Source organism: Bacteroides sp. BFG-637 (assembly GCF_024793605.1).
Lineage (GTDB): Bacteria > Bacteroidota > Bacteroidia > Bacteroidales > Bacteroidaceae > Bacteroides > Bacteroides vicugnae.
Genome location: NZ_JANUPD010000002.1, coordinates 4037000 through 4152342, shown reverse-complemented (window position 1 = coordinate 4152342; position 115343 = coordinate 4037000). Strand labels below are relative to the sequence as shown.

General features: G+C 41.0%; 71 protein-coding genes and 13 pseudogenes (2 of these 84 running past the window's edge). 25 read left to right on the top strand and 59 right to left on the bottom strand.

Going from position 1 to position 115343, the window contains the following annotated elements; translation table 11 throughout:
• From NXX38_RS15955 to NXX38_RS15900, 12 genes are all read right to left on the bottom strand, one after another.
• Window positions 1-412: the 5' portion of a fasciclin domain-containing protein gene (locus NXX38_RS15955; RefSeq protein ID WP_122137731.1), read on the bottom strand. Its footprint begins 356 nt before the window's first position; 412 of the gene's 768 nt are visible here — the first part of the coding sequence; it begins with the start codon at window positions 410-412; its stop codon lies beyond the left edge, outside the window.
• Between the two features lie 36 nt (window positions 413-448).
• Complete coding sequence (locus tag NXX38_RS15950; protein ID WP_258980151.1) at window positions 449-1975, bottom strand: RagB/SusD family nutrient uptake outer membrane protein; 1527 nt, start codon at window positions 1973-1975, stop codon at window positions 449-451.
• Window positions 1976-1999: 24 nt separating this feature from the next.
• Window positions 2000-5023 carry a SusC/RagA family TonB-linked outer membrane protein gene (locus NXX38_RS15945; RefSeq protein WP_258980148.1) on the bottom strand — a complete coding sequence of 1008 codons (3024 nt, stop codon included), beginning with the start codon at window positions 5021-5023 and terminating at the stop codon, window positions 2000-2002.
• On the bottom strand, window positions 4978-5220 hold the full coding sequence (locus tag NXX38_RS15940; RefSeq protein ID WP_258980147.1) for a hypothetical protein: 243 nt from the start codon (window positions 5218-5220) through the stop codon (window positions 4978-4980). The genes NXX38_RS15945 and NXX38_RS15940 overlap by 46 nt, the downstream gene beginning before the upstream one ends.
• Window positions 5221-5238: 18 nt before the next feature.
• Window positions 5239-6312 carry a DUF5007 domain-containing protein gene (locus tag NXX38_RS15935; protein WP_122137728.1) on the bottom strand — a complete coding sequence of 358 codons (1074 nt, stop codon included), beginning with the start codon at window positions 6310-6312 and terminating at the stop codon, window positions 5239-5241.
• Window positions 6302-7168, bottom strand: coding sequence for a hypothetical protein (locus tag NXX38_RS15930; RefSeq protein WP_122137749.1), 867 nt, complete (start codon window positions 7166-7168; stop codon window positions 6302-6304). Before NXX38_RS15930 ends, NXX38_RS15935 begins: the two co-directional genes overlap by 11 nt.
• A 17-nt stretch (window positions 7169-7185) precedes the next feature.
• Complete coding sequence (locus tag NXX38_RS15925; RefSeq protein WP_122137727.1) at window positions 7186-8772, bottom strand: RagB/SusD family nutrient uptake outer membrane protein; 1587 nt, start codon at window positions 8770-8772, stop codon at window positions 7186-7188.
• Between the two features lie 19 nt (window positions 8773-8791).
• Window positions 8792-11776, bottom strand: a complete 2985-nt coding sequence (locus tag NXX38_RS15920; RefSeq protein ID WP_258980144.1) for a SusC/RagA family TonB-linked outer membrane protein — start codon at window positions 11774-11776, stop codon at window positions 8792-8794.
• A 318-nt stretch (window positions 11777-12094) separates the two neighbouring features.
• Window positions 12095-14212: a hypothetical protein gene (locus tag NXX38_RS15915; RefSeq protein WP_258980142.1), complete on the bottom strand. Its 2118-nt coding sequence runs from the start codon at window positions 14210-14212 to the stop codon at window positions 12095-12097.
• Window positions 14202-14885: an MG2 domain-containing protein gene (locus NXX38_RS15910; protein ID WP_258980140.1), complete on the bottom strand. Its 684-nt coding sequence runs from the start codon at window positions 14883-14885 to the stop codon at window positions 14202-14204. The genes NXX38_RS15915 and NXX38_RS15910 overlap by 11 nt, the downstream gene beginning before the upstream one ends.
• Window positions 14886-14927: 42 nt before the next feature.
• Entirely contained in the window at window positions 14928-16178 is a 1251-nt protein-coding gene (locus NXX38_RS15905; protein WP_258980139.1) for a hypothetical protein, read from the bottom strand.
• A gap of 268 nt (window positions 16179-16446) precedes the next feature.
• Window positions 16447-20529: a two-component regulator propeller domain-containing protein gene (locus NXX38_RS15900; protein WP_258980138.1), complete on the bottom strand. Its 4083-nt coding sequence runs from the start codon at window positions 20527-20529 to the stop codon at window positions 16447-16449.
• 253 nt (window positions 20530-20782) lie between these two features.
• Between NXX38_RS15900 and NXX38_RS15895 the strand changes: the two genes are divergently transcribed.
• The 11 genes from NXX38_RS15895 to NXX38_RS15845 all read left to right on the top strand — a co-directional run bounded on the left by NXX38_RS15895 (window position 20783) and on the right by NXX38_RS15845 (window position 35441).
• The gene (locus NXX38_RS15895; RefSeq protein ID WP_258980136.1) at window positions 20783-22201 is read left to right on the top strand and encodes a carbohydrate binding domain-containing protein; all 1419 of its coding nucleotides are present in this window, start codon (window positions 20783-20785) and stop codon (window positions 22199-22201) included.
• 156 nt (window positions 22202-22357) lie between these two features.
• A complete protein-coding gene (locus tag NXX38_RS15890; RefSeq protein WP_217721534.1) occupies window positions 22358-23839 on the top strand; it encodes a family 43 glycosylhydrolase in 1482 nt (493 codons plus the stop codon).
• Between the two features lie 58 nt (window positions 23840-23897).
• Window positions 23898-25640 carry a family 43 glycosylhydrolase gene (locus NXX38_RS15885; RefSeq protein WP_258980134.1) on the top strand — a complete coding sequence of 581 codons (1743 nt, stop codon included), beginning with the start codon at window positions 23898-23900 and terminating at the stop codon, window positions 25638-25640.
• A 196-nt stretch (window positions 25641-25836) separates the two neighbouring features.
• Window positions 25837-26106: a hypothetical protein gene (locus tag NXX38_RS15880; protein WP_074556508.1), complete on the top strand. Its 270-nt coding sequence runs from the start codon at window positions 25837-25839 to the stop codon at window positions 26104-26106.
• Window positions 26107-26114: 8 nt separating this feature from the next.
• Window positions 26115-26669: a 1-acyl-sn-glycerol-3-phosphate acyltransferase gene (locus NXX38_RS15875; RefSeq protein ID WP_074556433.1), complete on the top strand. Its 555-nt coding sequence runs from the start codon at window positions 26115-26117 to the stop codon at window positions 26667-26669.
• A 106-nt stretch (window positions 26670-26775) separates the two neighbouring features.
• Window positions 26776-27552: an amidohydrolase gene (locus NXX38_RS15870; RefSeq protein ID WP_148366182.1), complete on the top strand. Its 777-nt coding sequence runs from the start codon at window positions 26776-26778 to the stop codon at window positions 27550-27552.
• 148 nt (window positions 27553-27700) lie between these two features.
• Complete coding sequence (locus NXX38_RS15865; protein WP_074556431.1) at window positions 27701-29692, top strand: glucosamine-6-phosphate deaminase; 1992 nt, start codon at window positions 27701-27703, stop codon at window positions 29690-29692.
• A 226-nt stretch (window positions 29693-29918) separates the two neighbouring features.
• On the top strand, window positions 29919-32828 hold the full coding sequence (locus NXX38_RS15860) for a xanthan lyase (protein WP_258981965.1): 2910 nt from the start codon (window positions 29919-29921) through the stop codon (window positions 32826-32828).
• A 79-nt stretch (window positions 32829-32907) separates the two neighbouring features.
• Window positions 32908-33225, top strand: coding sequence for a hypothetical protein (locus tag NXX38_RS15855; protein ID WP_074556429.1), 318 nt, complete (start codon window positions 32908-32910; stop codon window positions 33223-33225).
• Complete coding sequence (locus NXX38_RS15850; RefSeq protein WP_074556428.1) at window positions 33225-33467, top strand: sulfurtransferase TusA family protein; 243 nt, start codon at window positions 33225-33227, stop codon at window positions 33465-33467. Before NXX38_RS15855 ends, NXX38_RS15850 begins: the two co-directional genes overlap by 1 nt.
• An 87-nt stretch (window positions 33468-33554) precedes the next feature.
• Window positions 33555-35441 (top strand): YgiQ family radical SAM protein, encoded by a 1887-nt coding sequence (locus NXX38_RS15845; RefSeq protein ID WP_258981963.1) that lies wholly within the window; start codon window positions 33555-33557, stop codon window positions 35439-35441.
• A gap of 286 nt (window positions 35442-35727) precedes the next feature.
• On the opposite strand, the gene mfd is transcribed toward NXX38_RS15845, so the two are convergent.
• The gene (mfd, locus tag NXX38_RS15840) at window positions 35728-39102 is read right to left on the bottom strand and encodes a transcription-repair coupling factor (RefSeq protein ID WP_217721530.1); all 3375 of its coding nucleotides are present in this window, start codon (window positions 39100-39102) and stop codon (window positions 35728-35730) included.
• Between the two features lie 314 nt (window positions 39103-39416).
• Between mfd and NXX38_RS15835 the strand changes: the two genes are divergently transcribed.
• The 4 genes and pseudogenes from NXX38_RS15835 (at window position 39417) to NXX38_RS15820 (ending at window position 43153) form a co-directional block, all read left to right on the top strand.
• A complete protein-coding gene (locus NXX38_RS15835) occupies window positions 39417-40160 on the top strand; it encodes a polyprenol monophosphomannose synthase (protein WP_148366176.1) in 744 nt (247 codons plus the stop codon).
• Window positions 40157-41497: pseudogene (locus NXX38_RS15830) on the top strand (dihydroorotase). Before NXX38_RS15835 ends, NXX38_RS15830 begins: the two are co-directional and overlap by 4 nt.
• 172 nt (window positions 41498-41669) lie before the next feature.
• The gene (locus NXX38_RS15825) at window positions 41670-42572 is read left to right on the top strand and encodes a vitamin B12 dependent-methionine synthase activation domain-containing protein (protein WP_258980128.1); all 903 of its coding nucleotides are present in this window, start codon (window positions 41670-41672) and stop codon (window positions 42570-42572) included.
• 68 nt (window positions 42573-42640) lie between these two features.
• Window positions 42641-43153 carry an RNA polymerase sigma factor gene (locus tag NXX38_RS15820; RefSeq protein WP_074637383.1) on the top strand — a complete coding sequence of 171 codons (513 nt, stop codon included), beginning with the start codon at window positions 42641-42643 and terminating at the stop codon, window positions 43151-43153.
• A gap of 72 nt (window positions 43154-43225) precedes the next feature.
• Here NXX38_RS15820 and NXX38_RS26950 read toward each other — a convergent pair.
• From NXX38_RS26950 to NXX38_RS15805, 3 genes and pseudogenes are all read right to left on the bottom strand, one after another.
• Window positions 43226-43270, bottom strand: a pseudogene (locus tag NXX38_RS26950) (hypothetical protein); the annotation flags it as partial.
• Between the two features lie 511 nt (window positions 43271-43781).
• A pseudogene (locus NXX38_RS15810) lies at window positions 43782-46651 on the bottom strand (AAA family ATPase).
• Window positions 46648-47901, bottom strand: a complete 1254-nt coding sequence (locus NXX38_RS15805; protein WP_148366167.1) for an exonuclease SbcCD subunit D — start codon at window positions 47899-47901, stop codon at window positions 46648-46650. The pseudogene NXX38_RS15810 and the gene NXX38_RS15805 overlap by 4 nt, the downstream one beginning before the upstream one ends.
• 120 nt (window positions 47902-48021) lie before the next feature.
• On the opposite strand from NXX38_RS15805, the gene NXX38_RS15800 reads away from it, so the two are divergent.
• Window positions 48022-48780, top strand: coding sequence for a 1-acyl-sn-glycerol-3-phosphate acyltransferase (locus tag NXX38_RS15800; protein WP_004297350.1), 759 nt, complete (start codon window positions 48022-48024; stop codon window positions 48778-48780).
• 99 nt (window positions 48781-48879) lie between these two features.
• Here the strand turns inward: NXX38_RS15800 and NXX38_RS15795 are convergent.
• The 3 genes and pseudogenes from NXX38_RS15795 to NXX38_RS15785 all read right to left on the bottom strand — a co-directional run bounded on the left by NXX38_RS15795 (window position 48880) and on the right by NXX38_RS15785 (window position 52055).
• Window positions 48880-49357 (bottom strand): annotated as a pseudogene (locus tag NXX38_RS15795) (polysaccharide deacetylase).
• Window positions 49358-49522: 165 nt separating this feature from the next.
• Window positions 49523-51160, bottom strand: coding sequence for a hypothetical protein (locus tag NXX38_RS15790; protein WP_234132000.1), 1638 nt, complete (start codon window positions 51158-51160; stop codon window positions 49523-49525).
• Between the two features lie 160 nt (window positions 51161-51320).
• Window positions 51321-52055 (bottom strand): DUF4369 domain-containing protein, encoded by a 735-nt coding sequence (locus tag NXX38_RS15785; RefSeq protein WP_074637391.1) that lies wholly within the window; start codon window positions 52053-52055, stop codon window positions 51321-51323.
• A gap of 157 nt (window positions 52056-52212) precedes the next feature.
• On the opposite strand from NXX38_RS15785, the gene NXX38_RS15780 reads away from it, so the two are divergent.
• From NXX38_RS15780 to NXX38_RS15770, 3 genes and pseudogenes are all read left to right on the top strand, one after another.
• Window positions 52213-53457 carry an anaerobic sulfatase-maturation protein gene (locus NXX38_RS15780; protein ID WP_148366161.1) on the top strand — a complete coding sequence of 415 codons (1245 nt, stop codon included), beginning with the start codon at window positions 52213-52215 and terminating at the stop codon, window positions 53455-53457.
• A gap of 32 nt (window positions 53458-53489) precedes the next feature.
• Window positions 53490-55648, top strand: a pseudogene (locus NXX38_RS15775) (S46 family peptidase).
• Window positions 55649-57807: pseudogene (locus NXX38_RS15770) on the top strand (S46 family peptidase). It abuts the pseudogene before it with no gap.
• Between the two features lie 86 nt (window positions 57808-57893).
• Here NXX38_RS15770 and NXX38_RS15765 read toward each other — a convergent pair.
• Window positions 57894-58076 carry a type II toxin-antitoxin system HicB family antitoxin gene (locus tag NXX38_RS15765; RefSeq protein ID WP_004297339.1) on the bottom strand — a complete coding sequence of 61 codons (183 nt, stop codon included), beginning with the start codon at window positions 58074-58076 and terminating at the stop codon, window positions 57894-57896.
• Window positions 58073-59200 (bottom strand): glycosyltransferase family protein, encoded by a 1128-nt coding sequence (locus NXX38_RS15760; protein ID WP_258980113.1) that lies wholly within the window; start codon window positions 59198-59200, stop codon window positions 58073-58075. The genes NXX38_RS15765 and NXX38_RS15760 overlap by 4 nt, the downstream gene beginning before the upstream one ends.
• A gap of 169 nt (window positions 59201-59369) precedes the next feature.
• Between NXX38_RS15760 and trxA the strand changes: the two genes are divergently transcribed.
• The gene (gene trxA, locus NXX38_RS15755; protein WP_004306008.1) at window positions 59370-59669 is read left to right on the top strand and encodes a thioredoxin; all 300 of its coding nucleotides are present in this window, start codon (window positions 59370-59372) and stop codon (window positions 59667-59669) included.
• Window positions 59670-59686: 17 nt separating this feature from the next.
• A complete protein-coding gene (locus NXX38_RS15750) occupies window positions 59687-60151 on the top strand; it encodes a thioredoxin domain-containing protein (protein WP_234132002.1) in 465 nt (154 codons plus the stop codon).
• Between the two features lie 109 nt (window positions 60152-60260).
• Here the strand turns inward: NXX38_RS15750 and NXX38_RS15745 are convergent, their stop codons facing one another.
• From NXX38_RS15745 to NXX38_RS15690, 12 genes and pseudogenes are all read right to left on the bottom strand, one after another.
• On the bottom strand, window positions 60261-60896 hold the full coding sequence (locus NXX38_RS15745; RefSeq protein ID WP_004312035.1) for a SagB/ThcOx family dehydrogenase: 636 nt from the start codon (window positions 60894-60896) through the stop codon (window positions 60261-60263).
• A gap of 94 nt (window positions 60897-60990) precedes the next feature.
• The gene (locus tag NXX38_RS15740) at window positions 60991-61551 is read right to left on the bottom strand and encodes an NADH peroxidase (RefSeq protein ID WP_004297333.1); all 561 of its coding nucleotides are present in this window, start codon (window positions 61549-61551) and stop codon (window positions 60991-60993) included.
• A gap of 22 nt (window positions 61552-61573) precedes the next feature.
• Window positions 61574-62002: a Fur family transcriptional regulator gene (locus NXX38_RS15735; RefSeq protein WP_195649053.1), complete on the bottom strand. Its 429-nt coding sequence runs from the start codon at window positions 62000-62002 to the stop codon at window positions 61574-61576.
• Window positions 62003-62291: 289 nt separating this feature from the next.
• Window positions 62292-62765, bottom strand: a complete 474-nt coding sequence (locus tag NXX38_RS15730) for a lipocalin family protein (protein WP_148366153.1) — start codon at window positions 62763-62765, stop codon at window positions 62292-62294.
• Between the two features lie 20 nt (window positions 62766-62785).
• The gene (locus tag NXX38_RS15725; RefSeq protein ID WP_148366152.1) at window positions 62786-63559 is read right to left on the bottom strand and encodes a DUF1573 domain-containing protein; all 774 of its coding nucleotides are present in this window, start codon (window positions 63557-63559) and stop codon (window positions 62786-62788) included.
• A 12-nt stretch (window positions 63560-63571) separates the two neighbouring features.
• Window positions 63572-65665: a subtilase family N-terminal domain-containing protein gene (locus tag NXX38_RS15720; protein ID WP_217721519.1), complete on the bottom strand. Its 2094-nt coding sequence runs from the start codon at window positions 65663-65665 to the stop codon at window positions 63572-63574.
• A 33-nt stretch (window positions 65666-65698) separates the two neighbouring features.
• A pseudogene (locus NXX38_RS15715) lies at window positions 65699-67685 on the bottom strand (hypothetical protein).
• 17 nt (window positions 67686-67702) lie between these two features.
• Window positions 67703-70420 (bottom strand): DUF4458 domain-containing protein, encoded by a 2718-nt coding sequence (locus NXX38_RS15710; RefSeq protein WP_195649050.1) that lies wholly within the window; start codon window positions 70418-70420, stop codon window positions 67703-67705.
• 21 nt (window positions 70421-70441) lie between these two features.
• Entirely contained in the window at window positions 70442-72046 is a 1605-nt protein-coding gene (locus NXX38_RS15705) for a DUF5003 domain-containing protein (protein WP_195649049.1), read from the bottom strand.
• 24 nt (window positions 72047-72070) lie between these two features.
• Window positions 72071-72976: a DUF4984 domain-containing protein gene (locus NXX38_RS15700; RefSeq protein WP_195649048.1), complete on the bottom strand. Its 906-nt coding sequence runs from the start codon at window positions 72974-72976 to the stop codon at window positions 72071-72073.
• Between the two features lie 18 nt (window positions 72977-72994).
• Window positions 72995-74530 carry a RagB/SusD family nutrient uptake outer membrane protein gene (locus tag NXX38_RS15695; protein WP_258980111.1) on the bottom strand — a complete coding sequence of 512 codons (1536 nt, stop codon included), beginning with the start codon at window positions 74528-74530 and terminating at the stop codon, window positions 72995-72997.
• Window positions 74531-74548: 18 nt separating this feature from the next.
• A complete protein-coding gene (locus tag NXX38_RS15690; protein WP_217721516.1) occupies window positions 74549-77491 on the bottom strand; it encodes a TonB-dependent receptor in 2943 nt (980 codons plus the stop codon).
• A gap of 650 nt (window positions 77492-78141) precedes the next feature.
• Here NXX38_RS15690 and NXX38_RS15685 point away from each other — a divergent pair.
• Window positions 78142-80067 (top strand): NAD(+) synthase, encoded by a 1926-nt coding sequence (locus NXX38_RS15685; RefSeq protein WP_195649045.1) that lies wholly within the window; start codon window positions 78142-78144, stop codon window positions 80065-80067.
• A gap of 71 nt (window positions 80068-80138) precedes the next feature.
• On the opposite strand, the gene NXX38_RS15680 is transcribed toward NXX38_RS15685, so the two are convergent.
• The 8 genes and pseudogenes from NXX38_RS15680 to NXX38_RS15645 form a co-directional block, all read right to left on the bottom strand.
• The gene (locus NXX38_RS15680; RefSeq protein WP_217721515.1) at window positions 80139-80702 is read right to left on the bottom strand and encodes a tyrosine-protein phosphatase; all 564 of its coding nucleotides are present in this window, start codon (window positions 80700-80702) and stop codon (window positions 80139-80141) included.
• A 25-nt stretch (window positions 80703-80727) separates the two neighbouring features.
• Window positions 80728-81852 (bottom strand): bifunctional histidinol-phosphatase/imidazoleglycerol-phosphate dehydratase HisB, encoded by a 1125-nt coding sequence (gene hisB, locus NXX38_RS15675; protein ID WP_195649043.1) that lies wholly within the window; start codon window positions 81850-81852, stop codon window positions 80728-80730.
• Between the two features lie 3 nt (window positions 81853-81855).
• Window positions 81856-82896: a histidinol-phosphate transaminase gene (hisC, locus tag NXX38_RS15670; protein WP_195649042.1), complete on the bottom strand. Its 1041-nt coding sequence runs from the start codon at window positions 82894-82896 to the stop codon at window positions 81856-81858.
• Window positions 82897-82999: 103 nt separating this feature from the next.
• Entirely contained in the window at window positions 83000-84283 is a 1284-nt protein-coding gene (gene hisD / locus NXX38_RS15665) for a histidinol dehydrogenase (RefSeq protein WP_258980110.1), read from the bottom strand.
• Window positions 84284-84383: 100 nt separating this feature from the next.
• Window positions 84384-85234: pseudogene (gene hisG / locus NXX38_RS15660) on the bottom strand (ATP phosphoribosyltransferase).
• Window positions 85235-85494: 260 nt separating this feature from the next.
• Entirely contained in the window at window positions 85495-85986 is a 492-nt protein-coding gene (locus tag NXX38_RS15655; RefSeq protein ID WP_004296910.1) for a PaaI family thioesterase, read from the bottom strand.
• Between the two features lie 74 nt (window positions 85987-86060).
• Window positions 86061-87966, bottom strand: a pseudogene (locus tag NXX38_RS15650) (fimbrillin family protein).
• 306 nt (window positions 87967-88272) lie between these two features.
• Window positions 88273-88928, bottom strand: a pseudogene (locus NXX38_RS15645) (DUF2490 domain-containing protein).
• Between the two features lie 154 nt (window positions 88929-89082).
• Here NXX38_RS15645 and NXX38_RS15640 point away from each other — a divergent pair.
• Window positions 89083-90648, top strand: a complete 1566-nt coding sequence (locus tag NXX38_RS15640) for an ATP-binding protein (protein WP_234132011.1) — start codon at window positions 89083-89085, stop codon at window positions 90646-90648.
• A 150-nt stretch (window positions 90649-90798) separates the two neighbouring features.
• Here NXX38_RS15640 and NXX38_RS26945 read toward each other — a convergent pair.
• From NXX38_RS26945 to NXX38_RS15580, 11 genes and pseudogenes are all read right to left on the bottom strand, one after another.
• Window positions 90799-92017 (bottom strand): annotated as a pseudogene (locus tag NXX38_RS26945) (MFS transporter).
• Window positions 92018-92188: 171 nt separating this feature from the next.
• A complete protein-coding gene (locus NXX38_RS15625) occupies window positions 92189-93088 on the bottom strand; it encodes a glycerophosphodiester phosphodiesterase family protein (RefSeq protein WP_217721512.1) in 900 nt (299 codons plus the stop codon).
• A gap of 20 nt (window positions 93089-93108) precedes the next feature.
• Window positions 93109-94167: an MBL fold metallo-hydrolase gene (locus tag NXX38_RS15620; protein ID WP_258980106.1), complete on the bottom strand. Its 1059-nt coding sequence runs from the start codon at window positions 94165-94167 to the stop codon at window positions 93109-93111.
• Between the two features lies 1 nt (window position 94168).
• Window positions 94169-95051 (bottom strand): annotated as a pseudogene (locus NXX38_RS15615) (sugar phosphate isomerase/epimerase family protein).
• Window positions 95052-95057: 6 nt separating this feature from the next.
• Window positions 95058-97022, bottom strand: coding sequence for a PQQ-binding-like beta-propeller repeat protein (locus tag NXX38_RS15610; RefSeq protein ID WP_258980104.1), 1965 nt, complete (start codon window positions 97020-97022; stop codon window positions 95058-95060).
• 27 nt (window positions 97023-97049) lie between these two features.
• Window positions 97050-98441, bottom strand: a complete 1392-nt coding sequence (locus tag NXX38_RS15605; RefSeq protein ID WP_258980102.1) for a RagB/SusD family nutrient uptake outer membrane protein — start codon at window positions 98439-98441, stop codon at window positions 97050-97052.
• A 22-nt stretch (window positions 98442-98463) separates the two neighbouring features.
• Window positions 98464-101907: a TonB-dependent receptor gene (locus NXX38_RS15600; protein ID WP_258980100.1), complete on the bottom strand. Its 3444-nt coding sequence runs from the start codon at window positions 101905-101907 to the stop codon at window positions 98464-98466.
• 208 nt (window positions 101908-102115) lie between these two features.
• Entirely contained in the window at window positions 102116-103105 is a 990-nt protein-coding gene (locus tag NXX38_RS15595; RefSeq protein WP_195649034.1) for a FecR family protein, read from the bottom strand.
• Window positions 103106-103191: 86 nt separating this feature from the next.
• Window positions 103192-103794: an RNA polymerase sigma-70 factor gene (locus tag NXX38_RS15590; protein WP_099146403.1), complete on the bottom strand. Its 603-nt coding sequence runs from the start codon at window positions 103792-103794 to the stop codon at window positions 103192-103194.
• A gap of 150 nt (window positions 103795-103944) precedes the next feature.
• Complete coding sequence (locus tag NXX38_RS15585; protein WP_234132017.1) at window positions 103945-106002, bottom strand: cytochrome c biogenesis protein CcdA; 2058 nt, start codon at window positions 106000-106002, stop codon at window positions 103945-103947.
• Between the two features lie 14 nt (window positions 106003-106016).
• On the bottom strand, window positions 106017-106316 hold the full coding sequence (locus NXX38_RS15580; protein WP_004296927.1) for a Dabb family protein: 300 nt from the start codon (window positions 106314-106316) through the stop codon (window positions 106017-106019).
• 108 nt (window positions 106317-106424) lie between these two features.
• Here NXX38_RS15580 and udk point away from each other — a divergent pair.
• Together udk and NXX38_RS15570 are read left to right on the top strand one after the other, a co-directional pair.
• Window positions 106425-107037, top strand: a pseudogene (gene udk, locus NXX38_RS15575) (uridine kinase).
• Between the two features lie 24 nt (window positions 107038-107061).
• Complete coding sequence (locus NXX38_RS15570) at window positions 107062-108453, top strand: transglycosylase SLT domain-containing protein (RefSeq protein ID WP_074637414.1); 1392 nt, start codon at window positions 107062-107064, stop codon at window positions 108451-108453.
• Between the two features lie 57 nt (window positions 108454-108510).
• Here NXX38_RS15570 and NXX38_RS15565 read toward each other — a convergent pair whose 3' ends face one another.
• The 7 genes from NXX38_RS15565 to NXX38_RS15535 all read right to left on the bottom strand — a co-directional run.
• Window positions 108511-110073 (bottom strand): sodium:solute symporter, encoded by a 1563-nt coding sequence (locus tag NXX38_RS15565; RefSeq protein ID WP_258980094.1) that lies wholly within the window; start codon window positions 110071-110073, stop codon window positions 108511-108513.
• Window positions 110070-110195, bottom strand: coding sequence for a symporter small accessory protein (locus NXX38_RS26940; RefSeq protein WP_004296931.1), 126 nt, complete (start codon window positions 110193-110195; stop codon window positions 110070-110072). The genes NXX38_RS15565 and NXX38_RS26940 overlap by 4 nt, the downstream gene beginning before the upstream one ends.
• Before the next feature lie 71 nt (window positions 110196-110266).
• Entirely contained in the window at window positions 110267-110866 is a 600-nt protein-coding gene (locus tag NXX38_RS15555; protein WP_195649031.1) for a nitroreductase family protein, read from the bottom strand.
• Between the two features lie 11 nt (window positions 110867-110877).
• The gene (gene metH, locus NXX38_RS15550) at window positions 110878-113625 is read right to left on the bottom strand and encodes a methionine synthase (protein WP_195649030.1); all 2748 of its coding nucleotides are present in this window, start codon (window positions 113623-113625) and stop codon (window positions 110878-110880) included.
• An 89-nt stretch (window positions 113626-113714) separates the two neighbouring features.
• The gene (smpB, locus tag NXX38_RS15545) at window positions 113715-114167 is read right to left on the bottom strand and encodes an SsrA-binding protein (protein ID WP_117937536.1); all 453 of its coding nucleotides are present in this window, start codon (window positions 114165-114167) and stop codon (window positions 113715-113717) included.
• 9 nt (window positions 114168-114176) lie between these two features.
• Window positions 114177-114722, bottom strand: coding sequence for a Yip1 family protein (locus tag NXX38_RS15540; RefSeq protein ID WP_148366102.1), 546 nt, complete (start codon window positions 114720-114722; stop codon window positions 114177-114179).
• A gap of 32 nt (window positions 114723-114754) precedes the next feature.
• Window positions 114755-115343, bottom strand: partial view of a hypothetical protein gene (locus NXX38_RS15535; RefSeq protein ID WP_148366100.1) — the 3' portion only. It continues 170 nt past the right edge of the window; the window shows 589 of its 759 coding nt (coding positions 171-759); the start codon falls outside the window, past its right edge; the stop codon is at window positions 114755-114757.

The following is a 115343-nucleotide window of genomic DNA, read 5'->3' as shown; positions in this document are numbered from 1 at the left end:
CTATCTGTGCAATATCATTCAATCGGTATTTACCCTCCATCACATACATACCGATAAGATCTTCCCAAACCTCGGATTTTACTTGTGAAAGGTCCGTGATCTGATCTTTCCCTTCATAATTATACAAATAATAGTTTAGACGATTAACGCTCTTATCAATGGAGAAATCTGTAGGAGCAAAAAAAGTAACCTCTTCATTACTCAAGATATCGTTCCATTTCGTCAATTTGATTACTTTTACCAAATCCTCAAACAAGTCGGGGCGAGACTCCAGATACTGCATTACATTTCCATCGAAATAAGGGTTACTAATTCCTCCGTCTACCAAGTAATCATCATTATTACAACTACTCATCAAAAGAGTAAGTAGTAATATGCATATTCCATAAACCGTTTTTCTTATATTTTTCATGACCTTCGTATTATATTTGCTCTTTTATCATAGTCATTATTCCCAATAAATATTCTTAGACATATAAGGATTATTATCCAGTGCACCTTTATAGATTGGCCATGTCCAAGAACCTTGTCGCAAATTTGCCATCGTCTCACGGTGTCCGCTATCATCAGAGAACACTGCAAAAGAAGCATCTGCTATTTTCATTGTTCGTACCAGATCATAAAAATACTGCCCTTCTCCTAACAATTCGCGTACACGTTCCCAGTAAATAGAGGCATCCAAATCATCTTCCATTGTAAAATCAGGAGCTCCTGCCCGTTGTCTGATACGGTTAACCTCTTGTAATGCTTTCTCCACTTCTCCCAAATTATTGAGTGCTTCTGCATATAGTAAGATTACATCAGCAAGACGAAAAACAATATAATTACCCGCATTCGGGATAGTGCTGGATTTATATTCATCTGCATTCAACAACTTAATAATTTCTATCGGACGAATACTTGAACTTCCACCTGTTTCCTCTTCACGATATAAATAATTGAACCAATATTCCTTTCTCAAATCCTTTGTCTCTTTCGGATAAAGTTGGGTTAGAAAGGCCTCGCTATATGCAAATTCTGGTTTCGTCTGGTTTCGGACTTCATACACAACCTTCGTACACCACATATTATCTGTATTAAATATTTCGCCCATTGTAATATTCTGTGCTATTTCAAACAATCCCTCATTAGAGTCTCCCCTAAACACATTGGACATCTGTTCCATTGGCTGCAAGGAATAATATGTACCATCAATCCACGAATCGATTTCAGCCAAGCGTTTCACTTCACTATAATATGTATGAGCATTGTCTGCATCGAAAAAAGCCAGCCACATATTGATGTGCATCATTAATGCCAATACAGAACCACGATTAGCACGCCAACTCCCATTTCCATTTCGCCAACGCAGAATTTTTCCTTCCGGATCATTATCTAGAAATGTTTGCAAATCTACCAGACAGTTCTTAAGTACCACAGACTTATCAGTACGAGGCAATGGATTGGCAAAATAGGCTTCCGTATAATAGGGAACATCACCAAACATACGCACCATAAAAAAATAAGCCAAACTGCGTAAAAAACAACATTCCGCCCGATACAGTTCCACCTCTTCTCCTAATAGTCCCTGAATATTGGTAATTTCTTCCATCATGATATTGGCACCTTGCACAACTCTATACATGTTCTTCCAGTTATAAATAGCTCCACAGTCCTTCGAACTACCCTCTTCTTTACTATCCTTTACTCCCTTATAATCTTTCATATTGTTCTGAATCAAATACAGATAATTTTTTGTACTCTGCCCTGTAATAGGAGCACAACGTACATCTCCAGAATAAAGGAAAAAACCGCATGATGTAGTAGCCGTACGCAAACTTTGATATATACTAAGCATAAAAGCTTCAGCATTAGCCGGCGATCCACTCCAAAATTTATCTCCCGGCATCTTATCTTCATCATCCGTATCCAATTTGCATCCGCAAAACGTGGATGTAAAAATCAAAAGCAAACCTATTGATATATATTTTAACATAACCTTCTTTTTTTATATTACTAATTATAAATTCAATGTCACACCGACTGTCCATGTACGAGGATTAGGATATCCTCCGGAGTTGTCCCGTCCTAAACCTGTCACATTCTCAGGGCTAATGCCCGAGTATTTGGAGAAAGTCCAAATGTTATTGACAGATGCCTTCAACGTAACACCACTTACCCGGAAAAAGCTTAACCACTCTTTAGGGAAACGATATGAAAAAGATACCGTATTCAGTTTGAAATAAGATCCGTCTTCTACGAAAAGAGTTTGCTCCTCTCTAAAAGGGTCAATAATCTTATTATGGATATAATTATATGGATTAGGATATTGGGCATTATAACGGTTATCTTCTGTCCAAAAATTATATCGTTCTATAGGAGCAAGTGCCGCATTACTGCGCAAATCACTTATATTTTTCTTTACAGGGCTACTATATGATTCAAAAGTTCTTGCTAACACAGTATTGATAATATCACGTCCAAACACAAACGAAGTATTTACGTGCATACTGAATTCTTTATAACTCAAATTAAAATAAAATCCTCCAGTTACTTTAGGACGGGCATTGGCAGCTACTACACGATCTTTCTCATCAATAACGTAGTCACCGTTGACATCTACCCAAATGGGATCACCCGCTTTGAAATAAGCTTCTTCTGTATCATTTCTACCGATTTTAAGTCGTTTACCTGTCACCGGATTGACTGGTACATCCTCATCTGTAGCATATACTCCCTTATTTATATAAAGCAACATGGAAGTTGTGTTAGCTCCTAACCGATTAGCAACCCATGCATCATTATTTAAAATCTGGCGGGCTTCATTTGGCAACTTAGTGATAACATCTCTATTGATTGCGAAATTTAGTCCGCAAGTGAGATTCCATTTACTACGTAGAGGAAGAGGCCTTCCGGTCAATGCTACTTCCAAGCCATAGTTGACCAAACTCACTTCCGTACTTCGCATCTTATCAAATCCTGAATGATCGGGTAAATAAATATCACTCAATTGATTGTCTACTTGTTTATAGTAGGCATCAAGAGTTGCCCCCAATCGTCCATTGAATAATGAAAATCCATAACCCAAATTCCATGTAGTAGTTGTAATAGGATCCAATTGTGCATTGGGAAGCTTTGCAAAATCAATGGGGATATAAGACTGTCCATTATAAGTATTTTCAGCCTTGATATCGTATGTACCCCATACATCATAACGAGTGGCTTTATATTTCACTACCTGCCCCCAAGTTAGACGAATATTCATATTATCCAACCAACTTTCAAAGGGACGCATAAAATCTTCATAACCAATATTCCAGCGAAGTCCGATTCCGGGATTAAAATTCCATTTCGTTTTAGTACCATATACCGAACTAAGTTCCGGGCTAATAGAAGGCTCGACAATGTATTTATCTCCACCTGCCTTAAAGCTTTGTTTAGTTTTAATCTTGATACTCGGATTAAAAATCAACGAGAAAGTACTCTGATTCTCACTAACTGTAGCTTTTCCACTTGATTTACCATGTCCGACAGGACCAACAATATAATCATTGGGCAATCCGGTAAAAGTTATCGAATTACCTGTAGCTGTTCTTGAATCATAACGGATACCCGCAGTCAAATCTAAACCGATATACTTCAAATCAAAAGAGCGACTAGCATGGGTACTTACATAAATCTTTGAAGTATTGCTGCTATAATTATAGGCAATGGCCTGATAACCATTATTGGCTAGAATAGCAGGAGTAAACTTCTCCTGTTCACTCGCATCATATGAATAATTAAAAATACCTTTCCATTGTATCTTAAACGGAAGTTTATATCCCAGATTCACAGTAGCCGAATATCCGGATTTCACTGTTGAATTCGTAATACCGAAGACCTGTAAAGCATCCATAGAGGCCGAATAAAGTGAAGGTGGAGGAAGCAATGAAGAAGCGTTTGCTGCACTAGCAACTCCAGATTGTGACACAGCATTCCCACTACCGGTACTATTGTCGGTGAAACTGACCTTCATGTCCACACCAATAGTAAACTTAGAATTAGGTGATCTATAGTTCATGTTTCCAGTCAGAGCATAGCGATCGAAATCTGTATTTTTTACGATACCTTTTTCTGTATAATAGTTACCATTGATTTTATAATTGAACAAATCGCTTCCTCCCATAAAACTCAAGTTATGAGAGTGATTATAAGTAACCCGATAGAACTGTTCCTGCCAATCGGTATTATTATTAAAATAAGGGTTTAAACTATCAGAGACAGACGGCATGAACATAATATCCTGATAACCGTGATATATTTGCGACGTATCATTATTCAATATCTGCCATCGCAGAATATTCCGTTCTGCATTACCAATAGCCACTTCACGTAAACTGGGTGGTGTAGAAACCGTAAAGTTACCGGAATAGGTTACTTTGGGTTTGGATGAATTTCCTTTTTTAGTTGTTATCAAAATTACTCCATAAGCCCCTTTTGAGCCATAAAGTGATGTAGCAGCCGCATCTTTCAATATCTGTATATTATCGATATCTTCCAATGCAATAGTAGAAAGCGGACTCACGCCTGAACCACTAATCAATCCTTCGGAGTTGTAATCACTTACATCATCCTGCGGAATATCATCAACCACGAATAAAGGAGCAGAAGAAGCCAAGTCCCATCCGGTTTCCTTATCACCCACAACCGAAATATCCGAAATACCACGAATATTGAATGTCCCCTGTGCTCCTGGTAATCCGTTATTCAACTGGACCTCCATACCAGCTACACGTCCTTGTAATAAACTCATCACATTGGAAACTGGTGTTTGTGCTAATTCATCCGCCTTGATTACCGTATGAGCTGAAGTTGCATTAGCCTTACTTACCTTACGATTACCTATAATAACAGTTTCCTCAATTTCATTGACATTTTCTTCCAAAAAAATACTAATGCCAGAAGCAGCTTTCCGCACCTTATATACAGTAGGTTTATATGACACATAGCTGAATACTAAATCGGAACCGACTGGAACCTTAATAGAGAAAGCTCCTTCCAAATCAGAAGCTGTACCGGCAATTCTTTTTTAGTCTTAGCGTCCTGACATATTATATTTACACCCGGAAATGTTTCTGTCTCTCCTATAGCTTTGTCATATACCGTTCCGCTGATAGTAACCTTTTCCGGCTGCTGCGCTACAGAATCCGCAACTATGGAAAACAGAAAAAACAAAAGTAAAGTATATCTATTTTTCATTATTATTCGCATTTAAGATTAATTGTTGATCTTAGCGTCTCCCAACATAGGCATCCCTTTGGAAAAATGAATAAACATGTCCCAATGTGCCTCTTTATAAATGGCAAACTCAAAAATAAAGTACCCTCTACGGCGAGTACCATATTTAGACATGTAACTCGTTGTAAACGTAACTCGTGCCTTTTCTCCTTTATCATCCGTGTAATTACTCTTTCCTGTAAACAATGGAAGCGGATAGGCCATATCATATACAACTTCTTTTTCATTTATATCCTTCAAAAAACCTGCCTGAAACAGATTATTCCATGAAGTCTCATTAAAACAGCGCGGGTCAATAACATTCCAAGATGGGTCATAGAAAGAAATGGAAAGCGAAGTCCCCTCTCCTGCATCCTTATTTTCTCTGAAATAAATATGGATATCAGCAGGTTTAATTATATAGGATATGGAAGAAGAACTGTTCTTATTCTCATAAGTCATTAACGAAGTAGAAGGTGACACAAACTCTGAAACAGGTAAACCTGTTTCAGAATCGTAAATAGAAGGTTCGAAGTCTACTTCCCGTTTAGGCATAAGCCGCATTCTTTTTATCGTTTTAAAGCCGCCCGAGTTGGCAATCTCCATATTAAAAATATACCCTGAATCGGGTTGACAACGTAGAATACCAGAATTCGCTTCTCCCCACATTACTATTTCTCCACTATGCTTAATTACATCGAATAACCGACGATATTCTGTTCCACGTTTAGCATTGATTTCCTCTATAGTTTTCTCCGTCCCCAGATATGGCTTTTTCCATACCCGCACCGGGTAATATTCCTCCAGTTCAGGAGCCGGTGTTCCATCATTATGCTTTATATCCGTAATGGAAAAAGTCAAAGGTAATGTAGAGTTGCCTGTATTGCAGATGTCTGTATAATATACAGTATGCCCCATTACAGGATCGAAAGATGTTCGTGTAAAATTGACATCCCGATCAAAAGCATCTTTCTCCTCTGGTAAATACTTGTCAATACAGCTTGCATTTATTATCAATAATGAACACAGTAAACCGTTCCACCCTAATTTATATATCTTTCTTCTATTTTTCATGACCTACATTTCTAAAATACTGAATAAATCGTCCAAATCCGAATTCGTGTTGCGGAAGCAAAACATGGATAATGCCATTCTTTGCATATATGTCAGTCCACAACATTTTAGCGGACTCCCATTTTTCTTTCTCTAGTGTATTACGCATATCATAAATAGTAAGATCTTTCAGACCTCCGCCGACAAACCCGCTAGCAGGCAACCGCTGACAAGCAAGATTCATCCGGTAATTATGTAAACCTTGTATAATCTTTCCCTCCACATAAGAAAATCCGGAAAGTGTTTCTGTATCGTAAATGCCTGGTGTCATATAACGGCAAACCAACGAATCTAACCCATCCTTATAGATATAACTATCTGTCCATTTTTTCTCCGGATTCTTTTCATCTCTTCTCTCTATATCTTTACGATAGTTTAGCAACTTATTTAATGTTAGCTCTCCGGCAGCATACTTTTCCAACTCCGGAGTTTCTTCAGAGAAATCATCGGAATCTATCATCAATTCGTTCAACCGACGATAACGATTCAATTCTTGCAAAGCATACCGAAAACAAGAATCCGGAATCGCCATGAAAGTATACTGTCCAGCCTCATCTTGCAAACATCGTTTTAACTCGGAAAATTTCAATACCACCGGGCAGTCTGGTTCTTCATAATTCATTAAAAGCATCAATGAATCATAAGTCACTCCCAAATTAAGGTCGCCATGCTGTAAATATTCATAAATAGTACCATCAAATCTAGTCAGGCCTTGCGGCTGTAATCCTGAAATATCAGCATCTACCACAGAAGTATCCATACACGAAGAAAGTAACATTACCCCCCATCCACATACAATAGTTAATAACCTGTTCATAGTATTTTGTATTTTCATCATTTCCAATATTCATTTTGTGTAATGGAAGGATTCTCTCTAATCACCTCTTCTGCTATAGGCCAATAAATGCCTCCTTCATTAATCAACTTTATCATCGCATCATCATCTCCAACAGTCCGCGCTTCACGAATGCGGTCAAACCAACGATGTCCCTCCCCCATTAGTTCTCTACGACGCTCACGAAAGATTTCTTTTAACAATGCTTTCGCATCTCCTTTCAAATCTTTCAAATAAGACAAATTTCGCAAGTTACGAACTCCACGAAGCTCATTCAGACAATTTATTGCATCCTCCGAACGATTTAACATCACTAAAGCTTCGGCACGCAATAGCAAAATATCTTCTAAACGAGACCAAATGATAAACGAAGTAAAAACGCCCAAATCACCTGTATTATCTTTCCCTTCACGTACAACATTTATTTTTGAAAATATAGGATATTCTCTGGAAAGTCCTGTTACATAGTTAGAGTAATACTTCATCGGCTTCGACAACTCGTCATATCCGAAACGATTGTCTGTCGTGAATTGGCTCATAAACAGATTCTTTAAGGTATCTATCGGCACGTAAATCTCCGGTAACTGCTTTCTTATAATTGGTTCTGCTAACGTCCATGACTCCAAATGACCATCCGTTCCTGTTTCGTTTGCATTATCCGTACCATATCTATAACCAAAAGTAACCAAACGGGCAGCCTTATAATCATTACTATACTCCTGACTGAAAATTCCTGTCGGACTAACTAAATTGGCAATAGTGACATAATCAGGAGAGCCTTTAATATAAGTATCTATATTCTTGATCACATATGCAGTATATGCTTCTGCATCTACATAATTGGCTTTCCAAGCTTCCACATAAGCTAGCATAGCATACACAGAAAGACGATTAATAAGTAATCCTCGCCATGCACTAGTATCACCATCATAATACTTATCTGATGAAGATCCTAACTGCAAGGGTAGTAACTTAGCCACTGCCAGCAACTCACCCTCCACATAATTCAATACAATTTGTGCATCTGTTCGTTTCATTTCCGGAAACGAACCATTGTCATAAGACTGGGTAATCAACGGAACATCTCCCCACATCTGTATCATATAAAAATAGGCTAATGCCCTAAGAGCACGCACCTGCGCTACATCATATATATAGTTGGTTTCAGAATAAGCATCATCCTTATCCATCACTTTACCAGCATTCTCTATGAAAACACAGGAAGCATTAATCACTCTATAAAACCGATTCCAATTGGATATCTGGCGAATATTCTCATAAGGAGCATCTAAACGATTGTCACGAATAGCTTGCAAATCATCACGCATCCGTACAGAAAAATCACCTAAACGTAAATCACCGGCTGCCCAAAAAGTATTGTTTTCTCCTAACGCTGTGCGCATCAACCCATAAACACCGAACAAAGCAGCACGAGTATCCGTCAGCGAATTCCATTGTTGCTCTTGAGTAGCTACATGGAAAAATGCATCATCATTCTCCAACAAATCACTACATGACGAGAAGAACAGAACAGCAACAAGCGCTAATGGTTTTATCTTTTTTCTGATCCACAATATCTGATTCATATATAATTAATGTATTAGATTAGAAATTAAACTTCATTCCTACGATAACCGAACGAGAAAGTGGCTGACCATATCCTCTGTAATAACCATCCATATCTATCAACTCCGGATCATCACCGCTAAAACTGGTAAGGGTGAGTAAATTATTGCCAGTCACATAGAAATAGATATTTTCCAACTTATTTTTGGATACGACTTTTTTCTTTCCACCTCCTTTATAAGCCTTTTTCCTGATAGGCAATGTATATCCTAATGTTACTGAGCGTAATTTCAAATAAGAAAGTTTCTCCAAAAACAAGTCTTGCTCTGCACGATAAGGAGTCAAACCGCTCATTTGATTGTATAAAGGATAATCATCCTTGTCATACGTACTTTGCCAGAAAAATATTTCACGCAGACCTTCAAGTGATGGTGTGTTCTCCAATGCAAGGAAATTATAACGTTGCGAGGAACGATAATTAATAGCATCATGTCCTAATGCAAAGAAAAGATTAATACCCAAGTCAAACTGACCTAGTCTGAAATTATTAACCAAACTTCCAGTTACGGGCGGTAGACTATGCCCTTTTAATATTTTATCATTTTCATTGATTTGGTTATCATTGTTCTGATCTTTCCATTTTGGATCATTCTTTGCAAATGCAATAGCCCCCATAGTAAGTTTCTTGCCATTATGTACCGGAACCTCGGCATCAGAAGCATAAATTCCTTCATTTTGATAGAGCCAGAATTGATCAATGGCATGTCCCACTTTTAGCTTACGATTACCTATAACTAATTCTTTCAAATTTTCTGGCAATTGTAATAATTCATTCTTATTGTAAGCCAAGGAGAATGAAGCATCCCATGAGAAACCTTTAGTATTTTCAAAAGGTTTACCGGATAGAGTCATTTCCACTCCTGAATTACGAACTTTCATTCCATTGGCATACCTATATTTATATCCAAATTCTTCATTTACAGGAATAGTTGTAATCAAATCACAATCTGTATTATTATAATATTCTATGTCCAGAGAAAGACGTTTGTTGAAAAAAGAGGTATTCAAACCTATGTTCCATTTATCCGAATAAGGCCATCCCAACCCATAACCAACCCAAGCTGTATTATAAGGGCGCGCTATCGTAGCATATCCATAATAGGAAGACATAACTGGTTGCCCGATACCGGTTAACTCTTCTCCCGTATATTGCGGTCCTGCAGCAAATCTGTTATTATCCTGATAACGTCCTATCCTGGCCCATGAACCACGTATCGCCAAATCAGATAGCTGTTTAATATCTTTCAATAACAGATCTTTCAAATTTAAACTTACACTAGCTGCCGGAGTAAATAACCAACGACTATCTTTCTGTACATTAGATGAACCATCAGCACGAAGCACAAGCTGGGCATCAAGCAGATTTCTATACCGATAGTCAATCGAAAACAATGTACTTACCATATTATTTTGCATTTTATCGACATATCGCTTCGTCTGCTTGAAACCACCGCCACTGGTAGTCGGTTTAGTATCATCATCTCCATCATAACCTTGCGTATAGTTATAATGCTGTACACTTTTCATTATAATTTCTTGCAAGCCCACTTTAAAAAAATGGCTTTTCCAAAAATCAAACTTATAATCAGCAGATGACTGCCAGATCAACCGACGGTTATATCCGGAATAATTGGATACATAATTCACTGATTCCATCAAATCCATAGGCCAGAAGACATGACGTACATTGGTATTATAGTCTAACATCAAACGAGTATCTACATATAATCCACGCCAATTATAATTCACTCCCAAATAACCATTCAATAAATTGTTTAAGTTGTCATTCTTCTTATATTCCTCATAAACATCAAGATAAGAGCGATAGATAGAAGTAACAGGAGAAAGAGGAGTTGTCAAATCCGGTAAATACTCGATCTCTGCATAGCGATCACGCAAATTACGATTACCATCACGAGAGATACGTGAAAGATTAATCAGACAGGAAACTCCCAATTGCTCCATAAGCTTCATGTTCAAGGCAAAATTAGCAGTCAACTTATTAAACTTCGTTTCATCAGCTACCCCATTATTACCTGTATAACCCAGCATGAATATATAATTTGAAAAGCTACCACCGCTTCCCATGGAAGCACTAAAATTATAAAGAGGTGACATACTATAATAATCATCTGCCCATCCCGGCTCTCCAAAAAAATTCATATCACGGACATCTTGTATCCATGCTGGCATTTTGTTCAAATAAGCAGCACGTTGCTCCTTAGTGGTACAATAATCAGTAAAACGCATACGAAAAGCATAATCGTTGGCTGCATTTGTCATTTTCACATCTGACGGAGGGATGGCGATACCTCCATTAGCACGAACAAACATATTACTACCACCATAATAACCATCTTTCATGTTAACTAGAATCGCCCCATTAGCAGCAAGTGGTCCTAACTTCGCTAAGCGAGCCGCATCTTTTATTACTTCAATAGACTCCACATTATCCAGATTCAAACCGGACAATATATTAGTGGCCGTACCAATGGGATTTACTTCTGTCGATTTAATACCATATACAAAGGCGTCATTTGTTAATAGTGGGATGCCGTTAAGATAAACAACAGGTTGTGCAGAAGACATATCTCCTTTAGAAAAAACAGGAGAAGACAATCCACGAATCAACATATTCTGAATACTTCCCGGCTCACCTGTTGTTTCCTGTACATATACTCCAGGCAATGTACCTTTTAGGTATTGTTGTACAGAGATATAAGGAGAACATGACAACCGCCATAAATCAAGCGTGTCTTTAGAAGCGTAAACTACAGCATTTTCCTTCAAGGCATGTGCTGCACGAATAGAATCATACTCCTCTATTACTTTCCCGTTATTTTCATCCGGGGAAATACTATCATTCAGAAGAAAAAGGTGTCCACCACTTCGGACTGCCCTTATTTCATTTCCAAATCCCAACAAAGCTACAATAGCACAAAAACGAATTATTGCATTTCTCATCTGTTGATTAGATTTTAAAAGATATTATAAATTCAATTACCCAAACATTATATAATGAAAGCTCGATGCCACAAAGGAAAGTAAAATCCCATCAAACTATGTCCCACATTTGGTTCAAAAAGGTCTAAATTCAGACCTAATTACGGTTCAGATACCTCCAGAATGGCATATTACCAAAAATCATTCAGAAAGGTATAAATATAGTTCAAGCCATTACTGCAAGAATTACACTCATACCTTTTTCTTTCTTCTAATCTGATGGCATTAATGCTTTTATGATATGAACCAGTTCTCCATTTTCCGCTATACCTTCTATATTTAGGAAATAATTACCAGGTTGGTCAGAAGTATAAAAGAGAAAGTTGCATTACCTTGCTCATCTGTCACTAATCTCGGACTCCAATAAAGAGTAGTACGCAAATCAGGTATTTCACCGTTTTTTTCAGCAGTCGTATCATATTTAGGTGAATAAAACTCTACTGGCTGTTGATAGCACAAAGGATAGAATGTAGTATTCCGCATGTTCCGTTGCTGGATACCATCATAATATTTCGACCACCACCCCAAACAACGTGAATCAAAGTTATCCTTTGTAGTTACATTTAAAACTGCAATCTTTTTCTGGTTAAGGGGTATACGACAATAAGCCTGACACAAATCACGACCTGTATTTAAATAAAATTTTTCGCTCCACTTCAATGTCCCCTGCAACAAAGCGTTCGCCCGATTCCGATCAACATCTTTGACTAACACCATATTCTCCACATCACCTGGAGTGATCCAATTGACCAATATATCCAGCTTACAGAAATTATCATCAACAAACAACAATATCTGTTGGTCTCCATAATAAACCATATCTTCAACCAATTGAGAGGATCGGGAAGAATTACTTTCTACTGCATCTGACTCATATCCATTAAGCAACGATGTATCACGCACCGCTAATGTTTCGTCTGCCTTCAACCGAGTCTGCATAACATCTGCATCTTCAGCCAATGTAGAAATAGTCAGACCTTGAGATTTCAATAATGTACGCATATCTTTATAACGTACTATTTCTCTATCCGTAAACTTACTATAATCACGACTCCCCCATATCGGTGCCCTGACAATGACATCCTGCAACATAAAATGCAAATTATCCAAACGAGTAATCATCTCCATATCCTCTTTCTGTACATTGCATATAGAATCATCTTCTAACGGACTTTGGGGATAAAGAGGAATATTTTGAGGATACTCTCTATCAAAAAGTTCGATTTTTCCAGTCTCCTTCGCTTTCACTTGCACTGCGTTAATATGAAATCCACTGCCATCGACATAGGCTATACTATCGAAACAAAAGTAGCCATTCTTATCAGTTGAAGTAATTCGCTGGAAACCTTTCAAACTACCCGTACCAGAAATTGAAACAAGATGTTCATTACTTGATTTTATCAAAACCCCTCCAGCACTCACTGTACGTCCCTGTACTGCCATTTCACTATGTTTTTCCAAAATTGGTGTTTCATATTTTCCTTGAATAATTTCCGGTAACTTATATCGTCTCCAGCCTTGTGTCAACATTAGCAGATCTAAACTATTTCGAGCTATTGCACTTCCTTGTTTAAAATAAAATCCGGGGGACTGTATAGACCCCTTTAATTCAGAAGTCAATAACAGATGAGAAAGAATATTATAGCATGAATCTACTGGTGCAAATTTGCTATCGACTACTGATACTGAATAGATTCCTCTCAAAGGTCGTTGATCGGCATCTAAAAGATTGGTATTTATTGAAACTGCTTCCCGCTTCTGTGTAAGAGTACCATTAATTGTCAGATTACAAATAGTAGGAAGATAAGAATCTGAAAATGCAAGACGTTCACTTAACACCTTTCCATCTTTGTTTAACAGCAAAAACTGTACAACACCAGCTGGAAAATGTTGCTTGGGAAACAAATATTTTTTTTGAGGTTCTTTCCATTCCTCTGATGCAACAACAATTCCACGAACATGAGCCACTAAATAAAGAGGTTCCAAAGGTACTTCATCCACAGATAATAAAGAAACTCTGAAATTCTCCCGTTGTACGTCAACTCTCAATCCATACAATGCTCTCATATCAACAGAAGGTAACTTAAACTCTTTTCTCCGCCCAAATTCATCCACACATTTTGCTATATAAGACTTACCTGTTTCCGGAGTTAGAATAAACGATCCCATTCCTTCATGAAATGTACGAGTAGAAGTAACGACCTCTCCAGACTCATCCACAATATCTAATTGTACATCTGCTGCATTTCCTGTACAGCCCATCACTTTAAAAGCAATACGACAGGCTTGTCCGGCCAATAAGTATCCGCCTTCAGGATAAAATGTCATATCATAATCTTCATTTCGGGTAGAAATCGGCAGATACCGGCGATAGACATTATCATCTTTATCCTTCATTGACAAAAGCCATGATGTATTGCCTTTCCAATCTTTTTTTACCCCATTCTACCATAAATCCATTTTTCATTTCCAACAGTTTCAATGAAATGTTCGACTGTCTATTAACCGACATAGTTGCCTGACTAAGAGACATAAGGGTATCACTGACAGTAAACTTAAAAGTCAAATCTGAAGACTTACTATTATTCTGCACAAGAGACTTCATCTTCACTTTATTCCATGAAACAGTCACTATCCGAATAGGACGTCTAAAAATACATTCACTTCCATTTTTCAACATATAACGGGAATAAGCACGCAACGTATAATCTCCATCAGGCAATTCACGAGCCAAGGATAGATAACCATGATAACCCCCATTGTCAGGACGTATCAATGCCCGAGAAACAATAGAATCCAAAGGACTTACTAATTCTACATATATATACTTGTCATATAAAGGTCTATGTAATGTAGCATCTACAATATAAGACCGAAACCACAAAGTATCCCCTGCCATATAGATGCCTTTATCAGTATGTAAATAAACTTTCTCTTGTGGAAATATACTTAATTGAGTTACGAAACGATTAGTCAATGAATCTTTATTAAACTTTTCAGTTTGTCCATACCCCTTCATTGTTCCTGTTACAAACAGGAATAATATTAATAGAATACAAATTTTCCTCATAATATGTATTTATTTAATTTATAAAAATGGGGAATCCATCATTTATGCCTTTTTCATCCATTCTCCACTGGTTAAACATCTTTTTTTGTCCACCCATTTGTTCAATAAATCGACAAATGAATCCTGTTTCATCTCACTATCACTGAAATATCTAAAAGAATCGGGTATTTTCATCGATCCATACATAATTCCATTCCAAACGTCAGAACGAATTTTATTTCCTTCGAAACGAGGCTTCTTGATAGTGGTCAGCTTACAAGATTCTTCACTCCAGTAACATGCGGCTCCATCACGATTGATACGGTCAATAGTTGGTATTACCAAATTATCAGAATCGGCAAAATAAGCATATACACCTACCAACCCGTCAGTGACAACAGGATATCCTGTACGAATTTTTCCAGAACTATAATTATTAGCAAACACAACTTTCCATGTAGAGACTTGTATTGGATGCAGATTTATATGCCCCGCAATACCACCTGCGACATCTCTCGCCATGATAATTCCTGTATTATAACAATTAGCCACAGTATCATTGGGAAGTTCTTTTAATCCAGTATCTTTTATTGACTTTTGATAAGGTTCCGTAAATTCACCTATAATACCTCCTACATGTTCATAACGTCCGATAATCTCTCCCCTATTAAAAGAATTATAAATAGACCCACCTTCAAAATAGCCAATAATTCCTCCAACACAACGGTGACCATAAACCTTGCCATAATTACTACAGCCGACAATACGATTTTGTCCGGAAGAAAAACCTATAAGTCCACCGATAAAATTACGTTCATTTTCTACAATACCTTCATTTGAGCAATTCAATATCTGCGTATTATAAGAAATATAACCAGCAATAGCGCCAACATAATTGTATGCAATGATATGAGAATAGCGAATATGAGTATTTTTCACTGTTGCTTTCTTCAAAAAGACAAAGAGTCCTTGAAAAAAGGTTTCAGAACCAGCTTTCGTAAATAGACCTGCGATATAGTGTCCATTCCCATCAAAAGTACCTTCAAAAGGGCTCTTGGATGTTCCAATGGGAGTCCATGACTTTATTTTTGTTTGTCGACTCCACCTTTGCCATCCGATTGTATCATTTAACCAAATGTCAGCTGATAATTTGACCACTTTTCCTTCATAAGAATTTCCATTATTCACAGACTCTGAAAAAGCTCTTAGCCCTTCAGCAGTAGAAATTATTAATGGACTCTCCACATGCCGTGCCGCATGTATTATAGAAATAAAAGTCAAATACATGCTCAATATAAAAAATCGTTTTTTCATTTACATAGAATTAAAATTAGTACTCATTTCATTGCTGTCCCATTAAAACCTAAAATATTTCAAAGAACTATTTTAGGTTTTAATGGGACAGCAATGAACTTATTTATGTTATCATAGCTAATCCAAAAATGATTCATGAAGTTCGAAAATCAATTATTTTTCAAGTAATAAGAATTAATACACCTAAGAAATATCATGAATATCAACTATAAATTCACTGTCGATATTCATGATAGATCACACAAAAATTAATATGTTTATAATTTATTCATTTATTTTTAGTATCTGCTTTTTGAAACTCTTTAGGAGTTACCCCAAATTCTTCCTTAAAACAAGTTGAAAAATATTTTGGATTAGAGAACCCACAAGTGTACGCAACCTCTGATACAGAAATTGATTTGTTTTTCAGCATCTTTACCCCCTGTTTCAAACGGACATTCCGGATAAATTCAACCGGAGACAAACCTATTATCGACTTTGTCTTACGATAAAGAGAAGATTTAGACATAGCCAAAGCATCTGCCAACTGAATTACGTCAAATGTAGAAGAAGATAAGTTTTCTTGTATAACCTCTATTACCTTCTTCAAGAATTCTTTATCAATATCCGTTGCATCCAACAAATTAAAATTTATATCTTCTATATCAGTACGAAATTCTTCCTGCTTAGTTTTTTTATCCATTAAAAAATTATCAAGACGCGCTTCAAGCACCTTCAGTTCAAAAGGTTTGGATATATAAGCATTAGCTCCGGCATTATAACATTCAATACGATCTTCTGCCGTATTTTTCGCTGTTAATAGAATAATAGGTATATGACTCGTTTCTAAATTTCCCTTAATGGCACGACATAATTCCAGACCATCCATTTCGGGCATCATAACATCACTTACTATAATATCGACTTCATTATCTTTCATCAGTTCAAAAGCTTCTATTCCATTTTTTGCCATTATAATATGATAACGTCTAGATAAAATACGCTCCATCAGATATAATAATTCTTCATTATCCTCTACCAATAACAGACGAATGTCACTAACCATAGCATCTGTATTCCCTCCTTCAAACTCCTCCCAATTCTCCATATCAACATCTATGATATCTGTTCTACTCTCCTTGATTAGCCCCTGAAATGCCCCAACATTTATCTCGTCCTCTACATAACTCTCTTTATCAATAGGAATTATTACAGTAAATGAAGTTCCCTTTTCTATTTCACTCTCTACACTAATTGTTCCGTGGTGTAATTCTAATAAATCTTTTGTAAGTGAAAGTCCAATGCCATTGGTTTCACTAGACACCCAATGTTGATTAGTATAAAACCGCGTAAATATCTTATCTAAATCTTCCGAAGCAATTCCCTTACCTGTATCACTGATAATAATAGATAAATAAATATGACCATTCTGCAAATAAGTCGATAATATGGTCTTTATTTCTCCTCCTTCTTCCGTATATTTACAAGCATTAGACAAAAGGTTAAAAACGACTTTATCTATTTTGTCTGCATCAAAATATGCTTGTATCGTTTCCTCTGATGATTCAAAAGTGAAAGTCAACTTTTTCTTTTGAATTAAAGGCATAAAATTAGATTTACAAACATCACGAATGAAAGATACAATATCTCCGGAAGTCACTTTCAATTTCATATTCCCACTCTCAACTTTACGGAAGTCAAGTATCTGTTGTAACAACCTTTTCAAACGATTTACATTAGCACGAATCATTTCAAACTGCGGAATCTTATTTTTATAAGTGATTTCTGCATCATCAATCAAACAAGTAACAATAGTCAACGGAGTGAGAAGATCATGCGAAATATTTGTAAAATAGCGCAATTTTGCTTGAACGAGCTCTTCCGATTTTTCCTTTTCAATCTGAACTATTCTCAACTCGTGACGCAATTGCATCCTTCGCTTTGTTCTATAATAAAATGAATAACCAGCCAATAAAACAAACATAATATAAGCTGTATAAGCCCACCAGGTTTCGTAAAATGCTGGAGCTTTGTCTACTTGTATCTTTGTCACAAGACTACTCCATAGCCCGTTTACATCTGTCGCCTTCACACAAAAAGAACGTTTCCCTTTTGGAAGTCGATTATAATAAGCAAAACGACGTCCATCTTTAATATATACCCAGTCTTTATCTACTCCTTCCATTTTATAAGCATACTGTATTTTGGTTGGGAAGCTATAATTTAAGGAAGAAAAATCAATTTCAATATTCTGATCTTCAGCATGTAGTTTTAATGTCCGTTTAAGCAAATTAAAACGTTCATTAGCCTTTCCTGTCAATAATGACACGTCATCCATTTTCACATCTACAATATGTGTCCGGATTTTCTTTGGTTTATCAGCCAACTGTTTATAAGGTACAAACACAGCAATCCCCCTGTTCCCTCCATAAAACATCTCTCCGGTTGGGCTTTTGAAACAAGAATGTTTAGGGAAAGAGTTTACAACAATATCCTGTCCAGCCTGATAACTAATTTGCCCTCCAGTTTTAGGATCATATTCTATAATCTTCTTGTTCGTAGAAATCCAAAGATGACCTGTATCATCCATCTTCATATCCTGTACCCCCTCTGTTAAGGTAGGAAATATATCCGAATAATCCTCAACCGTTTTTGTCTTTTGGTTATATAGAAAAACATAGCCTTCTTGACTTCCCATCCATACTCGTCCTTCTTGATCAGTACATAAGTCTTCGATATTATTACTTATCAAACGTCCTGACTCCATATCAAACCTCACTATATTTTCTTTTTTAATCTGGAAATTTTCAGATACAGTCAAACAAAAAACGCCATTGCGTCTAGTACTAATCCATATATGTCCCAAATTATCTTCAGCTAAGCCTGTTATTTCTCTTTGAAGAAAACCTGTTTCCTTTAATACATCATGACTATTAGCAGGTTTTACCAATAATCCCAATGAGGTTACAATCCATACATTCTGTTTTTTATCTTCATAAAAGAATTGTGGGTTATTGCCTGTCCCTTTTGTATATTGCTGCAAATTTATACAAGAAATAAGTCGTACTTTTCCATTCTCCTTTCTCATTGTATAAATACACGGTTGATAAGATGGGCCGACCCAGATTTCATCATTTGCAGAAGAATATCCTATGAAATTAATAGTCTCCATACCTGGCAAACCATTCAAGTCCGGTATATCCTTATACCAGATAATCTTATCACTATTTTTATTATAAATTCCTAATCCTAAGCGATTTTGATTTATCCAGATGTCTCCATCCTTATCCTTATAAATAGCTTGGATATTGGTAGTTAATCCTATTGTCTTCTTAATAGAGGGCATCGGATAATTTAAAATAACAGGTTTATCCATATTAATATAAGATACTCCCTCATTAAAGGAAGCAATCCACAAATTACCCGCTTTATCCTTACATACTTCACTAAATATATTATTCAATTTTGAAGAAATATCACTAATATCAACAGTCTCTACCAGATTATCTACTCTTTTCCGAATGGCATAAAGTCCCCGAGCACTAACTAACCAAAGATATCCATATCTATCATCCTGCTGAATGCTGAAAAATGTCCCATTTTCCGGTAATTCACCATCCCTAGCACTTTTAACTGGTATATAAATTTGCTCTTTTTTTTCTTCCGGATAAAATTTATAAAGTCCCTCTCCCCAAGTACCTATCCAATGCTGTTTTTTATCATCCTGAAAAACACAAAACGGATTATTCTCTTTACCAACCGCTGGGTATTTAACAAAAGTATCTTTCACCCGGTCATAGCGGAATATCCCCTTTCTCCAAAAAGTTACCCAAATATTATTATCAGCATCTTCATAAATAGAGTTCACACTAGTGATTGGTAAAGAATTGTCATATCTTTTGCAAGAAAAAAAATCACTGGAACATCTGTATAGAGCAATGTAAGTACCTACCCAAATATATCCTTTAGAATCAAAAAGAATTGAACGTATTTCCTGATCTTTTAATTCTTCATTATCCACATGATAAATTTCATAAGTTTTCTTATTTAATATATTCAACCCTTTCTTTGTACCAATCAATACACGTTCCCATGAATCAGTGATACTTGTTATTTGATTATCTGTCAAAAGATTCGGGGTCGTTTTTCCAGATCGGAAAGTCAATACTCGATAGCCATCGTAACGTGATAACCCTTCACGAGTACCAAACCACATAAAACCTTCGCGATCCTGAAAAATTCTTTGTACAGAATTAGAAGGTAATTGCCCACCTAAAGGAAGTATGTCAACAGACAATTGTTGCGCAGCAATGAAACTCCATATATTAAAGATAAATGGCAGAAATATGGTAATCCATTTCTTTATTTCCATAGTACTTTTATTATTTTAGCACAATATTAAAGCAAAATATATTTTCAAGCAAGTCATTTAACTATAAAATAGAACTAAAATGATATGAAATGATGTTTATGAATGATTTTCAAACCTCATGAATGATTTTTAGACCTACTTTTTCCTCCATAAAAACTATTAATTCAAAATTATACGTATTTGATTAATTCAAGGACTCTTATCATTAATAGTTTCTGCAACTTTGCAAACGAGAAATAAACAGAGTGGAAACATGAATTTATTATTTAGAAATAAAATAATCACTTATAATTTTTTGATCATGAAAACAAACTATTTCAAATCTATTTTTCTAACATTGTCAATGAGTGTTATCACAAATAATATTTGGGCAATGTCCTCATCTGCATTTTCCTGCGTACAGGAAATAAATCAAACTAAAGATGAAAAAGACAAGGAAAAAGAATCTGATGATGACAATGGCATTACTGATGAAAAGAACAATGCTCCAATATTAACTGTAAACGGAACTGGAAAATCAGCTACATTTACAATTAATACTGGAAACCTACAACATGACCAACCTATACAAATTACCGTTCCACATGGTTTCAGTGTTAGTCCAACCAATATACCTGCAAACACTAAGAATGCCAAAATTACAGTCACACTGAATAGCACTAAAAAAGAGACTAAAGGCATAATTGTTCTGCGTAGCGGAGACAGCAGATCCTACATCAGAATACAAGGAATAGGCACTCCTCTCCCTACTAAAACAATAGCGGAATCTCCCATTTATAAAGGAGGAAAGAATGAAACCTTTGAAAACACCAAGTTTAAACCGACTGAAAAAGGATATACCGTTGAGTTCAGAGTGAAAATAAATGAAGAGGGAGATGAGTTCCACCCCTATATGGTAGATAATGATGGGTATGGCATAAAAGGTTTCGTGGCCTCAACTTCAATAGGCGTTTATAATTCCAATAGTCAGAAAGGATTTAGTAATCCTCTAACTAAACAAGAAGGAGGATTAGGCAAATTCTACAATAATGACAATCGCATGCATACTTACCGTTATGCAATCACCCCAGACAAAAGAGCTTTTGTTTATCGCGATGGATTCCCTATTGATACCATACGTCTAGCAGATTACGGAAATCAGTCGGACTTTGCTGTTGCAAACGGTGAACCCAAAGAGAATCTTTTAAAAAATCCAGGATTTGAGGGAGAATATGATTATATGGATGGAGGAAAATTAGTAAAAGCAGTAGAAGGATGGAATATTGCAATCCTCGATCGTTGGAATAATGAACAATTCATCCTTCCTCAAGAAATAGACAATGAACAAGATTTTAATAACCATATTTTTCGTATCAAGCCTTATAAATGGGCAGGTGGCTGGGGAAACGGTAACATTAACCAAACAATTGATGTTGCCCCTAATGAAACATACACTTTATCTGCACTAGCTAGAGGAGGACTTGATAAGAAAAAGGGAACATTAACAGCGAAAATGTTCATCCAAGAAGTAGAAGACCGTGAAAAGAAAGTAGAGACAGAAATAGCCAGTGATACTTGGGAAACTTATTCTTTGGATTTCACAACCTCTCCTACCTGTAAGCAAATACGTGTAATATTTCAGATTCAGGCAGGAACATGGGGAGCCAATATCTCTCCTCTCAGATGTAGATAATGTAAAACTTACCGGAACATCTAGAACCTATTCTCCTAAAATCGGCTTCGAGAATAATAATGCCGAAATAGAATATTTCACTTATGATTTAAGTGGTGCTTATGCTCCGGAACAACCTGAAATAACTATTAATATTACAGAATAAATAACGAAAACATGAAGATTATTCTACTTATCTGTTTTGTTTTCTCATTCAATACTATCTTTTCACAAAACGCCCAGATTAGTCCGGGTGTTTTGTGGAATGATATAAATGGTGAACAAATTAATGCGCATGGCGGGTGTGTCGTTTTTAACAATGGCTATTATTATTGGTTTGGAGAAGATCGTACCGGCTCAGTCTCCAACGGAGTCAGTTGCTATCAATCCAAAGACTTATATAATTGGAAAAGACTGGGACTCTCATTAAAGACAAAAGGAGAAGCCAGAGAAGACATGAATGACATATCTCAAGGACGTTTATTTGAACGTCCCAAAGTTATTTATAATCCTAAAACAAACAAATGGGTTATGTGGACTCATTGGGAAAGCGGTAAGGGTTACGGAGCTGCACGAGTTTGCGTAGCAACCAGTGATAAAGTAGAGGGGCCTTATATACTACATAAGACCTTTCGTCCCAATAAAAATGAATCACGTGATCAAACCGTGTTCGTTGATTCCGATGGAAAAGCATATCATTTCTGTTCAACAGACATGAATACCAACATGAATATATCACTTCTTAGAGATAACTATCTGGAACCCACTCCGACAGAAATAAAAATATTAAAGGGGCTTAAATACGAAGCTCCCGCTATTTTCAAAGTTGGTGATATTTACTACGGACTCTTTTCCGGTTGTACAGGATGGGCACCTAATCCTGGAAAGACAGCTTATAGTACTGAAATATTAGGAAAATGGAATACAGGTCCCAATTTCGCAGTAGATAAGCTCAAACAAGTAACCTATAACTCACAAAGTTGCTATGTTTTTAAAGTGAACGGTAAAGAAAAGGCTTATGTTTACATGGGCGACCGTTGGAATTCTAAAAATGTAGAAAAATCACATCATGTATGGCTACCTATCAGTATGCGTTCAGGATATCCTGTAGTAAAATGGTATGACCAATGGAATCTAAATGTATTCAATCGCATGTACCGTTACAAACGAGCAGAGAGCATCATTCCTAATAATATTTATTCATTACTAGAAAAAGAATCAGACCGCCTTATATCTAAGCCAGCTAATGGTTTCAGCATAGCCGACGATAATGATGACATAAATTTGAGTTTTGAATTTATTAAAACAAGTGCTCCAAATGTATACAAACTGAAAGACATCAAAACTGGGAAGTTTTTAGAATCATTATTTGGAACTATGCGTTTGAACCCTGAAAAGAAAGACGATACTCAAAATTGGATATTCAATCTACAGGAGGACGGATATTACCAAATACAAAATGCTAAAGATAAGAAATGCATCACTGTTTCCGGTTCAAATACATTTGACGGGACCAATCTGTATCTTACCGATTATTCAAAAAAACTAATGCAGGAGTTTGCCGTATATTTCGATTCTGAGAAATACAAGTATAAAGAAGCGGACATATTCTCCGCTACATACAGGGCTAATAATCTGCAACAAATGAAAATCAAATAATTTCCTCGTGTGTAAAATCAAATAAAAACACTCAAGAATCAATTCAATCAATTGTATTATGAATAAAGTTAAAAATCTTTTTTTATTCTCTTTTATATGGGTTTGTGTTCTATCGACACTTTCTTCTTTCGCTGCTCATACTAAAGATATAACAACAGAATCTACAGATGTTTGGGCGGTCACCGCTACTGCATTTAAACTTGTTGGTGAGAAAGATGTCAGAAATATAAAGCTAAATTGGATGCAGTTGGAAGATGCCGATCTCTATAAGATATACCGAGATGGTACTCTAATCGGAGAAGCCAAAGGAGATACCTATGATGACTATGGTTTGGCAAACGGAAAAACGTTTACTTATTATGTAGAGGCATTCAAAAACGGACAGAAAGTAGCCACAGCCATCTCACAACAAGCCAGCACATTTACCCCTATTGGTGAAGGAAGAGTATATGATAATCTGAATGGCAAATATATAACTAAAGCTACTTCCGACAAGCCACAGGGTATGCAAATCGGCGATCTGTATTTCTCCTACAAAATAGAAAATATAGAAAAAGAGGTAGACGGACAAAAAGTAAAAGGTTGGTTAGTTACCGAAAGCTACTCAAAGACCGGACTCAACGGAAGCTGGAGTACTCCCCGGGAATTAGCTTTTTATCCTAATGTGAAATTTGAGGGCAATGCTTTCCGATATAATCCCAAAACAGGAAAGGTGGTATTATCTTCACATTATGAGGATCAAAGTGGTTATGTTGCAGCCAAGATTTATCTGGCACAAATCACTCCGAAAGGCAAACTGGAGGTGGGTACAATGGAACGGCCATTGGGACATGACTCAAGAGACCAGTCACTTTTCATAGATGACGATAATACAGCATACCTTCTGTCTGCCACCAATACAAATAAGGACATAAACATCTATAAATTAGATGAGTCTTGGACCAAGCCTGTTACATTAGTCAATACAATATGCAAAGGTCTGCACAGAGAAACTCCTGCTATTATTAAAAGAGACGGAGAATATTATTTTTTCAGTTCAAAAGCTTCCGGATGGTACCCCAGTCAAACTGTATATACAGCTTCATCTGATTTAGCAGGTGAATGGACGCCAGTAAAAGAAATCGGTAATAATACAACTTTCGACGCCCAGTTCAACAGAATCAGTATGGTAAAAAACACCTGTGGGGTATGGAGTTACCACTGGGGAGCACAACGGAAATATAAAACTCCAGATGGTAATTTCCCGAGAATTTCTATCGCTACATTCAATAAAGGATATGCTTCGATGGATTATTACAGATATGTGGAATTTAATGAGCAATATGGACTCATACCTATACAGAATGGCAAAAATCTGACATTGAACACCACAGTGAAAGCTATGGTTCCTAGTGTGAAAGGAATCAAAGCCGATTGTATCATTGACGGAGCCGATCTGAATTCTTCAGCTTATTTCCAGAAAAGTTCGAATGCACCTACAGGCGCACCTTACATGTTTATTATAGACATGCAAAAAGAAGCAAATATTTCAGAGATTAATATTTCTACAAGACTGGTCAATGGTTCTGAAGCTGCCTACAAATATACGATTGAAGGAAGTATGGATGGAAAGAGTTATAAAATGCTTGTGGATGGTAGACAAAATTGGCAAGTAGGATTTCTGATCTTAAATATTGAAGATCCTGCATCTTACAGATATTTGCGTTTGAGAGTATACGGTGTTGTCAATGTACATAAAGGCAATTCTGCCATGTGGACAGATGGTATTTACGAATTTGCAGCTTTTGGGACTCCACAGTAAGTTAGAGGAAAGTAATTTAGTAGTCAAAGCCGGTCAACTGTTTTAAGCAGTTAACCGGCTTTTGTTTATATACATATAAAAGATATTAAAAGCCTCTTACTTTTCATTTTTTCCCGCCATTATTCGCCCAAATCAAAGAAAGTGCCTATCTTTACCGCAAGTATTTTTTTATTATTCACCATTAAATATAAAGATTATGGCAAGTAGAAGAGAACTCAAAAAGAACGTAAACTATATCGCAGGAGAATTATTCACCGAGTGTTTAATTAACAGCATGCTTATCCCCGGCACAGACAAAGCGAAAGCTGATGAACTGATGGCAGAGGTACTGAAAATGCAGGATGAGTTTGTTACTCGTATCAGCCACACAGAACCGGGCAACGTGAAAGGTTTTTATAAGAAATTCCGTGCAGACTTTAATGCAAAGATTAACGAGATTATTGAAGCTATCGGAAAATTGAACTAAAAGCAGAAATGAAAAAAGCAATTTATAGCTTTATCTATTACCGCCTGTTAGGGTGGAAGACAAACGTTACGGTGCCTAATTATGATAAATGCGTGATATGTGCCGCTCCACACACAACAAACCTTGATTTATTTATTGGAAAACTATTTTATGGTGCTATAGGCCGTAAGACAAGTTTCATGATGAAAAAAGAATGGTTTTTCTTTCCACTCGGAGTTTTTTTCAAAGCTGTTGGCGGAATTCCCGTTGACCGCAGCCGAAAAACTTCGCTAGTAGATCAGATGGTTCATAATTTTGCTAAATATAAAAAGTTTAATTTGGCTATCACTCCCGAAGGAACCCGCAAAGCGAATCCAAACTGGAAAAAAGGATTTTATTTTATAGCCTTGAAAGCCCAGGTTCCTATCGTTCTGATTGGCATTGATTACAGCAAGAAAACAATCTCTGCAACGAAAGCCATCATGCCATCAGGAGATATTAATAAGGACATGAAAGAAATCAAACTTTATTTCAAAGATTTCAAAGGAAAACATCCGGAGAATTTTGCTCTTGGAGAAATATGATTTTAAGTATTAAGTAATAAGTATTAATCGTAGCTTCTGACATACCTATCCGCACGGTTTAATACTTAATACTTGACACTTAATACTTATTTAACACTTAGTTAGTATGGAGTCTATCCGTATTTCCATCATACAAACCGATATTGCTTGGGAAAATAAACAAGAAAATCTCCGTTCGCTCCACGAAAAGCTGCAAAGTCTTCGTGGAATAACGGAGATGGTTGTTTTACCGGAGATGTTTTCCACCGGATTCAGCATGCAGAGTAAAATGCTGGCAGAGCCGAACTCCGGAGCGACCATTACAACACTCAAGCAATGGGCTGCCCAATTTCAGCTAGCCATTTGTGGAAGTTATATAGCAACTGAAAACGACCAGTTCTATAATCGGGCCTTCTTCCTGACACCGGAAGGAGAAGAATTCTATTATGACAAACGTCACCTGTTTCGTATGGGAAGGGAAGCTGAACATTTTTCGGCTGGTGATAAACGACTTATCATCCCTTACCGTGGATGGAATATCTGCCTGCTGGTTTGCTATGATCTCCGTTTTCCTGTATGGAGCCGGAACGTAAACAACGAGTACGACCTTTTAATATATGTAGCCAACTGGCCTATCCCCCGCCGTCTGGTTTGGGACACTCTACTCCGGGCACGTGCCTTGGAAAATCAATGCTATGTATGCGGTGTCAACAGGGTAGGCATAGACGGATATCAGCTTACATATAATGGAGGAAGCAGAGTTTATTCTGCTTTCGGAGAAGAAATAGGCTCATTTCCAGATGAAAAGGAAGGAATAGCTACTGTGAGCCTTAATCTGAATACTCTTAACCAATTCAGAGAGAAATTCCCGGTATGGAAAGATGCAGACGAATTCCATCTGTAACATTGGCAAAACAACAAATGTTAAAAACAGATTATTGCAGCAACAATACCTATAACTCGGTAGTTAATTATATAGACTTCTTTTGTATCTTTGTCGTGAAAATACAGTCGTAAGGACGCTAATCTTACATAACTTAATTAACAACTTTATGAAAACAAATCTTAGTTCTCAAATCAGTCTCCACCGGGTCTCCCCCAGATACTACAGACCGGAGAATGCATTTGAAAAATCAGTCTTGACAAGACTCGAGAAAATCCCTACGGACATCTACGAATCCGTAGAAGAAGGTGCTAACTATATTGCGCGCGAAATAGCACAAACCATCCGCGAAAAACAAAAGGCAGGACGTTTCTGTGTATTGGCACTTCCCGGAGGTGACTCACCCAGCCACGTATATACCGAACTTATCCGCATGCATAAGGAAGAGGGACTTAGCTTCCGCAATGTGATCGTATTTAATATGTATGAGTATTATCCGTTGTCTCCCGATGCAATCAACAGCAACTTCAACGCTTTGAAGAGTATGTTGCTGGACCACATCGACATTGACAAGCAGAATATATTCACTCCCGATGGAAGCATTGCCAAAGATACTATCTTTGAATATTGCCGCCTGTATGAACAACGCATTGAAAGCTTCGGAGGTATTGATATTGCTTTGTTAGGTATCGGTCGTGTAGGTAACATTGCGTTCAACGAACCGGGTTCCCGACTGAACTCTACCACTCGTCTGATTTTGTTGGATAACGCATCACGCAATGAGGCATCCAAGATTTTCGGAACGTTGGATAATACTCCGATCAGTTCTATTACAATGGGAGTAGCCACTATTCTTGGTGCAAAGAAAGTGTATCTGCTTGCCTGGGGTGAGAATAAAGCAGCTATGATTAAAGAATGTGTGGAAGGTGCGATCACTGACACAATTCCTGCTTCTTACCTGCAAACTCACAACAATGCGCATGTAGCTCTCGATCTTTCGGCAGCCATGAACTTAACACGTATCCAACGTCCTTGGTTAGTCACTTCCTGCGAATGGAACGATAAGTTAATCCGTAGCGCTATTGTTTGGCTGTGTCAGCTGACCGGCAAACCGATTCTGAAATTGACCAATAAAGATTATAACGAAAACGGGTTAAGTGAGCTTCTGGCACTTTATGGTTCTGCATACAATGTAAATATCAAAATTTTCAATGATTTGCAGCACACCATTACCGGATGGCCGGGTGGCAAGCCCAATGCTGATGATACCTATCGTCCGGAACGCGCAAAACCATATCCGAAACGTGTAATCATCTTCTCTCCGCATCCGGATGATGATGTTATTTCCATGGGTGGTACACTTCGCCGTTTGGTAGAGCAGAAACACGAAGTACACGTAGCTTACGAAACTTCCGGTAATATCGCTGTAGGTGACGAGGAAGTAGTTCGTTTCATGCATTTCATCAATGGATTCAACCAACTCTTCAATAACAGTGAAGACTTGGTTATCAATGAAAAATATACAGAAATACGCAATTTCTTGAAAGAGAAGAAAGACGGTGATATGGACAGCCGTGATATTCTGACTATCAAAGGTCTGATTCGTCGTGGTGAAGCCCGTACGGCTTGTACTTATAATAATATACCGTTGGAACGTTGCCATTTCCTTGATCTGCCCTTCTATGAAACAGGTAAGATTCAGAAAAACCCGATCAGTGAAGCAGACGTAGAAATTGTACGCAACTTGCTCCGTGAAATAAAACCTCACCAAATTTTCGTTGCAGGTGACCTAGCCGACCCACATGGAACTCACCGTGTATGTACAGACGCTGTATTTGCTGCTGTCGATCTTGAAAAAGAAGAAGGTGCCAAATGGCTGAAAGACTGTCGTATCTGGATGTACCGTGGTGCGTGGGCTGAATGGGAAATCGAGAATATTGAAATGGCAGTGCCTATCAGTCCGGAAGAACTTCGTGCAAAACGTAACTCTATCCTGAAACATCAGTCGCAAATGGAAAGTGCTCCGTTCCTGGGTAACGACGAACGTTTGTTCTGGCAACGTAGCGAAGATCGTAACCGTGGTACAGCTACTTTGTACGATCAGTTGGGACTGGCTTCTTACGAAGCAATGGAAGCATTTGTAGAATATGTTCCATTATAAGAGTAATCATTCTTAATTAAGAGAATATAAAACAATGAAAGAAGAGTGGGAAGTTTCGATACTTCTCGCTCTTTTTTGTTTATTTTTGCGGGAGAATTCACCACAGAGGAAAGGAGGACACAGAGTTATTATGAACAACCATTTTATATCGCTATATCGCTTCATAGATTTAACCTCTGTGTCCTCCTTTCCTCTGTGGTGAAAATGAAAATAAAAGCATTGAATGATGAAAAAGATAATAGTGTTTCTTCTATGCCTCATTATAGGCGCAAACTACCTTTTCGCTCAAGACATTGAAAGAAATGTAAAAGAGCGGCTGACGGATTACTTCAACCAATATACCGCAACAGCCAAAATCAGCACTCCTAAACTGAATAGCTTCGATATTAATTACGACCGTAAGACGATTGCAATCTATGCATCGGAGAGCTTCGCCTATCAGCCTTTCCGACCGGAAACTGTAGAAAATATTTATAATCAAGTAAAAGAGTTGCTTCCGGGTCCCGTTCATTATTACCAGCTCACCATTTATGCGGATGGGAAACCTATTGAGGATTTGGTACCTAATTTCTACCGGAACAAGAAAAAGGATAAAGGACGGTTATCCTTAAATGTAGATTATAAAGGAGCTCCCTGGGTGAAAAACACTTCACGTCCCAATGAAATCTCACGCGGACTACAAGATCGCCACATTGCAATCTGGCAAAGCCACGGCAACTATTTCAAAAATGACAAAAACGAATGGGGATGGCAACGCCCCCGATTGTTCTGCACCACAGAAGATATGTTCACTCAATCTTTTGTCCTTCCTTATGTGATTCCAATGCTGGAAAATGCAGGAGCGATTGTTTACACTCCCCGCGAACGGGATACACAAAAGAATGAAATCATCGTAGATAATGATACTCCCAGCGCTTCTCTTTATTTGGAAGTGGGTGGTAAAAAGACTAATTGGACAAATGCTCCGGTAAGAGGATTTGCTCAAAAGAAAACAATCTATAAAGAGGAAGAAAATCCTTTCACTGACGGGACCTGTCGTTTTATTCCAACAGAGAAAAAGAAAAAGAAGAATAAAGACCAGGTATTTGCCGAATGGGTGCCTACTCTACCGGTAACAGGCAAGTATGCAGTTTATGTTTCCTACCAGACATTGCCCAACAGTGTAAGCGACGCCAAATATCTGGTATTCCATAACGGTGGAGTTACCGAATTTAAAGTAAATCAAAAGATAGGTGGAGGCACATGGGTTTATCTCGGCACTTTTGAATTCGACAAAGGGAACAACGACTACGGCATGGTGGTTCTTAGCAACGAGAGCAGCGAACATGGAGTTGTATGTGCCGATGCAGTACGTTTTGGAGGAGGAATGGGTAACATTGCCCGTGGAGGAAGAATCAGTGGGCTACCGCGTTACTTGGAAGGAGCACGCTACTCTGCTCAATGGGCGGGAATGCCATACGAAGTATATGCCGGACGAAAAGGTGAAAACGACTATATAGACGATATCAACACACGCTCTAACGTTATCAATTATTTATCGGGCAGTTCCGTCTATAACCCACAACAGTCGGGTCTGGGCGTACCTTTGGAAATGACGATGGCATTGCACAGTGACGCCGGATGCAGCAAAACAGACGAACTGATCGGATCACTCGGCATTTACACCACCGATTTCAATAATGGCAAACTGAATGCAGGAACAGACCGGTATGCCTCACGTGATCTGGCAGACATTCTGCTGACACAGATTCAGAAAGATATTTATTCAAGCTATAGCTTGCCGTGGACACGCCGCAGCATGTGGAACCGGAATTATAGTGAAACACGTCTTCCGGCTACGCCTTCTACAATTATTGAACTACTCTCCCACCAGAACTTCGCAGATATGCAGTTAGGACATGATCCGAACTTTAAATTTACAGTGGGACGTGCCATCTACAAAGGAATTTTGCAATTCATTACCAGCCAGCATGATAAAGAATACATCGTTCAGCCTCTGCCTGTGAGCAATTTCGCCATTCAATTCGGAAAGAAAAAGAATACATTAGAACTTTCATGGAAAGGCGAAGACGATCCGCAAGAACCGACTGCACGACCACGGGAATACATTGTATATACCCGCATCGGTTATGGAGGTTTTGACAATGGCACTTTAGTCAGCAAAACGTCCCATACCGTTAAGATAGAACCGGGACTCGTTTATTCATTCAAGGTAACTGCTGTAAACCGGGGCGGGGAAAGTTTTCCTTCTGAAATCCTCTCCGCTTATAAAGCCAAACGTGAACAGGGAAAAGTAATCATCATCAATGGCTTTGACAGAATCAGCGGTCCGGCGGTCGTTAACACTTCTGAAAAAGCCGGATTCGATCTAATGCAAGATCCCGGCGTTCCGTATATATCGAATATTTCATTTTGCGGAGCACAAACCAGTTTCGACCGTACACAAGCCGGTAAAGAAGGAAAAGGAAGTCTGGGGCATAGTGGAAGCGAATTAGAAGGAATGAAAATTGCAGGAAACACGTTCGACTATCCTTTTATTCACGGAAAAGCGATTCAGGCAGCCGGAAAATATAGCTTCGTATCATGCAGCGACGAAGCGGTAGAGAACGGATTAGTTACGTTAGAAGATTATCCGGTGGTAGATTATATTTTGGGACTGGAAAAAGAAGATCCTGCAAGTAAAGCGTATTACAAGACATTCTCTTCGGCTATGCAACGGATTATGACCAGCTATTGCCAAGCGGGAGGTAACCTGTTTGTCAGCGGTGCTTATGTAGGAAGTGATATGAGTGGAACACAAGGAAACCGGGAATTTACGGAGAAGATACTGAAGTATGGTTATCAAGGTAGCCTGACGGATAAGAGTTCGAATCAGATTAAAGGATTGGGCCGTACTATTACAATCCCACGTCTGCCTAATGAAAGCAGCTATGCTGTGCCTGCTGTGGATTGTATTGTTCCCGTAGATACTGCCTTCCCCGTATTTACGTATGCACCCGGCAATCAGAGTGCAGGTATTGCCTACAAAGGAAACTACCGTACTTTTGTATTGGGCTTTCCTTTTGAAAGCATCCAGTCCGAAGCGGACCGGGCAACCATTATGGCAGGCATCCTGGGATTCTTTACTCAAAAATAAAAAATATCCTTTTTTTTAATCCGTTTTTCATTTTAAATTCTATCTTTGCTACTATAATAACCTTTAAAACTAAAAAACAATGTATACTATACAAGCAAATCCCAGCGGTACACGCAGCATAGAAGTATCTAATGAAAATTTGAGAACGATTGAAAAATATGCTCTGTTCCGTCATCTTATCGACAGTACCGGTATTGTAGATGAAGCAGTTTTGGATAAGTTGAAACTTAATGTCCGTTCCCTTATCGCCAGCCAGGAGGAAGATAGCAAAGACTTGCTGGACCTTTGTATCGACGTGATTTATCACAATAATATGAAGGCATTCGGCTTGCAACAGCTCATCAAGCTCTATCTTACCTGGCTCTCCAGTCCGGAAGCGGAAGAAGAGGAGGAATAATGATTACGGTAGATACCTGCGGAATAACAGCATACAGTCCGCTGATTCCTGCAATAAAAGCGATGTGCACTGCCTCTCCGGGTGAAACGATAGAGATTATCATGAACCATGCCGATGCGTTTCAGGATCTAAAGGAATATCTGTCCGAGCAAGGTATTGGTTTCCGTGAAATCTATGACGGTGAACAAATGACATTACAGTTCACAATCAACGGGAAGTTAAAAAAATATCCTAATAATTGAAAGAAAACATCCTAATGAACGAAGTGAAACATCTCAATGAATAAAAAAATCATTGGGATGTTTTTTTATTATACGTATCTTTGCGGCATGAAAGAATATCGATTGACCGACTGGTTACCCACTACTAAGAAAGAAGTAGAACTTCGAGGATGGAATGAATTGGATGTCATTCTATTCAGTGCTGATGCATATGTGGATCATCCTTCTTTTGGTGCTGCCGTTATCGGACGCATTCTCGAAGCGGAAGGTTTGAAAATAGCCATCGTTCCCCAACCTAACTGGCGTGACGACCTGCGTGACTTCAGGAAGTTGGGACGTCCACGGCTATTCTTCGGTATCTCCGGCGGATGCATGGACTCGATGGTTAATAAATATACCGCCAACAAACGACTACGCAGCGAAGACGCCTATACTCCGGACGGCCGACCGGATATGCGTCCGGAATATCCTTCCACGGTTTATAGCCAGATACTAAAGAAACTCTTTCCGGATGTTCCGGTAGTCATCGGAGGAATCGAAGCCAGTTTAAGACGGTTGAGTCATTACGATTATTGGCAGGACAAAGTGCAAAAGAGTATTTTGTGCGACAGCGGGGCAGATCTGCTCATTTACGGAATGGGGGAAAAGCCTCTTGTAGACCTGGTGAAGAATATGAAAAGTCTGCTCACCGCTGAAGAACCTGTACTGACAAGCAGCAAATTCAGAACAATTATCGGTTCTGTACCCCAAACAGCCTATCTTTGTCGTGCAACAGAATGGACATCTGCGGAAGATGACCTTCAACTTTATTCACACGAAGAATGTCTGGCAGATAAAAAGAAACAGGCTAGTAATTTCCGACATATCGAAGAAGAATCCAATAAATATTCGGCTTCACGAATCACACAAGCAGTAGGAAATAAGATAGTAGTTGTCAATCCTCCCTATCCTCCGATGAGCCAGAAAGACCTCGATCATTCGTTTGATCTACCATATACCCGCCTGCCTCATCCAAAATACAAAGGGAAACGGATTCCGGCATACGATATGATTAAATTTTCCATCAACATTCACCGAGGATGTTTTGGTGGCTGTGCATTCTGCACCATTTCCGCCCATCAGGGAAAGTTTATTGTCAGCCGAAGCAAAGAGTCTATACTGAAAGAGGTAAAAGAGGTTATTCAGTTACCCGATTTCAAAGGATATTTAAGTGATTTGGGAGGTCCTTCCGCTAATATGTATCAGATGAAAGGGAAAGATGAAGCTATTTGCAAGAAATGCAAACGACCGTCATGTATTCATCCGAAAGTTTGTCCGAATCTAAATACCGATCACCGCCCTCTACTGGATATTTACCATGCTGTGGATGCCTTGCCCGGAATCAAAAAATCGTTTATCGGTAGCGGTGTACGCTATGACCTGTTACTTCATCAAAGCAAAGATGAAGCTATCAACCGTAGCACTGCCGAGTATACCCGCGAATTAATAGTCAATCATGTGAGTGGCCGGTTAAAAGTAGCTCCGGAACACACCAGTGACCGGGTATTATCCGTAATGCGCAAACCTTCTTTTGAGCAATTTGAAACATTCAAGAAGATATTCGACCGTATCAACCGGGAAGAGAATCTGCGTCAGCAACTGATTCCGTATTTTATCTCTTCGCATCCCGGATGCAACGAAGAAGATATGGCGGAGCTTGCCGTTATCACTAAACGTCTGGACTTCCACCTGGAACAAGTACAGGACTTCACTCCTACTCCGATGACAGTGGCTACCGAAGCCTGGTATAGTGGATTCCATCCATACACGCTAGAACCGATCTTCAGTGCCAAAACCCAACGGGAGAAACTTGCACAACGCCAGTTCTTTTTCTGGTATAAACCGGAAGAACGAAAAAACATCATCAATGAGTTGAGACGTATCGGACGTTCAGATTTGATAGACAAGTTATACGGAAAAGGAAAGGACATGGAAAGAGGGAAAGGAAAAAGATAGAATGAAATAAATTATAAATCAAGCATAAGGCATGATTATGAATCAATTATAACTTATGATTCTATTGGCTACTTTTAAGTTAGCGCTCTCCAATTGATATATATTTGATTACCTAGTAAGTTTTCGTTTGACTATAGTCAAACGATAGTTCAATTATTGTCGGGCGTTAGTTCAACTTAAGTCAAACGAAAACTCATTAGGCAATCGAAAAAATAATATAGATAAGAGAAAGAAATAAAAGCTACATAGTGATGAGTTGTTGCCAATAATAGCATCTTCAACTCATTTATGCTTCCTTTACCGGCAAAGCCACAATCTCCTGCAACACACTGACTGCCGTTTCCACATTAGTAACATCCTTAATCAGCATACTCCGTCTGCCGTTCTGTTCACGCAAATCACAACGACGGGTATATTTCATCATATAGTCTATCACTTTACCAAAAGCCTTACTTTGATAGAACGGACTATCCGGATTGGAAACAAAGAACAAGGTCATCCGCCCACCTTTCAGGAAGATTTTCTCTGCACCCAAACGGGCTGCGAGACGGCGTAGAGGCACAATACGGAGTAGTTCTTCCGTTTCCCGGGGAACCGGTCCGAAGCGGTCTTCCAGACGAGCACGGAAAGCTTCCACATCTTTGTCCAATGTCAGTCCATCCAGTTCACGATATAGCAACATGCGTTCGCTGCTGCCAGTTACGTAGTTGGCGGGCAATAATAGTTCGAGGTCGCTTTCTACCTGACACTCGTCTACAAACTCTTCTCCACTAATTTGTCCTTCGCCTTTGATTTCATCCGCATACAACTCTGCAAACTCGTCTGTCTTCAACTCATGGACAGCTTCGGTCAGAATTTTCTGATATGTCTCATATCCCAAATCGGCAACAAATCCGCTTTGTTCGGCTCCAAGTAGATTTCCGGCTCCACGAATATCCAAATCCTGCATGGCAATATGAATACCACTTCCCAAATCACTAAAGTTTTCAATCGCTTGAAGACGTCGCCTTCCTTCGGCTGTCAAACTACCCAACGGAGGAGCCAGCAGATAACAAAAAGCTTTCTTGTTGCTACGTCCTACCCGTCCACGCATCTGATGGAGATCACTCAATCCAAAATTTTGCGCCTGATTGATAATGATAGTGTTGGCATTCGGAATATCAATACCACTTTCGATGATTGTAGTTGCCAAGAGTACATCATAGTCGTAGTTGACAAAATCCAGAATAATCTTCTCCAACTCTGTCGGTTCCATCTGTCCATGTCCAATTGCTACACGGCAATCCGGGATATGACGTTCGATCATCGCTTTCAATTCCGGCAAGTTCGCAATCCGGTTATTGACAAAGAAGACTTGACCGTTGCGGCTCATCTCAAAATTGATGGCATCCGTTATCACTTCTTCATTAAAAGTATGCACTTCGGTCTGAATCGGATAGCGGTTGGGTGGCGGAGTAGAAATCACACTCAAGTCGCGTGCACCCATCAATGAAAATTGAAGGGTACGGGGAATTGGAGTAGCAGTCATCGTCAGTGTATCCACATTTACTTTCAACTGACGCAGCTTTTCTTTGACAGAGACTCCAAATTTCTGCTCTTCGTCCACAATCAACAATCCCAAGTCTTTAAACTGGACATCTTTTCCCAAGATACGGTGGGTACCTATCAGAATACCGACATCTCCCTCTTTCAATCCTTTCAATACAGCTTTGGTTTGTGCGGCAGTACGTGCGCGGCTTAAATACTCCACCCGGCACGGTAACCCTTTCAGACGCTCACGGAAAGTCTGAAAATGCTGGTAAGCAAGCACTGTTGTCGGAACCAAAACGGCTACTTGTTTATTATCGGCAACGGCTTTGAAAGCCGCACGGACCGCTACCTCGGTTTTTCCAAATCCTACATCTCCGCAGACCAGACGATCCATCGGACGGTCACTTTCCATATCCGCCTTGACATCAATCGTCGCCTTGCTCTGATCCGGTGTATCTTCATAAATAAAGGATGCTTCCAACTCACGCTGCAAGAAACTATCGGGACTATAAGAGAAACCTTTTTCCTGACGACGCTGCGAATACAATTTAATCAAATCGCGGGCAATATCCTTGATTTTACTCTTCGTACGTTCTTTCAGTTTCTCCCATGCACCTGTACCTAATTTGTTAAGGCGGGGAGCCTCTCCTTCTTTACCTTTATATTTGGAAACCTTATGCAGGGAATGAATAGAAACGAACACCACATCTTCATTTTGAAACACCAGTTTCAAAACCTCTTGCGTAGTATCACCATTCGGAATACGTACCAAACCGGAAAAACGTCCGATACCATGATCCGTATGCACCACATAGTCTCCCGGAGTGAACTGATTCAGTTCTTTCAAGGATAGTGCCACTTTTCCCGAACGGGCTTTATCACTTTTCAGATTATATTTATGGAAACGATCAAACAACTGATGGTCTGTGAAGATACAGAGCTGCAGTGTGTTATCTACAAAACCTTCGTGAATAGTACGTTCTACGGGAGTAAAATTAATCTTATCACCCCGATCTTCAAAAATCGCTTTGATACGATCTGTTTGCTTCGTGCTGTCACTACAGATATAAAGCGAATAGCCTTTTTCCAGATAATCCTTGAAAGAAGAAGCTACCAGATCGAAATTCTTATGAAAGATAGGCTGGGCAGATGTATTGAAAGTAACACTGACATTGGGCGTTCCGGTCGGTTTATTACCAAATTCCAACCGGCGGAAATCGAGTGCCCGTACAGTAAACTCACTACCGTCTATCAATTTCCCTTCCAATGTAATGCCACCATTCTCTTCGGCCTCCTGAACGGCTATTGCCTGTGGCGTCAGCGCCTCATCGTGTACTACCTGGATTCGTTCGCGCAACCAAAGAAAATCGCGCATCGCCAAGGTAGTCTCTTTCGGGATGAAATCCAGAAAAGAAGTCGTTACGTCACCTGTCACCGCCAAATCGGGAACAATAGACACTCCATCTTTCTTCTCACGGGATAATTGAGACTCCACTTCAAAGGTACGGACACTTTCCACTTCATCACCAAAGAAATCAATACGATAAGGATATTCCGAAGCAAAAGAGAAAACGTCGATAATACTACCGCGAACAGCATATTGTCCCGGTTCATATACGTAGTCTACATATTCAAAACCATAACTATGCAACACATCGGTGATGAAAGTGGTATCCACTTTCTCTCCTACATTCAGCTTCAGCGTTTTATTACTCAATTCCTTGCGCGACACCACTTTCTCCGCCAATGCATCCGGATACGTAACGATACATAATCCCTCTTCCCCCTTTTGCAAGCGGCTAAGTACTTCTGTGCGCAAAATCTCATTGGCCGCATCTTTTTGTCCATACTTGATGGAGCGACGGAATGAAGATGGAAAGAACAATACTCTTTCCGTACCTAATATCTGCGTCAAGTCATGATAGAAATATCCGGCTTCTTCAAGATCACCTAAAATAAATACAAACGGGCAACCACCCTCTTGCACCAGTACAGAAGAAAAAAGAGAAGCGGCGGATGCACACAGTCCTCCGCAAAAAACAGTCTGAACGGAAGTGTCCTTCAACAAGCGCTTCATTACTGCCATATTGGGGTGGGCAGCATATTGTTGTTGCAACTCAGTTATTGTCATACCTATAAAATTTCCCCGCAAAATTACAAAAAAGATTGGGAGTATACACCCAAAGAACAGAAGTATTATAATAAGGTATCTGCCGGACATTACTTAGATGTGGGGCGAGTGCTGTTAAACCGTGGGCTAAACATCCGTGAGCCGTGGGATGAGCACTGCTAAGGCGTGGGCTTACCCCAAGCGAGGTGCGGGCTTAGTTCCGACAACATGCCGTCTTATTCCGAATGGGGGTATGAAACACGTTAAATTTTCCTTAGTTCAGCTATAACTAAAGGAAAAGAACTACTTTTGTTTCTAAATTTTATAGTATCTATATGCAGACATCGGATAGCATTGTAATTATCCCCACCTATAATGAACGGGAGAACATAGAAAATATCATCCGTGCCGTTTTCGGCCTTCCCCAAGTATTCCATATTCTGGTCATAGAAGACGGCTCTCCGGACGGGACGGCAGCCATCGTAAGAAAACTGCAACAAGAATTTCCCGAACGGCTTTTTATGATTGAACGTAAAGGAAAACTGGGACTGGGCACTGCCTACATTACCGGATTTAAATGGGCACTAGAGCACGCATACGAGTATATTTTTGAAATGGATGCAGACTTCAGTCATAATCCGAATGATTTACCCCGTTTGTATCAGGCTTGTTCGGAACAAGGAGGAGATGTATCTATCGGTTCCCGTTATGTCAGCGGAGTGAATGTAGTGAATTGGCCGATGGGACGGGTATTGATGTCATACTTCGCCTCTAAATATGTGCGGTTTATCACCGGAATACCTGTACATGACACCACTGCCGGATTTGTTTGCTACCGCCGTCAGGTATTGGAAACGATCGATTTAGATCATATTCGTTTTAAAGGATATGCCTTTCAGATTGAAATGAAATTCACTGCATCCAAGTGTGGTTTCAAAATCATCGAAGTTCCCGTTATCTTCATTAATCGTGAATTAGGGACTTCTAAAATGAATAGCAGCATCTTTGGAGAAGCCATATTTGGTGTGATAAAATTAAAAGTAAATAGTTGGTTCCATAAATTCCCACAAAAGAAATGAAACGTACACTGATTCAAAATGCCGTTATTGTCAACGAAGGAAGAAAAGTTCTGGGTTCAGTAGTAATCGAGAATGAAAAAGATAGCCGAAATATGGGTCGATGAAGAAAACGCAACTGCCCCCTATGACGAGATAATAGACGCAACCGGATGTTATCTTTTGCCGGGTGCCATCGACGAACATGTGCATTTCCGCGATCCCGGACTGACTCATAAGGCAGATATCACCACAGAAAGTCGTGCTGCGGCAGCAGGAGGTGTCACCTCTATCATGGATATGCCCAATACCAATCCGCAAACTACTACATTGGAGGCTTTGGAAGAAAAATTTATACTGTTGGGTGAAAAGTCGGCTGTCAACTATTCCTGCTATTTCGGAGCAACGAATAATAACTATACCCAGTTTGCACAACTGGATAAACACCGGGTTTGTGGAGTGAAGCTATTTATGGGGTCAAGCACCGGCAATATGCTGGTAGACCGGATGGCCAGTCTGCGTAATATATTCGGTGGAACTGATCTGCTCATCGCTGCTCATTGCGAAGATCAGGGAATTATCAAAGAAAATACGGATAAATATAAGAAAGAATACGGAGACGATGTACCTTTGGCTCTTCATCCGCTCCTTCGTTCGGAAGAGGCTTGCTATCGTTCATCCGAACTGGCAGTGCAGTTGGCACGTGAGACAAACGCCCGCCTGCACATCATGCATATTTCCACAGCTAAAGAGTTGAGCCTGTTTTCTAATGTACCTTTGGTACAAAAAAGATCACGGCAGAAGCCTGTGTTTCTCATCTGCTCTTTACGGAAGAGGACTATCAGACACTGGGTGCCCGCATCAAATGCAACCCTGCCATTAAGACAGCGCAAGACCGGAAAGCTTTGCAAGAGGCTGTCAATAGCGGTTTGATTGATGCCATTGCCACAGATCATGCCCCACACTTACTTAGCGAAAAAGAAGGCGGTGCCTTAAAAGCAATGTCCGGAATGCCAATGATTCAGTTCTCACTCGTCAGCATGTTGGAGTTGACAGAAAAAGGAGTGTTTACTATCGAAAAAGTAGTAGAAAAGATGGCTCATGCTCCTGCGCAGATGTATGAGATACCAAACAGAGGATTCATTCGCAAAGGCTATCAGGCTGACTTGGTATTAGTCCGTCCCGGAAGCGAATGGACGGTAACAACCGATTGTATTCTAAGCAAATGCAAATGGAGTCCATTAGAGGGACACACATTCGACTGGAAAGTAGAGAAAACATTTGTAAACGGACATCTGTTATATAACAACGGAGAAATAGACGAGACTTATCGCGGACAGGAATTGTTCTTTGAGCGATAAATAATATTTCAGGCACGGATTACACGGATTTATTTCACGGTTTTTAGAAATATGACTATATAAAACAACAGCGTAATCCGTGTAATCCGTGCCTAAGAACATCAATATCCTGAAGGAAATCTTGCCTGGCACTACGTTACCGCCATTAAACTCCTATTTAATTGCATAATTTATGATTTTATCTTATAAAATACATACAGTCACTCCCTACATCAACTGGATTTACTTTTTCCACGCATGGGGTTTCCAACCGCGTTTTGCAGCCATCGCCAACATTCACGGATGTGATGCCTGCCGTGCTTCGTGGCTGACAACTTTCCCGGAAGAAGAGCGTAATAAAGCTTCCGAAGCAATGCAGCTATTCAAAGAAGCCAATCGGATGCTCGATCTGCTTGACCGGGATTATGAAGTAAAGACCATCTTCAAGCTTTGCAAGGCAAACTCTGACGGGGATAACCTGATTATTGAGAAAGAAAAAGACCGGTTCATCACTTTTCCTTTACTGCGCCAACAAACGCCGAAAAGAGATGGTAGTCCTTTTCTTTGTCTAAGCGACTTTATCCGTCCGGTTTCGTCCGGCATCCCGGATACCATCGGTGCTTTTGCTTCTTCCATTGATGCGGACATGGAAGGATTGTACGAACAGGATCCTTATAAACACCTGCTTGTCCAAACTCTCTCCGACCGACTGGCAGAAGCAGCAACAGAAAAGATGCATGAATATGTACGCAAAGAAGCATGGGGATATGCCAAAGACGAGAATTTAGGCATAGCGGATTTACTGGTCGAGAAATATCAAGGCATCCGACCTGCTGTCGGCTACCCGTCCTTACCGGATCAATCTGTCAACTTCCTGTTGGATGAACTATTGGATATGAAGCAGATAGGCATCTCACTAACCGAAAACGGAGCTATGTACCCGCACGCTTCTGTTTGCGGACTTATGTTCGCGCATCCTGCTTCCGAATACTTCTCCGTCGGAAAGATTGGACAAGACCAACTCGAAGATTATGCCCGCCGCCGGGGAAAAAGCATCGAAGAAATGTGTAAGTTTCTGGCAGCCAATCTTCAATAGCCTTTATTCTCCTGTGATTTTTCTCCTTTTCTCACGACTAACTAACCAGAAAAGTAATCATAGACTCCATGAGAGAACAAACAACAGAGGTCAGCGCCCCTATTGAGCAAGAGTTTTTGTCGGTGATCCGCGAATATGAACGAGTGATCTATAAGGTATGCTATCTGTATGCCAATCCCAATGCTCCTCTCAATGATCTGTATCAGGATGTGGTATTGAACCTTTGGAAAGCCTATCCCAAATTCAGAAAAGAATGTAAGGTTTCCACCTGGATTTACCGTATTGCCCTCAACACCTGTATCAGCTTCTATCGTAAAGAAAAGAATGTGCCGGAAATAGTCAGCCTCACCAAAGATACCGACTGGGCCATAGAAGCACACGACCCGATCAACGAAATGCTGAAACAGCTCTATCAGATGATCAACCAACTGGGACAGCTCGACAAATCAATTATCCTGCTTTATCTCGAAGACAAAAGTTACGAGGAAATAGCAGAAATCACCGGACTGACGGTTACCAATGTAGCGACCAAACTAAGTCGTATCAAAGACAAACTTAAAAGAATGAAAAAGGAGGAATAAGATATATGGAACTGGAAGAACTGAAAAAATCTTGGAATGCCCTGGATGAACACTTGAAAGACAAAAAGTTCATTAAAGAAGAAGAGCTTGAAAAGCTGATAAGGCATGCGGACAAAGGTATCCACGCCATTGCCAGCCTGAACATCAAGCTTATTCTGATTTCTCCGCCGATACTGATCTTATTTTTAGCGGAGGTACTGTTGCACAACAGATTGAACCCGATCTATATCATTATCATTTTCGCATGGATTCCTGCTCTTTGCTGGGATATCGTCACCACCCGTTTCCTCCAACGGACACAAATAGACGAGATGCCTTTGGTAGAAGTAATCAGCCGCGTGAACCGTATCCATCGATGGACCATCAGGGAACGATTGATTGCTATCGCCTTCCTCCTAGTCCTGGCTATACTTTCATTTATCTACTGGCAAGTGTGGCAATATGGAATGGGTATGATAGTTTTCTTCATCCTGTTATGGGGTGGAGGACTGGGCCTGATCTTATGGATTTACCGCAAGAAGTTCTTAAATCGTATCCACGAAATCAAGAAGAATTTAAGCGAACTGAACGAATTAATGTAAAAGAATCTAAGCTGAATAATTCATATACAGTAGGCTAAGGAGTGTGCTTACCCCACCACGGTAAGCACACTTTTTCCATTCACTTTTTTATGTACCTGCACCTGAACAGAAATCCGTTCACTCATCTCCTGCACATGAGAGATGACTCCTATTTTCCGTCCCTGCATCTGTAATTGCTCCAATGCTTCCATGGCTGTACGCAAACTTTCCGCATCCAAAGAGCCGAAACCTTCGTCAATAAAAAAGAGATTCAACTTTCAGATTATTACTTGACAAGGAAGACAAACCTAAAGCTAGTGCCAAAGAAATCAGGAACGATTCACCTCCGGAAAGAGAGTATACAGTCCGTATTTCATCACACATATCGCAATCTATTACCTGAAGTGCCAACGTATCGGGCACCTGTTGTAGCTTATAACGTTTAGAGAGATAAGATAAATGTTTATTGGCATGGAAGCAGCAGCAAATTCAAAGTGTAACTTTGAGCAATCACTTTAAATTTCGCCCCATCCGCACTGCCAATCAGTTTATTCAATTTTGCCCAACGTTCGGCAACCGTCTGTTTCTCTGCCAGTTCCTTCGCAATCTGTTCCACAGTCAGTTTATTCTTTGCTTGTTGTAGCAGGCGGGCTTCCATGGTAGAAAGGGCACGTTCGACATTCATATTTTCTTCTTGTTGCTTCTTTATTATTTCGGGAAGCAGTTCGGGAGACTCTATCTTTTTATACTGTTCCTGCAACTCTCCTATAGCCAGTGCAATTTGCTTCATCTCTCCTTGCAAACCGGAGAGCCGGTTGTGTACCGCCTCTACTTCTTTACGCGCTTTCTCCAAAGCGAGATTCAGCTCTTTCTCTCTTTTTGCTACGACAGCTTCCGCTTCATCCGCACTTTTTCCTTTCAATAGCTGCGAACGTTCCTGACGAAGCACATTCAGCGCTTTTTCTATCACTTCAAATCTCTTTAGCTCGGCCGAAGCAGCATTCTGTAAAATTACCAGCTGTTCTTTGGCTGACGATACTTTCTGCATAGCCAAACGACAGAGAGAAACATTCTCACGGAGGGCTTCACAATGTGCACGCATCTTTTTAATTTCTTCATCGCCGCGCTGCCATTCTGCGTAAAGATTGCGATATTCCAAAATACGTTCTGCCAGTTCCGCCAAACGATGTTGTATCTGCTCTTCGTTTCCGGCTTCAATCCCTGCTTTATATAATGTTGCCAACTGTTCTCCGATTTGTCCGTCCACCGTTTTTTGATGTGCCAAATCACGTTGCAGGGCAATGCTCCGGTTATTCATCTGCTGACAGTTGGCTGCTGCTGCATTATACTCCTGCTCTATACTCCGGAAAAGAGTATCTACCACCTCCTGCCCCTGATGATAAGGATGCGCTGTGCTTCCGCAAACCGGACAAGCCTCCCCTTGCTGTAATTGTCGGCGCAATGCTTTTACATCTTTTCCCACTGCCATACGTGCATTTTCGTAAAGACGTTGAGTAACTTTCAATGCGGTTTCTTGCTCCGTCAATTGTTTCAGACAATCGGCCACTTCTTTCTCCAGCCTTTCTATTTCCGTCTTTGCTTTCGTCTGCGTTTCTGTTAATTGCCGGATATTCTGCTGACGAGTCAACTCTTTTTGCAACTTCACCTGTTCTTCGGCCAATAACGGATATCCGAAAGAATTTAAGCGCAATAAACGTTCCTCATTCGTACTTGTAGCGGCAGCCAGTTTGCTTTCTTCTTGCCGTAGAATCTCTTCCACCTGTTCAAGTTGCAGTGCTTCTTCTATCCCTACATGGCTTAATAAGCGGTTCAGAGAAGAATAAGACACCTGTAATTGTTCCGCAGCCACCCGCATTTTTTGTTCCTGCTCCGCCACCTGCCTATTAGCCGCCTGTAAAATCTGCTGCGACTGTGTATAACTGCTTTGCTGTGATTGTATCTGTACATCCAATTGACGTGCTTTCTTCAAGTCCGGCTGTATGGCCTCCCATTGTGCCTTAAAATGCACCAATCCTTCCTCTTGGGAAGCTAATGCACCCTGCAGTACTTTCTCCCTGGCCTGTTCCTCCTGTTCTTCCTGCAGCTTTTTCTTCCAAAGTTCTTCCTGTATTTTTAATGAACGAACCACATTCAGTTGTTCATTCTGTTCTGCCAGCAGTTTAATCCCTACTGCACGCTTTTCAGTCGATAGTTCTTTCTCTTTTTGCAGAGCAAGCAGCTCTTCTTCCGGCATCAGTTCGATCACATTCATTCGATTCTGAATCAAGGTCACCTCTTCTTGTGCCGCCTTATTCCGGGCATAAACCTCTTGAGAAATCCGGGAATAAACACCGGTTCCTGTCAACTTCTCCAGTAATTCTGCTTTCGCCGCCCCTTTTGATTTCAGAAATGTAGCAAAATCATTTTGTGCCAATAATACTGTACGGGTAAACTGTTCATACGTCAGGCCAACCAACTCCACCAACTGAATCAACAACTCTTTCTTGGTACCTTGAAATTCTTTCTCCGTATCCAATTCTTTCACTTCCAGCGTTTGTGGCTGCAAAGAACCGTTTATCTTGTTTCTTGTCCGCCTCACCGACCAACGAGAACGGTAACGCCGTCCGTCAATACCTAAAAAATCTACTTCCGCATAACCATCACTTGTCCCCCGGCGCAACAAATTTCTAACATCAGACTGATTAATCTGATTATCTCCCACATCTGCCAGGTTCACATTTTCCACTGAAGTAGCGAAGCGGGGAGCCTTATCATACAATGCCAGACATAAGGCATCTAATAAAGTAGACTTACCTGCACCGGTAGGTCCTGAAATGGCAAATATACCTGCAGAATGTAATGGTTCTGCCATAAAATCCACTTCTACCGTCCCTTCTATCGAGGTCAGATTCTTCAATCGTATAGCTAGTATTTTCATTCTTCTTCCTCCTCTTCTTTACGGGTAGCAGCCAAATAGGCCTCTTCAAACAAACCTGTCAGTTCTACAGGCATTTCCACCTGATAAATCTTCTCAAAGGCAGACTGTGCAATCTGTAAGGGAGACATCTCCTGCAACCCCCTCTTCCAGTTTTCATTTTCTTTCACCGTATTTCCGATATCAGTGTGATAGGTAGAAACAATACGCGCCAACCGATAGTTTTTATCTGCCAGTGCCTCTTCAATCTCCTGTCGAAGCATGGGTTCCGGTTCCTCCAACAATACCTTTACTTCCAGATATGGGGCTACGGCTTCTGTCTCGGGTAGTTCCTTCAAGGCTTTCAAGATAGCTTCCGGTGAGACGGGTTCTCCATTCGGCACACTCACCAAAGGTATTAATTTCGGGCATTCCAACCGTTCAATATCCACCGCACAGCCTCCGTCGAAAGTCACCATCACGACTCCATGATGATAATGTTTCTCGGCAAAAGACATCGGAATGGGGCTTCCGGCATATCTCACATTCTCTCTTCCGGACACTCGTTGCGCTTTATGTATATGTCCTAATGCCGTATAAGCTATCTGTTCGGAAAAAGCTTCCGGAGATACACACTCCAACCCGCCAATCACGGTACGCTCGCTATAATCCTTCTCTGCAATCTCCGATCCTGTGGCCTGCAAATGACCGATGGCAAGAATCGCCTGATTCTCCGTCCTTCGCTTCCATAATCTTTGCAAAAGTTGTGCATAAAGTTCGCGAACTCCTTCCGCATACGGATTACCTTCCGTTTGCACGGCCGGATAATCTCCCTGACGCAGAAAAGGAACTGCCATGCAAAGCAATTCTACTTCCCCTTGCCGGTTCTTCAGTTCTACAGTCAGATGGTCATAATCGATCTCTCCGCCTTCGAGCTTGCGAACTACCCCTCTGACTTCCGTCCGCATAGCTTGCAACAGAGGCAAAGGAGCTTCCAGGCGTGCTGCCGAATCATGGTTGCCGGCAACAATGACAATCTGCAAATACGGATTCTCTGCTGTCACCCGATAAATAAACTGATAATACATGCTTTGGGATGCAGCGGAAGGGTTGGAAACATCAAAAACATCTCCGGCTATAATCAATGCATCAATCTCTTTCTGACGAATTTCTTCTGCCAGCCAATTCAGGAATACTTTATGTTCTTCCGTGCGATCATAACCAAAAAAGGTTTGTCCTAGATGCCAGTCGGCAGTATGCAATATACGTATCATAATTTTGTAACTATCTCTAATAACAAGAGGCAAAAATAACACAATCGAAAAGATTATATCACATCTGCCCCTCTTTTTTACCAATAATCATGTATATTTGCAGGATAAAAATCCAACCCTATGAAGATACTGTATTATATTTATCAGATTTGCATCGCTTTGCCTATTTTATTAGTGTTGACCATCCTCACGGCAATCGTCACTATTGTAGGTTCTCTCTTGGGAGGAGCCCACATCTGGGGATATTATCCGGGGAAGATTTGGTCACAATTAATTTGTCTGTTTCTGTTGATTCCCGTGAAGATTGAGGGACGTGAAAAGTTGCATGACAAAACGTCCTATATTTTCGTACCTAATCATCAGGGTTCATTCGATATTTTCCTTATTTATGGCTTCATCGGAAGAAACTTTAAGTGGATGATGAAAAAAAGCCTGCGTAAACTGCCGTTTGTAGGAAAAGCCTGTGAAAGTGCAGGACATATCTTTGTAGACAGATCCGGCCCTAAAAAAGTATTGGAAACAATCCGGCAGGCAAAAGACTCATTGAAAGATGGGGTTTCTCTCGTTGTCTTTCCTGAAGGAGCGCGTACATTTACAGGACACATGGGATACTTTAAGAAAGGAGCCTTCCAGTTGGCGGATGATTTACAGCTGGCGGTTGTACCCGTCACCATTGACGGCTCGTTCGAAATTCTGCCACGCACAGGCAAATGGATACACCGTCATCGCATGATTCTGACTATTCATGAGCCTATTCCTCCCAAAGGGAAAGGAATGGAAAATATCAAGGCAACCATGGCAGAAGCCTACGCTGCGGTTGAAAGTGCCCTGCCGGAACAATACAAGGGAATGGTGAAAAACGAAGATCAAGACCGATAATCAGTACATAATATTTATATAAATATGAGGATGCTCACGCACCCCCATATTCCTAACCAGTTTTATGCATCAAACTATTAAATTAAGAAATTCAGATATTTAGATGTTTTGCAAGGTTATGGTTTGGTTTGACATCATTTGTAATTCTTGAAAAGTCAAATTAAAACTTTTATAAATTTCCTTTTCTAAATTCTCTAATGGGAAAGATTCATTTCTGACGCCATTAATCTTCCCTCTAAACCGATTGTTATAATGCTTGCGGAATGTATCCGGAGTAACCAGACCTCCCAAGCCATAATCCCCCCACTACAATCACCGGCTTTCGGCGCAATACCCCTTCGTAAGCGGTAATTCCCGCACCAATAATCAAGTCGGCTTCTTCAATCAGTTTACCGATTTCACTCTCGGAGGATATATAATCCACCTGATACTCTGAATATTTACTTAATAGAACTCCTATCCTTAACCTGGTGCGAGAATTAGCTATTCCGACAACAATGCTGACTTTTTGTTCTATTAACTGCAATTCGTCACCTCTCAAAGAAGAAGCGGCAGATAATTCATTAGGATTTTTCATATAGCTATTTGGTTTTTGTTGTGTCAAAAGTACGGCATGCATCCGAAAACACAAAAAAAGTCACCCGGACAAAATCAGCGCGCCTGATTTTCCGTAAACACCTACATTTCAATAAAATACAGACTATCGTTCTATTAATGACCCGGACAATTCATTTTTTATTTATCAAAAGTCCCTTAAAAACACATTCAAATCTTCTTGTGGAGAAATGCCTAATCGACCTTTCAGCCTCCCTTTTGCTTTAGTGACAGAATCGGAAGAGGTCTGAAAAATACGTGCCAGTTCTTCATTGGTCAGTCCAAATTTAAGAAAGCAACAGATCTCAAGATCATGTTTAGTCAATAAAGGAGTTTTGTCAAGCAACCGGGTAACGTAATTAGAATAGAGTAAATCAAACAGGCTAAACAATTTATAGCGTTCTCCATTAGACAATTTGCCTCTTAAGGTTCCCTCTTTGATAGCAAGCAGCAGACGAAAAGCGGATATGTACTGTTCAGAAGAGGGTCCGACAGTTAATTCTCCTCCCAGTTCTTTCAACAGTCCCGATAAGGTTTTGTTCTGCATACTCAAAAGAACAATCTTTCCATTCAACTCGCCTACCTTCATTCGATTTTCTTCCAGTATGCGGTTCTCTTCCAGTACTTGATCTTTCAACTCCTGAATTTCTTCCATCTCCTGCTGGTATCGCTTTATCTCCTCTTCATTATCTCTAATCTGGGATTCGATTTCGGCAATCTTCTTCCTGTGATTCTTACTTTTATAGTAGTAATAACACATATAGAAGGCCACAATCAGGAAAATAACCGTACCGCAAAATATAAAAACCGTACGGTCCACTTTCAGTTGTAAATTATCATTCCGGAGCTTCTCGTTCTCGTACTGCTTTTGCAGTTCTGTTATCAGCTCCTGCGAATCGACTTCATCCAATACATTCACGATAGAGTCCGCTTTTTCATGGTAGATAATCGCTTCCTCAAAATTATCAATATCTTTTTCCAGAAAGTATAAATTGTTATATGCGTCAATACGGGTATATTCTTTAGAAGAATTGATACTCATCTTAAAATATTTCCGGGCGTTCTCTACATCGCCCATCTGTATATACAAATAACCGAGAGACATACACTCCACGTATTTCCTTTCTTCATCCGTTTCTTTTTCATAAGCAGCAAGAAAATAGCGTTCTGACTTTTTCAGTTCTCCCATAGAACGGCACAGTATCCCCAACTCATGTAAAATGGAAACTTCAGACGAATATTGCTTTTCCCTGGCTAGTGCTAAAGCATTAATATAATAGAAATAACAGCTATCCCATTTATTCTGAAACAAATAAGCCCGGCCTATATTTTGCCCGGCTCTGACAAGACTCAAAGAATCTTTCAACTCTTCATAGATTGTATATGACTCCCGAAAATTCTCCAACGACTCCTGATACAATTTCTTTTTCCGGTTAATCATCCCTATCTCATCAGTAGCCATTGCAAACATCTTACAACATTGAATATTCCCGAACATTTCTTTTGCCGAAGACAGGAATGTCAAAGCCTCTTCATCTTTGCCCAGTTCACGCAACACTCTTCCATAATAATACTGTGCTTTAGCACGTGTTGCGGAGTCACCACGCTCTACAGTATAGTAATTCAGTGCCAGTGCAATCAATGAGTCAGAAGTAAACTTCACATAGTTCCGATCCATCGCCTGCGTCAATAAAAGTGCATAATCCGCCTGCAACTTTCCACGTAGTTTTTCAGTATGAGGTATTGACTTTAATAGATACAGAGCTGTATCCGGAAGAGATTCCATGCACATTTCGATCCTCCGGAATGCCACATCAGGGGCCTCCGAATCTCTATGACAAGAAACCGATAAGACTAAAATAAAAAAAGAAAGCGGCGTATACCGGAACAGTAGTCGTTTTCACTTTACTTGAGTTTTGTGCAAAAATACACAAAAAACTCAAGTATTACTTATTTGTTGAAGCATTTTGTTCCAATCGTTGATGTTCTTCTATCAACTTCATGTTTTCTCTTGCTTTAGACAGGAATTCTCTAACCAGCTTATTATCTTTAAAAGAATAAGGAGCATCCTTGATTATATCATCAATTTGCGGAGTCATAATCGGATAAGGCAAAGAGCTGCAGAGCATCATAAACACACTGGGTCCCAGCACATTTTCATAATTATCGGAGATGAACGTTTTTACATACTGATTCATCGCTTTCATCAGTGAGTCTCCTTCCACCACCAACTGACCGTGAATTTCATCCAGATCGCCTCCATCCAGTACCATACGGGTTTCCTTCTGCTCCAGTTCACCAATGCTTTCTTCCAATTGGTTTCTTTTGCTGATAAACTCATACAGTGCATTATTTAAAGATGTTCCGACTGCCTTGAGGTCCGTATTGCTAATGGTAACTGTTATCTTCCCACTTTCCAGCACAATCGGCATAATGCTTTCTTCATCCATGTAAAGTGTCACCATCTGTACGGAATCTATTTTCCCTTTCATTGAGAACAGACCATGCACTACTTCAGCTGAATCCAGCTTCACCCACTCTCCATCCCGAAGGGATTTAAGATACAGCATCTTTCCATCCAGACTATTCACTGAAGAGGTTCCTTCAATCTTGTACTTACTGGTGCAGGAAGCAAAAAACGGAAGCAAAAGTAAAAAAGGCAAAATTTTATTCACGTTCATCTATTCATTAAATTCTGGGTACAAAGGTACAACTGATTCAGAATTCAAAGAAACATTTTATCAATATTTAAATCTTGTAAGACTCTTTTCTTTAATAATCCTTATAAACATAGGTACAAGGCTCTTTTTTTCATTTAGTTTATCTAATTTTGCAGTCATGAAAACATCAACATTTGCCCCTTTTGCCAAACCGCTTTATGTAATGGTAAAGCCTGTAGGTGCCGTATGTAATCTAGCATGCGATTACTGCTATTATTTGGAAAAGGCCAACCTATACAAAGACAATCCGAAACACGTAATGAGCGATGAACTTCTGGAAAAGTTTGTCGACGAGTACATTAACTCACAAACCATGCCACAGGTGCTTTTCACCTGGCACGGAGGAGAAACGCTGATGCGGCCGCTCTCCTTCTATAAAAAGGCAATGGAACTACAAAAGAAGTATGCCCGCGGACGAACGATCGACAACTGCATCCAAACCAACGGAACCATGCTCACCGACGAATGGTGTGAATTCTTCCGTGAAAACAATTGGCTGGTAGGAGTCTCTATCGATGGTCCCCAGGAGTTTCATGACGAGTATCGTAAAAACAAAATGGGAAAACCCTCTTTTGTGAAAGTGATGCAAGGCATCAATCTTTTGAAAAAACATGGGGTGGAATGGAATGCGATGGCAGTCATTAATGACTTCAATGCCGACTACCCACTAGACTTTTACCATTTCTTTAAAGAAATCGGTTGCCAGTATATCCAGTTCGCTCCTATCGTTGAACGTATTCTCTCACATGAAGACGGTCGTCACCTCGCTTCTCTTGCAGAAAATAAAGCCGGAACTCTTGCTGATTTTTCGATCACCCCGGAACAATGGGGTAACTTCCTTTGTACTCTTTTCGACGAATGGGTGAAAGAAGACGTAGGCAAATACTACGTACAAATATTCGATTCGACTTTGGCGAATTGGATGGGCGAACAACCTGGTATATGCACAATGGCAAAGACCTGTGGTCATGCCGGTGTGATGGAATTCAACGGAGATGTTTATTCTTGCGACCACTTTGTATTCCCCGAATATAAATTAGGTAACATTTACAGTAAAACTCTGGTGGAAATGATGCATAGCGAACGTCAGCACAATTTCGGGAACATGAAATATCAGTCTCTCCCTACTCAATGCAAGGAATGTGAGTTCCTATTTGCCTGCAACGGAGAATGCCCGAAAAATCGTTTCAGCCAAACGGCTGAAGGCGAACCTGGGTTAAATTACTTATGCAAAGGGTATTATCAGTTCTTTAAGCATGTAGCTCCTTACATGGACTTTATGAAAAACGAACTGATGAATCAACGCCCGCCTGCTAATATCATGGAAGCACTGAAAAACGGAGATTTAAAAATTGAATACTAACCAATCATATATTGTAATTTTATCATTTAATAATGAACAGATTAAGACTTTATCTATTAGCGCTGACCGCGCTTTTTGTATGTTCCGTTAGAGCGGATGAGGGTATGTGGCTATTGCAACTGATGCAACAGCAACACTCCATAGACATGATGAAAAAACAGGGATTAAAACTGGAAGCACAAGACCTATATAATCCGAATGGCATTTCTCTTAAAGATGCTGTAGGTATATTCGGAGGAGGGTGTACCGGAGAAATTATCTCACCCGAAGGTTTGATTCTAACCAATCACCACTGTGGCTACGCTTCCATCCAACAACATAGTAGTGTTGAACACGATTATCTGACTGACGGTTTCTGGACTACTTCCAGAGACAAAGAGCTCCCTACTCCGGGACTGAAATTTACATTTATCGAACGTATCGAAGATATTACGGATATTGTCAATGCTAAGATTGCGGCGAAAGAAATCACCGAATCCGAATCATTCAGCAATATATTCCTTCAAAAGCTGGCGCATGATCTTTATTTTAAAAGTGACCTGGCAGACAAAAAAGGAATTGTTCCGCAAGCTCTTCCGTTCTATGCCGGAAATAAATTCTATCTTTTCTACAAGAAAATATATCCGGATGTACGTATGGTAGCCGCTCCCCCTCTTCTATCGGTAAGTTTGGCGGTGAAACAGACAACTGGATGTGGCCGCGTCATACCGGCGACTTTTCCATGTTCCGTATTTATGCAGATGCAAATGGTGAACCGGCAGAATACAGCGAGAGCAACGTCCCACTGAAAACCAAGAAACATTTGTCTATCTCTATCAAAGGATTGAAAGAAGGAGATTATGCAATGATTATGGGATTCCCCGGAAGTACGAGCCGCTACCTGACTGTATCAGAAGTAAAAGAACGTATGGAATCGGAGAACGATCCACGTATCCGTATTCGTGGTGCACGTTTGGCTGTCCTGAAGGAAGTAATGAATGCCAGTGACAAAATCCGTATTCAGTATGCTAACAAGTATGCAGGTTCCAGCAACTATTGGAAAAACTCCATCGGCATGAATAAAGCCATCATCGATAATGATGTATTAGGAACAAAAGCTGCACAAGAAGCCAAATTCGCAGAGTTTGCAAAAGCACAAAACAATGCTGAATATGCAGCAGTAGTGAAGAATATTGATGACCTGGTAGTTAAGACAACTCCTCTCAACTATCAGTACACCTGTTTGAGAGAGACTTTCTTCGGAGCTATCGAATTTGGCAATATTATGTTGGCTAAAACACGCGAAGCATTGCTTGAGAAAAACGATTCTGTAATCGAAGCACGCATGAAAGCCTTGGAAAGCACTTACGAAAGCATCCATAACAAAGATTACGATCATGAAGTAGACCGCAAGGTAGCGAAAGCCTTGTTCCCCTTATATGCTGAAATGATTCCGGCAAACCAACGTCCTTCTATTTATAAGGTTATTGAGCAGAAATATAAAGGCGATTATAACAAATTCGTTGATGATATGTATGACAACTCTATTTTTGCCAACCGGGCAAACTTCGAGAAGTTTACAAAGAAGCCTTCAGTGAAAGCGATTGACAATGATCTGGCACTGCAATACTGCCAGTCTAAATACGACTTGATGGATACACTGGCTTCCCAACTCAAGGATATGGATAAAGAATTGGCTTTGCTACACAAAACTTATATCCGTGGTCTGGGTGAAATGAAGTTGCCTGTACCTTCTTATCCGGATGCAAACTTTACCATTCGTCTGACCTATGGTAACGTGAAACCTTATGATCCGAAAGACGGCGTACACTACAACTACTATACGACCACTAAGGGAATTCTTGAAAAAGAAAATCCGGAAGACCGTGAATTCGTTGTACCTGCCAAACTGAAGGAACTGATTGAAAAGAAAGATTATGGCCGTTACGCTTTACCGAATGGTGATATGCCAGTCTGCTTCCTGTCGACCAACGACATCACCGGTGGTAACTCCGGTAGCCCGGTACTGAATGAAAACGGAGAACTGATCGGTTGTGCTTTTGATGGCAACTGGGAATCATTAAGCGGTGACATCAACTTCGACAACAACCTGCAACGTTGTATTAATTTAGATATCCGTTACGTCCTGTTCATTCTGGAAAAATTAGGAAACTGCGGACACCTGATCAACGAAATGACAATCGTAGAATAAATGAGAAAACAAATCCTATTTGTCCTATTTTCACTGGCAACTCTTAGCATCCACGCCGACGAAGGCATGTGGATGCTAACCGATCTGAAAGCACAGAACGCTATTGCCATGCGCGAACTTGGTCTCGAAATTCCGATAGAGGAAGTATACAACGCAAATGGTCTTTCTCTAAAAGATGCTGTTGTACACTTCGGAGGAGGATGTACGGGAGAAGTTATCTCTTCCGAAGGACTGGTACTGACTAACCATCACTGTGGTTATGGAGCTATCCAGCAACATAGTAATGTAGAACATGACTATCTGACAGATGGTTTCTGGGCTATGAACCGTGATGCGGAACTTCCTACTCCAGGATTGACCGTCACTTTTATCGACCGTATTCTCGATGTGACCGATTACGTCACCGAGCAACTGAAAAAAGATCCGGACCCGGATGGTGTTAACTATCTATCACCAAGTTATCTTGGCAACGTAGCAGAACATTTTGCCAAAGCCGAGAATATAGAAATAACTCCTGCAACAAAGTTGGAGCTCAAGGCTTTTTATGGAGGAAACAAATATTACCTGTTCATCAAAACAGTGTATAGTGATATTCGTATGGTAGGGGCTCCTCCTTCTTCCATCGGTAAATTCGGAGCTGATACCGACAACTGGATGTGGCCTCGTCACACAGGCGACTTTTCTCTCTCCGTATTTACGCGGACAAGAATGGAAAACCGGCAGAATATTCTAAAGACAACGTTCCTCTGCAAGTGAAAAAACATCTGAAGATCAGCCTCGCCGGAGTTCAGGAAGGAGATTTCACCTTTGTCATGGGATTCCCCGGACGTAACTGGCGGTATATGATTGCCGACGAAGTGGAAGAACGGATGCAAACGACCAATTTCATGCGCCAGCATGTACGCGGAGCCCGTCAGAAAGTACTTATGGAGCAAATGCTGAAAGATCCGGCAGTGCGTATTCATTATGCAAGCAAATATGCTTCTTCGGCCAATTATTGGAAAAATGCCATCGGCATGAATGAAGGACTGATACGCCTCAATGTACTGGATACCAAACGTGCACAGCAAGAAGAACTGTTAACCCGCGGCCGTGAAAAGGGAGATGATTCGTATCAGAAAGCCTTTGATGAGATTCGCTCTATTGTATCTCACCGACGCGATGCGCTATATCATCAGCAGGCTATCAATGAAGCATTAGTCACTGCCCTTGATTTTATGCGTATTCCTTCCACGACAGAATTGGTTACCGCTCTGAAATCGAAAGATAAAGAGCAGATAAAAGAAGCAAAACTAAAACTGAAGAAAGAAGGAGATAAGTATTTTGCTTCTGTCCCCTTCCCGGACGTAGAACGGATGGTAGCCAAAGAAATGTTGAAGACTTATGCCAACTACATTCCGGCAGAACAACGAATCAACATCTTCGAAATCATCAATTCCCGTTTCAAGGGAAGTATTGACGCCTTCGTTGATGCCTGTTTCGAACATTCCATTTTCGGCAATCCTAAAAACTTTGAGAAGTTTATCAAGAAACCAAGTTTGTATAAAATAGGATATGACTGGATGGTATTATTCAAATATTCTGTTACCGACGGAATTCTGAAAACAGCCATTGCCATGAAAGAAGCCAATCAGAACTATGACGCAGCTCATAAAATATGGGTGAAAGGCATGATGGACATGAGACAGGAAAAAGGAATGCCGATTTATCCGGATGCGAACTCTACTTTACGGTTAACATACGGCCAGGTGCTTTCTTATGAACCGGCTGACGGTGTGGTTTATGACGCTCATACCACCCTCAAAGGTGTGATGGAAAAAGAAGATCAGGGAAACTGGGAATTCGTAGTGCCTCAAAAACTAAAAGAACTATATAACTCCCAGGATTATGGACGTTATGGCAAAAACGGTGAAATGCCTGTCTGCTTTATCGTAAACACCGACAATACAGGAGGAAACTCCGGCAGCCCGGTATTTAACAGCAAAGGGCAGTTGGTAGGAACTGCTTTCGACCGCAACTTTGAAGGCTTAACAGGCGACATTGCTTTCCGTCCTTCATCGCAACGAGCCGCTTGCGTCGATATCCGCTATACCTTGTTTATCATCGATAAATATGCGGGAGCCTCTCATATCATCAATGAACTTAGCATTGTTGAGTAAATTGAGAGTTGAGAATTAAAAATTGAGAAATATGATGCCAGATGGCATAACTTTTATTTCTCAATTTTTAATTCTCAACTCTCAATTTATATAAATTCTTCCACCATATACATCTCGTCAATCATCTCATTCATTATATTCTGTAAATTCTGAACTGCTTCTTCAGGAGATTCCCCATAAGCATTACATTGCATATTTACAGTCAACCAGGCATAATAGCCACCATCTGATGCGCGTTCAAGCACATAATCCGTTCTGTTTAGCTTCATATTGGTAAATAATTAGTGAATGTTGGTATTGAAGTTATTTCTGAATGTGAAGCTGCCGGTTTCTCCAGTTCACGGATCATCCGACGTTCACAGCTGCGAACCCAATAAACGAAATGACGGTTCGGAGTATATTCTCCTGCAAAGCGAAGCAGCGGCTGCAAATCAAAGGAATCACAGATTATTCCTGCCCCCGCTTTCATTGCATCATAGGCATTGCAGTCTTGTTCAATATGTGCCGGAACCATTAATACAGGTTTTCCAAGATACATTGCTTCGCAAATGGACTCGAAGCCTGCCGTACTGGCATAAGCCTTGCAACCCGCCATCGCATTAAGAAACTTCACATCATCTATTTGATGGAAACTCAATGTTTCGTCAATCCGTGTCACCTCTTCGGCATCCGATCTATCCCAGAAAAAAGTTAAAGGAAGTCCCGGATGCTTTGCATGAAAGTTCTCTACGCTATCGGCAAACCCGGAATTAACCATATATCCATGAATATAATCACCCTCTTCCGGACGGATAGCTGTCACTTCCGGACGAATCAATGGAGGAACGGTCACTATTTGATTCATATCATCCTGTTCCATTTCCAGAAAAGACAAAGCCAGTTTCTTCGAAGATCTTAGAGCGGTCATCCGGGTAAAGAAACGCAGCATCCATAACTGGCACGAATTTTTATCCGGAAACTCGAAATCACGATGTAAAAACAAATACTGATGTCCAACACAAATATACGGAACGGAGGGACGGAAGAGTGCATAGGTAAGTCCGGTTAAAAGTTCGTAGAAGTTGATGACGACTTCCGCCCCTGTCTCCCTGATCCGCTGATTTATATAATACATGCTACGAAGATACTCCGGTAATCTTAATAAATTGTATGCAACGCTTTTCGTCAGGTTCGCCCGTTTATTGTCTGCTGTAGGCAGAAAGTTCGGACTAATGAATCGCTTCACCGGTGCATGAATACTCCGATTGAAAAATCCCGGCAAAGTACGTGTCGAACTTTTCCCGACCAAGACTTCCACTACTTCATGTCCATTGCGCAATAACATTTCTTCGAGGGTGATTGCCTGTGTAAAATGCCCTCTCCCCTCACCTTGAACAATAAATAAGAATTTCATAGTTCCATTATTTTTAGATACGCAAAGTTCCCTCTTTCACATTACAAGATGATGACTCCCTGATTACTATTTCATGAACAAAATCTGCTTTTTCTCGTTATATTAATAAAATAGAAAATCTATTTGCGGTCTTCAAAGACTGCTTTTTAACTCTAAGAAAGAAAAGATTATGGAAAAATTTGAAGATTTAATACAGTCACCAGTGCCCGTTTTAGTTGATTTCTTTGCAGAATGGTGTGGACCTTGCAAAGCAATGAAACCGGTTTTAGAAGAACTAAAACTTATTGTGGGAGATAAAGCACGTATTGCAAAGATAGACGTTGACCAGCATGAAGACCTGGCTACTAAATATCGCATACAAGCTGTACCGACCTTTATACTGTTTAAGAATGGAGAGGCTGTCTGGAGACATTCCGGTGTAATCCATAGTAGCGAACTACAAGGGGTTATCGAGAAGCATTATACATAAAAAGATAATAATAACGAATGAAGAAAGTATTAGTAATGGTAGCCCTCGTCATGATAAGCGTGATTGTATACGCATTCAACGACAGTAGGGAAACTAATCAAGGTGAAAAAGAGGTAACAGGTAACGGTGAAGTCGTCGTAATGGACAAAGAAATGTTTCTGAAAGACGTCTTCGATTATGAGAAATCAAAGGAGTGGAATTATAAAGGTAATAAACCCGCCATCATCGACCTATATGCAGATTGGTGCGGACCATGTCGCCAGACAGCTCCTATCATGAAAGAATTGGCAAAGGAATATGCCGGAAAAATTGTCATCTACAAAGTCAATGTAGATAAACAAAAAGAACTGGCAGCTTTATTTAATGCAACAAGTATTCCATTGTTTGTATTCATTCCCATGAAAGGAGATCCACAGCTTTTCCGTGGAGCTGCTGACAAGGCAACTTACAAAAAAGCGATTGATGAATTTCTCTTGAAGTAAAGAAGAAAATATAGTGACGCTATCCGGTCGGGATAGTAACGCTATACTAGGAAAAGAGTGACGGTATCCTTGCGGGATACCGTCACTCTTTTGTATATCTTGCCAATCCTTATTTGAAGTATCCCACAGGATGATTCATCATTGGCATTTGGCTATCTTTCAATTTCAAAACTTTCTTCAATTGTTCATTGTCCATCGAGGCGCGTGGCACTGTTGCTATGTTAGCAGCGGAACAGAATATTGAAATATTTTGAGAAACGATGCCGGAATCCATAGCGCCCATCAACTGGCTGCGTGCACTCTTCGCATCTCCAAATCTGGAAAGATCACTGATTAACACCAAAGACACCGGAGCTGTTTTCACAAATGCCTGTCCACCGGCTACTGCTCCACGATGATCTCCTTCAGCAACCAGAGTCAACTGGTGATTTTTAGCATCATACAGATAACTTCCTTCAGGTAATACTACATATACATCCACATCCTGCTTATTCAACGCTGACGGAGCTGTTCTCATTCCAGATTCCTTACGGTTTATCCCATTAGCAGCCCATAACAAATCAGACAGATCCGACAAACTCAATGATTTAGAAGCATACTCGCGAGTTGAATGTCGTTCAGACAATGCCTTCATCACCGCACCGGTACGGTTTAAATTAGGCTTCGGCAATTTAATCACTTTATCAGCAGCAAAAGCAGCAGCCGAAAGCATTAAACAAACTAACAATAGTTGTACTTTTCTCATAACTGTGGTATTTAAAAATTGATAGACAAATATAAATAAAAAAGGTCTGTATTCGTTGCAGAATACAGACCTTTTAAGAGTTTATTAGGCTTAATTATTTCTTATCACCGAAATAACGGTTGTACAATCCTTCAAAACCTTTACCATGACGAGCTTCGTCTTTGCACATTTCATGTACAGTGTCATGGATAGCATCCAGATTCAGAGCTTTAGCACGAGTTGCGATACGTTTTTTATCTTCGCATGCACCTTGTTCAGCATCTTTGCGCTTCTGCAGGTTTGTTTTAGTATCCCACACGCAGTCGCCCAACAATTCTGCAAACTTAGCAGCATGTTCAGCTTCTTCCCAAGCGTAACGTTTGAAAGCTTCAGCTACTTCAGGATAACCTTCACGGTCTGCCTGACGGCTCATAGCCAAATACATACCAACTTCAGTACATTCTCCCATGAAGTGATTGTTCAGGTCCTTAATCATTTCTTCGTCACAACCTTTTGCCACACCAATAACGTGTTCGTCAGCAAAAGACAATGCGCCACCTTCTACCTCAACCACTTCTACGAATTTGCTGGCAGGAGCTTTACACAAAGGACATTTTTCAGGAGCTGCGTCACCTTCATGAACGTAACCGCATACAGTACATCTAAATTTTTTCATTTTCTTCTCAATTTTAAATTAATTAGTCAATACGTGTTTCTTTATCTTTACTTAAGCAATTCTTGCAAATACCTTTATAATAATAATGAACTTCTGATACCTGATGACCATCCATGTCTACATTCTCCACTTGTTTTATGGCTTCCGGGCATTTCAAATCATAAATGTGTCCACAACGCCTGCACAAAAAATGAGAGTGTACGGAAGTGTCAGCATCAAAGTTCGTATTCTTCTCATCAATCGTAAGCATCAAGGCCGCTCCTTGTTCAGAAAACAATTTCAGAGTATTGTAAACCGTAGTTTTTGAAAGTGTCGGCATCGAAGGAGATAGTGCAGTATATATATCATCAGCTGATGGATGAATCGGATTATCCATCAGATATTCCATGATAGCGATACGCTGCATGGAAGGCTTGATATTATGCTCTAATAATCGTTCATATGATTTCATTATCTCTTCCTTCTTTTCAAAGTTGTATTCATTACAATTATAAATTTAATGCAAAGATAACGAGTTATTTGGAATTATCAAATAAATTCCCATATTTTTGGCGTATTTTTTTAAGAATATTATTATTGAAAACCTATTTTCCTTTTACTTACCATCCATTTGCATGACAATAAAAGATCAGCAATTTTTTTGTTTAAAAATACCCCTCACAAAAGAGTTTTGTGAGGGGTATTTATATTTCGAAAAGTTTTATATACTCCTTTTCTGTTAAAGAAGCTAAAAATCAATTTTATTCGTCCACTTTTACTTCCGCTATAATTTCGTCCGGCACTTTGTTACAACGCACATATTTGCTCACGTCGCTATCATCATCTTTTGCCGTCCAGACCATAGAGCCAGATTCCTGCAAATCGGTTACGATATAATCGTGATTCCACTCTCCATTGCCGAAATCGTAGTCTCCGCTAAGCACGTAGCCCAGATAAGGGTCGTTCTTAATCTTGAAAGAACCGGTGATGCAACGTGCGTACATACTGTCGAACTTCTGGTACATTTCAAAAGTGAGTTCCTTGCGGTTAAACTTTATGTAGCAATAGGTACCTTCCGCCAAAGGCTGCCCGTTCCATTCGGCAAGTTGCCATACTCCGTTCAGATTGGCAGCAGTGACCGGCAATGTAGGAAGGGCTGTATCTTCATCGTCATCACAAGATGAGAAACAAAGCACGAAGGCGAATAAAGCCATTAATTTGAAAATATTCTTCATGTCTTCTTTTTATTTTATCGTTATTTAATACGGTTTACTTTAATATTCAATGTCCGTTCCGACGGTTGCCCCTCCACTCCTTCTATCACAAGCGGAAAGGTAAATGAACTGCCTTTATCCGCAGGAATCAGTGAGCTATCTATCGTAACCACTATATCGGCTTCACTACCCGGAGTGATCACTTCCGGTTCCGTACGGAAAGCAGCGAATGCCGGAAGCTGGGAAGCCGACAAGCGTAGTGGTTTGTCGCTGCTGTTACCGCACAGAATTCGTTCCGAAAGACGCTTTCCAGCAGCCACTTCGCGAAATTCCATCCGATTTTGTTTCAGCCTCAACTTTCCCATTACATATGGATAGCGCGCCCATTCATCCGCTCCGGGAAGCACATTTCCTCTTAAGGTGAGGCGTGCCGCCGGCAGACTGTCCGAAGAAGCCAGATAGATGAAAGCATTCGTGTCGATCGTTCCCGGATGATTCTTCGGAGTGTAAGTCAATGCTATCACTCTTGTTTCGCCCGGAAGAATCTCTCCCATACGGACATCAGCCGCCGTACAACCGCAAGTTGTCTTCACACAGGTGAGCTTCACGGTTTTACCGCTTACGTTCGTGCAAGTGAAACGGTAGGTCTGCGGAGCATCGTCTTCGGTCAGTGTACCGACATCCAGCACCGTCCGGTCGAAACGCAGAATTTCTTCCTCCTGCAGAACGGAACGGACATTCCGGGCTTCTACCGCCCGGAACGGTCCGACAACCGCACAACATATAAATAACCGTATCCAGATAATGGGTTTCATTGAATATCAAAATTACATCCAACCGTTGTCATTGGCTTTTTTACGAACTGTGACGGTGATTGTTTGCTCCGTTCCATTGCTTACTTTCACCGTGATACGGGTCGCTCCGGTTTTTACGCCGGATACCTCCATCAGCGTACCTGTTACCTTTACCGTAGCAATAGCTGTATCAGCAGATGTACAGGTATAAGTCAGGTTCTCGCCATTTACAAAGTAGGAAGCAAGGTCTACCGTCGATGTTGCTGCTTCTGACACATATACGTTAGGCACTACCATATCCGAACCGCTGCCGTCGATTTTGTTCAACAACTCTCCGGCGTTTGCCAGTCCCTCACCCATCTTGCCGACGTATCTCGACAACTCTACTTTCGTAGCGGAAGCTCCGTGAGTAAGATGGTTACGATAGAACCTTTTCACTGCTCCATTACTATAATAGGGATCCAGCGGCTTCGCTGATTTTTTCAGCAGTTCCACAAACTCGCTTGCCTTAAAGTGACGACGCAACTTAACGGCATACGACAATCCCAGTGCAGCTACTCCCGATACATGCGGGCAAGCCATAGACGTACCGTCCATATATCCATAGGCAGGCTGACCGTCCTTTATCAATGTGGAGAGAATAGAACCGGAATGAGCACCGTCTATTTCTTCCCATATTTCAGGATCATTCTCTCCCACCGGATTATAATATTCCGTATCACCGCCCGGAGCTGAGATCGTGACTTCCTTACCATAGTCGGTATAAGAAGCCGGAGTAAAGTCGGCAGCCACCGCACTTACTGATATGCATTTAGAGTAAGCAGCAGGGAAAGAAGGCATAGCCGCATATTCATTGCCGGAAGCGAAAATTGCCAGACCACCGTCGATCACCCCATTGGGAGAACCGGCATTGTTGATAAAGTAATCCAATGCTTCTTTTTCCAGCGGATAAAGTTCCGACCATTCTTCTTCCGAACCCGGACCCGGAGTATATCCGTCTACCAGACTTGCCAAAGCAGAGTTGTAACCCCAGCTACATTGCAGGATAACAGCGCCATTATCTGCCGCATATTTGATAGCCCGCGCCTCACCATCCAGACTCACACCATACTCACCGGAAAACACCTGACACGACATTATCTTCACGCCCGAATTAGGTGTACCGTCGCCACCGGCGATACCGCAGACGCCTTCGTGATTGCCGTTCATAGCAGCAATCGTACCGGCAACGTGTGTGCCATGTCCCGAATCGTTGATATCCTGCCATGTAATAACAGGCGAATTGCTTACGAAGTTGTAACCGTACTGATCATCCTCATAACCGTTACCGTCGGCATCTTTACCGGCATACAATTTTTCGCCTTCGTTAATCCAGATATTATTTATCAAGTCGGGATGAGTATTCATGACGCCTTCGTCCAGCACGGCAACAATAATAGACGGGTCACCCGTACATTTCTTCCATGCTTCCGCACAACCGACATCACATCCTGCTTTCGAACCATTCTGCAGTTCATTCTGATTATCAAATGCATTAACTCCGCTGTTGATATAATGCCATTGATACGACAGACCGGGATCATCGAATATGCTTTCTGTTTTCCCCGCACGCGTAGTTGCCTTTTGTTTCAAAGCGCTTTCGCTAATATAAGTGCGATAGGATTGTTTCTTGTAAGCACGTTGAATGCGGCTGTTTGCCTGTACTTTGGAAACTTCGCCCAACTGACTGAGCCGGCGGGCTGCTTCTTTCACATCCGTATTTTCATCAAACTTCACCCGATACCACAGATGCAATCCTGCGGTGCGGGTCCGTTCTTCATTTCTGGGATCTACCGGAAATATACGTTCAAAATGATAAGCCCCCAGAATAGCCAACACCTCGTCGGTAGAAGGAATCCCGGAACGGGTCATAGCTCCCCCGCTTCTGGTAGCAACCGCAAGAGTCCGGTCAAGGATCTCCGTCATTGCCGGGTCGAACTTTATCAGCAATTCACCGGAAGTGACATCCGTCGGAAGTTGGACTTCCGTCCCCCCTGTCGGGGTGGACGGTTGTTCAATCAGCTCTTGTTCCGAGCAGGCAGTCAGCGTCAAGGCAAACAGTGCTGTATATAAGAATTTATTCTTCATTGTTCCTTATTAAATTATTCTTGTTAATGATATTTATTCTACTGTATCCGATAATACAAATACTTTGTAATACAACGGATAAGCTACGCCGTCAACCTTTTGGTTTGTTCCAGGGTCTTCACTGCCGTAGTAGTAAGAATAATCGTAGTTCACGAGTTCCACATTGCTGAATCCAACTGTATCTCCTGAAGAATTCTTACCCCCTTCCTGCTGGTTAAATACCATCGTTTCCGGATTCCAGTATGCAAAGTACGGATGGAACAGCAACCAATTCGGTATTTTACCAGTCATGAAGTTCTGATTAAGATGTAACGTACGGGCAAACGGCAATACACGCAGAATATCCTGTCCTCTTAACGCATCCTGATCCTTATAAGTAACCCAATTGTCAGTGGATAACAACCATTGGCAAGTATCCTGAGATAACTTAGACTCATAGATAGCAGGAGTAGCATCCAGTTCATCTTTAGTAAAGAAATCTTCTTGCTGATAAGTAAGCGGTTTCTTCGCTGCTGTCAACGCATTCTTCACTTCTTCGTCCGTCGGGAATTCTCCTTCGAGGAAGTTATACGACATTTCTAATGAAATCAACTTATCCCATGTCAACAATTTCAAGAAGGCTTCTTTTTCCGTGTATTCTTTGGATACGTCTGCATGCAAGCCGACGTCTCTTCCATTATATTTGCCTCCACTAATAAGACTTAAATCACGCAATACATCCGTAGCACGGCATCCGGTCAATGTCAAAGCCTTCAACTTGCCGAAATTCTTCTGATTCACCACATTGGTAATCACAGACAATGACGGGAAATTGTTACTTCCCAAATACAATGTTTCCAGCTTATTCCCTAAGTTAATAAAATTATCGGGGAAAGCATTGATACCTACAGAATATACAGTCAAATGTTTCAAATATTGTAACTCACCGATTTCCTCTCCTAGAGAGATTGTACGGATCTGACTGTTTTCATTACTCTGAACTGCGAATGATTCCTATATATTTCAAATGCCGAATCTCCTTGGGCAAGGCTTCACCATCTTGCAGGTTAATCATCGCAAAACTTACAGAACGCACACGGCCTACCGCTTCCTCAGGAAGTTCGTTGTTTTGTATTTCTTTATCCGTAGCTTCCCAAAGCGTCACATTCGCCCAGTTCATCATATTTTCACTGGCATCAATCTGCGTCATAGACTGAAGTTTATTATTGATAGTAATCACCGCCAGCGAGTCGCCCGAACGGTTATCTTCAATCTTCATAGCAGCTTCCTGTCTCACAGTCAGCACCACTGCATCTATCTTATTACCGTTTTCATCGACCAAATCCTTCAGGTCCTCGGGATCTTCCGGAATCAGACGAATTTTAGCTACACGGGTATAAGGAACCACATTCATTCCCCAACGGAAATCTACTTTTATGGTACGCGGACGCGCTCCACGGTCTAACTCCACATTCAAATCTTTCTCTTTCGGCAATGTCAACCAATCTGCGCGGTCACTCTCTGCATCCGCTTTTTGTTCCTCCGACATAGTTGCCTCTTCAGCGAAAGAATAATCTACTCCGTCTATTCTGAATTTGACATTTGTAGAGATAGTACTTTTGAAAACACGTTCGTCGTAACGATCCGAACTAGCTATTTTCACTTCCGACTCTTTTATCAAGATTTGCTTGCTAAAACCAAACTGTGTAACCGTTACCTTTTGAGGTGTTCTGCCGTTCATGGCGAAAAGTATCTCCGTTGTACGTGCAAGGTTTTGCAGTGTGGAGTCGATAGCTATCTCACATACCGCCGAACCGATACCGTTGGCAGGCGAAATGGCTAACCAAGGTTCCTTGGTGCTCGTCACCCATTGATCGCTGGACGATACGGCAATCTTTTCGACTCCACCTTCGGCACCCATCGTAATTTCGGTCTTATCCAATGCAAGCCCCTCGATTCCCGGTTCGTCATCATCCTTGCACGAGGTCACTAACGCCGTGCAAAGAATCAGTCCTAATGTTATTTTACTAATATACTTCATTAATAGAATCTTTTATATTATCGTTCAATACCCAAAGCATCACAACCACGAATATCCTGTGTCTTATCATAAAGCAATACATACATGCCTGCCTCGATATAAGGACATACACTGGTTACATCCAAAGAGATATTCGGATTGTCTGCAATCTCTAATATATAGAGCCGTGAAGTGAGTGTTTCGTTCACTTTACGAATATCATTCGAACCAATCTGCAATTGCAGCAAACTCGGACAAGTAGTGATACCCGTAGGCCATTCACGCAAAGTACGGTTACCATCCTTATCGCGCTGGTGGCGGATACCGAAAGCTTTCAACTGGCTACTGTTCAGCGGCTGCGTCGGGAACTTGGAGAAACAGTTGTAGCTGACATCCATATTTGTCAAATAAGGCAAAGTCGTTGCACGGAAGTCATCCGACAGGCTTGTCAACTTATTGAAGCGCAAATCTATCACCGTGAGCAGATGCGTATTCTTATAGTTTCCGTTCTTCGGTTTCAGTGAGTTTTCCGGAATAGAGGTCATCATGTTACCGCTCAAATCAATAGTTCCAATTGGAGAACCTGTTGCAAACAGTTCTGTAGGGAATTTACTGATTTGATTATTTGACAGACTGACTGTGCTGGCATTGATACCCTTATAATCCGCCATAGAACAATTAATATTCTTTCCATCCACCGAGCCGATCTCATTGTAAGAGAAATCCACTGATGCCATTACATATACTGATTTGGCATTGAAGATATTCGGGATATATTTCAACTTGTTATTAGAGAAGTTCAGTCCTTCTACCTGCTCGGTAAAAGCACAGAAGTTATCCGGAATTTCTTCAATTTGATTATTGCCCAACATCAGGGTGGTCAGTTTAACCTTCGTACCAAAAGCATGTACCGTATGTATATTATTATGCACGCAATCGAGCAAGCCAAGCTTAACCATCTTCCCTAAAGACTCAGACGGCGGAAATTCTTCCAGATTGTTATAACCCAGATAAAGTATCTGGATTTTAGGACCAGTCTTCTCCTCAGCAAGCTTTGTCCAGTCAGCTTTCAGTTGACCGGCACTAATGCCTTTGTTGCAGGCAAGGTTCAGAGACTGTATCTCGGGCAATTCATAGATAAAATCCGGAACCCTATCCATCTTAGGACAGTTATAAAGCTCTATATCTGTTAAATCTTTCAGATTGCTCCAACTCAAATCTTCATCAGCATACTGCTTAGCATATTCCGAGTTCTCATTCTCCCACTCCGTAGCAATAGCATCGGCGAGAATAGGTGAATTGGCGATATTAAGGTTCTGCAATTTTGTCAACCGCATGAGAGCTTTCGAGATAAATGTGATACGGTTGGTAAGCGTACCGATTTGCGTATCTTTCAGCGTGATGCGGTTATCCTTCTTTATCGGCTTCATATCCGGATCACGGTTGATGCTTTCTTGCAGCATTTCCGACATATGAGAGCGCGGGTCGTAATCAAGGAAAGTCCGCTTATAGTGCATGCGTATCCTCTCTTTCTTCGCATCGTCCATGTCTGGTGTCAATTCTTCGTCACCGAATAGTCTGCCGCTCAGCATTTCGCTGTGTGTACCGAAAGCAAGGGTTTTCAACTCCGTCAATTGTCCGATAGCATCAGGCACTCTTCCTTTAGCACCGAAGCCTGCGAGCGAAAGTCCGGTTATACGACCGTTTTCGTCCAGTTCGACGCCCGGCTGGTTCCCCCACATATCCAGTTCCTTATTGAAGTTCCAGTTTTTACTGTGAACTGTATTATCCACCGTACCGCCATTGTAGCTCCAATTCTTTCCGTCCAAAGCCTCCCAGATTTGTTTCAAGGCTTTATAGTCCTTGATATATTCTGCGGTTTCCTTTAACTGGATAGGTACGATCGCTTCGCTTGTCAGTTCGTTATCTTTCACAACAATAGGCTCGCTTCTTACAGCTTGCGTTTCCAGTTGGGGTTTCGTGATACCCTTTTGTGTGTAAGTGGTATAAGCTACTACCTGATAAGTACCGGAAGGAACCCATACGGCAGAGTCGCAGGTTGCTTCTTCTATATCCATGTACTTATCTTCCGGATTAGCAGGATTCACACTTTCCTTTGAACCTTCTTTATAAGTAACCTTCATGCCTTTCAACTCTGTAGTTTCACGGGTAAAGGTATTCATCAAGGTGACATCGATAAAGCGAATGCTGCTGAACAGATATTCACCTGTGGCACGTGTGTTAGCCCATTGTTTCGTCAACTTGAAAGTCAGCATACCACGAGATACGGCATCTACTGTCAATGCTTTCTCTTGAAGTCCTCCGGCTATAACGGTAAAATCTTCGTTATCTCCACCGGGACCTGCCATGATTTCCTTATCGAGTTTGTCATACAGCACGTAACCGATCACCTTATACGTACCGACTACTAACTTCAATTTATCACTGCGCACACCATATTCCGCATTGCCTGCATTATATGAGTTCAAGGGCAATGTTTGTGAAACGGTGGTACCGTTGTGCACCATCACCACCTTTATCTTCTGTGCCGTAGACAACGTTTCCAGTTTGTCCGTCACACGGGTGGTTCCTTCCTTTCCAAAAGAGGCGTCCTTGTAGAGTTTGAACTGCACATAGCCGTATTGGCTTTGCAGTATTTCCTCATCATCGTCGGAACAACCGCTTACTACCACTATTGTCAGTAGACTGACGATTAGCGGCAGGAAGAATATTGAGTATAATTTATGTAAATTCATTTACTAAGTTATCTAAGTTAATTAATTGGCAGGAGTAATTACCAGAGCTTTCTTAAAGATCCAATCAGTTCCTTTAAAAACAACTATTAAATCCTCTGTAAAAGGAGTAGGTATAGTGATTCCCAAATACATACCATCAGAATCCATTGAAGTTTCGAGACGTACTTCTACATCTTTATCCTCACGATTAATAACATAAGCCTCTCCCGTCCATTCACTGTCTGATAATAAGGGATAAATAGAGAAGTAATTTCCTGCATCAGCGGAGATTGAATAAACCTTAGCATTCTCTAGCTGATAGTTTCCTTGAAGAAGATTTAATATATCCTCATCAGTTGCTTGCGTTGCTGAAATTTCTTCATATCCAGATTTCTTTATCAAAAAGCTTTTCGGTCCCGTTTCTTCTTTCACTTCTTTTTGAGTAAAAGCCATGATAAGATTACTTTGTTCATATCTATACTCTATTTCTCCTTCTTCATCAAGAATAACTTCTTCTTCCTTATCTTTAATATCCCTTTCATATACTTCACGTGGAAATGCAAGAATATACCCGCTTCTTTCTTCTGGATCACCATTCCAAGAGTTAGGCTTATATTCATCAATAATGATACTTAAATTCCCCTTTTCCCCTTCGCAATGCATCCAGTCATAAGTAAAGAAGTCATACATTGAACCTACAAGGTGAATTTTATCGTCCCAACCCTTACTCATGAATACAATTACATAGTCATCTTCCAAAGTTTTAATAGTAAATGGCAGTCTCCTTTGTAGAGTTGTAGTTCCTGTACCACCTATACTTTGTTGAGTAAGTGTCTTTCCATCCATTGTAACAACCCAACCTGTAGCAAAAGTTGTTGGAGTAGTAAGTTTTATCTCCGTTGGATTCATTCCCTCATAATAAACAGGAAACTCATAGAATGCTTTTCCTTCTTCATCGGCAAACGTAATCACATTTTTCTCAATATTTGCTTCAACCGGATACTTCTCACGATTTTCATCTTGTATGATCTTCAAACCGCCTGTCACTTCTTTATCCACAGCGCCAACAAAAGAACCACCTTGCAGTTCTACCCAGCCCGGCAGATTAGTAGCAGCAAAACGGAAGTTAGCTTTTACTTTGAATTGAGCAAAGTTGTCATATCCTACCTTAAGTCCAATGGTTTTATCGATTTCATTTCCCTCAAGGTCGAATATCTTCAATTCCGTACCCACAGCCGAACGAGTAACTTCACCAATCACGATAGTCTCACCATCCATTGTCAATTCCAATTTAGCTACGCTCGCTTTCTCTATCTTTTGGTCGTCGTCCGTAGCCATAACGGTTACTGTATGCGTACCGGCAGTTCCGGATACCACATATTCTTCCGTAGTATCACTTTTGAACTTACACCAAATGGCAGAAGAAGCCAAGCTCCAGTTTGTATTCGCCGTAAAAGTAAAATCGGTTGTTTCACCAGCATTGCAGACGATATTCTGCTTTGCCGGAAATACAGGAGTCTCCGCCTTATCATCATCGTCCGAGCATGCCGCCAAACAGAAAGTTGCGAGCAAGCCAATGAAGAGCCAACTCTTGCAGAACATCTTCATGCAGGAACCTCCTTGTGGTTTTAAACTAAACTTTTTCATATCTATTTTCTATTACTTATTTTTTTAATATCCTTGTTCTTTTAATTTTTCCGCTTCCGCATCACTTATCCATTCGATGATATTGATAAACGTGCCCACTATGCCATAAAGCGAACCATCTTTGTTGTTCACACTCAATGTGACATACTGCATGATGAAAGTCTCATTCGTACTATAGAAAGAAGTATAAGCTGCCGGCTGGCTCATCAGCAACTTTCCGTCACCGTGAATGGTGTTGAAAGCCTCTGCCGTAGTGGCACACATATGTTCTTCCATTTCAACCAACGGCTCCAATACATCTTCCCGGTTGAAAGTGATTTCCGTATCATAACCGTCAAAATATAGACCATGAATAGCAATCGTATTCTCCTTGCCTTCCACTACATCCGACTTAACCAGACGAATGTCCGTCTTCTTCGGATAATAATCGGACGACAGATAACTGGAAGTGACTTTACACCATCCAGTAAACTCCTGAATGTCAAACGGAAGAATCTTCTGCATCACCACTTTCGCCCCTGTTCCGTAAATATCCCAACGATCTTCTTCGGGCACGACGAGCCGTAGGGAGAAGCCCAGCGAGTCGGTAATCTCCATACTGTCATACATACCTTGCACCTGCAAGTTGGCAACTCTTTCGCCCGCTTTGATGGTGACGGTGTTCGACAATAACTTATAATGCTTGCCTTCTACGGCATTGCTCTCCCGGTCTATCACTTCCACAGCAAAGGTGCGGTCGTAGTTGGCTGCCACAGTAGCAGCGACGGGAACGTTGAATATCTCATTCGTTTCTTGCACGGCATAAGTATAAAGCGTGTCAGAAAACATAAGATAATTAGCTCCGCTGTATGTCACCTTGTCCTGCTCGCAGCCGGAAAAAACCGTCAGCGCAGCGACGGCTGCCATACATCCTATTAATAATTTCTTCATTATCGTATGCTTTTAATCTTATTTGTTACTTTCATTCGGTTGTACTTGTGAGCCGGGAGCATCCAGTTCATGCTGCGGTATCGGCCATACGAACAAAGGATCATCGGCTTCTACTTTCAGTTTACTGCCGTTCTCCAATGACTGTGCCTGCGGCTTGCGTTCAAATCCGTCATGCCAACGTTTCAAGTCGTGAAGACGGAAACCTTCCATATAAAGTTCCTTCACACGCTCTTCTTTGATCACCTTCATCGCATTGGATGCGCTCAAGGCGGTAGAACCTCCGTAAGTAGCGTAGCGAGCCGTACGAAGCGCAGTAATATCTTTTCCGGCACGTCCATAATCGGGAGCCGACTGACTGACATATGCTTCGGCACGAATCAGGTACTGTTCCGACAAGCGGAGCACTTTCGGCATGCACACGTGAAGAATATTCTCGTTTACAAACGATTCATTACCAAAATACTTTATCAGCAAAGGCCATGAAAGCCCGTGGCTGTAACCAGTCTGATAGGTCAGGAAGAAAGTGGATACGCGCAAGTCGTTGTTATCGTATAAGTTGATAACCCACTCTGCCGGCACGTAATCGGGACGGACTGTACTGAAATCGTAATTAAAGAAAATCGTTCCCAGCCTGCCGCCATAAGAGTCAATGGTAAAACCGACTTTGAAGATAATCTCCGTAGCGTTGTCGTTGGTCCACATATACTTATAATAACTGGCGGTAGAAGTATAGTTCTGGGTACAACTGGACAGGAGGTAGTAACCACTGTCTATCACCTTGCTGGAATACTTGATAGCATCTTCCCAGTTCTTCATATAAAGAGCGACACGCGCACGCAGAGCGTAGACAGTGTATTCGTTGAAATAAATAGCATTGTTGAACAAAGCGCCGTCGGTAGCTGGATCATAATCTTTATCCAATGCCAACAGTTCGGCTGCACGGTCAAGATCGTCGAGGATAAACTGGTAAGAGTCCTTCAGCGAAGCACGCTTCATTTCCTCATCTCCCTGATAGTGCCGGGTCAGGATAACACCCAGTTCATTGGCTGCCTCCGCATCGCTTTCGTAAGCCTTGCAGAAACATTTCACCAACTCCGAATAAGCAAGCGCACGGGCAAAATAAGCTTCTCCGCAACACTGGTCGATCTGGTCGAGGTCATTGTCATCGGTTGTGTTCTTTCTCACCGCATCCACGCGGTCGAGCAGGAAGTTACACCGGTTGATTACACTATACAATCCGGCATATACAGCCTCAATGCTTGTATTGGTAGCCAGAATGTCTTTCCAGCGCCAGATGTCTCCGTAAGTATTCGTATTTCCGTTTATTCCGTACACGAAATCCGCCTGCAAGTCGGGCAGCAAAGTGAGGTTGCCGGAATAAAGGGCGCTGTTCTTAAAAGCATCGTAAATACCTACCACTGCCAGATTTACATCATCCACCGTCTTGATAGCGTCATCGAAAGGAATGGAATCCTCCGGCATCTTATCCAAACAGGAGATGGTGGAACATGCCACGGCAGCCAACAAGATATATAATTTAAATTTCTTAATCATGTTTCTTTAATGTACTAGTTAAAATGAAACTTCAACCCCCAGAGTAAACTGGCGCGAAGACGGATATTGTGCTCTGTAAACATTATCGGCCACTTCCGGGTCGAGTCCGGTGAAACCGGTCCATGTCAGCAGGTTCTGCCCTTGCAGATAGATGCGGGCGGAAGAGAAGAAATTGGTCTTCTTCAGCCACAACTGCGGAAGCGAATAAGCCAGCGTCAGATTCTTCAGACGAAGGAAAGAAGCATTCTCGAGAAAACGGTCATCCAACTGGGCTACCACGCCATAACGGGGAATATCCGTTACGTCACCCGGCTTCTTCCAACGGTCATACAGCAGTCGTTTCGACTGGTTGTAGGAGCTGTACAGTCCGTTACTTTCTTCAAAGAAACGGTCGTTGTTCATCACATAGCGGTCTGCCATCCAACTGAATTGTGCCGACAGTGAAAGACCTTTCCATGTAAGGGTTGTCCCGAAACCGCCCGCCCACGGAGAGTCGAACGTCTTGCCGGTCATTACTTTGTCTTCTTCACGGAATTCGGTAGTCAGTTCTCCGTCAGCAGTATACCACAGAGCGTCTCCGTTGGCAGGATTTACGCCTGCATAGCGGTTCATGAAGTATTCATGTACGGGATGTCCCACTACATACTTCAATCCGGTGGTGGAGTTTACATATTCTTGCACGCCGTTGTAGAGTTCAAGCAACTTGTTCTTGTTGTAAGAAACGTTGGCGCTCAGGTTCCAAATGAAATCCTTCGTGCGGATCACATCACCGTCTACCGCTATTTCCACACCGCGGTTCATCATGGCACCGATGTTTTCCCAACGCCACCCTTCGCCGGTGCTAGCATACGAAGTAGGCACGTTCATCAGTATATTGGTGGTTTTCTTATGATAGAAGTCGATGTTCACGTTCGCACGGTTGAAAATACCGAAATTTATGCCGACGTTGTTTGCCCATGTCTGTTCCCAACCCAGATCTTCGTTTCCGCTCTGTGCAGGATACAGGCCTGCTTGGTTGAAGTAATTGGCGTTGCCGGAAACCAGTGCGAGATGCTGGTAGAAATTAATCTCCGAGTTACCCGATGTACCGGTGCTCAACTTGATTTGTGCGCTTGTCAGCCATTCCACGTCTTTCAGGAAAACCTCATTCTTGATGTTCCACATAAAACCGAGCGACCAGAAAGTACCCCAACGGTGGTCTTTACCGAAACGGGAAGAAGCATCGGTACGTACAGCACCTTCGGCATAATATAAATCTTTATAGTTGTATTCGCCACGGAAGAAGAACGACAAGTAAGCGTAAGAGCTAGTGGTATCCACCCATGAAGAGGCGCGCGTACCGGCAGTGACATTTGTCAGACGGTCGTTGTTCTGTCCTCTGGTGACTACTTGGAATCCGTTAGAACGATAGTCCACGCCTTCCTGTCCCAGCAGGAAATTGAAAGAATGGTCGTCGTTCAGCGCCCAACGGTAATTTGCCGTAACGGTTTCCGTCAGATTCAGGATATCCGATGAACTACGTCCGGCGCTACCTGAACTGTTATTGATAATGTAGCTCGGGAAAGACTGCATGAAAGCCGTAGAGTGCGCATAGTCCGCACCGAACTGTGCACGCACAGTGAGGTCTTTTACCGGAGTAAGCTCTGCAAAGACGGTAGACAACAATTTATACTTCTTGTGGTTCACCGGATTATTAGACATCCATTCGATAGGGTTCTGTCCGGTTCCCGTCCAAGTTCCGTCGTTCTGCGAAGCCAGAGAACCGTCCTTATTATAAGGACTCCAATAAGGCAGCATGAAACGTGAACCGGAGATCGGAGTATAAAGTGCCATTTCTCCTTCTTCTGCCTGCGCCACTTCTTCATAAGCCATCATTGTGTTGGTTCCCATCTTCAACCAGTTGCTTGCTTTCACTTCTGCATTGGCACGCAAGTTGTAACGACGGAAAGTAGAGTTCTGCGCAATACCGTCCTGATCGTAAAAACCACCGGAAACGTAGTAGTTGAGGCGATCGGTAGCACGGTTGACCGACAATTCGTAGCTCTGCAACGGAGCGCGGTCGTTGAAAACTTCATCCAGCCAATTGACATCGGTACGCGAAAGCAAGGTGTAATCCTGACCGGAGTCCAGACCGATTTCTTTTTCAAACTGGATACGCTCGGGCGTATTCATCATCATCCAGTTGTCATCCGACGCCAGTTGTGAGAACCCCCACTGCGCACGCAACGATACCTTCGCCTTGTCTAGCGACAATCCGCGTTTGGAAGTGATTACCACCACGCCATTTGCCGCACGGGCTCCATAGATAGAAGTGGAAGAAGCATCCTTCAGCACAGATATGGATTCGATATCTGCCGGACTGATTGTATTAAAATCAGCGCTCGAAATAGGCACACCGTCCAGAATAAACAACGGAGACGTGCCCGAATTGATAGAATTCGTGCCTCGAATCTGGAAGACCGCCGATTTGCTGGGTTCTCCGGAATTGGAGATCACCGTCAGACCGGGCGTCTGTCCCTGCAACGACTGGTCGAAACCCGCTGCCGGTACATTTTCCATCTTTTCCGCTTTTACAGTGGACACGGCTCCGGCAATGGTTCCCTTTTTACGGGTTCCGTACGCCACCACCACAACTTCGTCTATTAATTCGGAATCCGAAACCAGCCGTACATTCAACGTCCCCGTATGCGGGTTGACTTCATGCTGCTGGGATTGCATACCGACATAAGAGAACAGCAAAGTAGCCTTCGCCGTACCCTTAATTTCAAGAATGTAGTTACCGTCTACATCGGTAATCACACCATTTGTTGTCCCTTTCTCCAGAATGGACACGCCAATCATCGGCTCATTATCTTCCGCTGAAACTACATGTCCTGTGACTTTATATCCTCCCTGTGCCAGAATCATGAGAGGGATATTCGTCAGAGCAAAGAGTACAAACAAGAGAATTGATTTTCTCATCTTTGATACTTGAATTAAAAATTAATATAATTGATTTATTTTTGTGAAATTTCTATAATAAGGAATACACTTATCTTCGCGTATGAAATAATAATACGCTCCTTCCCCCAATCGGTTACAAATATATCTTGCATCGACTTGGGGTAGATTATATTTTCTATAAAATAGAATAGGAGTTAAACTAACTTGGCAGATTTTTTATATTACGCCAAATATCCAAATAGATTTTTCGTGTTACTGCTGTGTGAATTAAATGTTTGACCATCTGCTCTCTTAAGTTATAAATTAAACACTAATATTACTTGTTCTGTTTTAGGTTTATGTACTTTCAATGTTGTTATATTTTGGTTACAAATATATATATTATAATTAAATAAAAGAAACAATATGTCGCATTTTTTTATACCATATTTCCACTTCTATCTTTTTGCTACATATTTAAGTCTATATAATCCTTTTAAGAAACAAATTCAAAATATATTCCAGCATAAATTAGATATTCACATTCATTTTGATAGTTTAATTAATTGTTTAAACAACAAATACCATAACCCATAAAAATAGCTTATTGAGAGGATTCAATACAGAAAAGAAAAATATTCAAAACTATTTCCTATTTTTGCACCCATTATATATAAATAAGGTATAAGATGAACTACGGATTTGTGAAAGTAGCTGCAGCTGTGCCACACATAAAGGTGGCTGACTGCAAATTCAATGTAGAGAAGATAGAAAGCTTGATTGCAGTAGCCGAAGGCAAAGGAGTGCAAATGATCGTATTTCCGGAAATGAGTATTACCGGATATACTTGTGGCGACCTGTTTGGACAGCAGCTTTTGCTTGAAGAGGCAGAAATGGGGCTGATGCAAATCCTTAATAATACTCGTCAATTAGACATTATTTCTATTGTTGGCATGCCTGTTATTGTCAATTCGACAGTAATCAATGCAGCCGTAGTGATCCAGAAAGGGAAAGTATTGGGGGTTGCCGCCAAGACTTATCTGCCGAATTATAAAGAATTCTATGAACAGCGCTGGTTCACTTCGGCACTTCAACTGACAACCAATAACGTACGGCTTTGCGGACAAGTAGTTCCGATAGGTGCCAATCTGCTTTTTGAAACTTCGGATACGACTTTTGGTATCGAAATATGCGAGGACCTTTGGTCTACCATACCTCCCAGCTCTTCATTGGCATTACAAGGCGCAGAAATTATTTTCAATATGTCTGCTGACAATGAAGGCATCGGAAAAAACAATTATCTCTGCTCTCTTATTAGCCAGCAATCTGCACGTTGTATTGCCGGATATGTATTCTCATCATGCGGCTTCGGAGAGTCTACTACCGATGTCGTTTTTGCTGGTAACGGACTGATTTACGAAAACGGTTCGCTTCTTGCGCGCAGTGAACGTTTCAGTATGAAAGAACAACTTATTATTAGTGAAATAGATGTTGAACGTATCCGGACTGAACGTAGAATCAATACGACTTTTGCCGCCAATCAGGCAAATCTGGGAGATAAAAAAGCTGTTTCTATTGCAACAGAATTTGTTAATAGCAAAGAACTGGAATTAACCCGGAAATTCAACTCTCATCCTTTTGTACCACAGGGAGCAGAATTGAACGAGCATTGCGAAGAAGTATTCTCCATTCAGATAGCCGGACTGGCACAAAGATTGGTTCATACCGGAGCTAAAACTGCCGTAGTCGGCATTTCCGGTGGATTGGATTCAACACTGGCACTGCTTGTTTGCGTGAAGACTTTTGATAAGTTGGGATTGTCCCGGAAAGATATCCTTGGAATCACAATGCCGGGTTTCGGAACAACAGATCGTACTTATCACAATGCCATTGGTCTGATGAAATCGCTAGGTATTTCTATTCGTGAAATCAGTATAAAAGAAGCCTGTATCCAGCATTTTAAAGATATAGACCATGATATAAATGTACACGACGTTACATACGAGAATTCGCAGGCACGGGAACGTACACAAATATTAATGGACGTAGCCAATCAAACTTGGGGAATGGTGATCGGTACAGGAGATTTATCAGAACTTGCACTGGGATGGGCAACCTACAATGGCGATCATATGTCGATGTACGGAGTAAATGCAAGTGTACCGAAAACTCTGGTGAAGTACCTGGTACAATGGGTAGCGGAAAACGGCATAGATGAAAATTCAAAAGCGTTTTTACTTGACATAGTAGACACTCCTATTAGTCCGGAACTGATTCCTGCAGATGAAAACGGAGAAATTAAACAAAAAACAGAAGATTTGGTAGGTCCTTATGAGCTGCATGACTTCTTCCTTTATTATTTTTTACGTTGTGGTTTCCGCCCATCCAAGATATTCTATCTGGCCAATATTGCATTCAAAGATGTCTATGACGAAGAAACCATCAAGAAATGGCTCTCTACCTTCTTCCGTCGTTTCTTTAATCAACAATTCAAGCGTTCTTGCTTGCCGGATGGCCCCAAAGTAGGAAGTATTTCTATCAGTCCAAGAGGAGATTGGAGAATGCCAAGTGATGCTAGTTCAGCCATGTGGCTTAAAGAAATAGAGGCTCTATAAGGCAGCCTACCGATATGGTTGTGCCAATGCGGTGGCACAGTTGTGACAGAGTGATGGCACAGACGGGAATATTAGAACTCTCCGCCTGCCATTACTTCTTCTCTTATTAGCTCCACATTGGCTTCTTTAATTCTTCTAATAATATTCTTATAGATTCGATGAAAGCCATATCCCCCTTTTGTCATCTCATGGATGGCATCTTCTTTCGAAGCATTTTGAAAAACGATACGATAAAAGGCACAAACAGCCCCTGTGCGATCAGAACCATGATGACAATGGAAAACAATAGGGGCCGTACGATTTTTAATAATGCGCAATGCTTGTATCAATTCCTTTTCACTAATCGAATGTGCTTTGGTTTTTACCCGGTGAAGTTTTAGACTTGTTCCTTTTGCTTCATCATCATCGCTGTGTCTGTTCCGTAGATTAAGAACTTCCCCAATCCCATACTTTTCCAAAGCTTTAAAATCATCTTTAGAGGGTTGTTCCGAGCGGTATACCCCGGAATCAATCTTATACAGATTGGTCAACTCGCTATCGGGAAGAGTAATCTTCTCTACTTTCAAATTCTGACTAAAAACAGATATAGAGAAAATTACTCCCCAAAGTAGGCTTAACAAGATTCTTTTCTGCATAAGTCTATGTATCATCATTAGAAAATTACAGAACCCCTTTACTGGATGGAAGTTCAAAATGATAGATATCACGTTTCAATGCCATCTTTAGTGCACGTGCAAGAGCTTTAAAAATTCCTTCTATTTTATGATGTTCATTCTGTCCTTCGGCTTTGATGTTCAAATTCATCTTCGCTGCATCGCTTAACGATTTAAAGAAATGAAGAAACATTTCTGTTGGCATCTCTCCTATTTTCTCTCGCTTGAATTCAGCATCCCAAACCAGCCAAGGACGACCGCCGAAGTCCAGACAAACCTGACAAAGACAATCATCCATCGGCAAGGCATAGCCATAACGTTCAATCCCTCGTTTGCTACCTAAAGCCTGATAGATACATTCGCCCAATGCAATAGCGGTATCTTCGATCGTGTGATGTTCATCTACTTCCAAATCTCCTTTTACACGGATGGTCAAGTCCATGCCGGAGTGTTTTCCAATCTGCTCAAGCATGTGATCGAAAAAGCCAAGACCGGTAGAAATGTCACAAGTTCCATTTCCATCCAGATTCAAAGCAACATAAATATCTGTTTCTTTTGTAGTACGGCGTACTTCCGCTTTCCGTTCTCCGGCAAAAAGGAATTCAGTTATCCGGTCCCAGTCAGTAGTTGCAAGGGCACAGACTTCTTCTAATCCTTTTTCTTTCAGAGCTTCGGTTGAGTCTTGCAAATAAATTGCCCGGCAACCCAGATTTTTGGCAAGTTCCACATCCGTAGGACGATCACCTATCACAAAACTTCCGGCAAGATCATAATCGGGACTATTCAAATACTTCGTCAACATTCCCGTACGTGGCTTGCGGGTAGGCGCATTGTCTTCAGGGAAGCTACGGTCTATCAGAATTTCATCAAAAGTAATCCCCTCTCCTGCCAATGTTTTAAGCATCAGATTATGAGCAGGCCAAAATGTCTCTTCCGGAAAAGAGGATGTACCCAATCCATCCTGATTGGTGACCATCACAAATTCAAAGTCAAGTTTACTACGGATGAAACCCAAGTTACGGAATACCTTCGGATAGAATTCCAGTTTTTCCAATGAGTCGAGCTGATAATCAACGGGAGGTTCGATTACCAACGTACCATCTCTATCGATAAATAATACTTTCTTCTTCATAAATTATCCTTGATAGTTTTTAAGGGCAGCCAATAGGGTATTATTTTCTACACGGGTACCGACAGTCACACGCAAACAGTTGCAACAAAGTGAAATGTTATGGCGATTACGCACAATGATTCCTTCACCGACCAAATAGTTGTAGATTTTCACAGCATCTGTCACTTTAGCCAAAAAGAAGTTAGCATCAGAAGGAAACAGTTTGATAGTACATGGGAGTTTTTCAAATTCCGCTTCCAGATAATCACGCTCTTCTTTCAACGTTTTCACCCAACGTTCTATCTCATAGTGCTTATGCAACATAGAAATAGCTTGTTGTTGAGTCAACTGATTGACATTATAGGGATATTTGATTTTGCTAAGGATATCTATAATTTCTTTGGAAGCAAAAGCCATTCCCAGACGGATAGCAGCACATCCCCAAGCCTTGGAGAATGTTTGGAATACGACAAGGTTGGGATATTTATCCAGCTCTTCGAGGAAAGACGGAGCTTGGGAAAAATCATTGTATGCCTCATCCAGCATCACTAATCCTTCGAACTGGCAAAGTACCTTTTCAATTTCGGAACGGAGCAAATCATTTCCTGTCGGGTTGTTAGGCGAGCAAAGGAAAATCAATTTAGTGTGTTCGTCGGTAGCCTCCAGCAGTTTATCGGCAGAGAACTGGAAGTCATCATCCAGCAATACTTTCCGATATTCCACATCGTTCACATCGGCACAAACCTGATACATACCATAAGTAGGATCGATGGCTACGACATTATCTTTTCCCGGTTCGCAGAATGCACGAAAAACCAAGTCGATGGCTTCATCGCTACCGTTTCCAAGAAAAATATGCTCGGGGGATACTTTTTTGATTTTCGACAACAGCGTCTTCAGTTCACACTGCATAGGATCCGGATAGCGGTTATGAGGTGTATTGTAGGGGTTCTCGTTCGCATCCAGGAAAACAGAGGCTGTAACTCCTTTATATTCATCTCGTGCCGAAGAATAGGGTTTTAATTTCCAGATATTCGGCCGGGTTAGTTCTTGTAACGTTTTCATCTTCATTTATTATTTATTGAAACGCAGATTAACGCAGACAGACGCAGATTAAATTTTCCTTTGCGAAAATTCGCGTAAATCTGCGTTTCATATTAATTAATTATTAAGCTAAGCTTTTCAGACGAACTGTGACAGCATTTTTATGTGCATCCAGCTGTTCATTAGCGGCCATTTCTTCTATAGCAGGGCCAATCGCTTTTATTCCTTCCGGGAGAATTTCCTGAAATGTAATCTTACGGATAAAACTATCCAGACTTACACCGCTATAGGCTTTGGCATAACCGTTGGTCGGCAGAGTGTGATTCGTTCCGGAAGCATAGTCGCCGGCACTCTCGGGAGTTAACGAACCTAAAAAGACAGAACCTGCATTTATCACACGTTCGGCCACTTCCATATAGTTTTCCGTTTCTATGATTAGATGTTCCGGAGCATACGCGTTAGTCAGTTCCAATGCTTCATCAAGATCCTTCACTAGAATCAATTTACTATTCTCCAGTGATTTCGCTGCAATTTCACGACGGGGAAGTTCTGCTAATTGACGCTCTACTTCTGCCATCACCTCTGTTTGAAGTTTCTCGGAAGTGGTAATCAATATAGCCTGGCTATCTATTCCGTGTTCTGCCTGTGACAAAAGATCTGCTGCCACAAAAACCGGATTGGCAGATGCGTCAGCCAGTACTTCCACTTCAGAAGGACCGGCAGGCATATCGATAGCTACATCACGTAGGCTCACCAATTGTTTGGCAGCTGTCACATATTGATTGCCGGGACCAAATATCTTATATACTTTAGGTACACTCTCCGTTCCATAAGCCATAGCAGCAATCGCTTGCACCCCACCAGCCTTGAATATTTTGCTGACACCTGCCAGTTGCGCGGCAAAAAGGATAGCCGGATGAATATCCCCATTTTTGTCGGGAGGAGTGCAAAGAACGATTTCCTTGCATCCTGCAATTTTAGCCGGAACAGCCAACATTAATACAGTCGAGAAAAGCGGTGCTGTTCCACCCGGAATATACAACCCGACCTTTTCGATTCCTACAGATTTTTGCCAGCAAGTTACCCCATTCATTGTCTCTACCTTCTTCCCGACAAAACGCTGGGAAGAGTGGAATGTTTCAATGTTTTGTTTAGCTAAAGAAATGGCAGCTTTCAGTTCATCGCTTACCAATGATTCGGCTACCTGTATTTCTTCAGAAGTGACAGCAAGTGCAGACAAGGTCACTTTATCAAAAACAGCCTCATATTCCAATACTGCTTTGTCGCCTTCTGTCTTTACCTTATTTATAATAGAACGAACAGTATCGAACAAACTTTCCGTATTTAGTGCCGGACGTTTCAAAAGTTCCGTCCATTGCTCTTTTGAGGGATATTTAATCAATTTCATGGTTCATATTTTATTAGGCACGGATTTCACGGATTACGCGGTATCTAAGATTAGTGACTACATTATCTGTGTAATCCGTGTAATCCATGCCTATATCTATTTATACAATCATCTTTTCAATCGGCAGTACCAAAATACCTTCCGCTCCCAGTCCTTTCAGTTTTCCGATGATTTCCCAAAAACGTTTTTCATCAAGTACTGTATGAACAGAACACCAGCCTTCCTGTGCCAATGGCATCACTGTAGGACTCTTCATACCCGGCAATACAGCAATGATTTCTTCCAGTTTGTCTTTGGGAGCATTCATCAATACATATTTTTTATCTTCGGCTGTTTTTACTGCGTTCATACGGAACAACAGTTCTTCAAGCACTTCTTTTTCTCGTCGCTCATGTTCTTGTTGCCAATCAACAATGCTTCCGACTTCATTACAACTTCCACTTCTTTCAAACGATTGCTGACCAAAGTAGAACCGGAACTTACAATATCAAAAATGGCATCAGCCAATCCAATACCCGGAGATACCTCCACCGAACCGGTTATCACATGTATTTCGGCATTTACATTATTTTTTTTCAGGAAGTTACGAAGAATCACCGGATAAGAGGTAGCAATCTTCTTGCCTTCAAACCATGACAGACCGGGATATTCAATATCTTTCGGCATAGCCAGTGACAGACGACATTTGCTGAATCCGAGACGTTTGACAATTTCAGCATCTTCCTCCTTTTCCATAAACTCATTCTCACCCACAATTCCCAAATCAGCTACCCCGGTAGCTACCGTCTGCGGAATATCATCATCACGAAGAAATAGAACTTCGATAGGAAAGTTAGAAGACTGTACCAACAAGGTACGTTTAGTAGTGCTTAACTTGATATCTGACTCTTCTAAAAGTGCCATTGTCTCTTCGAAGAGACGCCCTTTGGCTTGTACTGCGATTCTTAACATGACTTTATTTAATTACTAATTTATTAATTACAAATACAATCTGCGTTGAAAAACAAAAAAAGGCTTACCGTATTCGGTAAGCCTTCGTTATCGTTTATATAGTTATACACAATATCATCCACGCCCACCGATTATTCGTTAGGAAAATGATGATGATGATGTGTAGCTGTATATTTCATATTTCTTCTATTAACTGCGACAAAAGTAAAGTATTTGTTTGATACTACCAAACATTTATCACAAAAACTTGAGTTTTTATTTCAAATTAATGGTAATATCTCCTCCGATTCTACATCGCATTTCGAAAAATGCATTTCATCTTTCGACTTTTCTTTCGAGAAAGTAAAGTAAGTACAAACTGATTCTGTACAGACTTCTCCATCCTTATTATATAACTTTGCTTCAACAATAACGATGTTCCGCTTTACCTCTTTAATAGACGCACGCAGTACTATATGAGAATCCTTAGTATCAATCGATTTCCGGTAACGAGTTTCCATCTTCGACGTCACTCCCGTGGTTTGTAGTTTACGAAGTATAACCCAGGCACAGATTTCATCCATCAAGACAGCTTGAATACCGCCATGCAAGGTATCAATCCAGCCTTGATATTCGGGACGTGGTTTCCAAATGCTGACCACTTCGTCACCATCTTCGTAAAATTCCATTTTTAATCCGGCTTCATTATTGGAAGCACAACCAAAGCAGTTGTACCCCTCCAAACCCTTCCAAGGGTTTATTATCTTCTTCATAATTCTCTCTTTTTAGTTAGTTTTACTTCCCAAATATAAGCAATTTATGGAAAAGAGAAACCTTTTTCGCCGATTTACTTTCTTATGCAACGAATGGCAAAGGCTTTTGTATCAACGCCTGCGTTAGATTCTTCAATAATATCCGTATCGCTTTTCAGATAGAAAACCTTGGTGTCGATAGCGGCATTTGCATTATCCAGTGTCCAATATGCCAGATGTTTTTTCTCGTAATCAGTTTGAAAAGCCCCCACATACATTCCTACAGGTATTCCATTAAAACCGGATAAATTAGTTGCAGGCTGTACCTGTTCTCCCGCTTTCAAAGGTAACCAAGTACCTGATTTCAGCAAAGAAGCCTCTCCATTCAGATAGTCTTTTAAAATGTTCCAGTCTTTCCAATCCGGTATACTCCAATGAATAGGTAGAATTTTATTAGAAAGTGCAACATTAGCTGTATAAAAATAGTGTTCCGTAGCAGATTGCAGATATCCGAGAACATTCGCTGTCACTGCATCCAGTCTGGGAAGTGCTTCACCGTCGACATACGAAGATACCTCCAGATTATCCCGCATCCAATATTGAGTTCCGATCTTCACTAACGGATAATTATGAATGATTCCTCCACGTACATCACGAGCGATATCTTCCAATGCCAAAACAGATAGTATGTCATCTGCCGTTGTAACGGATAAAGAAACGGTTCCGTCTGCCATCACATATACATTATTACGAATCGGCAAAGTTCCGTCAACATAGACCAACGAGTGATCTTCCATATTCCATGATACACTTCCTCCATTCACTTTTCCGGTTTTTCCTAGCAACTGTGCCACAACGCCTTGAGATAAGTCCACACTACCATTTTCTCCCATCGGATAGGCAACGATTGCCTGCGAAGAAAATTCCGGAGTAACAAGATACTCCTTACATATTTCGGCTACTTGCTTTCCCGAATGTAACACTTTATACACATTCGACTTTTGAAAAGTCAACTTCGAGACATCTATGTATTTATGAAGCGTGACCGATTCAGTATGATCTATTTCGGTTCCATCCCAATCTCCGATTTCCCCATTCACTTTGCTCATTAATACATCTTCGGCTGATACAAACTTTATTTCCAATTCGCGCTGCTTTCCACTTTTTAATTGTAGAGTAGATGGTAATAGACTTGTATATAACTTTCCTGCAGCTTCCAACGTTATGTATTGGTATCCCAGAGTCGCCTCCTGCGGTATCAGAATAAATTCCTTTCCTATCAGTCGACCGTCTTCTATCCCCCCATTCTCCTGCAGGAATAATATCCTTCTCTTCGGAATAACCAGAGAAAGTTTTTTTCTGAAAATCATAACTTGTTTCAGTATAAAAGCCACTCACCGAAAGTGTAGGCTTAATGGATAACATATCTTCCAAATTCTCTTCCTCTCCAGGAACAAGAACAATTTTCAGACGAAAAAACTGATGATTATAGGTTAGAGTGACCGCCTCCTTACTGGCTGATACATCTTCTTTAGAAGCAATCAGGAAATCAGAATGTGAATAATCATCAGGAATATTTTGAGTCGTTGAAACCGCTACCTGCATGATACTCTCCCCTATCCCCACTCCACTCTTTTGGTAAGGATAATAACTGATTAAATCCAATGTAACTCCATCATCCGGATAGTATACCGACTCGTTAGATTCAAACTCACCATTGGATGAACGTATGAAATGAAGATTATCCACATAACGTTCTTCTTGCATTGTAGTAGTTCCGGCAAGAGCGAACAGACCGACTTCATCCCCTTCGGCAAAGTTATTATTTGCCATACGGGTATCAACCGACTCACGAATATCAGCGATAAACTTCAATGGAATATCTCCATCATTAACAATATCCCCCTCTTCCTCCGAAATATGGTTCACACAAGCACCAAGCAAGATAGAACAAAAAACAAGTAAACCCACGCCCCTTTGTAGGTTATAAAATAGTTTCATCACATTTATTTTTTAATTTCCCAATAGAAACTTTTGATTGAACAGAAAGAATGGCATAAGAGGAAGTATTCGCTTTCAGTTATGGGATACTGAACAACACGTCTGTTGTACTGTGGAATCATCAATTTCAAGATATCATTTTGATGTCTTGAAAACAAAAGTATATAATTATATTAAACCGAAGTATAGTTTCTATAGGAAAATTTCACATTTCAAATTAAAACACAAATAACCAATAAGTTATAAATAACCAGTCAGAGATCAAGGATTAAGCTCTCACATTATTATATTAAGAGCCTACCAATTTCAGAAAGAATACCCCACTTCTATTCCGGCAATGTGTCTGCCTTGTGAAGATGCATATTGATAACAATAGAATGCATCCAACGACCAACGCTTGGCCAAAGCTATTTCCACTCCGGGACGATAGCGCATACGATCGGCTCTCCAAAAGAAGCATCATCCAGACTCTGATAGATTTCAACAGAGAAATAGGGAGAAACAATTCCTTTTGTAGGAGCATAAGACAATTTCAAGCGGGAACGCAAACGAGTTTCAGAATTTCCACGATCAAAAGTCTGCTGAAATCTTTCCCTTACAGCTACTTTCAGCCATTGATAGCGAAAACTGGCAGTGGTAGTTATATAATAACGATGTCTGAACTTCCAATCCGAATCACCCAGATTCAGAAGATGGGTTTCATAGCCAACACCCAGATTCAGAAACGAATAAGGCCGGTAACTTCCACCAACAATAAGCCCCCAACGATCCAACTTTCTCACATCATCTTTCATGCGCAATTCCAAATCACCTGAAACTGAAAACCGGGAATCTATCTTATGATTTACCTTGAATTTAGTCCATGTATTGAAATCATCACTTTGTGCCCATGCAGAAAATGATATTCCAAACAACAGCACAAATAATAGCCAAGTCTTAGTATTTAATATTATTCTACTCATTGATTTTCGGGTTAAAGTAGCAAAGATAGTAAATTATTCTACGCAAAGAAAAATCATGATACTGAAAAGATTCTGAAAAGATTATATTCGTATTCTGTCTAAATTCTCATTTGCATATTGTATCTTTGCGTAAGAAACTCTAAAATCATCGGATATGGACAACTTGATGCGTAAACTTCCTATTGGAATACAGACATTCGAAGGGATACGGAAGGATAATTATCTTTATGTGGATAAAACAGCACTTGTATGGCGTATGGCTAACCTAGGAAAGCCATATTTTCTAAGCAGGCCACGTCGCTTTGGTAAAAGCTTATTAATTTCTACATTCGATGCTTATTTTCAAGGAAAAAAAGAACTATTCAATGGTTTGGCTATTGAACAACTGGAGACGAAATGGGAACAGCATCCGGTTTTACATCTTGATCTGAATGCCAAAAAATATGAAACGGCAGCAGATTTAATTGCAATGCTAAACCAATATTTAGAAAAATGGGAAGCTATTTATGGTGATGAGAAAAAAGACCGTAGCCCTGAGGAGCGCTTTAGTTATGTAATCGAACAAGCTTCCTTGAAAACAGGAAAAGGTGTCGTCGTATTGGTAGACGAATATGACAAACCTCTTTTGCAGGCTATTACCCGTCCGAAATTGTTCGAAGAATATCGTCAGACATTGAAAGCCTTTTATGGAGTATTGAAAAGTGCTGACGCATATCTCCGTTTTGTTTTCCTGACCGGAGTTACGAAGTTCTCACAAGTCAGCGTATTCAGTGACTTGAATCAGTTGAATGACATTAGTCTGGACTATTCTTACGCCACGCTTTGCGGTATCACCCGCGAAGAACTAAAAAGTACTTTCAAGCCCGAAATTGAAACTTTCGGCCGCAAAAATCATCAGACTTCAGAAGAGGTAGTTACAGCAATGGAATGCAACTATGACGGTTATCATTTTCATCCGGATGGTGCAGGAGTATTCAATCCGTTCAGTGTGTTGAATGCTTTCAGCAAATTGGAGTTGGGTAGCTATTGGTTCCAGACTGGCACACCGACATTTTTGGTTGAACTACTGCAAAAAAGTGAGTATGATTTACGTACTTTATTAAATGGCATAGAAGCACCTGCATCTTCTTTTGCTGAATACAGAATGGATGCAAATAATCCCGTACCGCTGATTTATCAAAGTGGATATCTGACTATTAAGGATTACGACAGACGGTTTAATAATTATTTACTTGATTTTCCTAACGATGAGGTACGTTACGGATTCATTAACTTTCTTGTGCCATTCTACACTCCGATGAAGAACAATGATCAGGGATTTTATATTGGAAAATTCATTGATGAATTGGAGAAAGGTGATTACGAATCTTTCCTCACTCGTCTGGAGGCTTTCTTTGCCGATATTCCGTATGAATTGAATGACCAGACTGAACGTCATTATCAGGTTATCTTCTATCTCGTATTCAAACTGATGGGACAATTCACGGAAGCAGAAGTACGCAGCGCCCGTGGACGTGCCGATGCTGTAGTTAAAACACCGAAATATGTCTATGTGTTTGAGTTCAAATTAAATGGAACCGCAGAAGAAGCAATGAAACAGATTGATGAGAAAGGATATCTGATTCCTTATCAGAAAGACCACCGGGAAATAGTGAAAATTGGTGTGGAATTTAGTGCGGAAACCCGTAATATCAATCGTTGGCTGGCAGAAACGACATAAATATGATAAAAACATTTCGGGAAGAATCGTAGTTACGAACTTCCCGAAATAAAAACCGATACCATTGAAAATAAACATTTGTCATCCTCTTTTGGAAACAAGTTTTTTCAATCTAACCTAATATACCTGATATATCTAACATACCTGAAACTAATCAGCCTCTTTTGATTTTGCATTCCAAACCAATAATGCAAAGAGTACTGACAGCAGAGCTGCACCAATCCAGAACCAATTGATGTATGTGAAATCATAAACATCGACTCCGTTCTGAACCGTCTTCTGACCATCTATCAGAATACCACTCATTACATCCTGTAATCCGGCTCCAATATAACTGGCAATACCCACCACTCCCAATGCTGCACCAGAAGCATTACGGGGAGCAATATCAACAGCCATCAGGCCACCTAGAAAACAGATGAGAACTCCGATACCCAAACCGAAAAGAACCATGGCAAGTACATCTATCCAGAAGTGTACACCCGGCACCAATAGGAACAGGCAAAGCGCAAAAACATTCATCAATCCGAATATCAGTGCGGGCACATTACGACGACCGCCAAACAGCTTATCAGAAATCACTCCCGAAAACATGGTACCGATAATTCCACAGACCGGACAGATAGAAATAATAAAACTGGCATCCAAGGTGGAATATCCTTTTTTGCGCTTCCAGATAAAAAACGCCCCAACTATTGATGGCATAACGGCTAATATACATAAAAGCACTCGAAAGAGCCAGTATCCAGATAGCAGGCATCAACAAGACCTGCCGCTGCGCCTTATTGAAATCAGCCGCTTCCGTAACGCTCATCTCCTTTTTCTCCTTGGGAATATTCACTGGCAGAAAGCCCTGACTTTCAGGAGTGTCATGAAAGAACTTCCAGACGATCAATGTACCAATCACCCCCACGATACCTGCCCCAAAGAAACCGTAACGCCAGCCCAGCACACTGACGATGGAGGCAATAATCAGAAAGGTCAACGCTTCACCGATGTTGTGGCTGGCAGACCAGAAGCCATAATAGGAACCCCGTTCCTTATCCGAGAACCAACGGGAAAGTCCCACTACACAAGAGGCGGCTCCCATAGACTGGAACCATCCGCTAATTCCCCAAAGTATAGCGAACAGAAGGAACGAATGGGTAAAACCTAAACAAAGGTTGACCAAAGCCGTGACCAGTAAACCGGTAGTCATAAAGCGATTGATATTGCTACGGTCGGCAAGGAAACCATTCGTGAATTTCCCAATGGCATAAGTAAAGAACAATACCGAACCGATAATTCCCAGTTCCGTTTCGGAAAAGATCCCTTCATCTACTATGGGCTTCTTCACGACATTCAGACTAAGGCGGCAAACATAGTACATACCGTAACCGAAAGTGGCTGAAAGGAAAGTAGACCATTTCAGGTATTTCAGACGACGGGCCTCGGAATGAAGATGCTGTGAGTCGGATGAAGACAAAGCTTCCCCGTTACAAGGTCTCGGTGAAGAGACCTTGTAAAAGTTTATAAGTTGTTTCAACATGAGAAAGTCTATTTAGTCGTGAAGCTTCTTTTTGCGCAGATACTCCAATAAGAGGGCAGGACGGTCAGTTTGAATTAATTTGGCTCCCTGATTAATGATCCATCCCCAGCTTTCATCCGGTTGATGAAGTTCTACTGCACGGTCGTCATCATGACCACCGCATAATTCAGGCCAAAGAGAATTTATGAACAACTTAGAACCTGTATCACGCACTTCTTTTATCAGATTAAGCACCTCCGGACTATCATTATCAAACACTAACTCATAAGCAGCAGGCTTCATGTGAGTCTGATAACTGTCAATAATAGCTTCGGCTCCTTTTTTATGCAACTGTACAATAGGCATAAAAATCACTTTGTCCAATACAGCACCGTTTTCGGCTTTCACCTGTTCATAAGGAAGACCGGCTTTGATAACACATTGGTCAACCGTTCCCGTCTTTTCAAGTATGATATAAGCTTCCTGAAAATAGTCATACCCCTTATCAATATTTACCATAATCTTACCTTTGCAGAGCAACATCACTTCTTCCAATGTAGGAATCTGATGTCTTGTCTTACAAGCCACTCCATTTTTAAGACGCATTGCTTTCAATTCAGCCAATGTATAATCTTCCACCAGTCCTTTTCCGGACATGGTACGATTGATCGTTTTATCATGCATCACTACTAAATGTCCGTCTTTGGTTCTTTTCAAATCGATCTCCACCATATCGACACCCATATCAATGCAATTCTGTATACCTTGCAATGAGTTTTCCGGGGCATTACGCCAGTCAGCCCGGTGGGATACAACCAATATTTTATCTGGATGATTTCCCAGCAGATTTTCTCTGATTTCAGCTATTCTATTTTGGGCAACAGCCAGTTGCACCAAACACAGAAGAAGTATGAAGTTACATATCCGTTTCATAAGTTCAAACATTAAGTATTTTAATTCAGTTTATTGTTTTTCCAGACCAGTTTTTCTCCCCACATTGGTACATAAGTCTGTTCACAGTTAATCTTCGAAGCCCGTTCGAGTGCCATATCCAATGACCATCTCGATTCATCAACACCTGCATGAGCCAGTTCCAAGATATGTGATAACAAGACATAATCCGGTTCCACCTGTCCCGCACCTGAACCCAGAATATTATTTTCGGTCAGAGCATTGGGAGCATAACGCGGTATCAAGACATTCACATGAGAAGCCAAATTCGTATATTGTTCCGGTTTATAGTTGGAGTCTCCTACATGCATAAAGACGAAGTTACCAGTATCTTCCCCGCAATCAATCGAAAATACAGTCACAAAATTAGATAAGCCGGAATTGTTGTGATCGGTGATACAAGTTTTAATCTTGAATTTTCCAATTTCATAATCTTTATCCCCCTTTGCAGTATAAGGATATGTCGTGTCTTTCAGATAGTTGGACAACACCGGTTTACCTAAATCAAACATAGCCTGAATAAGATCATTATTATAATGATCGGAGTGTTTGTGGGTAACACAGAGAAAATCAATATAAGGTGCCAGTTCTTTCGCCCAACGATGAGAAATGTCAATAGCAAAACATCCTGACGGAGTTTTTACCACATATCCCATATTATAGAGTAACCAGATCGCTGCCGTACCATTTTCTACTTTTGAGTTTTTAATTCCATCCATCACACGATCAAATGCACTCCGATAAAAATAGATAATCGGATCACACTTTTCCATACTCGTACTCGCCTGATCGAAGCCATTCAGATAACTGACGAAATAATCATCTTTACATTGATCCGCATATCCCTGAATCTTGGTCAAAGTAGTGGTACGTCCGGCATTGACAATCAAAGGAGAAGAACTCCACAACTGTTCCGCAGTGGCATCTACTTCCTCTGCCAATTGCGTAAGAATTCCTTCATGACCAGTTTCGGTACTGTTGTTGTCATCATCATCACAAGCAACAAAACCTATTGCCAAAAGGCAAAACAGTAAATATTGTATTTTCCTTATTATATCCATCTTATTTCTGATTTTTATAGTCATTAATTATTTTATTGAAAGTCTCAACCACCCGTTCCGGTGTCGGACGCGTGTTGCCGTTTTCATGGTCTTTGGTAGCTTCCATACATGAAAACCCCTTCATAGCCGATTCCTTCGAGTGCATGCATTAACTTTCCCCATTGAATGTCACCTTGTGTAGGAAGCCAGTGACACTCGTTGACAAAGTCAAAGTCCGAGGCATGTATAGTACCTATACGTTCACCAACAGTTTCTACAAAATGCTCTGTCGTCCCTTTAGTATAATGATTGGTATCAAAACAAACCTTCACACCCGGAATATCTTTGATTATCTCCAAAAGCTCTTCAGGAGTATTACCCAAACAAGTTCTCGGCAGATTTTCGATGCACAACTGTGCTCCTATTTGATCCGCATATTTTTTCAGATAAGCGATAGACCTGGAAGCGTTAGCTATTCTTTGTGCCCGAATACTGTCAGCGATAGGTTCGGAACTAGGATGCAACACTAAACACTTCGGCTGAAATTGAGCGCACTGTCCAATCATCTCCGCCATAAAATCTACATTTTCTTTCCTTTTCTTTTCATCCAGCACCGATATGTCCAACGTGCGTGAGAAAGGAAGATGTATAGACCAGACCTTGATACCGGCACTATCAATTTTTGCTTTCATATCCCGGATACGAGGGATGACTTCACCTGCCGGAACTCCTCTATAACACTGGTTAAATGCTACTTCCACATACTCCACCCCCACAGACCGGGCTTGAGAAAAGTCTGTGGAAGCAGGTACTTTCCACAAAGCTGTAGTCGTACCTACTTTATATTTCTGTGCATATAAACCCATTGTCATCGCCATAAATAAGATAAAAACAGAAACTCTCATTATCGCTTACTTTTGACGGTTTGTACCTTGAATATCACCACCACGAATACTCCATGAGTCTGTTGCTAATGTCTTATTGACAGCAAAAGCCTTTACTGAACCGATATTATTAGATCCGATTGTTCCGCAATAAAGCCGTTTGTCCGGACCGATGGTAACAGCTGCCATGACCTGTTGCCCCACAGTCTCTTCAAAAACAATGTTGCCATTAGTAATATCGAGTCCCAGCACTTTGTTATTCGATTGGGTACCTACATAAAGAATACCATCCGTACTCAAAGCACCTCCACTGTAATTCAAATTATTACCCACATTTTTCTCCCAGATTTTAGATCCGGCGGCATTTACTGCATGAACAGTCTGCGATCCTTTTTCCGTAAAATAGACATTGCCATTTTTATCAGCAATCGGGAAATAAGCATCCCCTTTCGTAGTCGGATACGTCCATTTCTTTGTCCCGTTTGTCATATCAACAGCAACAAGTCCGCCCCCTTTCAAAGTCGCATAAAGCACCTGCTCCTTCAAAGCAAACGTAGCCTGTTCCGTCACATTTACTTCTTCCAATTTCCATATCTGATCCTTATTCGGTTTAAAAGCATAAATAGCAGCACTTGTACCTGCATAAACATTTCCGGCTTTATCGATAGCCACAGCACTACCAGTTGCTCCGTCAAGTGATTGTTGCCATTTAATAGCACCACTGGATGCATCCAACGCATACAGCGTACTCTTATTGGTGAGACAGTAAAGAATACCATCGACCGACAATGCAGGAAAAGCTCCTATCGCAGCATCCAATTTTACTGCCCACTTTTGAGTTCCATTCGGATTAATAGCATATACATTATTAATAGCGGCATTTCTTACACACTGATAGATTGTACCATCAGGAGCCACCAACGCACCTCCACCATAGGTTATCTGACTGATAGCAAACACCCACTTAAATTCACCGCTCACTACATCAATAGCAAACAAATGACCTGCAGGAGTAGATGTCGGGATATACATTGTTTTTCCATCCGGAGAGAACACCGGATTGGAGGTCTTTACATATCCGGTAAGCCCACCGAAGTTCAAATCGACAGAATTCCATTTATAATTGCCGACCGTGACAGTCAGACTGCCCGACTCGGTGGTATTATTAACATAAGTCACCGTTACGGCCACTGTATAAGTACCGGTAGTAGCAAAAGCATGTACCGGATTGTTTTCTCCTGATGTCGTACCATCACCAAAATCCCAACTTACCGATTTCACTTCACCAGTCATGAAATACATATCGTTATAAGCAAAGGTAGAAGGTTCCCACACAACCAGTTCCGTACTAGCAAGAATAGGATAGATCAACCCAGGAGTAGCAGAAGTTTCCACCGCAATAGAATTGCCTGTAGGATAAACACAGACTACATTGAATGTATATTCCTGATCGTTAGTCAAACCATCAACGATGTATTCCTCCAATGAAGTATCATCCAGATTGATAATCTGATTACCGGGATTCACGGTAACCTGATAGCGAGTGAAACGTTCACTTGCAGGTTTCGTCCATCTCAAACGCACTCTTTCATTGCCGGCTGCTGCCGTCAGATCAGAAATCGGATATCTTGCATTCTTCGGTGTACAGGCAGCAGTAGTTTTACTGGCCAATCCTCCTGCATAACGAGGTTGCACAGAAAAAGTGTAAGCAACATCATTCACCAGATTATTGATAGTGGCAGTCATTGTTTTTGCATCCACAGTCATCTCGCCTCCTTCCGCTTCTGATGATCCGGAAGTCCAAAGAATCAAATATTCATTCGGACGGGCATTCTCGTATGCTTCCCAGGAAAGAGTCACATTCATATCTCCGGCTGTTGCCGTTAGTGACTTCAGTTCATATAAACCGAAACTTGCCTTTGGCAGATCTTCTTCACAAGCAGTAAAGACTACCGTGAAAATAAACAACAAGCTATATAGTATTTTTTTCATCGTTTGATTTCTTTTAGTTTAATCCTATTAATATCCCGTATTCTGCCACAACAGTTCTGTGTTGTTTATTCTTTCCAACTCCGTTTTTGGAATAGGATACAGGAATTGGTAGTCCTGAATAATATGTCCTTCTGCTTTCATAGCCTCCTTAGCACCTCCCATACGTACCAAATCGAACCAACGCTGTCCCTCATAAGGAAACTCCTGTTGACGTTCCAACATAATCGCTTTACGGAAACTATCCTGATCGGGAAGCTCTGTTATCTGAAGCGGAGACAATCCGGCACGGGTATGTACGGCATTCAAAGCAACCATAGCTTCTGAATTCTGCAAATTACTATAACTGATTTCATTCAAAGCTTCGGCGTACATCAACAACACATCGGCATAACGGAGAATAATCTGGTCATTACCGACCGTATTATAGGTCGCACTTTTGACATCTTTAAATTTATTCATCACGCATACTTTATCTTCCACCTTTACATAGGTAATCAGATCTTTGCGCTTATCTCCCTCTTTGTAACACTCTTTCAGAGACTTTGTCTGATTGGTATCATCAGTCAGGTTAATAATAGAGAACCAATATCCATGTCCTTCTCCTTCGACATCTTTATTAAAGCGAACAGCAAAAATAATCTCATCATTCATTTTATTGTTCACGTCAAACACCTGTTCGGGGGTAGTCATTAAAGAATACCGACCCACTAGTTGGGATAGCACATTGCGGGCTTCCGTCCATTTATGGAAAGTCAGGTAAATCTTGCCGAGCAACGCCATTGCAGCACCGGAAGTCACACGTCCCATATCGGCACTTGTATAAGAAGACGGCAACATATTTTCATTAATAACCTGATTCAAATCACCAACAAGAAAATCATAAACCTGTTGATCGGAACTGCGCCCGATTTTAAGAGCTTCTGCCACTGTCACCACCTTATTAGTCATCGGTATCCCTCCCCACAAACGATACATATTAAAATAAGTAAGGGCACGGATGAAAAGAGCTTCGCCTTTATATTGTTTTTTCAGAGTCGCATCGAAGTTGGCCTCATCAATTCTATCTAATACAAGATTGCAACGATAGACTCCATTATTAAAGTTCGCCCAAGCATCTTCCAGAATTCCGTTAGAGGCTTTATCTGCAAACTGATCGATATCATAACGGTCTTGAGTTCCGGCGGTGGGCGCACTCAATGTCAGATTATCACTCCGATATTCACAACACTCTGTAAAATAGGAAACTTGTGTCTGCAATTTGGAATAACATCCTATCACGGCTACATTAAAATCTTCCGCTGTCTTATATACCTTGTCAGTAGGAACACTGCTACTCGGTTCCAAATCAAAGAAACTATCTGTACAAGCAACTGATAAAAAAGCAGTTGACAGGAATAGTATTAGTTTATATTTTTTCATATAACGTGTATTTAAAGGATGATTAAAGTGTTATGTTCAGCCCAAACAAGAATGTTTTAGCCAATGGATAAGTTCCATAATCCTCACCCGGTGAAAGAGAATTACTCGGACGTGCATTTACTTCCGGATTATATCCGCTATAGCCAGTCGAAGTCCACAAGTTTTGTCCTGAAACGTAAACTCTCAATTTTTCCACGAAAAAGCGTTGAGTCAGGTTCTTCGGCAAGGTATATCCTAGCGTCACATTCTGCAATCGCAGATAAGAACCATCTTCCAGATGCCAAGTTGAAGTACGGCCATTATACCCCTTTGACTTACGATTGGCACGGTTCACCTGACCGTTTCCCGGATCTTCCAGACTTTTCCAACGGTTCAAGGCTATAGTGGTGCCATTGGTATTACCTTCCAGATTATCAATGTAACGACGATTCAGATTCAAAATCTCATTACCATATACTCCTTGAAAATTAAAATCAAGGTCAAATCCCTTAAACCAGACTTTACCACCAAACCCATAAGTAAAATCGGGCATATAGTTACCTACGATCGTACGGTCTTTATCCAAGTCCATCACTCCATCCCCATCGACATCCACAAAGCGGAAATCTCCCGGCTGGGTATTGCTAAAATGAGGATACTTCTTTAATTCTTCTTCATTGGAGAAAATTCCATCCTGCACCAACAGATAATAACATCCGATAGGTTCACCGACTTTCGTTATGTAATAAGCATGATCTACGCTACCGGTAGATATGATAGGAGCATTACCCGGACCGAGTGCCTTCACTTCGTTCGTATTAGTGGCATAATTGGCATTGAATGAATAACCGAAATCTTTAGTTATATTCTTCTGCGAGGTCAAGGCAACTTCCCATCCCCTATTATTCACTTTACCGATATTCATCAATGCAGTGCTATATCCGGTCAGGTGGGGAACCGGTACATTCAATAACATATTAGAGGTATTGGTATTATAATAATCCACAGTCAGTCCCAGCAATCCTTTGAACATCTGTAAATCGATGCCCACATTCACCATCGCATTCTTTTCCCAACTCAAATCTTCATTCTTTATGGTACTTGGCTTGTAACCATTCACTAATTGTCCGTTTCCTGTACCAAGCACATAATTATCCAAAGCCATCAGAGACAAATGATCATAATTGCCAATCTGGAAGTTACCGGTCACTCCATAACTCGCTCTTAACTTCAAATCATCAACAAACGACAGATACCTAGCCTTCGTAAAGAAGTCTTCTCCGCTTATTCTCCACGCCAAAGAAGCTGAAGGAAAATATCCCCACCGATTGTTCTTTCCAAAACGGGAAGAACCGTCTGCACGAATAGCTGCCGAAGCCATATATTTACCTTTATAACTGTACTGCATACGTGCCAGATAAGAAGCAATCGTCCATTGGGTTTTATCAGATGCACCTTTCGTCACCGTACCTCCGGAAATTGTTTGTATATAGTCGTTCGGGAAATCGGTTGCCGTCACATTATCTCCTTTATATGTCTCTTTTTGAGCCGACTGTACTAAGACCACATTGATAAAATGAGCATCCTTAATCGTTGTGTTATAATTGATTTTATTCTCCACCAACCAGTTGAAATAAAAACCTGATGAACTGTAGGCTGTCGGATTTGACTTTACATCATAATACTTCTGTCCCAATAAAGGAAGTTCCGAAGAACGATATTGGTCATTATGCGAACCGTAATAATCGCCACCAAAAGAAATGTTATAGGTAAGCCCTTTATACAATTCCAATTCAGCAAAAACTTTTCCGACAATCGCCATACGGTCTACGACATCCGATTGTAAGTTTGCCATAGCTACCGGGTTCAATACGGCATTATGCTGATAGTCATTTCCAATTCTCCAATAGCCGTTTCCCTGATAATTATAGCTGCCATCCGCATTATACACCGGCCATACCGGAGGCATCATCAATGCCGATTGCACAATACCATTAGATCCGGAAGCATCTACCCGATTGGAAGTAGAATAGGAAGGCGAGAAATTCAGACCGAATTTCAGTCTTTTATATTTCCCGTCCAAATTCATACGCATACTATATTTCTTAAAGTCGGAATTAATTATAATACCCTCTTTATCATAATAGTTGGCAGAAATGAAATAGCCGACTGTTTTTCCTCTGCCGGAAATAGAAACATTGTGGCTGGTAGTAGCAGCAGTACGAAAAATAGCATCTTGCCAATCCGTATCCGTCAACCCCTTATCACCATTCAGATAGGGAAAGAGTTCGGTAGGAATACGTTCCCATGAGTTCGGGCGCATTCCGTTCGGGTCATCCGGTGACCCTCCGGGATTAGCATCCAGATAAGCGTTGTCATGACCATCCTTTGCAAATTCGGCAAACTGATATGCATTCATCATTGAAAGTTTCTTCGAAACACTCTGGATGCCATAATATCCATCATACTGCACTTTCATCTTTTCCGACTGTCCCTGCTTGGTCGTGATAATAATGACACCGTTGGAACCGCGACTACCATAAATAGCTGCCGACGAAGCATCTTTCAAAACTTCCACAGATTCGACATCATTATTATTCAGATTGGCAAATCCACGTTCTACCGGCACGCCATCAATAATATAAAGAGGATCACTACCGGCATTAACCGTACTGATACCACGAACACGGATACTTACACTTCCCTCCGGATCACCACTTGGCTGTGTAACCTGTACCCCCGGCATCTTACCCGCCAACGCCTGACGAAAGTCTGAAGCAGAAACGTCCGCAATTTGTTCAGCTTTCACGGAAGAAATAGAAGTAGAGACGTCTCTTTTCCTCTGAACTCCATATCCCACCACTACTACCTCATCAATCATCTTACTATCTTCTACCAACGTGATTTTCGCCGTATTTTTATCCTTTGCAGAGATATTTACCGTTTTATATCCAATATAAGAGATGGTCAATGTTGCAGACTCCGGTACATTCATGATTGAGTAACGTCCGTCGATATCGGTAATCGTACCACTACCCTCTCCCTTAATCTGCACACTGGCACCAATCACCGGTTCTCCTTTATCATCTGCAACAATACCTTGTATAGTACGTGTACGTTGAACAGTTTCTTCTTTCTTAAGCGGCTGTTTGCTAACAGCAATTGTATGATCGGTCCTATTGAAATAAAGCTTGGCCTGGGAAGTAATTTCTCCCAGAATCTGTTTTAATGAAGCATTTTTAATGTCGAAAGAAACTCTCGGAGCCTTGTTCACCGTCTCCTGATCATAGAGAAACTTAAAATTAGTCTGTTTGCTGATTTTATTGAAAACACTCTCTACCGGCTCGTTTTGCACACGAAGCGTAATATCATGCTCTTTCAATGTCTGAGCAGCAGCCGGAGCTATTAAAATGAAGGTGAATAGTAAAAAAGCTAAAAACGAACAGCTATTTTTACTTATCCCTTTACAAATAAGAAGATTATTCATAAATTTGTGCGTTTTAGTAATTGACTAAAGTTATTAAAAACAAGCAATGCGCGATACGTTATTCATTTGGGTCGAAGCTTATGAATATCCGTCCGGATTGCGGATAGAGGCATTCCTTTGGAGTGCTTCTATCATTTTGGGGAGGTTCATGAAGGAGCTGTTTTCATCTATTATTTTTTAAAAGGTTAAACATTATCTATTATTCATCTCATTCTTTATAAAGAAGCACATGGATGCCCTCTTTCTTATATTTGATATCACCGCTGATAAATTCAATGGATTTAAGTACCGCTTCCAAACTCTTGTTATCATGTTCGCCGGTAATCAAGTTGTTGAAATCCTGACCGGAAGCAAAAGTAATCCGGCAATTATATACCCGTTCCAGTTCCTTTGCCACGTCGCGGATAGGTGTACTGTAAAAACGTAACCCGCCTTTCATCCAGACAGCCACTCCCCTATCCTCCGTTTTCTTACTATATTCTCCGGAAACAGTATTGATAAGCACCTGTTCTTTAGCAGTCAGCCTCATCATCGCTTCCGGTAAATCAACCTGTACCTTACCACTCTCCACACTCACAGACACTATTTCATCTGTTGAATAGGATTTTACATCAAACCGGGTACCTAACACCTGAACATCCAGTCGCTTCGTCCTCACAATAAATGGCATCTTTTCATTGCGGGCAACACGGAAATATCCCTCACCTTCAAGTTCCACTTCACGGAGATCTCCAACAAAACGATCCGGATAACGCACTTGCGAACAAGAGTTCAGAACCAAAAGAGTTCCGTCCGGCAAAGTCACTTGTCTTTTCTCACCAAAGGAAGTGGTGATTTCAGCCAGTGTGACCTGTTGTGCATTCATATACCGGAAAAAGTTGACACTCCCTATGATAATGGCTATTACAGCCGCTGTACTGACTGCCACCACAGAAGCCCGGCGGAACCATGTACGTTTTTTGTGTTCAATACGCTTCAGCAATTGGCGTGCTTCTCTCTTATATTTCTCCCGCTCCAAATCATTACCAGGTTGCAGATTCCCGGATTCTTCCCAAACCTCTGCTGCCAGTTCGTCCAATATATCTTGGTTTTCTGAATCCTTAATACTTTGCAATAACTGTGAAGCATCTTCCCGGGTATAAAGATCATCCAAGTAGCGATGCAATTTATCTTTTTCTGTCTTAGTATCTTTCATCATATATTCAAAATAAGGATATTAATTTCCTTCCCTTTGTATAAGTAATACACAAAAGTAAGAAAGAGCTAGGGTATGATTAACATTTATTATAAATTCAAGCACAATAGAATCAAAAGTACATCGGCTGATGTACTTGAATATTTAGTCAAATAGGAACGAATCACTTTTAGAGAAAGAGAAATATGTTCTTGCACCGTATGAACAGAAACACCCAATGCTTCGGCTATTTCTTTATGAGACATCTGAAGTTCACGGCTCATTTTGAATACCTCACGCTGGCGGGGCGTTAATTGCTCCAACGCACGGGCAATAATCTCTTTCAAATCATTGAGCAGAACATGATTATTCGTTTCGTTCGTTGAATCAATCGCTTGAGAAAGAATCTGTTCTTTCAGCTGATCTTCATTAGCCATGTCCCGCAATTGATTCAAAATACGATTACGCACAATAGTATAAAGATAGGAAGAGAAAGAGGCTTCGGGATTGATGAAACGACGAGTTTGCCAGACTACTGTAAATGCATCCTGGAAAATATCTTCCGCAAATTCACGCGACTTGACGAATTTCAGAGCAAAGTAGAGCAAACGATTCTTATAAGCGGCATAAAGTTCGCAAAAGGCCTCTTCATCTCCGTCTATCAGGCGAAGAACTAATTCCCGATCATCTATAAGAGTGTCTGTTGCGTACATATTTTCTTTATTTTGGGCACAAAGGTATTGTTATGATGTTACAAACGTATGTATTTTTTCTGAAATAAAAAAATAAAAGCGGTCTCACCGTTTCGATGAGACCGCTTTTATTTATCCATTATTCAAGACCAGACATTATCAGAGCAATCGTTATTTCCCTTTCTTATAATTCTCCAATCCGGTCTGTAAGAATTCAATATACTTAGGAATATCTTCGTTATAAGCATACGACTTATTCAACGGTTTACCCTGATTGTCCAGCAATACATAGAAAGGCTGGGCATTAGCTCCGAATTTCACACGTTGCAGATAGCTCCATTTATCGCCTACAGTACGCAAGGTACGTTCTGTACCGTTTTCGATAATCTTCACGGGTTCGGTCAACGGAGTTTTATTATCTACATAAAGTGTAATCAATACGTAGTCGTTATTAATCAAATCACTCACTTTCGGGTCAGTCCATACCGCTGCCTCCATCTTACGGCAGTTTACGCAACCATATCCGGTAAAGTCGAGCATAACCGGTTTTCCATTCAGACGGGCATATTCCATTCCTAAATCATAGTCATCGAATTTCGCGTGTACATCATTCTTATGCAGATTGAAATCTTGCGTCTGCATAGGCGGAGCAAATGCAGATACGGCTTTCAATGGCGCTCCCCACAAACCGGGAACCATATATACGGCAAATGCTAAAGAGATTAACGCCATAAAGAAGCGGGTGACTCCCACCTTATTATCATCGTCATCGTGCGGGAATTTGATCTTGCCCAACAGGTAGAATCCAAGCAAAGCAAAGATGACAATCCATAAAGCCAGGAATGTTTCGCGGTCAAGCAATCTCCAACCATAAGCCAAATCAGCAACTGACAAGAATTTAAGTGCAAATGCCAATTCGAGGAAACCCAGCGTAACCTTGATAACATTCATCCATCCGCCGGACTTCGGCATCGATTTCAGCCAAGACGGGAACAGGGCGAAGAGTGTGAACGGCAACGCCAAAGCAATGGCAAATCCTAACATACCGATTGCCGGAGCAACTACGCTTCCTGTCGTAGATACCTGTACCAGCAGGAACCCGATAATCGGACCTGTACAAGAGAAAGATACCAACGAAAGCGTGAAAGCCATCAGGAAAATACTTAGCAATCCGGTCGTAGATTCAGCCTTGCTATCTACCGCATTTCCCCACTTCGACGGCAGCCTGATTTCAAACGCTCCAAAGAATGAAGCAGCAAAAATCACCAGCATCAGGAAGAAGAGAATGTTGAAAATAGCATTGGTAGATAAAGCGTTTAATGCACTGGCTCCGAAAATCAAAGTAATAGCCAAGCCCAATGCCACATAAATCACTACGATAGATGCACCGTATGTCCACGCATCACGAATTCCTTTCTTTTTGTCTTTACTACGTTTTAAGAAGAAACTGACTGTCATCGGAATAATCGGCCATACACAAGGGGTAAACAATGCCAATAATCCACCCAGAAAACCTGTAATGAATATATATATCCAGGACATGTCTTCCTGGCCATGCTCTTCTCCTAAGGCTTGTAAATCACTGATTACCGGTTTCCAAAGATCACCCGATGCAACAGCAGGCTGAATATCCGTAGCAGCTTCGGTTGTAGTTGCAGACACCAGCTCCATCATCGCAGAAGAATCCTTCGCAGCAGCAGGAACGGGTTCTTCTTTTTGCTTATCCGCTATCTTTTGCTCCGGTTGCTCTGTTTTCGTTGCAGCGGCATTTCCGGCTTTTGCTACTCCGGAATACTTGAACGGCACTTGAGTAGGAGGCAGACAACTCTCGTCATCACAAGCTCCGTATTCCAGATAACCTTCGATTGCGTAAGCTCCACCCGTAAATTTTACTTTCTGCACAAACTTTGCTGTGTTCTCGAAATAACGTACCTTCATTTCGAACAATTTATCGAAAGTAGATACTTCTTTGCCTACAGGCTTCAGCTTGCCAACAAGCTCGACACCCGACTTATTATCAACATTGAATGTTGCGGAAATAGGACCGCCATCTCCCAGATCGGTAGAATAAACATGCCAACCTTTATCTATGGTAGCTGTAAACACCACCTCTGCCTCCGTATCGGAGAGAGGTGTCAACTCTGTTTTAAACTTTACCGGATCTTTGATCTGCGCTTGCAATGCATATACAGCAAAGCTTAAAAGCAGGAAAGAGATTATTTTTCTCATCTTTATCTTGGGGTTTATAATTCATAGTCTACGCACGCACGGCTTTCCTTCGTTTCAGCCAGAATCTTTCCGGCAGCCACGTGGTCGGGATGTGTTGCGTAGAATTTAACATCTTCTAGTGTATCAAACTCACTGTAAAGCGCAATATTCCATGTTTCACCAGGATTCATATTCAATCCGACCTCTACTTTGCGAATTACAGAAATTTTAGCAGGAAGAGCTTCTATCGCTTCCTTGAATTTAGTCATGACTTCCAGTTTCTCTTCAGCAGGAACTTCGTCTTTTAACTTAAATAATACAATGTGTTTTACCATTACGTTGTTATTTTAATGAATTGTTTCTATATTTGTCTTGTTAATGTGTTTACCACATTAATAGTAATGCAAAAATACTCTATTTGGTTCAAATATACACTTAAAGAGATGTTAATTATAGGAATAGCAGGCGGAACGGGTTCCGGAAAGACCACCGTCGTACGGAAAATTATAGGAAAGCCTCCCCGCAGGAGAGGTAGTACTCTTACCACAGGATTCATACTACAAAGACAGTAGTCATATCCCGGTTGAAGAACGCCAGAATATCAATTTTGACCATCCGGATGCTTTTGAATGGAGTCTGCTTTCCAAGCATGTCATGATGCTGAAAGAAGGAAAGAGTATTGAACAGCCCACTTATTCTTATCTCACATGTACGCGTCAGCCCGAAACGATTCATATCGAACCTCGTGAAGTGGTTATCATTGAAGGAATCCTTGCCTTATGTGATAAAAAGCTGCGCAATATGATGGACCTCAAAATATTTGTTGATGCCGATCCCGACGAACGCCTGATACGTGTCATCCAAAGAGATGTCATTGAGCGCGGACGTACTGCCGAAGCTGTAATGGAACGTTATACACGGGTTTTAAAACCTATGCACCTGCAATTTATCGAACCTTGCAAACGATATGCCGACCTTATTGTACCCGAAGGAGGCAGTAATAAGGTAGCTATTGATATACTGACCATGTACATCAAGAAGCACCTTAAGAATTAAAAATTGAAAATTAAAAATTAAGAAATGAATGTCAAGACACTGAGTATTCCTTTATTTCTTATTCTATTTTGTTGTATGCTCGGATGCCGGAATAAGCATCATAACAAGATGGATGAGACAGCGCGTGATCTTCCACAAATAAAAGATAGTGGCGAACTCGTTGTATTGACATTATATAGTTCTACTTCCTATTTCATTTACCGGGGACAAGAAATGGGGTTCCAGTATGAACTTAGTGAACAGTTTGCTAAAAGTCTGGGACTAAAACTTAGGATTGAAGTAGCCAACAACGTCGACGAAATGATCCAAAAATTATTGGCAGGCGAAGGAGACATGATTGCCTATAATCTGCCAATCACCAAAGAATGGAAAGACAGTCTTCTTTATTGTGGCGAAGATGTAATTACTCACCAGGTAATTGTTCAGCAAGGGAGAGGAAAACAGAAGCCGTTGGAAGATGTAACCGAACTGGTCGGAAAAGATATATACGTAAAACCGGGGAAATATTATGACCGTCTCGTCAATCTGAACAGTGAATTAGGAGGAGGTATCCAGATTCATGAAGTCACCAATGACAGTATCACTATTGAGGACTTGATTACGCAAGTAGCGCAAGGAAAAATTCCGTATACGGTGGCCGACAATGATTTAGCCAAACTTAACAAGACCTACTATCCCAATTTAAATATCGATCTGTCCATCAGTTTCGATCAACGGTCTTCATGGGCGGTACGAAAAGACAGTCCCGAACTGGCAGCCGCCGCTACCCAATGGCATCAGGAAAACATGACTTCTCCTGCTTACACAGCCAGTATGAAACGTTATTTTGAGAATAGTAAAATGATGCCGCACTCTCCTATCCTCTCCTTAAAAGAAGGAAAGATATCCCATTATGACCATTTATTCAAAAAGTATTCCAAAGATATCGGATGGGATTGGCGTATGCTTGCATCATTAGCGTATACAGAATCCAATTTCGATACCACAGCTGTATCTTGGGCAGGCGCCAAAGGACTCATGCAGTTGATGCCTGCCACTGCACGTGCAATGGGAGTACCTCCCGGCAAAGAGCAGAATCCGGAGGAAAGTGTGAAAGCAGCTATCAAATATATTACCGCCACCGACCGGAGTTTCAGCATGATTCCCGACAAACAGGAGCGGCTCAACTTTATCCTGGCATCTTATAATGCCGGTTTGGGACATATATATGATGCAATGGCACTAGCCGAAAAATACGGGAAGAACAAATTAGTATGGAAAGATAATGTAGAAAACTTCATCTTGCTTAAAAGCAATCAAGAATACTTCAACGATCCTGTCTGCAAAAACGGATATTTCCGTGGCATCGAGACTTACAATTTCGTTCGAGATATTATGTCGCGCTACGAATCCTACAAAAAGAAAATAAAAGCTTGAAATAAGTATTAAGTATTAAGCCATGCGGATAAACGTATCAGAAGCTACGGCTAATACTTAATACCTAAACTTAATACTTATTTTACTCATCAGACTGATTACGACAATAGCCAATACAGATAATGGTAAGGCAAATAATATCGGGTCAATCACAGGGAAAGGATAAGTGGTAATCAACACATCCCGTCCGAATAACGCTTTACAGATACCCAATGATGCAGATTCTTTCTGATGAAGAAACACAAGAGCAAACAGACTGCCGATTGTTCCCACCCAAAGACTTGCCATGACGCCTTGTTTAGTAGCTTTCTTCCAATATAAAGCACAGAAATAAGCCGGAAGAAAAGCGGCTGCACAAATTCCCATAAAGATAGAAGTTCCGCGGGCTATAATATCATGAGGCAACATATAACAAATAATATAGCTGACCAGGATAGAGAACAATACGCCCAGACGGATCACATTGGTAAGTTTATTCCGTGAACGGGGTTTATAAGTTCCGTAAATATCAGAACCTACCGAAGCCCCCATCGTATGGAACTGCGAACTTAGCGTAGACATACTGGCTGAAAGGATGCACAACATAAAGAGTGCGGCAAACCAGTCGGGCATCGCTTTATTAATAAAATATGGAATTATCTTATCAATATCCTGCACAACTTCGGTAGCAACCGCTCCTTCTGTTTTCAGGAAGAAAAGATTACTCAACGCTCCGGCATGATAGATAGCTCCTACTGTTATAATCAGAAAGAAACAACCGATAAATACACCACGATTCAACTGCTTGCTACTCTCCACGGTCATAAAGCGAACCACCAACTGCGGCTGTGCAAGACAGCCGATTCCTACTCCTAAAATGAGAGAAGTTACCAGCGAATACCATTGTGGAGAACCTGTGATAGGCATTGTAGTCCATCCTTGATGTCCCAGCGCTTTAAACTTTTCCGGAACTAGCGGAGCAATGGCAGTCAATTCTTTATTAGCTTCGGTAAAACCCATGCCGAGCACCTGATATAGAGAGAATAACAGAAACAGCATACAAGCAAACATAATAACGCCCTGCAAAGCATCCGTATACATTACCCCTTTCATTCCCCCCGCTATAACATAAGCAGCAATGACCAATGTAAATATCAACAAAGAGATATTGAAATCAATCTGGAAAATCTGTTCGATGAATACGGCTCCACCTTTCATTACAACCGCTGCATAAAGCGGCATTCCGATGAAAATAACAGCAGCAATAAATACCTGTATATTACGGGAGCGGAAATGACGGCCTAGTAATTGAGGGAAAGTACTCACATTCAGCTTCACCCCCATACGCCGGGTGCGCAAACCGAAAAAGATAAAAGCTATAACCACCCCTACGAACATATTGAGGAAACAGAGCCACTGAATACCCATTCCAAAAGCAGCCGCCACTCCTCCAAAACCTACAATAGCAGATGCGGAAATAAACGTAGCACCATAAGAAAGTGCCATTACGATAGGATTCATCTGACGTCCGCCTACCAAATAGTCACTGCTATTCGTCGTTTTCTTATATCCCAAAAAGCCGAGGTAGGCCAGTGACAGCAGATAAGCTACCACAATTAGTCCAAGAGTAAATGTATTCATCGGGTTTCGTCTTTTTCGTCGTCCTTATTCCAATATTTCAGCCCAAACCAAGCAGCAAAAATCACACATACCACCGAAAGTAGGTAAGGCAGAATAATAAAAGGGTCGTCTATTCCAAACATTTGCGTATCAGATTTTAATCAATTTGGACGCAAATGTAAGGAAATTATTGAAAAGACAAAACTTTTGTTTACTAATACTGATTATAATGTATCTTTTTCTCGTCAAATTTCTGTTTCGGGTTCTCTTTTGTAGCCGGATAGCCAAAAGGGATGACACAAAGTGGAAGAATATTATCGGGCAGGTTAGTATATTTACGCACTACTTGCATACGGTCTTCGTAAGGATAGGCCGCTGTCCATACAGCACCCAATCCCAGACTTTCAGCAGCCAGCAAAATATTCTGTGCTGCTGCGGAGCAATCTAAATACCAATATGACGAGCGTACAGAATCTCCACAAACGATGATGGCGTTACGGGCTTGCGTCAGCATTTTGGCATAAGGAAGTGCTGCTGCCATTGAATCCAGTTTGGCACGATCGGATACTACTACGAACTCCCATGGACGGATATCCCTACCCGTAGGAGCAGCCATTCCGGCACGAAGCATCAAGTCGATTTTCTCTTTCTCTACTCCTTTATTCAGATAAGCACGCACACTTTTGCGTTCGAAAATATTATCCAAAACAGCATTTCCGGTTCCGGATGTTCCTTTTTCTTCTTTTGCAGAAGAACAGGAGGTCATAACAGTGATTACTACAATCAGATATAAGAAAGAGAAAATCTTTTTCATTGTGACAATGTTTAAAACAGGTTCAACTTATTTTTCTGTGCTTCTTCCAGCGAAACAGTTTCACGCTTCATCAGCCCACTCTTTTCACGAAGTGCTTGATATTCAGCCTCCAATTCATTCACCAGTTCGGCTTTTGCCTGCGGGTTGAGCAATTTGGAAGCAACGCCTGCATTTTGGGAAGCATCTTTCAGGTGTACTACCGGAGCATGATAGACAGGGGCAATCTTTAATGCTGTATGCATCTTCGATGTAGTGGCACCACCAATCAGAAGAGGAATATCCAACCCCGCTTTTTCGAGTTCAGCAGCTACGTGAGCCATTTCTTCCAGAGATGGAGTAATCAGTCCACTCAACCCGATCATATCGACCTTTTCTTCGATAGCCCGCTGGACAATGGTTTCTGCGGGAACCATTACTCCTAAATCCACAATATCATAACCATTGCAGGCCATCACTACAGCTACAATGTTTTTTCCGATATCGTGCACATCTCCTTTCACCGTTGCCAGTAACACTTTACCTGCCGAAGCACTTCCTGCTACTTTTTCCGATTCAATAATCGGCTGCAAGATAGCTACAGCTTTCTTCATGGTACGGGCAGTCTTTACAACTTGGGGAAGAAACATTTTGCCGGCACCAAACAGTTCACCAACATGGTTCATTCCATCCATCAGCGGTCCTTCAATTACATCGACTGCTTTATCGTAAAGAGGCAAAGCTTCTGCCAAGTCCTGTTCCAGAAAATCTCCGATTCCTTTCATCAAGGCATACTTCAAACGTTCCTGAACAGTTCCTTCTCTCCATGCGTCTTGCTTGACAGCCGGCTGTCCGGCAGTTTCGCTCATGTTTGCTTTCAGAGATTCTGCTAGTTCTATCAAACGTTCAGCTGCATCCGGACGACGGTTTAAGACAACATCTTCTATCTTTTCCAAGACATCAGCCGGAATATCAGTGTACAATACGGAAGTTCCCGGATTCACAATCCCCATGTCCATTCCTTGCTGGATGGCATGATAAAGGAACACTGCATGCATGGCCTCACGAATATAATTGTTACCACGGAAAGAGAAAGAAAGGTTGCTGACTCCTCCGCTGATATGTGCACCGGGGAGATTTTTCTTTATCCAAGCGGTAGCTTCAATAAAATCTACAGCATAGTTATTATGTTCTTCAATCCCCGTAGCTACGGCAAGCACATTGGGGTCAAAAATAATATCGTGAGGATTAAAACCGATTTTATCAACCAAAAGACGGTAAGCCCGTTGGCATACTTCGATTTTACGGGCGGCTGTATCTGCCTGTCCTTTCTCGTCGAACGCCATAACTACAGCAGCGGCTCCATATTGCCGGATGATTCGGGCATGTTCAAGGAAAACTTCCTCTCCCTCTTTCAAAGAAATAGAGTTGACGATTGACTTACCCTGAAGACACTTCAGTCCGGCTTCAATAACTTCCCATTTGGAAGAATCGATCATAATCGGAACACGGGCTATTTCGGGTTCGGACATGATAAGATTCAGGAAAGTAGTCATCTCTGTCTTTGCCTCCAACAATCCATCGTCCATATTGACGTCAATCACTAAAGCACCGTCCTCCACTTGTTGGCGGGCGATAGAAAGGGCTTCATCATATTTCTTTTCATTGATGAGACGAAGGAACTTGCGCGAACCGGCTACGTTGCAACGTTCGCCGACATTCACAAAGTTTATTTCCGGCTTCACTTCCAGCAGTTCAAGTCCGGAGAGCCACATACAATCCGGCGCAGAGGCAGGAACGTGTGGTTCAGCTCCTTCTATAAGGGCGGGATATTCAGCAATATAAGCATCTGTCGTACCACAACAGCCACCAATAATATTGACTAACCCTTCTTCAATATATTCTCTCACTTCGTGAGCCATATCCGCAGGTGTCTGGTCATACTTACCCAGACTATTCGGTAATCCGGCATTCGGATAGGCACTAATATAATAAGGTGCACGGGATGCCAGCTGTTCCAGGAATGGTTTTAGCTGCCGGGCACCGAATGAACAGTTCAAACCGACAGAAAAGATATTGGCATGTTGCACAGAAGCCAGAAATGCATCCAATGTTTGTCCGGACAATGTTCGTCCGCCAATATCAGACACTGTTACAGATAACATGATCGGCACTTCCACACCTGTCACTTTCATGGCTTGTTCGGCAGCAAAAATTGCAGCTTTGGCATTTAGGGTATCAAAGATTGTCTCTATCAGAATGGCGTCTACCCCACCTTCGAGCATTGCTTCCATTTGTTGCTGATAGGATGCAGCCAGTTCGTCGTAACTCAAAGCACGATAAGCCGGGTTGTTTACGTCCGGGCTCATTGAGCAGGTTTTGTTGGTAGGTCCTACGGAACCGGCCACAAAACGTGGTTTATCGGGATTCTTGGCTGTATACTCGTCAGCAAGGTCACGTGCTAGTTTTACGGCTGCAAGATTCATCTCGCGCACGTATTCTTCTACGTGATAATCAGCCATAGAAACTGTGGTCGAACTAAATGTATTGGTCTCGATGATATCCGCACCCGCTTCCAGGTATTTACGATGAATATCCTGAATCACGTCGGGACGTGTCAGACACAATAAGTCATTATTCCCTTTCAGCTGTCCGGAAATATGCGCAAAGCGTTCACCACGAAAATCTTCTTCCTTGAGATTATATTGTTGAATCATTGTACCCATTGCCCCATCCAGAATAAGGATGCGCTCGGATACGATCTGAGAAATTGTCTTTTTCATTACCCTATCACATTAATACCTAATTACCACTCTGCCAACATCTGCCAGACTTCTCGTAGTCCGGCGTTTTATCTTATAGCGCTTTTTACTTACCGCTTAAACATTCTTGCCATATCTCTACGGTCGTCTTTCTCCTTAATAGATTCCCGTTTATCATACTCTTTCTTACCTTTCGCCAAAGCTATGACCAGTTTCGCCAAACCTTTCTCATTGATAAACAAGCGTACAGGGACAATCGTAAAACCGGGATTTTTCATCTCCCGCTGAAGTTTTTCCAATTCTTTTTTACTAAGCAACAACTTCCTCTCTCTACGTGCCGTATGATTATTGTACGATCCATAGAAATATTCGGCGATGTGCATATTCTTCACCCACAATTCGCCTTTCGTAAAATAGCAAAACGTATCTACCAGACTGGCTTTTCCCAAACGAATGGATTTTATTTCCGTACCGGTCAACACAATACCTGCTGTGTAGGTATCTATCAGCTCGTAATCAAACGTAGCCCGTTTATTCTTTATATTTACAGAAGGTTGTTTCATCTTCACTCATTAATTAAGTATGGCCGTCAGTCTATTAAATACAATCTGTATCACCGCCGGACATAGTATTAACAATACAGACGACAAAAGGGTGTATTTTAATCGTTGTTTTTCTTCTACTCCCATCAATACAGGAACTCCCTCCCATACCACATAGACGATGTAGAACTGCAGCAACCAAGCAATAATTCTAAAATCAGGTAATAGTCCGGTTACTATCTGAAGCAGGAAAGGCACAACTAATGCATATCCTGCAAACTGTTGTGTCAATGGCATATTGCTATGCATACCAAACATTCTTGTTCCCATTTCATTCATGGCATAAGCCGCCAGAAAATAGCCACCGAACAGGGCTACAGCTACAGCACAACAGTTAGTCATAGCTATCTGGAAACTTTGCGGGCCACCCCATCCATTCGTCAATAGTGAACCGACGAACACGGACAGACCGCATAAACCAATCATAGGATAGACAAAAGTCATATAGACTTTTCGCCTATCCTCTTCCATAGAAATTTCCTCCCAAGCCTTGGCCGGAGAGGAAATCAATTTCATTGCGATGTTAAATAGTTCTTTGTAGTTCAATGTTATTCTGTAAATGCGTAATCATATTCAACCGAAGTTTCTCCATTCCCTTCTTTCAATTCATCCTTTGAATTATTGGTTTGAGCAGTCAGTTCCAAATATTTCGGTAATTTACCTGTTTTTTCTTTAAATGCAGCAAGAGCAGCCCTTATTGAATAAGCTCTATAAGCATATGTAAAATTTGAACGAGTTACCGTCTCACCTGCATCCTCAACAACATGGCTGATATACAGTTTTAACTTAGTGTCAGAAGCTGTCATTGCAGTAGGATCATAGGAAAGAACAAATGAATGTTTCTTTACCTCTGAATCTTCAACACTAGAATTTGTAACTTTCACCCAATATGGCATTGTCAAAACAATCGTATTTTTATCATAGTAAACCAAACTTGACTGTTGTTTATCCAATGAATAAAGAGGATTAGTAGGGTCTGCTTTTATTGTAGTCAAACTTTCATTACTTTTAGGGTCAATACAAAGTGGAGTAGATAACAGAGTGACTGATATGCTGTTACTATTTGCTGTCACCTGTGATTGGTCATATTGGCATGAAATTATATACATAGTCCCATCCAAGAAGCCCAATTCTGTA

Bases quoted from the DNA above. Each gene is read 5' to 3' on its own strand.
- NXX38_RS15950 (WP_258980151.1), bottom strand. From the start codon at position 1,975: ATGTTAAAATATATATCAATAGGTTTGCTTTTGATTTTTACATCCACG.
- NXX38_RS15940 (WP_258980147.1), bottom strand. From the start codon at position 5,220: ATGAAAAATAGATATACTTTACTTTTGTTTTTTCTGTTTTCCATAGTT.
- NXX38_RS15935 (WP_122137728.1), bottom strand. From the start codon at position 6,312: ATGAAAAATAGAAGAAAGATATATAAATTAGGGTGGAACGGTTTACTG.
- NXX38_RS15930 (WP_122137749.1), bottom strand. From the start codon at position 7,168: ATGAACAGGTTATTAACTATTGTATGTGGATGGGGGGTAATGTTACTT.
- NXX38_RS15925 (WP_122137727.1), bottom strand. From the start codon at position 8,772: ATGAATCAGATATTGTGGATCAGAAAAAAGATAAAACCATTAGCGCTT.
- NXX38_RS15920 (WP_258980144.1), bottom strand. From the start codon at position 11,776: ATGAGAAATGCAATAATTCGTTTTTGTGCTATTGTAGCTTTGTTGGGA.
- NXX38_RS15915 (WP_258980142.1), bottom strand. From the start codon at position 14,212: ATGAAGGATAAAGATGATAATGTCTATCGCCGGTATCTGCCGATTTCT.
- NXX38_RS15910 (WP_258980140.1), bottom strand. From the start codon at position 14,885: ATGAGGAAAATTTGTATTCTATTAATATTATTCCTGTTTGTAACAGGA.
- NXX38_RS15905 (WP_258980139.1), bottom strand. From the start codon at position 16,178: ATGAAAAAACGATTTTTTATATTGAGCATGTATTTGACTTTTATTTCT.
- NXX38_RS15900 (WP_258980138.1), bottom strand. From the start codon at position 20,529: ATGGAAATAAAGAAATGGATTACCATATTTCTGCCATTTATCTTTAAT.
- NXX38_RS15895 (WP_258980136.1), top strand. From the start codon at position 20,783: ATGAATTTATTATTTAGAAATAAAATAATCACTTATAATTTTTTGATC.
- NXX38_RS15890 (WP_217721534.1), top strand. From the start codon at position 22,358: ATGAAGATTATTCTACTTATCTGTTTTGTTTTCTCATTCAATACTATC.
- NXX38_RS15885 (WP_258980134.1), top strand. From the start codon at position 23,898: ATGAATAAAGTTAAAAATCTTTTTTTATTCTCTTTTATATGGGTTTGT.
- NXX38_RS15880 (WP_074556508.1), top strand. From the start codon at position 25,837: ATGGCAAGTAGAAGAGAACTCAAAAAGAACGTAAACTATATCGCAGGA.
- NXX38_RS15875 (WP_074556433.1), top strand. From the start codon at position 26,115: ATGAAAAAAGCAATTTATAGCTTTATCTATTACCGCCTGTTAGGGTGG.
- NXX38_RS15870 (WP_148366182.1), top strand. From the start codon at position 26,776: ATGGAGTCTATCCGTATTTCCATCATACAAACCGATATTGCTTGGGAA.
- NXX38_RS15865 (WP_074556431.1), top strand. From the start codon at position 27,701: ATGAAAACAAATCTTAGTTCTCAAATCAGTCTCCACCGGGTCTCCCCC.
- NXX38_RS15860 (WP_258981965.1), top strand. From the start codon at position 29,919: ATGAAAAAGATAATAGTGTTTCTTCTATGCCTCATTATAGGCGCAAAC.
- NXX38_RS15855 (WP_074556429.1), top strand. From the start codon at position 32,908: ATGTATACTATACAAGCAAATCCCAGCGGTACACGCAGCATAGAAGTA.
- NXX38_RS15850 (WP_074556428.1), top strand. From the start codon at position 33,225: ATGATTACGGTAGATACCTGCGGAATAACAGCATACAGTCCGCTGATT.
- NXX38_RS15845 (WP_258981963.1), top strand. From the start codon at position 33,555: ATGAAAGAATATCGATTGACCGACTGGTTACCCACTACTAAGAAAGAA.
- mfd (WP_217721530.1), bottom strand. From the start codon at position 39,102: ATGACAATAACTGAGTTGCAACAACAATATGCTGCCCACCCCAATATG.
- NXX38_RS15835 (WP_148366176.1), top strand. From the start codon at position 39,417: ATGCAGACATCGGATAGCATTGTAATTATCCCCACCTATAATGAACGG.
- NXX38_RS15825 (WP_258980128.1), top strand. From the start codon at position 41,670: ATGATTTTATCTTATAAAATACATACAGTCACTCCCTACATCAACTGG.
- NXX38_RS15820 (WP_074637383.1), top strand. From the start codon at position 42,641: ATGAGAGAACAAACAACAGAGGTCAGCGCCCCTATTGAGCAAGAGTTT.
- NXX38_RS15805 (WP_148366167.1), bottom strand. From the start codon at position 47,901: ATGATACGTATATTGCATACTGCCGACTGGCATCTAGGACAAACCTTT.
- NXX38_RS15800 (WP_004297350.1), top strand. From the start codon at position 48,022: ATGAAGATACTGTATTATATTTATCAGATTTGCATCGCTTTGCCTATT.
- NXX38_RS15790 (WP_234132000.1), bottom strand. From the start codon at position 51,160: ATGGAATCTCTTCCGGATACAGCTCTGTATCTATTAAAGTCAATACCT.
- NXX38_RS15785 (WP_074637391.1), bottom strand. From the start codon at position 52,055: ATGAACGTGAATAAAATTTTGCCTTTTTTACTTTTGCTTCCGTTTTTT.
- NXX38_RS15780 (WP_148366161.1), top strand. From the start codon at position 52,213: ATGAAAACATCAACATTTGCCCCTTTTGCCAAACCGCTTTATGTAATG.
- NXX38_RS15765 (WP_004297339.1), bottom strand. From the start codon at position 58,076: ATGAAGCTAAACAGAACGGATTATGTGCTTGAACGCGCATCAGATGGT.
- NXX38_RS15760 (WP_258980113.1), bottom strand. From the start codon at position 59,200: ATGAAATTCTTATTTATTGTTCAAGGTGAGGGGAGAGGGCATTTTACA.
- trxA (WP_004306008.1), top strand. From the start codon at position 59,370: ATGGAAAAATTTGAAGATTTAATACAGTCACCAGTGCCCGTTTTAGTT.
- NXX38_RS15750 (WP_234132002.1), top strand. From the start codon at position 59,687: ATGAAGAAAGTATTAGTAATGGTAGCCCTCGTCATGATAAGCGTGATT.
- NXX38_RS15745 (WP_004312035.1), bottom strand. From the start codon at position 60,896: ATGAGAAAAGTACAACTATTGTTAGTTTGTTTAATGCTTTCGGCTGCT.
- NXX38_RS15740 (WP_004297333.1), bottom strand. From the start codon at position 61,551: ATGAAAAAATTTAGATGTACTGTATGCGGTTACGTTCATGAAGGTGAC.
- NXX38_RS15735 (WP_195649053.1), bottom strand. From the start codon at position 62,002: ATGAAATCATATGAACGATTATTAGAGCATAATATCAAGCCTTCCATG.
- NXX38_RS15730 (WP_148366153.1), bottom strand. From the start codon at position 62,765: ATGAAGAATATTTTCAAATTAATGGCTTTATTCGCCTTCGTGCTTTGT.
- NXX38_RS15725 (WP_148366152.1), bottom strand. From the start codon at position 63,559: ATGAAACCCATTATCTGGATACGGTTATTTATATGTTGTGCGGTTGTC.
- NXX38_RS15720 (WP_217721519.1), bottom strand. From the start codon at position 65,665: ATGAAGAATAAATTCTTATATACAGCACTGTTTGCCTTGACGCTGACT.
- NXX38_RS15710 (WP_195649050.1), bottom strand. From the start codon at position 70,420: ATGAATTTACATAAATTATACTCAATATTCTTCCTGCCGCTAATCGTC.
- NXX38_RS15705 (WP_195649049.1), bottom strand. From the start codon at position 72,046: ATGAAAAAGTTTAGTTTAAAACCACAAGGAGGTTCCTGCATGAAGATG.
- NXX38_RS15700 (WP_195649048.1), bottom strand. From the start codon at position 72,976: ATGAAGAAATTATTAATAGGATGTATGGCAGCCGTCGCTGCGCTGACG.
- NXX38_RS15695 (WP_258980111.1), bottom strand. From the start codon at position 74,530: ATGATTAAGAAATTTAAATTATATATCTTGTTGGCTGCCGTGGCATGT.
- NXX38_RS15690 (WP_217721516.1), bottom strand. From the start codon at position 77,491: ATGAGAAAATCAATTCTCTTGTTTGTACTCTTTGCTCTGACGAATATC.
- NXX38_RS15685 (WP_195649045.1), top strand. From the start codon at position 78,142: ATGAACTACGGATTTGTGAAAGTAGCTGCAGCTGTGCCACACATAAAG.
- NXX38_RS15680 (WP_217721515.1), bottom strand. From the start codon at position 80,702: ATGCAGAAAAGAATCTTGTTAAGCCTACTTTGGGGAGTAATTTTCTCT.
- hisB (WP_195649043.1), bottom strand. From the start codon at position 81,852: ATGAAGAAGAAAGTATTATTTATCGATAGAGATGGTACGTTGGTAATC.
- hisC (WP_195649042.1), bottom strand. From the start codon at position 82,896: ATGAAAACGTTACAAGAACTAACCCGGCCGAATATCTGGAAATTAAAA.
- hisD (WP_258980110.1), bottom strand. From the start codon at position 84,283: ATGAAATTGATTAAATATCCCTCAAAAGAGCAATGGACGGAACTTTTG.
- NXX38_RS15655 (WP_004296910.1), bottom strand. From the start codon at position 85,986: ATGAAGAAGATAATAAACCCTTGGAAGGGTTTGGAGGGGTACAACTGC.
- NXX38_RS15640 (WP_234132011.1), top strand. From the start codon at position 89,083: ATGGACAACTTGATGCGTAAACTTCCTATTGGAATACAGACATTCGAA.
- NXX38_RS15625 (WP_217721512.1), bottom strand. From the start codon at position 93,088: ATGAAACGGATATGTAACTTCATACTTCTTCTGTGTTTGGTGCAACTG.
- NXX38_RS15620 (WP_258980106.1), bottom strand. From the start codon at position 94,167: ATGGATATAATAAGGAAAATACAATATTTACTGTTTTGCCTTTTGGCA.
- NXX38_RS15610 (WP_258980104.1), bottom strand. From the start codon at position 97,022: ATGAAAAAAATACTATATAGCTTGTTGTTTATTTTCACGGTAGTCTTT.
- NXX38_RS15605 (WP_258980102.1), bottom strand. From the start codon at position 98,441: ATGAAAAAATATAAACTAATACTATTCCTGTCAACTGCTTTTTTATCA.
- NXX38_RS15600 (WP_258980100.1), bottom strand. From the start codon at position 101,907: ATGAATAATCTTCTTATTTGTAAAGGGATAAGTAAAAATAGCTGTTCG.
- NXX38_RS15595 (WP_195649034.1), bottom strand. From the start codon at position 103,105: ATGATGAAAGATACTAAGACAGAAAAAGATAAATTGCATCGCTACTTG.
- NXX38_RS15590 (WP_099146403.1), bottom strand. From the start codon at position 103,794: ATGTACGCAACAGACACTCTTATAGATGATCGGGAATTAGTTCTTCGC.
- NXX38_RS15585 (WP_234132017.1), bottom strand. From the start codon at position 106,002: ATGAGAAAAATAATCTCTTTCCTGCTTTTAAGCTTTGCTGTATATGCA.
- NXX38_RS15580 (WP_004296927.1), bottom strand. From the start codon at position 106,316: ATGGTAAAACACATTGTATTATTTAAGTTAAAAGACGAAGTTCCTGCT.
- NXX38_RS15570 (WP_074637414.1), top strand. From the start codon at position 107,062: ATGAATGTCAAGACACTGAGTATTCCTTTATTTCTTATTCTATTTTGT.
- NXX38_RS15565 (WP_258980094.1), bottom strand. From the start codon at position 110,073: ATGAATACATTTACTCTTGGACTAATTGTGGTAGCTTATCTGCTGTCA.
- NXX38_RS26940 (WP_004296931.1), bottom strand. From the start codon at position 110,195: ATGTTTGGAATAGACGACCCTTTTATTATTCTGCCTTACCTACTTTCG.
- NXX38_RS15555 (WP_195649031.1), bottom strand. From the start codon at position 110,866: ATGAAAAAGATTTTCTCTTTCTTATATCTGATTGTAGTAATCACTGTT.
- metH (WP_195649030.1), bottom strand. From the start codon at position 113,625: ATGAAAAAGACAATTTCTCAGATCGTATCCGAGCGCATCCTTATTCTG.
- smpB (WP_117937536.1), bottom strand. From the start codon at position 114,167: ATGAAACAACCTTCTGTAAATATAAAGAATAAACGGGCTACGTTTGAT.
- NXX38_RS15540 (WP_148366102.1), bottom strand. From the start codon at position 114,722: ATGAAATTGATTTCCTCTCCGGCCAAGGCTTGGGAGGAAATTTCTATG.